Here is a 111,779-nt window from a genome sequence, read left to right on the forward strand (position 1 = left end):
GATGTTGGTACGAGCGGCCTCGCATACGGCTCGGGCTTCAACGCACCGGCTGGTGAAACCGATGCTGCCGGCAGCGTCAACTCGCTCAGCTTCATGCTGAACGGCCTGTTCGACTTCGGCCCCGATGATGGCCTCCAGCTTTATGCCGGTGGTGGTATCGGTGTTGCTCGTACGAGCGTTGAAACCCGCATCTTCGACCAGGGCAGCCCCTCGATCGACGATTCGAGCAGCGACATTGCATGGCAGCTTCTTGCTGGCGTCAACGCTCCGCTGAGCGACAACGTCGACGTTGGCCTGCGCTATCGCATGTTCACCGCTGAAGACGTACAGGTCGTCGATCTCGGCGGTCGTGCTCTCGACGGCAAGCTGCGCACGCACTCGCTGATGGGTACGCTCACCTACAACTTCGGTGCGCCTACTCCTCCGCCGCCGCCTCCGCCGCCTCCGCCCCCGCCGCCTCCGCCCCCGCCGCCGCCGCCGCCGCCGCCGCCGCCGGCTCCGGTTTGCCAGCAGGGTCCGTACATCGTCTTCTTCAACTGGGACGAGTCGGACATCACTCCGGAAGCAGCGACGATCCTCGACAACGCGGTTTCGGCATACGCCAACTGCGGCATGGCTTCGGTCATGCTCGCTGGCCACACCGACACCTCGGGTTCGGCCCAGTACAACATGGGTCTGGCAGAGCGTCGTAACTCGTCGGTCCGTGATTACCTGACCGCACGCGGCATTCCCGATGGTCGCATCAGCAGCGAAGCCTTTGGTGAATCGCAGCTGCGCGTTCCGACCGCCGACGGCGTTCGCGAACTCCAGAACCGTCGTGTGGAAGTCACCTACGGTCCGGGTTCGGGCATGTAATTTCACTCACCGAGTGAAAACAGGATTAGGGGCCGGAGCAATCCGGCCCCTTTTTCGTTGGTCCCTTGTGATTTCAACCAACAAGGGATCCCTAAATGAATTACGCAAAAGCCCTCTTGGCAATTTCTGCAGCGGTGCAGCTCGGCGCATGCTCCACTTATGGAAGCATACCAACCGAGCGCGTCGGTAGCGCCACTCTCGCTTTCGGTAACGGCCTGCCCGCCGGCACGGTCCAACTACTCTCGGACGGTGAGACCGTCACGATGGGCGTCGCGGCCACGGGCCTCGAGCCTGGCGCGCACGGCTTTCATCTCCACACCACCGGCAAGTGCGAGAGCCCCGGCTTCCAAAGCGCAGGTGGGCATCTCAATCCCGCGGGACGAGAACACGGCAGCGAGAACCCTGCCGGCAAACATCTTGGCGATCTGCCGAACCTAGTTGCGAACGACGCAGGCCGCGCGACTGCTCAGTATGACCTACCCGGCTCCGCCAGCAGCGTCCTGGAAGATATCTTCGACGCGGACGGAACCGCCGTCGTGATCCACGCAGGACCGGACGACTACCGCAGCGATCCCGCAGGCGATGCCGGTTCACGCGTTGCCTGCGGCGTCATCAAAGCCGCTGGCTAAACCGAGGCCGCTAGACTGACTCCCCGGCCGCGCGAGCGCGCTCCAGAACGGAAGCGCCCGCGGCCGGTACCAGCTTGAGCGCCGCAAGCAGCAGCACAAACCCAAACGGCGCGGCCACCAAGGTCGTCAGCATGCCGGTGCTCAACCCTCCGGGACTGACAGCAGATACGTAACCCGCAAGGAATGGCCCGATCCCGAGACCGATCAAAGTGGTCGAGAGGAAGAAGATAGCCGTCGCCATTCCGCGCATGCGGGGCAAGACCAGGGCCTGGCTGCTCGCCGCTGCAGCACCCAGCGCCGAAGCGCTGGTCATTTGCGCAAGGAAGCTCGCGACATAGAACACGGTGAGGCTCTCGGTCGTGTAAGCGACGACGATCGGCGGAAGCGAAGCGAGCAGGCCGAACAGGATGACCATTACACGCCCGTTCTGAAATTTTTCCAGGAGGTAATCTGCCATGCGTCCGCCCAAGATTACCCCGAGAAAGCCCGCCAGTGCAGACGGCGCGCCGAGGAACCAGCCGAGGTCGGTCTTATCCGCGCCGAGAACGCGCTCCGCATAGGGTGCACCCCAATAGGACGCCGCATAAGCCATGAACGCGACTGTGCCATAGCCCAGCACGACGCTGAGGAATGCTGGCGAGCCCCACGTAAGGCGGAAAGTCGGGAGATCGCGAGTATATAGCGCCGTCGCCCAGCTGAAGACTGCGTAATATCCAACGCCAAGGAATAGCCACTGGTCGCTGACCGGCACACCCGCTGCGGTCAGTCCAACCGCATCGGACAAATAGGCCGAGGCCCCGGGTGTAATCGACGTCAGGAACACAGCAATGACAGCGAAGGCGACAAGGCCCGCGACATTGATGGCGAACGCGCCGAGCCCGCGCTGAAACGCGCCAAGGAGCGTGAAGGGCGGAATGACCTGGAAAAGCTCCTGGAAGAACCCGCGGAACGGATGCGGATTTTCCGGAGTGGGCAGGCCGTCAATTTCTCCCCGTACGGGCTCCCGTAGGGTCAGGACCCAAAGCGCAAGCAGGAGCCCCGGGATACCGACCGACAGGAATGCCGCCTGCCAGCCAACAAGACCGAGTGGGCCGCCGTCAGGGTAGGCTTCGTTCCAATTCTCGACGACCAGACCGCCAATCAGCAACGAGATGCCGCCGCCGATGTAGAGGCCGCTAGAATAGATGGCTAGCGCGGTGGCACGCAGGCGCGCTGGAAACCAATCCGAGATCAAGGAATAGGCCGAAGGGCTGGCTGTCGCTTCGCCAACGCCGACGCCGACGCGCGCAGCAGTAAGTGCCCCGGCATTCTTCGCGAAGCCCGACAGTGCAGTCATCGTGGACCACAACGCCAGGCCGATTGTCATCAACCGGATGCGTTTCCAGCTGTCCGCCAGTTTGCCGAGAGGTATGCCGAAGAGCGCATAGAAGACGGCAAAAGCGGTACCGTAAAGAAATCCGAGATAGTCGTCCTCGACACCAAGGTCGGCCTTGATGTCATTGGCCAGGATCGAAAGGATTTGCCGGTCGATGAAGTTGAGAACGTATACGAGGACGAGAACGCCCAGCGCATACCAGCTGTAGGCAGGGACTTTGGAATCCGGTTGAGGCGACGCTTCGATTGTCTTCTCGCTAGTCACGTCGCTCTGGCTCAAAATCCTACTCCCTCAAATCAGGCGCTTCCGGCGCATAGGCAGTCGTATCGACTAGCCCCGCATCGTCAAAGCCCTTTCGACGAAGTCGGCAAGAATCGCACGCCCCGCAAGCCGTTCCATTTTCCGTTGGATCGTAGCAGGACCAGCTCCAGGAAGGGTCGAGATCGAGGCGATAGCATTCGCGCGCGATGTCGGCTTTGCTCATATGCTGGAGCGGCGCGTGGATCGAAAACGGCTTCCCTTCGACGCCTTGCTTGGTGCCCAGCCGGGCGGTCTCGGCGAAGCTTGCGATGAATTCGGGTCGGCAGTCGGGGTAGCCTGAATAATCCAGAGCATTCACGCCGATAAAAATGTCCCGGGAATGCACGCTTTCTGCAAAGGCGGTCGTAAGCGCTAGAAAGACGAGATTGCGGGCCGGGACATATGTAACGGGAATATCGTCGCCGACGCCCTCTTTCGGAACGTCGATGTCGTCCGTCAGCGCCGAACCCCCGAAGCGGCGCAAATCGAGAGGCAGCTCGACATGGCGCGATACGCCGAGAAGGCGCGCAATCTTGCGCGCCGACTCCAGTTCGCGAATATGGCGCTGACCGTAGTCGATTGTCAGTGCATGGACGGCAAATCCCGCTTCGCGCGCGAGAGCGGCACTGACCATCGAGTCCAAACCGCCCGACAGCAACACGACTGCCGGCGGCGAATCCGCTTTGGTAGTTTCATTCATGAGAGGGCAGCTAGTGCCTTCGCCCTTCGCGGGCAATGCTCACCGGCAAGAACCGGTGCGGCGTGCCTCAGCCGAAAACTGGAACGGTCGCCCGCCGACGATGCCTTGGCTATCAATCTGCACCAGCGAAGGCCCCTCCTTGCGCACGTTTGTACGGCCGTAGCCGTCTCCGGGACAGGTATACTGGACCGTCACTTCATTGCGGCCGTCTTCGACCACGAAGCGATTGCATCCGCCTGCCGAATGGCGCAACTGGATCAATTCACGACCGGTGCGAACGCAGACTTTGCGAGCGGGAGATCCGTCCCGAAAACGAAGCTGCCACTCCCCTTTTTCGAGCGAATCGAGCATGGCGAGCGAAGACTGGGCAAGTGTCGGCGACGCGACGGTACCGACGCATAGCAGTGCCAACGCGCCTCCAATCACGCCAAGTTTCTGTTTTCCGGTCACTTTCACCAATTACCTCGATTATCTCGCCTGATACGTCGTATCTAGGCCAGGATTATGAATATTCTGCGCTGAACCGCTGCAGAACGCCCTGGTTCCCAGTCTAGCCGCGTGTCTACTGTATCAGGCTAGGCTTCGATCGGGAACTGACGCGAACAGAACGCGCAATCGACTTTGATTATTCCGTCTTCATCACGCATTTCGGCCCGCTCGGTTTCTGCAAACTTCGCAAGCACACTTTCGTAGTGTTCTATCGAACACCTGCAGCCCTTCTCGATTGTATGGCCGCTGCTGATCCTGATCTCGTCTTCCTCGTGAAAGAGGCGCCAGACGATCGCTTCGAGCGACAGTTCCGGGTCGAGCAGTTCTTCATGCCGCAGCGATCCTGCCAAAACCGAAACATGCTCCCACTCAGGATGGTCGAGCCTCGCGTGCAGACGCTCACGACCTTCCTCTCCGTCCGGCAAGTGCTGAACCAGCATGCCCGCAGCCAGGCAACTGCCCCCGGTTGCGCGAACTGCGGTACGGATCAGGGTAGGGACCTGTTCGGACTGGAAGAAATAGGCTTCGCACGCTTCAGCAAGAGAGTCGCCCTCCAGAGGTACGATACCCTGATAACGACCGCGTCCGCCGGTCATATCGAAGGTAATGGCGAGGTATCCCTTGCCGAAGAGCGCAAAAAGCGACGGGTTCGCCCCTAGTTCGACGAGCTTTTCGTCGTCGAAATCGACATATCCGCGCAGCGCCCCGTCCTTGTAATCGCATACGAGCAGATTGATGGCACCGGCTTCGGTCTGCGCCTGCATGGTGACCTGGGATCCCTCGCCTTTGAGCAGGCCGCCCATGAGGGACGTCAGCACCAAAGCTTCCGCCAAGAGGTGCGTAATCGGCGCGGGATAGTCGTGCGCGGAGAGGATTTCGTCGAGAGCTGTGTCGAGCCGCACGACGCGGCCGCGGGCATCCCGTGACGGGATAGCGAAAGACAGAGTCTTTCCGGCGAAAGTTTCGTCCTGGGCGGGCTGATTATCGGTCATGGCGCGCAATATGGTGCGGCGCGCCCAGATTTACAGACCCCGCCGTCAGCCGATCAATCCGTGGCACCAGAGCAGGATGGCTTTTTGCGCGTGAATGCGGTTCTCCGCTTCGTCGAAAACGACCGACTGGGGGCCCTCGAACACAGCTTCGCTCACTTCTTCCCCGACGTGGGCGGGCAGACAGTGGAGGAATTTTGCATTTTGATTGGCCAGCGCCATCAGGTCGGTATCGACTTGAAACGGCGCCATCGCTGCAAGCTTGGCGTCGGCATGATCCTGCCCCATCGACACCCAGGTGTCCGTCACGACCACATCGGCACCGCGCGCCGCTTCACCGGCGTCGTTTGTCAGTGTCACCTTCGAGCCGGCAGACCGAGCCATTTCGACGAACTCGGATTCCGGTTCGTATCCGGCCGGCGTTCCCACGCGCACGTTGAATTTGAATAGAGCGGCTGCTTCCAGAATGGAGTGCAGCACGTTGTTGCCATCGCCCAGCCAGGCGATCTCCAGCCCGGGCAGCGCCTTGCCGTGTTCCACCATGGTCAGCAGGTCGGCCACGATCTGGCAGGGATGCGAACGGTCGGTCAGCCCGTTGATCACCGGTACGTGGGCATAGTGCGCCAGTTCCTCGGCCTTGGCGTGATCGTCGGTGCGGATCATGATCGCATCGACCATCCGGCTGAGCACGCGCGCGGTGTCTGCGATGCTCTCGCCGCGTCCGAGCTGGCTAGTACCGGAATCAAGGATCAGGGCCGATCCGCCGAGCTGTCGCATCGCGATATCGAAGCTGACGCGAGTACGGGTCGAATTCTTCTCGAAGATCATGCCGAGTACATGGCCCGCGAGCGGTGCATCGGCGTCGGGCTTGCCCTTGGGCCAGCCCGCCCGCGCCGCCTTGCGATCCTGCGCGTCGGCAAGCATGGCGGCAATCGCATTTCCGCCCGCGTCCGACAGGTCGAGGAAATTCCTCACTGCCGGCCCCAGGTCGAGTGCGTTGCCGCCTGCCATCAGGCGTCTTCCGGCGCGAAGCTCGCCGCGCCTGCGGAAAGCTTGTCGAGGAATTCGTCGAACTCCGCATCGCCTGCCACCAGCGGCGGAAGGACGCGCAGGGTCTGATCCCCTGCAGCCACGCACAACAGCTGGTGATTATCCCGCAGGTGGACGAAGAACGGCCGGCTCTCCACCTTCATGCGGATCCCCAGCATCAGGCCCTTGCCGCGAACGAGATCGAAGAGGTCGGGATAGTTGCCGATGAACTGCTCGAGTCGGCTGCGCAGGCGCTCGCCCTTTTCGGTGACTTCGGCGAGGAATTCGTCATTCGCAACAGCGTCCATCACCGCCATGCCTGCTGCCATCGCCAAGGGATTGCCGCCATAGGTGGATCCGTGCGTGCCGAAGCCCATTCCGCGCGCTGCTTTTTCCGTCGCAAGGCAGGCGCCCAGCGGGAAGCCGCCACCGATGCCCTTGGCACTCGCCATCACGTCGGGCTCGACCCCGTAGTGCTCGTAGGCGTAGAGCTTGCCGGTGCGAGCGACGCCGCACTGCACTTCGTCGAATACGAGCATGAGATCATGCTCGTCGCACATGGCCTTGAGACCGTGGATGAATTCGTCCGATGCCGGACGGATGCCGCCTTCGCCCTGAATGGGTTCGACGAGGAAGCCTGCGGTCTTGTCGCTGACCAGCGCCTTCGCGCTCTCGAGGTTGTCGAATTCGGCATACTGGAAGCCGGCGAGCAAGGGGTGGAAGCCCTTGTGCATCTTTTCCTGGTTGGACGCGCTGATGGTGGCCATCGTACGGCCATGGAAAGCGTTGGTGAAGGTGATGAGCTCGGTGCGGTTCGAGTCGCCATCTTCGTGCTGGTGATAGGCGCGCGCAGTCTTGATCGCGGTTTCGACAGCTTCGGCGCCGGAGTTGGTGAAGAACACCGTGTCGGCGAAAGTCTTGTCGACGAGCCGCTGCGCCAGTGCCTCGCCCTGCGGACTTCCGTAGAGATTCGAGACATGCATCAGCTTCTCGGCCTGCCGCTGGATCGCCCCGATCAGCCCCTTGTGGCTATGGCCGAGCAGGTTGACCGCGATGCCGCTGGCGAAATCGAGATAGCGCGTGCCATCTTCGTCGATCAGGTGACAGTGGTCGCCTTCTACGGGGCGCACGCCGCAGCGCGGGTAAACGGGCATCAGCGGGGTAATCGACATCGGACCTCCGGTATTCTCGAAAAGCGAAACGACAAATGGCGGCCCCGAACGGGAACCGCCATCTGCGTAATGTTCGACGATCTATTGCTTCTGCAACGCCGGGTCAAACAGGCGCTACGGAAACCGGCGGAAATTATTCCGCAGGAACGAGATTGACCGCCGAATACTTGCCTCGTCGATCGACCTCGAGATCGAACTCGTAGCGTTCGCCTTCGTTGATGGCCGACAGACCCGAACGCTCGACCGCGCTTATGTGCACGAAAGCATCGGGCTGCCCGTCATCGCGGGTCAGGAAGCCGAAGCCCTTCATGGAGTTGAAGAACTTTACCGTACCGGTCGCCTTCTCACCGGTCAGTTCGCGGCGCGGAGCTTCGCTGCGCGATTCGACTGCGATGACATCGCCGACAACCTGCAGGTCCTGCGCCGACACCTTGCCGCCGCGATCCACGAGGTTGAATTCCAGTTCCTGTCCTTCGGCCAGACCTTCGAGGCCGGCGCGCTCGACAGCGCTGATGTGAACGAAGATATCTTCACCGCCGGTATCCTGCTGGATGAAGCCGAAGCCCTTCTGCGAATTGAAGAACTTCACCTTGCCCTTGCCAGTGCCGACAACCTGGGCGGGCATGCGATTGCCACCGCCGCCACCGCCGCGCGGACCGCCGCCGAAGCCGCCGCCGCCGCCACGATTGCCGCCGCCGAAGCGGTCACCACCGCCGCCACCGCCACCGAAACGATCGTTACCGCCACCGAAGCGGTCACCGCCGCCACCGAAGCCGCCGCCCTGCTGGTCGAAACCGCCGCCCGGACCACCGAACGGATCGTAGCTGTCTTCCCCGAAACCGTCCCGCTTGTCCCGTCCGCGGCGGCGCCCTCTGTCGTAACCCATAACCCTGCAAATACCTTGTCGTTCAGCTCGAAACTCACTGCGAACGGCGCGGGAGCTGAAACGCGCCGGACGCGGGCAGACACGAGCGAAATGCGCGAGACCTACCCCTCAAACCATTACGCATAGCGCGAAACCGCGCGTCAAGCGAATGATTTAGCATTTACCCCATGTCTCGCGAGCGATTGTGACATTTTCGCATGAATTCGCGCAGGTTTCTTCGCTTGCATCGACGATCTCGCTTCGGCATCGGTTCGAAATGGAAATCATGCAGCTTCTCAGCGATCCGGCCGCCTGGCTCGCCCTGCTCACGCTGATCGCGCTCGAAGTCGTCCTCGGGGTCGACAATCTCATCTTCATTGCGATCCTGTCCAACAAGCTGCCCGAACATCAGCAGCAGCGCGCGCGACGTATCGGGCTTGCGCTGGCGCTGATCATGCGGATCGGCATGCTGCTCCTGATCGGCTGGCTCGTCACCTTGCAGACCCCGCTGTTCGATCTCGGAATCGTGGGCCCTCCGGTCGAGGGGACCAATAAGGCGAGCTTCGAGACGGCGTTTTCCGGTCGCGATCTCATCCTTCTGGCCGGCGGCCTGTTCCTCCTGTGGAAGGCCACCAAGGAGATCCACCATTCGATGGAGCCGGAAGACGATTCGGGTGATCTCCTCGACAAGACCCCTGGCGTCGGCGCAGCGGCCACCGCAACCTTCGGCGCGGTCATCGCACAGATCGTCGCCATCGACCTCGTGTTCTCCGTCGATTCGATCCTGACTGCGGTCGGCATGACCGACGAGATCCCGATCATGGTCACGGCGGTCGTGATCACTGTCGGCATCATGATGGTGGCAGCCGATCCACTCGCCAAATTTATCGAGAAAAACCCGACGCTGGTCATGCTGGCGCTCGCCTTCCTCGTCATGATCGGCCTCGTGCTGATCGCGGACGGGTTCGGCTTCCACGTGCCGAAGGGCTATATCTACGCCGCCATGGGCTTCTCCGTCGGCGTGGAAATTCTCAACATCGTCCAGCGGCAGCGCCGGGCGAAAGCCGCTGCGCTCGCCAAGGGAGACGCCGCATGAACGAATTCCGCAGGATCACCGATACGTTCTATGCCAGCCCGCAAATCGATCCCGAGCAAGTGGCGGAGGCAAAGGCGCAGGGTTTCACGCTGATCGTCAACAATCGCCCCGACGGCGAGGAACCCGGTCAGCCGGAAGGCTCGGCAATCGAATCCGCCGCACGCGAGGCGGGTCTCGACTATATCGCAATCCCGGTGAGTTCGGCAGGCTTCAGCCAGCCGCAAGTCGAAGCCTTGCGCGACGCGCTTGGCAAAGCTGAAGGCAAGGTCCTGGGCTTCTGCCGGTCCGGCACCCGCTCGACCTTCCTGTGGTCGCTTTCCCAGGCTGCCGATGGTGCAGAACCCGACACGGTGGCCGCAGCGGCGCGCAGCGGTGGATACGATGTCTCGCCCATTCGCCCGGCCATGGATGCGCTGTCCGCCAACGCCCGCGGCTGATTACTCGCGATAGTCGAGCGGGGGATCGCGGTCCCCCAGCAGCGAGACGTATTCATAATCCTCGCCCCGCGCAGCATCGAATTCCGCGCGGGCGGCCTTGCGCATTTCCTCGTTCGTATAGAGCTCAGCCGCCATCAGGGTCAGCGCCTTGGCGGCCAATTGGGCGCCTTTGTGCCCGATCGAATGACCGCTTGCTGCCACTGCCTGCCAGCTATGTGCGCTCGTGCCGGGCACCCAGGTCGCGGTGCGCACGCCGACGGTCGGAGTCGCCCAGGACACGTCGCCGACGTCGGTAGAACCATAGCCAAGCGTCTTGGCATAAGGCTGCACCTTGCCCGCCTCCTCCAGCGGTTCGGCATTCTCTCCGAAGCTCTTCGCGATTTCCTCGGCCCAGGCACGTTCTTCCGCAGTGTACTCGATCCCGCCGAGGCTGCGCAGCTTGCGGTCCATCGCGCGGGCCAGCGTCTCGTTGACGAGCAGGGGATTATTGCCGTGGATCACCTCCCACTCGACCTCTGTGCCCGTGCCCATTGCAGCGCCCTTGGCCGCCGCTTCAAGGCGGGTCCACAGCGCCTGCACTTCGGCAGCATCCGAATGCCGCACGTAATAGAAGACCTCGGCAAAATCGGGGATGACGTTGGGAGCCGATCCACCCTCGGTGATGACGTAGTGGATGCGCGTGTCCATGCTGGTGTGCTCGCGCATCATGTTGACCATCATGTTCATGGCCTCGACCCCGTCCAGCGCGCTGCGCCCGCGCTCGGGAGCGCCTGCCGCATGGGCGGAAATGCCGCGGAACCTGAACTTGGCGGAGCGGTTGGCGAGGCTGGTCCGGGCCGCTGCGCTGTTTTCATCGGCCGCGTGCCAGTGAAGCGCCACGTCGACATCGTCGAACAGCCCTGCGCGGGTCATATAGACCTTCCCGGATCCGCCTTCCTCGGCCGGTGTTCCGTACAGGCGGATCCGCCCCGGCGTTCCCGTCTTTTCCAGCCAGCGTTTGACCGCAATCGCCGCGGTCAGCGATCCGCCTGCAAACAGGTTGTGACCGCAGGCATGTCCCGCGCCATGTTCCGACTGCTCCCGCGTGGGCGCGGCGGTCTGGCTGATGCCCGGCAGGGCATCGTATTCAGCAAGGATCGCGATTATCGGTCCGCCCTCGCCCCACTCCGCCAAGAAGGCCGTGGGTATATCCGCAATGCCGGCCTCAACTTGGAAACCCTCGCTCTGCAACTCATCCTGCAGCAGCCCGCTAGACCGGTTCTCAAGATAGCCGAGTTCGGCCCAGCCCCAGATCTGCTGAGAAACGCGCGCCGTCCGGTCTTCCTGCGCTTCGACTTCCGCCACCGGATCGGCGGATTGCGCGGCAAGCGGCATGGACAGGCAGGCGGCGACCACCGGTAGCAGGGCGACTTTCTTCATTGCGTATCTCTCCGTTTGGCCAAACTTGCCGCAAAGCGCAGCGCGTGCCAATCGGTATCGCCATGGACATCCCTCCCGCTATTCTCCAGTTTCTCGGATCGCTGGTCGCCATCCTTGCGCTGGCAGGCCTGGCCTTCGCCTTGCGACTAGGGCCTGCTCCGCGCCTCAAGGACGAGCAAGCGGCTCGCACGGCCGCAGACGAAGCGGTCAGCGGGTTCGATCCGGTGGAAATCGCGCTCGATCGGGACGGCACCGGCGCGCTCATGCGCGATAAGGCAGGACGTATCCTGTTGCTCCGGCAGCACGGGAGCCATTTTGCGGGACGCATGCTGACAGGCGCTGCGGTAGTCACCCGCGACGGCGATGCCCTGCTGATCGACACGGCGGAGAAACGGTATGGTGCGGCGCGCCTTGAGATCCCTGATCCTTCAGCTTGGATGCAGGCGATCGAGGCGATACAGTAGCGCAGAGCCATGCCCGATTTTTCGCCCACCGAACTAGCCGTTCCAGGCTTTGTCGCCCTCGTCCTGATCGAGATGGTCTGGGCCTGGCGCAAGCGACCGGAAAGCTACGAACCGAAGGATACGCTCACCAGCCTTGCCTTCGGCCTTGGCAGCACGGTCGCCGGACTGCTTTTCGGCGGCCTGTTTTTCGCGCTGTTCCTGTGGGTCTGGCAGTTCCGCCTGTTCGATATCGAGTGGAGCTGGTGGGCCTTTGCGCTTTGCTTCGTGCTCGACGACCTCAAATATTACTGGGTCCATCGCTTCGGCCACCGGGTGCGGTGGTTCTGGGCGAGCCATGTGAACCATCATTCGAGCCAGCATTACAACCTGTCCACTGCGCTCCGCCAGACATGGACCGGATTCCTGACGCTTGGCTTCGCCTTCGCGCTGCCGCTGGTCCTGATCGGTTTCCATTCCGGGATGATCGCGCTCGCGGGCGGGTTCAACCTGATCTACCAGTTCTGGATCCATACCGAAGCGATCGACAAGATGCCCCGCTGGTTCGAAGCGGTGATGAATACGCCCAGCCATCACCGCGTGCACCATGCCACCAACCCGCGCTACCTCGACCGCAACTATGCCGGTGTGTTCATCGTCTGGGACAAGATGTTCGGGACCTTCGAGCCGGAAGTGAAGGACGAGAAAATCCGCTACGGGATCGTCAAGCAGCTCGGCAGCTTCAACCTGCTGTGGGCGGTCTTCCACGAATGGATCGGCATAGCGCAGGACATGTGGCGCGCGCCTTGGGGCAGCAAGCTCGGCTACCTGCTGCGCGAGCCCGGCTGGACCCATGACGGCAGCCGCGAGACCAGCGACCAGATCCGCGCCGCCTGGCTAGCGCGGCAGGGGACGGTCCCCAAACAGGTTTCAAGTGAAAACCCGATTGCAGGCGACGCCGAGGCTGCCTAACCTCTCGAATCGAGAGGAGTAATCATGGATGAATTCGACGTAGTCGTTGTCGGTGGCGGCAGCGGGGGCAGTGCAGTTGCAGGGCGGCTGGCGGAAGCAGGCAAGCGCGTCTGCCTGCTGGAGGCAGGTCCGCGCAATAACGGCATGCTGGTGCGCACACCGGGCTTCATGCCCTTCCTGCGCAATGCGTCGAACTATCGCTATGACACGGTTCCGCAAAAGGGCCTAAACGGACGTATCGGATACCAACCGCGCGGGCGTGGCCTTGGCGGATCGTCAGCCATCAACGCCATGGTCTACATCCGCGGCAATTCCTTCGATTACGACCAGTGGGAAAGCCTCGGCTGCACCGGCTGGTCCTATGACGACGTGCTGCCCTATTTCAAACGGGCCGAACACAATGTGCGCGGCGAGGACGAATTCCACGGCGATGATGGGCCTCTGTGGGTGAGCGACCAGAAATGGCCGAACCCGGGCAGCCTCGCCTTCGTCGAAGCTGCTGCGCAATTGCAGCTGCCTCGTAACGGCGATTTCAACGGCGCAAAACAGGAAGGCTTCGGCCTGTACCAAGTTACCCAGAAGGATGGCGAACGCTGGTCCGCCGCACGCGCCTATGTCGAACCCAAGCGGGGATCGAAGAACCTCGACGTCAGGATCGGGGTAACGGTGCAAAAGCTGGAGATCGCGGACGGCCGCGTGACCGGCGTGACCTATTCGGCCGGCACGCGCCGCCGCACCGTCACCGCAAAGGGAGGCGTGGTCCTTTGCGCCGGTGCTTTCAATTCCCCGCAGGTACTCATGCTTTCCGGCATCGGCCCGGCCGAGCATCTGAAGGAACACGGCATCGATGTCATGATCGACAAGCCGGCCGTCGGGTCGGACCTCCAGGATCACATCGACTACGTTTCCAGCTGGGAAACCGAGAGCAAGGAGTTCATCGGCAGCAGCCTTGCCGGCACCGCCCGGATGGCGAAAGCCATCATCGAGCACCGCCGCAAGCGCACCGGGATCATGACCACGCCCTATGCCGAGGCAGGTGGCTTCTGGAAGGTCATGGACGATGCCCCCGCCCCCGATATCCAGTGGCACTTCGTGCCCGCAATGTTGGAAGATCATGGCCGGGAGAACGTGAAGGGCCACGGCTTCTCCCTGCACGCCTGTGTGCTGCGCCCGGAAAGCCGGGGGACGGTTCGGCTCGCCAGCCGCGAGGCGAGCGATGCGCCGGTGATCGACCCGAACTTCCTCGACGACGACCGCGACATCGCTGTCCTGCGCAAAGGCGTTCGCCTCTCGCATCGCATCGCCGCCTCGCCGAGCCTTGCAAAGTTCGATCCGCAGGACCGCTATCCCATCGATCTCGACGACGACAACCAGCTTGACGAGCTGATCCGCAACCGCGCCGATACCGTTTATCACCCCGTCGGAACCTGCCGGATGGGACCGGACGATAGCGATGTCGTCGATCCCACGCTCAAGGCGCGCGGTGTCGACGGTCTGTGGATCGCGGATGCATCGATCATGCCGCGCCTCGTCAGCGGCAATACCAACGCGCCGAGCATCATGATCGGCGAACGGTGTGCCGACTTCGTGAAGGCGGAACTGGGCGCCTAGCGCGCGAGCCGCTTGGCCATGGTCGCAAGGGGGACGGGTACCGTACCGTTGGTGTCCTCCCACTCGCTTTCCACCACATAGCCACAGCGCTCGTAGAACGGCTTGCCGGCCATGGTGGCCGCCATCTCGATTTCGGCGAAGCCTTCTTTCGCAGCAGCGGCTTCGGCTGTCTCCAGGATGAGACGACCGATTCCTTTCTTCGTGTGATCGGGGTGGGTGTACATCGCCCTGATCCGTGCCCGTTCGCTCGCAGTGTCAAGCAGGCGCGGGTCGCGGCCAGCCGAATGGTTGCCGCCATACAACGTCGCCCGGCGCGACCATCCTCCACACCCCACCACTACGCCGGCCTCGACGACGCAGAAATAGGTCCCGTCTTCGATCAGCAGCCGGTCCAGACCCATCCCCGCTTTGGACGCTTCGATCTGCTCGGCCGTCAGGTAGCCGACCTGCAACCGCTCGATCGCGAGATCCATGAGGACGCGGATATCGTCTTCATCTTGTTCGGTAGCGAGCCTGATTTCGACCATCATCATCTCCGCAACGAGAAAGGGGCGACCCGCAAGGCCGCCCCTCTTCGTTCATTATGCCTGCCCGTGGATTACCACTGGAAGCGGGCGCGCAGATAGTAGCTGCCGCCGTTGAAGCCGAAGGGCGAACGTTCGCCGTACTTCGCACCGACGATGCCCGAATAGGGGTTTAGCGTCGGATAGTTGTCGAACATGTTCTGCGCACCGACTGCCAGTTCGAGGCCGTCGATCACTTCGTAACCAAGCTCCGCATCAAAGGTCAGCTCTGCCGATGCGTCGATCGGAAGGGTCGAATCCTCGAGGTGGGCTTCATAGTAGCTGCCGAAGTAGTTGGCGCGCAGGAGACCGCGGAAACGGCCCTGTTCGTGCGTGATGTTGAGGAAGCCCTTCCATTTCGGCAGGCCCTCTTCAAGCTGGCGAACGCGGGTGGCCGAAATGGTCTGGCCTACGTCGGTCACCTCGGTTTCGGTGTAGTTGATCGCCAGCGTCGCGCGAGTGGTGCCGCCTTCGATCGGGTAGAGCCTTGCGTTCGCCACGAAGTCGAGACCCTGCGTGCGCGTATCGAAATCGTTGTTAAAGAAGGTGAAGGCCACCAGATCTTCGAACCCGGTGAAGTCGTTGCGATCGATCACCCCTGCCGCGTCGAGCTGCGTGAGCAATTCGGCCGGGGACGGCGTGAAGGTTGCCGTGCAATTGTTGGCCACGTTCTCGCGATCGGCCAAATAGCAGAGCGCTGCCGGGAAATCGATCGTCGAGGAGCGCGAGATGCGGTCCTTCAGCTTGATGTTGAAATAGTCGAGCGTGACCGAGAAATCGCCCATGTCACCCGCAATACCGAGCGTGAAGCTGTCGGCCTTTTCGGGCCCGAGGGTCGGACGATCGAGACCGAGGCCGCCATTGGCAACCGTGTCCGCGATATAATCCGAAGCGATCAGGCCGGCGGGGCTGAACAGCGGGAACGTGCCTTCGTCCTGCAGCTCGCCATTGGAGAACTGCGTGGTGACGTTGATCACGTTCGCCTGGCCCGCGGTCGGCACGTGGAAGCCGGTCGAATAGGTGCCGCGAAGGCGCCATGCATCCGACAGCTTGAACAGGCCGCCCAGCTTCCAGGTGACGGTGTCGCCGAAGCTCTTGGTGTCTTCGTAACGGACCGCGCCCTGCAGCGTCAGGGCGTCGATCAGGTCGGCTTCGATATCGATGTAAGCCGCCTTATTGTCTTCCTTGCTGGTGCCGGCCGAATTGGTGGCAAAGCCCGGGAAGCCGTTCGAGCTGGTCGAGAAGCCTTGTCCGGTCGGATAGGCTGCGCTCGGCTGGGCGAGCGGGCCGAGTTCGAAGGAGGCCGGATCGCCTGCGGTGATGCCGAATTCCTCGTCGCGATATTCGGCACCGGCAGCGATATAGACGCTGCCTTCACCCACTGCGAGATTGTATCCGAGGTCGAGGTTGACGACGTTCTCGGTCTGCGAATAGCCGCCTGGATTGAATTCGGTCGGCGTGTTCGGGCCAAGCGAAGCGTTGACCGTGTTGCGGATCGAGAAGCTAGATTTGTTGCGACCATGGCGGTAGCTGAGGTCGAAATCGAGCGCGTTGAACAGCTGGCCGCGGATACCGACGGCAGCCGAATAATCCTCGATGTCGCCGCCGAACCGCGGAGTGAAGCCGCCCGGGAACAGTTCGACGAAGGAGAAGCAGTTCGCGTCGGCACTGACCTGCGCCAGGATGGTCGGGTCGGGGATCAACCCGCCCTGGGTGAGCGGGATACCGGCCGGGCAATCGCCCGCCGTGTCTAGCGAAAGGTCGCCCACCAGCACGGAGGCGACGCCGCCGTCTTCTTCGGCAAGCGGTGCGCCGGTCGCCGGATCGACGAACGGACCGGCGTAAACGCCGCCACGATTGGTCGGGTTACGGAAGAAGAAGCCGCCGTCGACGTTGCGCTCGGCATAGTTGCCGAATGCGTAGAGTTCGATTGCAGGCGAAAGTTCGAGGCCGAAGTTGGCGAAGAACTTCATGTCGTCGTTGACGTTCGGCTGGCCCCAGATCTGGGCCGGGTCGGCAACTGCGGTATTGCCGGCGGCGATCAGCGCGGCAGCGTCGTCGCGCTGTACGGAGCGGACAGTCGCATCGGATTCGCCATATTCGGCCGACAGGTTGAGGAAACCTGCTGCCGTGACCGGAATGCCGACATTGGCAGCGATGGTGTATTTGTCGCCATCGCCTTCGTAGGTCTCGCCCCACTGCGCAGAAACAGTGCCGCCGTCGGGGCTGTCCTTGAGGATGAAGTTGAGAACGCCGGCAATGGCGTCCGAACCGTATTGCGAGGATGCGCCGTCGCGCAGCACTTCGAGCTGCTTGATCGCGATCGACGGGATGACGGAGATATCAGGGCCCTGCGAACCGTCGGAAATACCGCCGCCGAGAAAGGCGATGACTGCGGCGCGGTGCTGGCGCTTACCGTTGACCAGGACCAGCGTGTTGTCGGGCGAAAGGCCGCGCAAGTTGGCCGGGCGGACGAGGGTTGCCGCGTCGGAGATCGGCTGGGTGCCGACATTGAAGGAGGGCACGGAAACGCGAAGCACGTTGCCGATATCGCTATCGGCCTGGTTGTTGAGCTCGGCCGATGAAACGATGTCGACCGGCGCGACGGTGTCCGCCGCCGAACGGTCGGCCTGGCGGGTGCCGGTCACGATGATGGCACGGTCGGCCTGTTCGGCAGCGACCGCATCGGTTTCTATCCGGGTCTGGGAATCCTGTGCCATCGCAGGCGCGGAAGTGACAAGCGCTGCCGCTCCGCAAAGAAGCGCCGCACGCGTGGCAAGAATGCTATTCCGATTACTTGTCATTACTTTTTCCTCCCGGGAACAAAGTTGAATGATCGAATCTGACGCCGGGATTGCACTTGGCGCAATAGTATTTCGTGTGGGCAAGCATGAAGCGAACAGTAGTGTGACAGCTTTGCAACATAAAAAGAGGCCGGCCCCGTGAGGGAACCGGCCTGTTGAAGTCTTCTGTTCGCAGGAGGAACATGGGTGGGCGGGGCCGCCCGTGAGGAGAGAGGAGAGAGGAGGCGGCCCCGCCGAGTTGGTGATCAGTTGTAGGCGCGTTCTCCATGTTCGGAGATATCGAGACCTTCGACTTCGGCGTCTTCGGTGACCCGCAGTCCGATCAGAGCCTTGACGACAAGGCCGGCGATCAGGGTGCCGATACCGGCCCAGGCAATGGTGACGAGAACGCTGTAGGTCTGGATCCAGAGCTGCGCGCCGAGAGCGGTCGAACCGTCGCCGGGACCGCCGAGGAACGGCTGGTAGACGACTGCCGTACCGATAGCACCGACGATGCCGCCCACGCCGTGGATGCCGAATGCATCGAGGCTGTCGTCATAGCCGAACTTCATCTTCACCTTGGCGACGAAGATGTAACAGACGGCCGAGCTCAGGATGCCGAGCAGGATCGCGCCGAACGGCCCGCTGTTGCCTGCTGCCGGGGTGACGGCGACGAGGCCTGCAATAACGCCCGAGCAGAAGCCCAGCGCGCTGCCCTTGTGGCCCGCTGCCCGTTCGATGACCATCCAAGTCAACGCACCGGCTGCAGTGGCGACGAAGGTGTTGATCATCGCAAGACCGGCCGAACCGTCGGCTTCCAGAGCCGAACCTGCGTTGAAGCCGAACCAGCCCACCCACAGCAGGCCGGTGCCGACCATGGTCAGGGTAAGGCTGTGCGGCATCATCGGTTCCTGCGGCCAGCCACGGCGCTTGCCGAGGAGGTACGCAAGGACGAGGCCCGAGATACCGGCGTTGATGTGCACGACGGTGCCGCCAGCGAAGTCGAGCGCGCCATCGTCAAGTAGCAGGCCACCCGTGCCCCACACCATGTGAGCGATGGGAAAATAGACGATCGTAAGCCACAGGGGCACGAAGAGCATCACCGCATTGAACTTCATGCGCTCTGCCGTTGCGCCCAGGATCAGGGCAGCGGTGATGGCTGCGAATGTCATCTGGAAGCTGATGAAGACGTACTTGCTGATGACCTCGTCGGTGAACGTCGCGGCCGTGCTGCTCGCGTCGGTACCGGAAAGGAAATAGCTGCCACCGCTGATGAACTTTCCGAGAAGCCCTTCATAAGTGGTGTCGCCGAATGCGAGGCTGTAACCCCACATCACCCAGATCAGCATTGCGAGCGCGGCAGTGGCGCCGATCTGTGTCATGGTGGCGAGCATGTTCTTCGAGCGGGTCAGACCGCCATAGAACAGGGCGAGGCCCGGGAGGATCATCAGCATCACCAGGACGGTGGCGGTCATCATCCAGGCATTGTTGCCGGGGTTGGGCACGGCGGCTGCCGCTTCGGCGGCGTCCTGTGCGAAAGCTGCCGTGGCAGTGGTGAACGAGGCGGCGAGAACGGCGGCCCCGGTAAGAATCTTGCGCATGGTCATGGTGCTCTCCTTGCGGCTCACAGCGCGGTTTCGCCGGTTTCGCCGGTACGGATGCGGGTGGCGTCCGCGAGATCGAAGACGAAGATCTTGCCGTCGCCGATCGCTTCGGTGCTGGCGGTTTGCTGGATCGTCTCGATGACTTGCGGGGCAAGGCCGCTGGCCACTGCGATTTCCAGCTTCACCTTGGGAAGCATGTTGGTCGAATATTCGGCACCGCGATAAATCTCGGTCTGCCCCTTCTGGCGTCCGAAGCCCTTGACTTCGGACACGGTCATTCCGGCCACACCGATGCTCCCGAGCGCTTCGCGCACTTCGTCGAGCTTGAATGGCTTGATGACAGCGATGATGTATTTCACGCCTTCACCCCTCTGGCTGCGCACCGGCCAAGCACCGGCTTTCGCACCTGCAGCACGAAGCGTGCCAAACGCGCATCGGGAGTGTTTTCAGGTTAATTCGGGGGCGCACACGCCGAGCAATGCCCAATTATTAGGCTGCTGCCTATTTTTCCATCAGTTCTAGCTTCGCAACCACGGGCAGATGGTCAGAAGCTACCGCGGATAGCGCGGTGTGGTGCACATGGGCCGAATGGCAGGCCCAGTGGTGGCTGGCCACGATCCGGTCGAGCGAAGCTACCGGCTGGCGGCTCGGATAGCTTTTGCCCGGGGTGACGACGGTCCAGTCGCTGGCAAATTCGCGCATGGCCCCTGTCGCGCGGCCCCACTGGTTGAAATCGCCCATGATGACCGTCGGCAGTTGCCGCGTGGCGGAACTTACGTAATCCAGCAGCGAACGGATCTGGTCGCGGCGGCGCAGGCCGGACAGGTCGAGATGGGTGCCGATAACCCGCATCATCCGCCCTTCGATCATGAGATCGCCGCAGGCCGCCCCGCGAGGCTCCAGTGTGGGAAGGTCCAGCGCCTCGCCGCCATATACGTCCATTTCGCGCCTGACGAGGATCGCATTGCCGTGCCAGCCGATGCTGCGCGGTCGCTTCGCGACTTCGACCAGTCGCCAATGCGTGTCGTCGAGTTCGGCGCGCGGGATGGTCGTCGCCCGGTCGCCGATCCTGCGATCCACCTCTTGCAGCGCGATCACGTCGGCGTCGATTTCGTGAATGACCGAAAGGATGCGCTCGGGATCGCGCTTGCGGTCGAGCCCGACCGCCTTGTGGATGTTGTAGCTGGCGAAAGTAAGCTTCACGCGCGCGCTATTCGCCCCCGATATAGCGGTCGGTCGTGCGCACCGGAATGCCGTCGATACTTGTGTCGCGACCTTGCTTCTTCGTCAGCCATTCTTCCGGATCGGATTGCCTATGCGCCTTCTGCAGGGTCGCACGCTCGCCGCGGTATTCCATGAAAGGCACGCCCCAGCCGCAGCTCGTCTGGACACTTTCGACGGCAATATCGAAAATCTGCCGCGTCCCGGGCAGCAGGTCGAAATGTGCGGCCAGGTCTGCCCAACCCTCGTCCTGAGGCAGAACCGCGCGCCCGCTCCCGTAGATGCGCAGGATCAACGCCGGTCGGTCGAAATTGCAGAACATCAGCGTGATGCGCCCGTCACGCGAAAGGTGCGCATGGGTTTCGTTGCCCGATCCCGCAAGGTCGAGATAGGCGACTCGCGTCGGCCCGAGCACGCGAAAAGCGTCATAGCCCTTGGGGCTGAGATTGATGCGGGCATCTTCGGCGGCTGTGGCGACAAAGAAAACCGGCTGCTTGCCGATCATCTCGATATGCTTGTCATCCAGCGCGTCGAAGAATTCTGCCATTAGAGGAAGTCCCTGATCGTCTTCATGAACCGGTCGAACTGGTCGTGATGGAGCCAGTGTCCGGCATTTTCGAACTCGATCACCTTCGCATTGTCGAAATGATCGAGCCTGCCGTCGCCTTCGGGATTGGATGCCCAGCTGTCCGCGCCATAGAGCAGGAGGGTGGGCGCCGTGATCGCAGACCATGTCTGGTGCAGGAACTCATCGGCGATGTCCTCGACCGCCCAGACATTGAGATGCGGATCGAATTTCCAGCTGTAGGTCCCATCCTCGTTTCGGTTCACACCGTGGATGGTGAGGTGCCGCGCCTGTTCTTCCGTCAGGTAGCTGTTTTCCTCGATCATGCGCGCGAAAGCGGATTCGATGCTGTCGTACTTGCGCGGCATCCGACCCGATGCACCACGCTTCTTCTCGATCCATTCCTTCATGCGCACGGGATACGGGTCCTCGCGCATTTCGGCCTGACGCTTGGGGCTGGGACCGAGGCCCTCGATCGCGACGATCTTGGTTACCATCTCGGGGAATGTGCCCGCGTAGCGCAGCGAGACATTGCCGCCCATGGAATGGCTGACGATCGTGACCGGGCCGACGCCCAGCTGATGGACAAGCTGCGCAAGGTCATAGACCATGTCGTTGACGTGGTAATTGCCATCCGAGACCCAGTCGCTGTCGCCGTGGCCGCGGTGATCCATCGCCACGACATGCCAGTCGTCGCGCAATTCTTCGGCTACCCAGTCCCAGCTGCGCGCATGGTCGCGCCCGCCGTGAACCAGCACGAGCGGCGGCTTTCCGCGGTTGCCCCAATCGAGGTAATTGAGGCGCAGGCGCTGGGAAATGAAGATCTGGGAAGTCGGGCCGGTAAGCGTCATGGCGTTCCCATGCCGCGAAGCAGCGCCGCTCGCAAGCCTACCGCTCCTTCGTGGCCGAAAAGGTCAGGTCGGGATTCTTTTCCTGCTGGTAGGAAACGTCCCAAGGGCTCTTCGCCATGAAGACCAGGTCGCCGTCGCGGTCCCGGGCGAGGTTGGCGCGATTGTATTTCTCGAATTCGTCGAGCGCCTTCTCCTCGCCCTTGAGCCAGCGCGCCGTCGCGAAGGGTGATGCTTCGAGGCCCGCCTCCACCTTGTATTCGGCCGAGAGGCGGCTGATCAAGACTTCGAGCTGGAGCTGGCCGACCACGCCCACGATGTGCTGGGCGCCAAGTTCGGGATAGAAGACCTGGATCACGCCCTCTTCCGACAGATCGTCGAGCGCCTTGCGCAATTGCTTGGTCTTGGTCGGGTCCTTCAGCTGGACGCGGCGCAGGATTTCCGGCGCGAAATTCGGCAGGCCGGTGAAGCGGACGTCGTTCTTTTCCGACAGCGTATCGCCCACACGCAGCGTGCCGTGGTTTGGAATGCCGATTATGTCGCCCGGCTCGGCGATGTCGGCCACTTCGCGGTCTTGCGCGAAGAACAGAATGGGCGAGTGGATCGCGATCGGCTTGCCGAGGCCCGACGGGGTCAGCTTCATGCCGCGTTTGAAGGTGCCCGAAACCTGCCGCATGAAAGCAATGCGGTCGCGGTGATTGGGGTCCATGTTCGCCTGCACCTTGAAGATGAAGCCGGTGACCTCGTCGCGGGTCGGCTCGATCTGTTCGTCACCAGCCGGCTGGGGGCGCGGCGGGGGCGCGTACTTCGCGATCGCCTCGATCAGCTCGGTCACGCCGAAATTCTTGAGCGCCGACCCGAAATAGACCGGCGTGAGGTCGCCGTTGCGATAGGCCTCGAGATCGAATTCGGGATATCCGACCTGCGCCAGTTCGATGTCCTCGGCGAACAGTTCGGGCAGCTCGGGATTTGCGTCGCGCTTGCCCTTGAATTCCTTCGACGGACCTTCCGGGCGCGCAACCGCACCCGTTTCGAAATCGAGAATGCCCTCGAACTGGCCGCCCATGCCCACCGGATAGGCCTGCGGACTGACGTCGAGGGCCAGCATGTCGGCAATCTCGTCGAGCAGTTCGAACACCGGCCGGCCCTCGCGGTCGACCTTGTTGACGAAAGTTATGATCGGCACGCTGCGCAGGCGGCAGACCTCGAAGAGCTTGCGCGTCTGCGGCTCGATACCCTTGGCGGCGTCGATCACCATGATGGCGGAATCGACCGCAGTCAGCGTGCGATAGGTGTCTTCGGAGAAGTCTTCGTGCCCCGGCGTGTCGAGCAGGTTGAAGGTGATGCCGTCACGCTCGAACGTCATGACAGAGCTGGTCACCGAGATACCGCGCTGCTGTTCGATCTTCATCCAGTCAGAACGGGCGCGACGGGCAGCGCCGCGCGCCTTGACCTCACCGGCGAGGTGGATCGCGCCGCCGGTCAGCAGCAGCTTCTCGGTCAGCGTGGTCTTACCCGCGTCGGGATGCGAGATGATCGCGAAAGTGCGGCGGGACTGGGTCGTATCGGAATTCGCTTGCGCCATGCGCCGCGCGCTAGACCGACAGCGCCCCCGCGTCCACCGCTAAGGGTGTTGGACGGACCTTGTCGCCTTAAGCGAATGGAAACACTCGCTATTTAGGTTGAGGCCACGAATTGGGGGGGCACGATGTCTATAATACGCAGCATATTGTCTATATTTGGCGCGATCTTCTTGGCGTCTTGTGGCGATTCCGGCGAATATTACGAGAAAACGCCGCAGCAGGTCACGCAGGCTATCAAGAGTGCGCACCTTCCAACACACGTGCTCGGCAAGCAGATCAAGCGCAGCCGCGTCACCCAGCCCGCTCCCGATACCGTGGTCACGACCCTGCTGGGCGAAGGCGGGCGCGAAATGATGCACTTCGTCACCACCGTCACGCCCGATGGCACCGGCTCGCGCGTCGCCACCGAGATCGCGGTGCCGGAAGGCGTCAAAGAGCGGCTCGACGAAGCCGTGGCGAAGGACCCGATGGCGAATTACGCAATGAACCTGATGCAAGTCGTCGCACGCGAGCACGTGGTGGCGGCGATCGAGGGCCGCCCGTTCGACATGACGCTGGGCAACCCGAATGCGCAGGCCGCAATGGAAATGAACCCGGAAATGCGAGCCCAGTTCGAACAGGCGAACAAGGCCGCGTCGGATATGGCAAAATACGAGCAGCAGCTCGATTTCGAACAGAATTACGGCAGCGATTGGGGTGACAGCGGGGCTGGCACCGGCGACGGCTGGGGCAATTGAGTGTGGTCGTCAGCCCTCGCCCCGGGCCACCCGGAAGCCGCCGAAACTCTGGCTGACCGGCATCAATTCCAGCGTATTGATATTGAGGTGTGGCGGTAGCTCCGCGACCCATCGAACGGTCTCGGCAATATCGTCTGCAGTCATCGGATCCGCGCCGCCATAGAGCGTCTCGTGCGCTTCCTCGTTGCCGTCCGTGCGAACGAGCGTGAATTCGGTTTCCACCATGCCTGGCTCGATCGAGCAGACGCGCACGCCCGTGCCGTGCAGGTCGGCCCGCAGGCCGAGGCTGAACTGGCGCACGAAGGCCTTGGTCCCGCCATAGGCATTGCCGCCCGGATACGGGTAATTGGCCGCTACGCTTGAGATATTGATGATCGCGCCCTTGCGCTCGATCAGCGCAGGCAAGAGCTTGTGCGTGATCGAAGCCAGAGCCGTGACATTCGTCTCGATCATCGTCTTCCACTGGTCGAGATCGGCCTCTTGCGCAGGCGCCGTGCCGAGCGCGAGGCCCGCATTGTTCACCAGCAGGTCGAAGCTCGAAAACGCTTCCGGCAAGCCGTCCAGGGCCGCATCGCGCGCCGCCTCGTCGCGGACGTCGAAGCTGGCAGCATGGACCTTATCCGCACCGAGATCCGCGACCAGCGCATCCAGACGTTCCTTGCGCCGTCCCGTCGCTACACAGCGCCAGCCGCTCGCAACCAGTGCGCGAACCGTCGCCTCGCCGATGCCCGAAGTTGCGCCAGTGACGAGGGCAGTCTTCATCCGCGCAGCTCCGCACCCTGCTTGGCCGCATTTGCAACGATCTTGTCCGAGATCGCCTTGATCTCTTCGTCGGTGAAAGTCTTCTCGCCGGGGCGCAGCACGACTTCAACCGCAACCGACTTGTGGCCCTCGGGCACTCCCTGGCCGGCGAAGACATCGAAGACGCGAGCATCGACGATCCCTTTCTTGTCCGCCCCGCGCACTGCCTTGACGAGCTCGCCAGCAGGCAGCTCCGCCGGGACGAGGAATGCGAAGTCGCGGGTCACGTCCTGCAAGGCCGGTGGCGCATAGGTCGCGCGCGCAAATCCGCCGCCGCCCTTCTTCGCCGGGATCGCGTCGAGGAAGATTTCGACTGCCACGACCGGACCATCGATGTCGAAGGCCTTGAGCGTGTTGGGATGAAGCGCACCGAAACGGGCGAGCACATTCTTCGGGCCGAGACGCAAGGTGGCGGACTGGCCTGGGTGGAACTGCTCGCCAGCCTCGCCCATCACCATGAGGATGCCGACCGGGGCACCGGCCGCTTCGAGCAGCGCCATGGCTTCTGCCTTGGCGTCATAGGCATCGAACTTGGCGCCCTTACCATTGGACCAGCCGCGAGCGGTCTTCTCTCCGGAAAGCACGACGCCGAGCGTAGGCTTTTCATCACTCGCGCCGTTCTGGCCGCGGAAATAGCGTCGCCCGATTTCGAACAGGCGCGCGCCGTCGGACCCGCGATCGGCATTGCGCTTGGCTGCCGAAAGCAGCCCCGGAATAAGCGAGGGGCGCATGGCCTTCATGTCTTCGCTGATCGGGTTTTCCAGAACCCACAGCTGGGCACCGTCCGCGAAATGCTCCGCTTCGGCAGTCGGCAGGAAGGACCAGGTAATCGCTTCGTTGAGGCCACGCGCAGCCGCGGCACGGCGCAGCTTGCGCTCCGCTTGCTGGAGCGGGGTTGCCGTCGGCAATGCGACACCGGGACGGCGCGGAAGCGGGGTGCTTTCAACCTCGTCGATGCCGTGGATGCGGACCACTTCCTCGACGAGGTCAGCCGGGCCTTCGATATCGTGGCGGCGCGGCGGGCATGTGACCGTCCAGTCATCACCAACTTCGAAATCCAGCGAAGTCAGGATGGCGCGCTGCTCGTCCCGGGGGACTGCAAGGCCGCCGAGACGCTCTGTCAGGTCAGGGTCGAACTCGATCTTCAGAGCATCGGTCGGCGGAGTACCTGCGCGCACCACCTCGGTCGGCTCGCCACCGCAGGTCTTGGTGATCAGGCTGGTGAGGATGGCGAGGCCATCGTCGAGATATTCCGGATCGACACCGCGCTCGAAACGCGTGCGCGCGTCGGAGGCAAGGCCGAGCTTGCGCCCCGTCACGCCGATGCGCTCCGGATTGAAATAGGCGATTTCGAGCAGGACGTCGGTAGTGCCCTCCGTCGCGCCCGAATGCTCGCCGCCCATGATGCCGGCAATATCGTGCACGCCGTTGTCGTCGGCGATCACGGTCATCGTGTCGTCGAGCGTATAGGTCTTCTCGTTCAGCGCCTCGACCGTTTCGCCGTTCCTGGCGCGGCGGGCCACGACCGCGCCCGACAGCTTGGCGAGGTCATAGACGTGAGCCGGACGACCGAAGGCGAGCATCAAATAATTGGTCGCATCGACCAGTGCCGAGATCGGACGCTGGCCTGCCGCAATCAGGCGGCGCTGCATCCACTCGGGCGAAGGCTTGGTGTTGTCGACCCCGCGAATGACGCGGCCATAGAACGCCGGGCAACCTTCCGGATCGTCGGTGCGGATTTCGATCGGGCACGGGCCCGACGCCTCGATGGCGGAAGCCTCGACCGGCTTGAAGGTGCCGAGGCCAGCCGCCGCAAGATCACGCGCGATGCCTTCGACGCCCATGCAGTCGGGGCGGTTGGGCGTAATGGCCACATCGAAAATGGGCGATGCATCGTGATACTCGGCGAAGGTCTGGCCGACCGGCGCATCTTCGGGAAGCTCGATGATCCCGTCGTGCTCTTCGCCCAATTCGAGTTCGCGAACCGAACACATCATACCGTTCGAGTCGACGCCGCGGATCGCGCTCTTGCGCAGCTCCATGCCGTTTGCCGGGACCACCGCACCGGGCAGGCCGAGCACGCCCTTCATTCCGGCGCGCGCATTCGGCGCACCGCACACGACCTGCAGCGGATCGCCCTCACCCGTGTCGACGGTCAGCACCTGCAACTTGTCGGCATCGGGATGCTTGGCCGCGGTCAGCACCTTGGCGACACGAAACCCTTCCAGCTTTTCTGCCGGATCCTCGATCCCCTCGACCTCATGGCCGATACGATTGAGTGCAGCCGCAATGTCTGCGACGCTCGCGTCGGTTTCGAGGAAGTACTTCAGCCATTCGAGCGAGAACTTCATGCGCTTGCTCCCACGCCTGCGGAGAGGGTCGGCTGGTCGAAGGGCGAGAAACCATAATGGTCGAGCCAGCGCTGATCGCCGTCGAAGAAGGCGCGCAAATCATCCATCCCGTACTTGAGCATGGCGAGGCGGTCGACGCCGACGCCAAACGCGAAACCCTGCCATTCGTCCGGATCCAGCCCGGCAAATTCGATTACGCGGCGGTTGACCATGCCGCTGCCGAGAAGCTCCATCCAGCCGTGGCCCGGCGCATCGCCGTCCCCGCCGAGCACGCGGCGGCCATTCACGTCCTGCCAGCCAACATCGACCTCGACCGAAGGTTCGGTGAACGGGAAGTAGGATGGGCGCAGGCGCAGCACGATATCGTCGCGCTCGAAGAAAGCCTTGAGGAAGGTTTCCAGCGTCCACTTGAGGTGGCCGAGATTGATATCCTTGTCGATCACGAGGCCCTCGACCTGGTGGAACATCGGCGTGTGCGTCGCGTCGCTGTCGGAGCGATATACGCGGCCCGGCGCAATGATGCGGATCGGCGCGCCCTGCTTCACCATCGAGCGGATCTGCACCGGCGAGGTGTGCGTACGCAGCAGCATGCGGCGCCCCTCACTGTCCACGTCGGGGAAATAGAAGGTGTCGTGCATGGCGCGCGCAGGGTGCGTTTCAGCCATGTTGAGCGCGGTGAAGTTGTGCCAGTCGTCTTCGATTTCGGGACCGGTGGCGACCGAGAAACCGAGGTCGGCGAAGATCTCCGCCAACTCGTCCATCACCTGGCTGACGGGGTGGACACTTCCCTTCGGCGATTGCGGCTCGGGCAGGGTAAGGTCGAGCGTTTCGGACGCGAGCCGCCGTTCGAGTTCGGCGGAATCCAGCGCATCCTTCTTGGCGGCGATCGCATCGGCGACATCGCTGCGCAGGCCCTGGATCTTGGGCGCTTCGCTCTGGCGCTCTTCCGGGCTCATCTTGCCCAGCGTCTTCATCAGTCCGGAAATCGAACCCTGCTTGCCAAGCAGTTCGACCCGCAAGCTTTCCAGGGCGGCGGCATCCTGTGCTTCGTCGATACGCGTCAGCGCGCTCTCACGCATTGTAGCCAGATCGGTCATCTATTCCTCGGGAATCCTGTAGGGGGCTGCCTCTAGCGGCATAGTCCGAAATGCTAAAGCCCAGTTTCGAAGTCGATGCGAGCCATGCGCTCGAGAACTCCGACTTTGCCTTCAGCCAGCGGGTCGCGCAGGTCTATGCAGCACCTGCACGGCCTCTCCCGCGACCGCCTGGCGCGCCTTGGCAGCGGCTCCGAGGACGGGGTGAGGCAGTCTCGCATAGTCGCGGGGTCCCATGCCCATGAAACGCTTGAAATCGCGCGTGAACTGCGCCTGGTCGTAATATTGTGGATCGAGCGCCGCAATCCAGCTCATCGACGGGTCCAGCATGAACTGCGCAAGGCTACGCAGGAAGCGTTGCCGCCGGATCAGCAGCTGCGGCGTGAAGCCGAACGCATCGAGGGCAAATCGCTCGAGTGTGCGGGTGGTCATTGCGAGTTGCTCGGCAAGATGCGCGACAGTCGCGCAGGCCGGGTCGAGCAGCGCGCGCTGCGCCTCGACGATATGCGCTTCCCGCTTCCCGGGCTTGTCCAGCACCTTCGCTAGGAGCGCAAAAATCGCGTCCTTCTGTGCGAGAGTGCTGTTGCTGCGCGAAATCTCGATAAGCGGGGTCAGTTGCTGCATGTCCGGATCGGCTTCGACATCGCACATCCGGTCCGCGTAATCGGCTGCGCTTCTCCCGACGAGGCGCGGCACGGTCTCCGGAGCTCCGGGTCCAATACTCGCGGAAAGCTCTCCTTCCAGCACTATGCGCAGGTTGAACCATTCAGGATGCAGCCAGTCGCGTATCGGCTTGGCTGCGCTGCCGGGCTCTTGCTCGACCACATCGAAGCGATAGACGGTCGTAACGAACGGCCTTAGCTCTTCCGGCGGAAGGAAAAACTCGAGTTCGACGTCGAGCGCGCCGCTCGCGGTATCGGTCAAGGCGCGCTTCCCCCGTCCAGGTCCTGCCGCGGCTTGTCGAGTGTCTGCACGGGGGAACCCCAGATCCGCTGACGTTCGGTCATGAAGGCATCGAGAATGGGATGGTCCATCGTGGCATATTCGGTCGGACTCATACCCATGAATTCATGGAACTCGCGCACGAAATGGGGTTGGTCGTGATAGTGCCGGTCGATCGTTCGGGACCAGCTTTCGCCTTCCGAGAGCATGAATGCGGCAAGGCTGCGCATCATTCGCTGGCGGCGAAGCAGGAAGCGCGGCGAAAAGCCGAAGTGCCGGTTGCACAGCCGCTCTAGCGTGCGCTTGTGCATCGCTGCAGCGTCCGCGAAATCGTCGATCGAGGTCAGGTATGGATCGACCATCGCTTCATGGATCGCGATGATACGCGCCTCGTCACGCGTCGGCTGCAAATTGTCGCGTAACACCCCCACCAGCTTCGCAAATTGCGCGTCATCATCATGCGACGGGTCGCACAACAAGTCGCAAAGACCTGCCAGGTGCCGGAAGGTCGGATCCCGCTCGCCGTCGCAAATAGTGTTGGCCGATTCGTGGGCGGGCTGGGCTATCAGCTGCGCCCATCCCAGCGGTTTGAGGCCGATACCCCACATCCTTGTCTCGCCCATCTCGAAGTAGACGGGTTTCGAGCTTGGACCGGTGGCCTGAAACCGCGCACCGTCGACAGAAGTCACCTCGGATGTGTCGGGATTCACCACCCGGGCATAGGGCGCATTATGACAGAAGAACCGCAGATTTCCCCATTCGGGCTGCAGGTAATCGGTCACCTTGGCGTCGCCGCCAATCTTGGTTTCGAGAAGGTAGACCGTCGTCAAACAGGCAGCGAGATCCTCGGGCGGCGGAAAGAAGCGCACCGCAAGATCGAAGTTTGTCTCTGGCTGCTGGTCGTGGACCATACAGGGCAGAATATCCGACAGGCGCGATTTCGCAAATTATTGACCGCAAAAAGAAAGGGCGCCTCCCAAAAGGAGACGCCCTTGCTTGCATTCGAACCCGAAGGTTCGAGCCGGTTAGGCCGGAAGGGCCTTCTTGGCCTGCTCGATGATCACCTTGAAGGCCGCGCCTTCGTTCATGGCGAGATCGGCCATGACCTTACGGTCGAGTTCGATGCCGGCAAGCTTGGTGCCGTGCATGAACTGCGAATAGGTCAGGCCTTCGGCGCGAACCGCAGCGTTGATACGCTGGATCCACAGAGCGCGGAAGTTGCGCTTCTTGATCTTGCGGTCGCGGTAAGCGTACTGGCCGGCCTTTTCGACGGCCTGGCGAGCGACGCGGATGGTGTTCTTGCGGCGACCGCGATAGCCCTTGGCCTGGTCTAGGAGCCGCTTGTGCTTCTGGCGCGTGGTAACGCCGCGTTTAATGCGAGGCATATCTTATTCTCCTTGAATGTCGCGATCAGTCGAGGCCGTAAGGCGCCCACTTCTTCACCGTCTTGGTGTCGGCTTCCGACAGGACAGTGGTGCCGCGGTTCTGGCGGATATACTTCGCATTGTGGCTGATCAGGCGGTGACGCTTGCCAGCGACGCCGTGCTTGACCTTGCCGGTGGCGGTGATCTTGAAGCGTTTCTTCACACCGCTCTTGGTCTTCAGCTTGGGCATTTTCATCTCCTTTGCAGAGACACGTCGAACCAGCCCTGGCAGCCCTTGTCGCCAGGCCGGCACATGAATCACGTGTCGGTGAAGGCGCGCGAGATAGCGATTCTGCCTGCGAATGCAAGTCAGAAGTGGCTGAGGTAGCCGCCGTCGACCGCCAGGGTCTGGCCGGTGATGTAGCTTGCCTCGTCCGAGGCGAGGAAGGCGACCGCGCCCGCAATTTCTTCCGGCTGCCCCCAGCGCCCCAGCGACGTCCGGCGCGAAAGGTGAGCGGCCGTCTCGTGATCGGCGACCATCTCGCTATTCGCCTCGGTGGCGAAATAGCCGGGCGCGACCGAGTTGACCGTGATGCCTGCAGGCCCGAGCTCTGCAGCGAGGGCACGCGTGAGAGCATCCAGCCCGCCCTTGCTGGCCGTATACAGGACATCGCCGCGAGCAATCCGGGCGGCGATGGACGTGATGTTCACGATCCTGCCGCGACCCTTGCGCGTCATATGTGCAGCGGCCCTGCGAGCCAGATCGAACGGCGCCACGAGGTTGACCTCGAGCATTCGGGTCATGTCCGCACGCACGACGTCATCGAGATCGCGCCGGTCCCGTTGTCCGACATTGTTGACCAGGATGTCGATCCCGCCCGCTCCTGCCATCTCCTCGATGGCCACCCGGGTGGCATCGTCGTCGCAAATGTCGAATGGCAGGATCCGGCAATCGCCTGCGATCGCCGCGCGGGCCTCCTCGAGCGCCGAGGCGTCCCTGCCATTGAGCCAGACCTGCGCTCCGCGCTGCGCGAGACGCTCGGCAATTGCAAAGCCGAGCCCCCTCGATGCACCGGTTACGAGGGCAGTCCGGCCCTTCAACGAAACGCCGGCATCCATCTCAGGCTCTTCTCGCCGAGCGAAAGGTCAAAGCGCAAGATCCATCGCTTCCAGAACATCCTCCAGCCGCGCGGCATCGCCGATAGCCAGCACATTTCCGTCGCTGGCGGAATGCAGCGGCCCACCGCTCCAGTCGCACATCAATCCGCCCGCGCCTTCCACCACCGGAGCCAGCGCAGCGAAATCATGGAGCTTGAGACCCGCCTCGCAGACGATGTCGACATGGCCGCTCGCCACCAGGCCGTAGTTGTAGCAATCGCCGCCGTAGATGATCTTGCGTTCGGCCACCGCCTTGGCGAGGCCCATGAAGTGATCGGCCTCCTGCTCGCTGAACTGGTGCGGCGTGGTTGTCGCGAGGACCGCGTCGGACAGGGACCGGCACGGCGCGGACCGTACGGGCTTGCCGTTGAAAGTCGTTTCCTTGCCCGAGAACCCTGCCCAGCGTTCGCGACCGATCGGCTGGTCAATAATACCGAGAACCGGAAAGCCGTCCTGCAGAAGCGCGATAAGGGTCCCGAAGATCGGCCTGCCGGCAATGAAGCTGGTGGTGCCGTCGATCGGATCGAGCACCCATTGCCGCCCTGCGCCTTCGTTGCGGGTGCCATATTCTTCGCCCACGATGCCGTCGTCCGGGTACTCCGCCTCGATCAGCGCGCGCATCGCTGCCTCGGCAGCGCGGTCGGCTTCGGTGACGAAGCTGGAGTCGGATTTCTTCTCCTGTTCCCAATTGCCGCGGAACAGGGGACGAATGGCATCGCCCGCGGCATCGGCAAGGCGGTTGGCGAAGGTAAGATCGGAACTTGTTGGCATGGGCCTGCATTTGCTGTCTTAAGGTCCGCGGTCAAGCTTGCTTGATCGCGCCTCCGCCTTCGGGTCGTACTGAAGGGGAATTTCGTGACCACGTCGAAAGACGACCAGGAGATGCCGGCCAGCGACAAGGCCGATGCAGACCTGCCACCGATTCAGTCACATACTGGGTCTACCCGGCAGGGCATGCCGCTCGCCCTGAACCGGGCCCCTGGCGAGGACCTGCAAGACTGGATCATGCGCATCGGCGTTACGTCGGTCGACATGCCCGAGGGCGCGTCGATCGAATGCATGTCACTGTGCGAGCATCCGGTCATCCGCATGATCTATGGCGCGAAATGGACCGCGTGGACGGCCGAAGGGAAAATCGAATACGAGCCCGGAGACGACGGTCTCGTGCTCTATTTCGGGCCCGAGACGAAAGCGATGAACCTCAGGGTCGACGGATCCTTTCGCGTGGTCTCTATTAATTGCACCTCCGCATTCGCGACCAATTTCGGGCTGCCCGATCCTCGCGAGACGCTCGATCGCATCCTTCCCTTCGATCCGGTCTGCGGCCTCCAGCACATTGCGGAGGGTCATCACCCGCAGGACGATCCCCACGCGTGGCTCGACGCCAGCGAACAAGCCTTGCGCGAAAGTCTTCGTGTCGGCTGCCCCGAGCGGGCGCACGACTTGCTCGATGCTTTCGAACATCTGACCCTGACAGATCCGGCAGCGAGCCTGTCGGATTTTGCAGAGCGCCTCGAAGTCACGCCGCGCACGCTGGAAAGGACGATTTCCCGCAACTGGGGAGTGACGCCGAAATTCGCGCTCCGGCGTGCCCGCGCGCTCGACATGGCTGCGGCACTGCTGGGAGTCGCCGATGCCACGGAAGAGTCCGAATTACGCCTGCGCTATTTCGACCAGTCGCACTTGACGCGGGAGATGCGTCACTTCTTCGACCACACGCCCGGCGCGATGCAGACGGGTGACTGCCCACTATTGCGCATTACCATGGAGATCCGCCAGTCGCGCAGGCTCGAAGCCATCGCGAGGCTTGCCGGATCGGAAAGCCCCTCGTGGCGGGACCCGGCGGCAGAGCCGGGCGTCGACTAAACCTCAGTCGAACAGCGAGCTGACCGAACTTTCGTCCGCGATGCGCCGGACTGCCTCACCGATCAGCGGGGCGATAGTCAGGATGCGGATGCGTTCGGAATCCGATGCCGCATCCGTCGGCTTGATGGAATCGGTGATGACCAGTTCCTTTAGCGCAGAGCCGTCGACACGGGCGACCGCACCGCCGGAAAGGACGCCGTGCGTAATGTAGGCCGCTACCGAAGCGGCGCCCTGGTCGAGCAGCGCCTGGGCCGCGTTGCACAGCGTGCCGCCCGAATCGATGATATCGTCGATCAGGATACAGTGACGACCCGATACGTCGCCGATGATGTTCATCACTTCGCTTTCGCCGGGGCGATCGCGGCGCTTGTCCACGATGGCCAGCGGTGCATTGTCGAGGCGTTTCGCCAGCGCGCGTGCGCGCACAACGCCGCCGACGTCGGGCGAAACGACCATGAGGTCCTGATCGCCGTACCGCGCCTGGATGTCGGCAGCCATGACCGGCGCCGCATAGAGGTTGTCGGTCGGGATATCGAAGAAGCCCTGGATTTGGCCTGCGTGCAAATCGACCGAGAGAACGCGGTCGGCACCCGCTTCGGTGATGAGGTTCGCCACCAGCTTTGCCGAGATCGGCGTACGCGGACCGGGTTTCCGGTCCTGCCGGGCATAGCCGAAATAAGGGACCACGGCCGTAATCCGTCGCGCAGATGCACGCTTGAGCGCATCGATGCAGATCAGCAATTCCATGAGATTGTCGTTCGCCGGATAGCTGGTCGACTGGACGACGAAGACATCCTCGCCGCGCACGTTCTCGTGGATTTCCACGAAGATTTCTTCATCGGCGAAGCGGCGCACCTGCGCATCGACGAGAGGCATTTCGAGATAGCCTGCGATCGCACGAGCGAGCGGCAGGTTCGAGTTGGCGGCCATGATCTTCATGTGAGCGAATCCCGTGTCGGCTGGCAGTGACTCCCGCCTAGCGACACGTCATGGGATTGCAACATGACAAGCGGGGCATTCCCCGCTTCGCTCATTATTTCGTGCGATGTTCGCCCTTGATCCAGCGAACGGTGCCGCTGGAGGCGCGCATGACTACGCTTTCGGTCGTCATCTTGCCCCCGCGCAGGTACTTCACGCCTTCGAGCAGGCTGCCCGAGGTGACGCCGGTCGCGGCAAAGATGCAATCGCCCTTCACCAGGTCGTCGCGCGTATAGATGCGGTCGAGATCGGTGATGCCCCATTTCGCAGCGCGGGCCTTTTCGTCGTCGTTGCGGAACACCAGCCGTCCGTTGAACTGGCCACCGACACAGCGCAGCGCAGCTGCGGCCAGCACGCCTTCGGGCGCGCCGCCCTGGCCCATGTACATGTCGATCGTGGTTTCCTCGTCCGTCACCGCGATCACGCCTGCCACATCGCCATCGCCGATCAGGACCACGCCGCATCCCAGGCTGCGCAGTTCGGCGATCAGGTCCGCATGGCGAGGACGGTCGAGCACGCAGACGATGATGTCGCCCGGCTCCACGCCCTTTGCTTCGGCGACGGCCTTCACGTTCTCGGTCGGAGATTTGGCAAGGTCGATGATGCCTTCGGGATAGCCCGGTCCGACCGCGAGCTTGTCCATGTAGACATCGGGCGCGTTAAGCAGGCAACCTTCCTCGGCTGCCGCCAGCACGGCCAGCGAATTGGGCCCGGCCTTCGCGGTGATGGTGGTGCCTTCCAGCGGATCCAGCGCGATGTCGATCTTGGGGCCCTTGCCCGGTGCCCCGCCGACCTTTTCGCCGATGAACAGCATCGGCGCCTCGTCGCGCTCGCCTTCGCCGATGACCACGGTGCCGTCCATATAAAGGGTGTCGAATGCCTTGCGCATCGCTTCGACCGCAGCAGCGTCGGCGGCCTTCTCGTCGCCGCGGCCGATCAGTTTCGAAGCAGCGATCGCGGCCGCTTCGGTCACGCGGACCATTTCAAGGACGAGGACGCGGTCGAGGGAGTTTTCGGCAGGCGAGTTCATGGGGTGTTCAGTCCTTGGAGCGAGTTTGGGGCCCAGGTGGATGGCCCGCGAATTCGTATGCGCGGGCCGATATACGCAGGAGCATCATCTTGTCGAGACTTGGCTGGGCGGGCCTCTGCATTCTTATGGCTTCGGTCTCGCAACCAGCCATGGCGCAGGAGGCGCTGGAAGCCCAGTCGGCCACGCCGCCTGAGCGGATCGACCTGCTTGTACCCGAAGAGGCGGACGAAGAAGACGAGCGACGTCTCGAAGATTGCAGCGAGGAGCAGGATGCGGCGGAAATCTCCCGCGAGATTATCGTCTGCCGCCGCCGCAACACCGAGAATTCGAAATATTACGACAAGGACGAGACCGAGCGTCGCATCGCCGCGCGTAGCCAGGGTCAGAAACCGGTTAACACCTTTGGCATTCCCGATCACGGCGTCGTCGTGGCGCGGGGCTGTTTCATCGGCCCTTGCCCTCCCCCGATGCCAATTCTCATAGATGTGGCTGCGCTGCCGGAGGCGCCGCCCGGTTCGGATGCCGACAGGATGGCCCGCGGACTTGCGCCGCGCGGAAACGATGGGCCGGTCGCCGCTGGCCCGCAGGAGCCGGAAATCGTTCGCGATGCAAGAATGCAGGGCAATGCCGAGCAGCTCGGATTGCCCGAGCCGGACCTGCGCAACGATGAGGAGGTCAGTCCTTCAGGATCGGCATCACCAGGGGAGCAGCCGTCAGGCTAGGCGAGCCTTCCAGCAGCGATAGCGCTTGAGTCACGCAGCGCTCCGGTCCCTCGTGGGTTACCATAGCGACCTGCACTTCGCCGCCATCGTGGTCGCGGCTGCGCTGGATCATGCTTTCGATCGACACGCCCGCATCGCGCATGGCGGCGGTTATCTCGGCCAGCACACCGGGCCGGTCCGCAACCGTAAAGCGCAGATAGTCGCGCCCGATCCTGTCGCCGGGATCGGCCGCGGCACAGCTCTGCAGCGCCGTGACGGGGACCGAGAACGGCGCGCCGCTCTGGCCGCGCGCAATTTCGATGAGGTCGGCCACCACCGCGCTGGCGGTCGGCTTGTCGCCTGCTCCTGCACCCTGGAAAAGCAGGCGGCCCGAGAAATCGCCTTCTGCGACCACGGCATTGGTCGGGCCGGTCACCGCTGCAAGCGGGTGGCGGAATGGTACGAGGCACGGGCGTACACGCTGGAGCAGGCGCGGCCCTTCGCCGCTGTCGTCCAGTGTGGCGATTCCCACCAGCCGCACAACGTAACCGAGTGCATCCGCCTGGGCGATGTCGCTCGCCCCGACCTGCGTGATGCCTTCGGTCTGGACGGCATCGAAATCGATCCGCGTTCCGAAACCGATGGCCGCAAGGATCGCTAGCTTGTGGGCGGCATCCACGCCTTCGATGTCGAAGGCCGGATCGGCCTCGGCGTAGCCTTTTTCCTGGGCCGCCTGAAGCATCTCGTCGAAGTCGGCGCCCGTGCGTTCCATCTCCGACAACACGTAGTTGCAGGTGCCGTTGAGAATGCCGTAGATACGGTTGAGCGCGTTGGCGGCAGTACCTTCGCGCAAGCCCTTAACGACCGGGATGCCGCCAGCGACCGCGGCTTCGAAAGCGAAGGGGGAGCTCTTGATCGCGGCAAGTTCCGCCAGCTCGAGCCCGTGATGGGCCACCATCGCCTTGTTCGCCGTGACCAGCCCCTTGCCCGCATCGAGGGCGGAGCGGGCGAGCGTGAGCGCGGGCCCGTCGGAGCCGCCGACGAGTTCGACAACGACATCGACATCTACGCGGGCCGCCATGGCCTGCATGTCGTCCACCCAGGCATAGGGAGAGAGATCGACGCCCCTGTCCTTGCCCTTTTCGCGGGCCGAAACGGCCACGATCTCGATCGGCCTGCCGGCACGGGCGGCGATCATGTCGCGATTGGTCTCGATCAGGCGGATTACCCCGGTGCCGACAGTGCCGAGACCGGCCAGCGCTATGCGCAAGGGATCAGACATCGGCGCCCTCCCGTGCCGGGAAACCGAAGGCCTCGCGCACCGAATCCGGAACCGGCGTCGGCCGCCCCTCGGGCAAGTCGACGTGGACATTAAGCAGGCGGATTTCGGCACGAAGGTCGCCGTCATCGGCGCCGTGGAGGGTGATTAGGGTCTCCATGCTCGAATTGCCGATCCGGACCACGGTGAGGCGGCCTTCGATCAACTCTTCGAGGCGGATCGGCGCAAGGTAATCCACTTCCGCGCGGCGCACGTGGAATTCGACGTCGGCTGGCATTCCGCGCTCCCGCGCTTCGCGGAAAAATTCGCTGACGAGGACGTCGGCGTATTCGAGATAGCGCGAATTGAAGACGACGCTTTGGGGGTCGACCTCTGCGTAGCGCACGCGGAATGTATGACGATAGGGATCCATGCGGGACCGCCTAGCGCAGCATATGCACCCGCGTGAACCAGTTTGTCTTTGCTGGCCCTTAGCGGGCGTTCAGTCGGTCGTACGCTCGCACGGACCCAGCTGGTCGATCACAAAGGCATAATCGCGTGCAGCCAGATCGCGGGCCCGCCGGTCCTGGGCGAGGTTCGCCGTGCCGGGCAGTTCCTGTGGCAGGGCACACGCAAGGCGATACCACTCCAGCGTCCCGGCCTGTGGCGGGCGCGCAGCCTGGTCGACGATTTCCGTCCACGAGACGCCCCAGCGCGGGGCCTGCCCTGGACGGCGCACGACAGTCACCGACACGGGCCCGTCTTTCTCCGTATCGAGGAAAAGCTGAGTCTCCGACTCGCCCACCAGCGTGCCTTCGACGGCGAGCGCATCGGATACGCCGGTGACCCTGGGCGGGGCCTGCGGAGAAACGAGATCGGCAAGGATCGGACGCAGCCGGGCTTCCAGTTCGGGCGAATAACGCAGCTGTGCGTCGGTACCGACGAGCTGGATTTCTCCGGGACGACCTGCAACCGGGCGTGCGAACAGGATGACCTCCTGCTTCTTGAGCTTGGGAACCTTGCCCTTCGCATCGAGCGGGACATCGACAAGGTACTTCAGTTCCTCGCCTACCGGAACGGTGCCGGCAATCAGCGAGCCGGTGCGGGCTTCCACGTAGAGGCGCGCAAACCCGGGCGCGAGTCCCGGCGCGCGTTCGGGCGAAACCTGCGCCTGCTTGCGAATTTCGGCCCTGATGACGAGCGGCGTGCCGTCGGAAAGCTGGACCAGATAGGCATAGGTAAGAGGCGGCGCCGTGTCCTGGCCCACGGCCGGTACAGCAAGTGCCAAAGCCGCCGATATCGCGAAGAAAGTCTTTGAAAACATGGGGGCAAGTTGCCTTTTCGAGTGCTCGGACCAAGAAGGTTTCGTCGTATCGTAGGTCAACCGATCCAACGCATCCATGGTTCCTCCCACCAAAGCCGTGAATTGCCCCTTAACCGGAAAAGGGTTTGCCCCTGTAAAGCATCGAAGCTAAGGGATGGGCCTGAGCCGGGCTAATGATACAATATTGCCTGAAACGACCGTTTTCGGGAGTTTTCGGGAACAGCCCCTGGTTCGCAGCGCTCTATCCCCTAGGGGATATTGCTTGCATAGTATGGAATTCGGCGTCGGGATTGCGGTCAGAAATACCTCCCCCCACGGCGCCAAAACGGCCCGGTGCGAATCGGGCAGACACGATGGAGTGATGCAACCGAATGGCTTATGCTGACCAAGAGATGAGTGGCAATCGCATCGTTGCGATCATCATCGTTGCCCTCATCCACATAGGACTCGGTTACGCCCTGATTACCGGACTTGCCCTCGATGTGGCTAAGTCGGTCGTCGAACGCGTGACTACAATCGACGTGGAAGAGCCGCCGCCGCCGGAACCGGAGGACGAGCCTCCGCCGCCGCCGGAAGATATTCCCGAGACGGCCCCCCCGCCGCCCGTGGCACCGCCGCCGCCGATCAACATCGCACCGGCACCGCCGCCCATCCGCACCCAGACGACGATTCCGCCGCCGGCACCGCCCGCCGTCCGGATTCCGCCGCCCGCTCCGCCCGCTCCTCCGGCACCGCCCCCCGCGCCTTCCCAGGCACGTGGTGCAAGCCCCAAGGGTCAGAGCAGCTGGGCCAGCCGCATCCAGCGTAACTATCCGCGCCGTGCAGAACGTGACGGTGTCGAAGGTAACGTCGGTGTGAGCGTCACCGTTGGTACAGACGGCCGCGTGGCCGGATGTTCCGTCACCAGCTCCAGTGGCTCGAGCGACCTGGATGCCGCCGCATGCGATGGCATGACCCGCTATGCGCGGTTCGATCCGGCGCTCGACAGGGCAGGCAATCCGGTCACGGATACCTACCGGACCACGATTGTTTACCGTCTCAACTAAGCTTTTCCCGCCATTGAGGCGGACCTAATTCTCGAGAGGACTACTCGCTATGACCTTTGAACTTCTTGCTGCTGCCGCCGATGCAGCTCCGCAGACTTCCTTCGGTTTCTGGGAAGCAATGGAACAGGGCGGCTTCGTCGCCTGGTTCATTCTCTCCGTCATGATCATCATGTCGGTCGGTTCCTTCTACATTCTCTTCACCAAGCTGTTCGAACAGCAGAAGGTGATGAACCAGTACAAGGGCGTGAAGACCACCTTCTGGCGTTCGAACTCGCTCGATGAAGGCGCCAAGAAGCTGGACAAGAACAGCGCATGGCGCCAGCTGGTTGACGATGCCGTCAAGGCGCGCGACAGCCATCACCAGATGGGTGACAGCCTCGAAGCGCACGACTGGCTGCACGGCTCGCTCGATCGTTCGGAAGCAACGATCAATGCCAAGCTCGCAGGCGGCCTGCCGTTCCTCGCAACCGTGGGTGCAACCGCACCGTTCGTCGGTCTGCTCGGTACGGTTATCGGTATCTATCGCGCGCTGATCAACATCGGTGCCGCCGGTTCGGCTTCGATCGACAAGGTCGCAGGCCCGGTCGGTGAAGCACTGATCATGACCGCCATCGGCCTTCTGGTCGCTGTTCCGGCCGTGTTCGCCTACAACTGGCTGCAGAGCCGCAACCGTCGCATCGCCGAACTGATGACCGGTTTCACCACCGACCTGCTCGCCAACATCAGCTCGGACGGCAAGATCCGTCCGGCTGCTATGACGGCGACCTCGACCCAGCAGGCCGGCAAGGTAGCTGCCAAGCCCGCAACCGGCACTGCGACCGGCGCGGTCAAGAAGTAAGACGGATAGGCGGGGGCCACTGGCCTCCGCCTCCTCCGACACATTGATTTCTTTTAGCTACGGACAGGACACAAGATGGCGGTTCAGGTAGGCGGCGGCGCAGAAACGCCCATGTCGGACATCAACACCACCCCCCTCGTGGACGTGATGCTGGTGCTTCTGATCATCTTCCTCATCGCGGTCCCGGTCGCGATCCAGACGATCGAGAAGCTCGAGATCCCGATCTTCGAATCGATCGAATCGAAGGACAAGGTCGAAAACCTGCTCCTCACGGTCAGCACCACCGACGCGTCGGGCCGCAGTGCCGGCGAACCGGGTTTCGAGGGCGCATCGCGCAACGGCGAATGCCGGGTGTATTTCAACAATACGACCCCGGTGACTTCCGAAGAGCTTTACGACCAGGCGTTCGAACGTCTCGACCAGATCGTTCAGCGTTACGGCGGTCCCGAAGCGATCATGGAAGACCCCGAAGCAATTCCGCAGGTCCACATTCGCGGCGACGTGAATGCACCGTGGTCGTGCGTCGCGGGGGCGATCTACAACGTGCAGGCGGCGGGCTACCCCACTGTCGGCTTCATCTCGAACCCGGTCGACCCGAACGGCTGATCGGCTTCGAGCCAGAATTTCTAGGGAGATACCCTCATGGCAATGTCAGGCGGCAAGGATGATGGCGCCCCGATGATGGAAATGAACATGACGCCGTTGATCGACGTCCTGCTCGTTCTCCTCATCATGTTCATCATCACCATCCCGGTGGCGACCCACTCGGTCGATATCGACCTTCCGCAACCGAACCCGAACCCGCCCCCCGTCACGGTGGAGCCGGACAAGAACAAGCTGGTCATCACACCGACTGACGAGCTGCTCTGGAACGGCGAAACCATCCAGGAAGGCGATCTCGTCAACCTGCTGGCCCAATCGCTGACGATCAATCCGGAACCCGAACTGCAGTTCGAACCGGAAGCGCAGGCAAGCTACGAAGCTTCGGCCCGCGTGCTCCAGATCATCAAGTCGAGCGGCGTGACCAAGTTCGGCTTCGTGGGTAACGAACGGTACCGCAGTTTCGGCAAGTAAACGTCGAAACCAAAAACCAAAAAGGGGCGGAGCGATCCGCCCCTTTTTTGTGCCCGACGTTCATTTAGGACTCGACCGGCCTGGGATTGCATCTCCAAATTGTTATGTTATCCTGTTACATCTTTGATGGGGAGAGTGACATGCCGTATCGAGCAACAGCGCGCCAGTATGTGGGCCGCCCGATGAGCGATCTGAACATCACGCCGTTGATCGACGTGATGCTGGTCCTCCTGATCATGTTTATCCTCGCAATTCCGATTGCCACCCACGCCCTGCAGGTGCCGCTGCCCAACGGTGCGCCGACCAACCCGATCGAGGAAACCAACGTCGTCCATATCGACGCGTCCGACCGCCTCTTCTGGAATGGCGCGGAAATGGATAGGCAGGGCCTACTTAACCAGCTCGCAAGCGCGGCCGAAATGGACCACCAGCCTGTCATCCGGTTCGACCCGGACGCGCGTGCCAGCTATGCAACCTCGGCCAGGACGATTGCCCTGATCAAGGACTCCGGCGTCGATAATTTCGCGTTCGTCGGCAACGACAGGTATCGGAACTTCGATCGCGTGCGGTAAGTATCAATCGGCTTCGGGAAGTTCATCGACGCGCATGGCGGCACCGGCGAGGCTTTCCGCTTCCAGCAGAAGTTCGTCGTCAACCGAACCTTGCGGCGTAGCTTCGCGCCCGATCATCACCATGACCGGGACGGCAAGGGGACTTACGCGGTCGAGTTCGACATGAACCAGCTCCTCGGCCGCCCGGTCGAGCAGGCTGCCTAGCCGGCCGACATCGGTCATCCGCGTTCGTGCATCCGCCCAGGCCGCTTCGAGCAGAACGTGATCGGGCTCGTACTTGCGCAGTACGTCGTAAATCAGATCGGTCGAGAAAGTGACCTGCTTGCCGGTCTTGCGCTTGCCCGGATGCTGGCGCTCCACCAGACCGCCGATGACCGCCACTTCACGGAAGGCCCGCCGAAGGAGGTGCGAATTCTGCACCCATTCGATAAATTCGTCCTGCAGTATGTCCGGCGACAACAGCGGGGCGGGATCCTCGACCGGCTTCAGTCCCCAGACTGCCAGCGAATAGTCGTTGGCCACAAACCCGCCCGGCATCAGGCCGCGGTCCTCCATTCGCCGCGTGATCAGCATCCCCAGGCTCTGGTTCGCGTTCCACCCCTCGAAGGTATAGTAGACGCTGTAATGGCGTTTCGCGTGCGGGAAGCTTTCCACCAATAGCTGGCCAGGCCCCGGCATCTGCGAGCGCCAGTGCTGCACCTCCAGCCATTCGCGCACATCGTCGGGGAAACGCGCCCACCCCGCGCGGTCGACCAGCATGTTTCGCACGCGATCGGCCAGATGTGTGGTGAGCGGCATGCGCGCCCCGCCATAACTCGGGATCATGGCGCTTGCCTTGGCGGCCTTCACCAGCACTTCCATGTCCTGGAGCTTGACCACCTCCAGGCTCATACCGGCAAAGGCAAACGTGTCGCCGGGACTAAGAGAGGCTGCGAATCTTTCCTCGATCTTGCCGAGGCTGCGTCCACCGCGTCCGCGGCCAGAATTGATCCTAACCTCCAGCATCTCGCTATCGATGATGATCCCTGCATTCATCCGGTGCCGCTGGGCCTGTTCGGGATGGCTGAGGCGCCAGACACCCTCACTGTCACGAACGATGCGCTTGAACTTGTCATAGGCTTCGAGCGCATAACCGCCGGTGGCTACGAAAGTCAGCACGCGCTGCCAGATTTCAGCGTCGACCCAGGCATAGGAGAGGCTGGACCGCACCTGCGCCAACAGCTCGCCTTCCTCGAAGGGCGCGGCGCAGGCGCAGGCCATTACATGCTGCGCGAGCACATCGAGACCGCCAGGCCGGAAATCCTCTCCATCGCGGCGACCCTCATCGACCGCCTCCTTGGCCGCGGTGGCCTCCAGGAATTCGAACCGGTTGCCAGGGACCAGCAATGCCCTGCTCGGCTGGTCCAGCCGGTGGTTCGCCCGGCCGATGCGCTGCAGCAGGCGGCTCGAACCCTTCGGTGCGCCCATCTGGACGACGAGGTCGATATCGCCCCAGTCGACGCCCAGATCGAGGCTCGCCGTTGCGACAAGCGCACGCAGTTCGCCGCGCGCCATGGCGCCTTCGACCTTGCGCCGAGCTTCCTTGCTCAGCGAACCGTGATGGATGCCGATCGGCAGGTTTTCCTCGTTCACATCCCAAAGGTGCTGGAAGATGTATTCGGCAAGGAAGCGCGTATTCGTGAAGACCAGCGTCGTGCGGTTCTTGCTGATCCTCTCGTAAAGCTGGGGAATGGCCCACGTCGCCGCATGCCCGCCCCACGGCACCCGCTCCTCGTCCGGCAGTAGTATCTCGACCTCGGACGGCGCGCCCTGCTCGCCCTCGACCAGTTCGACCGTGTCGAGATCGCCCCACGGGGCGAGCCATTCGCGGAATGCCTCCGGGCTGGCGACCGTCGCCGACAAGGCCGCTCGCTGCATGTCCGGCGCAATCGCCTGGAGTCGCGAGAGGGCCAGGGCGAGGAGGTCGCCCCGCTTGCCCGTGGCGAAGGCGTGCACTTCGTCAATGACGATCCGTTTCAGGCCGGAGAAGAGTTCGAAACTGTCCGGGAAAGACAGCAGCAGCGACAGGCTTTCCGGCGTCGTCAGCAGCACATGCGGCGGCTTTTGCCGCTGGCGGCGCTTGCGATCCGACGGCGTATCACCGCTCCGCGTCTCGACTGTGATCGGCAGGCCCATCTCCTCGATGGGGGTGAGGAGATTGCGCTGCACGTCGTGCGCCAGCGCCTTGAGCGGCGACACATAGAGCGTGTGCAGCCCTTCGGGCGGTGCCTTGCCGCCGAGCCGCTCTTCGGTGAAATCGACGAGCGTGGGGAGAAAGCCTGCCAGCGTTTTGCCCGCCCCGGTATCGGCAACGAGCAGGGCGTGGTGAGAAGCATCGCTCGCTTCCAGCATTTCGAGCTGGTGTCGGCGGATGCGCCAGCCGCGACCGGCAAACCAGTCATCGATCCGGGAAGGTACGGCCTGCTCGCTCACCTCATCACAGCGCGCCGAAACGCGCGACGTTCCCGGCCACAAGGGTTCAGAACGGCGTGTCCTGGGCAGCGGTTTCGACAGCGACCTCCATGCCGAAGACGAGATCATCCTCGCTCAGCCCGGTCAGCTCCTGCAGTCGCGCTTTCTCTTGCGCGGAGAGCGCCGCATAGGTCCGGCGTTCGGGCAGGTCCGCCATCGCCGCCTTCATCTTCTCTTCCATCGTGGCAAACTGTTCCATCATCACGGGCATGCTGCTCATGGCCGCGCTCATGATCCGGGGATCGTTCGCCAATTCGAAGGATTTCGCCGCGAAGGTCGAGCCCGATGGCGTTGCGAAGAAGGCGTTGAGATCGTTGAGTTCGGTGGCAGTGAAGGCGACGGCATAGGCCTCGCTCATACCCTTGCGCATGGCGGGTTCCATCGCTGCCATGACCTCACCCATCGCATCCTTGACGAATGCCATTTCGCGGCGCTGGCGTTCCTGCCAGTTGGGATCGATGATGGAGGCGATTTCCTTGACCTGTTCCTCGGTCACTTCGAGCTCGGATTCGTCGTAACCGATCGAATCCGCAAGGCTCGGCCCGGCTTCTGCCGCAAGCTCCATGAACGGTCCGAGCATACCGCCGAAGGTCGAATCGATGACCTTCTGCATCGCACCTTCGGGCATCATCTTGTCGATGACCTGCTGGGCCAGGGGCAGGCGCGCCTCTTCTTCGGCGGAGAGGGGTTCGACGGCGAATGCCTGCATCATCGCAGCCATGACCTCGGCATCTTCGGCAGAAGAATCTTCATCCTCCGCCGCCAAAGGCTGCGCCGACAGGGCGAGCGTCGCGCCGAGCGCCAGGATCCACTTCTTCATGATATTACCCTCCCTCCGGGAAATCAGTGTCCGACGCTTTCACCGCGCTCGAGGCCGGACAGGCGCAGCTGCTCGTCGATCTGGTCCATCAGCCGCGCTAGACCTTCCTGCGTATCGCTCTCGGCGCGCGCAACGAGCACGTCCTGCGTATTCGATGCGCGCAGCAGCCACCAGCCGTCGTCCGTATTGACGCGCACGCCATCGGTTCCGTTCACCTGCGCATCGCTGTTGGCAAGGCGGTCCTTCACTTCCTCGATCGCCGCGAACTTGCGGCTTTCGTCCACCTGGAAGCGCATTTCCGGCGTGTTGATCATGTCGGGCATCGCACTGCGCAGATCGGTCACCGACTTGCCCAGGCGCGCCGATGCCGCCAGCAGGCGCACGCCCGCATAAAGTGCATCGTCGAAACCGTAATATTCGTCGGCAAAGAAGACATGCCCGCTCATTTCGCCGGCCAGCGGAGAGCCCGTCTCCTTCATTTTGGACTTAATCAGCGAGTGCCCGGTCTTCCACATCAGCGGTTCGCCGCCGCACTTCTCGACATGATCGAATAGCGCGCGGCTGGCCTTCACATCGGCGATAATCGTTGCGCCGGACATGGTTGCCAGAAGATCCTCGGCATAAATCATCAGCAGCTGGTCGCCCCAGATCACGCGCCCTTCGCCGTCGATCGCCCCGATCCGGTCCCCGTCGCCATCGAAAGCCACTCCGAAATCGAGGGACTTTGCGGAGACGAGCTTTTTCAAATCGGCAAGGTTTTCCTCGACAGTAGGGTCGGGATGATGATTGGGAAATTCGCCGTCGACTTCGGTAAAGAGAAGATGATGCTCTCCGGGCAGCCGGGCGACCAGCTTTTCGAGAGCAGGTCCGGCAGACCCGTTGCCGGCATCCCAACCGACGCGAATGCCTTCGAGCGCCTCGGCATCGATCCCGTCCAGTGCGGTAATCATGCGCGAGACGTATTCATCGACGATATCGCGATCTTCGACCGTACCCGCACCATCGCTCCATTCCCCGGCGGCCGACCGCCTGCCAAGCTCCTGGATGTCCTCCCCGAAAAATGGGCGGCCCTGAAAGACCATTTTGAAGCCGTTGTAATTGGGGGGATTGTGGCTGCCGGTTATCTGAATGCCGCCGTCGATATCGCGGTCGCTTGCCTCCGCATAATATAGCATCGGCGTCGGCCCCAGGCCCACCCGAACCGCATCGCAGCCCGCGGCGTTGATACCTTCGACGAGGGCGTGCTCGAGCATCGGCGAGCTGACCCTTCCGTCATAACCCACCGCGACACGCTTGCCGCCCGCTTCGCGCAGCATCGAACCGAATGTGCGGCCGATCGCGCGCGCATCGTCGGCACCCAGCGTTTCGCCGATGATGCCGCGAATGTCGTATTCGCGCAGGATAGTGGAATCGAAAGCATGGCTCATCGGGGAGGCTCCGGAGATTCGTAAGGTAATTCGTTGATGAGCAGGTCGCGCGCGGCATTCAGTTCCTGCATCTGCGCTTTGTCACCGCCCTTGTCGGGGTGAAGCATGCTGGCCATCCGGCGATGCGCCTCGCGGATTTCGCGGTGGTCCGCCCGCGCGGACACATTCAGCAGCTTGCGCGCCTTGAACAGCGCCTGCTCGCGGGTCGGGGTACCGCGAAGATAATCCCACGGCCATTTACCCAGCGCCCAGCGGCACAGGATCGACAGCAGCGCGGCAATGATCAGGAAACGCGTCATTCGGCTGCCTCTTCGACTGGCGGAAACGCGCTTCCCGGCAGGCGCAGCGCGGCGACAAGGCCGCGTAGTTCCTGCCTGGCGACGAGGTGGCTAGTGCCGAGATCGCCCAGATGTCCCTTGTCGAGCAGAGTGAGGCCCGACGGGAACAGCTCGCGGTAGATCACGCGTTCCGAAAGGCCTTTCGCAGTACGGAAGCCGACGCGCTTGGACATTTCCGCCAATGCCTGTTCGATGCGCGCCATGTTGCGCGCCTCTGTATGGCCCGTGCGGTTGCGCACCACGACCCAGTCCATCTGCGCCCGCTGCTGGTCGATCTGCTGGCGGCCACGCTTGATCCGCGCCTCCCAGATGAGTTCGGCGTAGAACGAGAGCTTCTTGACCTTGAAGGTCTCCCCTTCGACCTGGCCGATAAGGTCGAAATCGACGAAGCTGTCGTTCATCGGGGTGACGAGGGTGTCCGCCTGCGTGGCGGCAAATCGGGCCAGCGGATCGTCTCGGCCGGGCGTGTCCACGATGATGAAATCGGCGCCAGCGCTGTGCTCTTCGACGAAAGCGGCGAATTCCTCGGGTTCGAGACCTTCGATCGTGTGGCAGCGCACTGTTGGCAGATCGATGTTGCGGCGCTGCGCCGTGTCGGCCCGGTTCTCGAAATAGCGGCACATGGTACGCTGGCGATGGTCGAGATCGAAGGCGACGACATCGGCGCCGCGGTAGGCCAGCGCGACGGCGACGTGAACGGCCGTGGTCGACTTGCCGGTGCCGCCTTTTTCATTGGCGAAGGTAATCCAGTGGGGTGCGGTCTGGGACACGGTAAGTAAAGATACTCGCAAATTGTTGCTGCAGGCCCGCGCTCGGCGCTAGGGCGTCCGAAACGATCCTTATCCAAGGGGATAGACTGGTGCAAACGGCCCGTGAACTGGAAGTGTTGAGGAAGGCGGTCGATACGCTTCGCGGTGGGGGAAAGACCATCGCGCTGGTGCCGACGATGGGCGCCCTGCACGAGGGCCATCTTACCCTGATGCGCGAGGCTAGGCGCGCCGCAGATCACGTGGTCGCTTCGATCTTCGTCAATCCGCGGCAATTCGGAGAGGGCGAGGACCTGGACGCCTATCCGCGCCAGCTGGCGCAGGATTCGCAGCTTCTGGAAAAAGAAGGCGTGGCGCTTTTGTGGGCCCCTCAACCGCAGGAAGTCTATCCTCCCGGCTACGCCACCAATATCTCTGTGGCTGGCGTCAGCGAAGGGTTGTGCGGCGGCGACCGGCCCGGCCATTTCGACGGCGTCGCCACGGTGGTCTGCAAGTTGTTCAACCAGGTCAGGCCGGACATTGCCTTTTTCGGCGAGAAGGACTGGCAGCAACTTGCAGTTATCCGCCGGATGGCGCGTGACCTCGACCTGACCCAGCCCCATGTCAACGCGATCAGGGGCGTGCCGATCGTGCGTGAAGAGGACGGGCTCGCGATGAGCAGCCGTAACGCCTATCTCTCGCCCGATCAGCGCCAGCAGGCCGCTGCCCTCCCCCGCGCAATGCGCGATGCGATAGCGGTCTTGTCCGAAGGCGGCGAAGCCGAACGCCCGCTCGGCAATCTTCGCGAGGTGCTGCAAGTCAGCGGGTTCGACAGCGTCGATTATGCCGAATTGCGCGATGCAGACAGCCTCGAGCCCCTGCCGAAGGATAATGGTAATGCACGCCTGTTCGTCGCGGCACGCATCGGTGGCACACGGCTGATCGACAATATGGCGGTGGGATAGATCCGCGAACGCTCACGCGTACGGAGGTTGGAGCGGGTAAGGGGAATCGAACCCCTCTAGCCAGCTTGGAAGGCTGGAGCATTACCACTATGCTATACCCGCCCACACCTGCTTGGGCGGGAGCGCAGATGCCACCGGGAGTGGCCCCGCGTCAACAGGTCATTCGCCGGTCGCGCCGGTTTCTTCGCCGCCCGCCTCATCGGTCTGGGTGATGGTCTCGATAAGCGTAGGCGCGCGTGCTTCATCCGCATCGAATGCCTCGGTTTCGATCGTCACTTCGACCCGGCGATTCGCTGCGCGCCCTTCTTCGTTGGGCGAGCCATCCGGCAGGGCATTGGGTTCGATCGGGTTCTGTTCGCCGAATGCGATGATCTCGATACGCTCCTCGTCGACCCCGTTCTCGACAAGGAAATCGCGCACCGCTTCGGCGCGTTCGCGCGAGGCAGTCTCGTTCGCTTCATCGCTGCCGTCGCTGTCGGAATGTCCGCCCAGGACGATGCGGCCACCCTCGCCCATCTGGGGCGATTTGAGGATTGTCGCCAGCTCGGCGCGGGCCGCTTCGGTCAGTTCGCTCGTTCCGTCGGGAAAGCCGAGGGTCGTTTCCAGCGGAGGCAGCGGAGCATCCGCCGGCCGGCCATCGGCGCCCTCACCTTCCTGCTCGAAGATGGAGCGCGGGGCGTCGCTTTCGTTCGGGGCCGGTTCGGGCGATTCCTCGCGTCCGCAGGCCTGCAGCCCCATTGCTGCGATTGTCAGGCAGGCCATTCCCGCCCAGCTCGTCCTCGTCCGGTTCATGCCGGTTCTATCCCCTGCTTACGTCCAGATTTCTTGCGGGCCGCATTCTCCTCGGCCGTGCGGCGTTGGGGCGGCAGGTAACTCAAGATCGTGTCGCCGGCGCGCGGTTCCGGCCGCGCTGCATGCGTGAAGAAGCGGATGACCCCGCCCCTGCGGATCAGCAGCAACATGTTCGCCGCATCGGGCAGCCGCTCCTGTGCATCCTCGAAGTCGAATTCGTCCGAGAGTTTCGTCTTGCGGAATACCCAGCCCTGCCGCTGGCGCTCGGACACGTCTTCCACTCCGAAGCCGGATTCGAAGAGCGCACGTCCCCGCAGGCTCTCGGGAAGCGAGTGCTTGTCGTCCGATTGGGCCGCTTCGCCCAGCTGGAACACTGCATCGCGGCCAATCTCATGGGCGAATTCGTTGCAGACGAGAGCATTGTAAGCCTCGTTCTCGGTCGCAGCGACGAGGTTCTGGTAGGGTGCGAGTTCCAGATTATGCTCGGTCGCCTCGTTCAGGATTTCGCCGTGATAGAAGGGGATACCTTTCTGACGGGCCAGCGCGAGGCGTTGCCAGCTGGAATCGACGATCAGCACCGGGGCCTTCATCTCCTGGACCTGTTCCGCCAGGGCGATAGTCCAGGGCGTGCTGCCGACGATCAGGATGCCCGGCCGGGTCGCCCCCTTCACCTTGAGCAGCTTGGCGACGAAATCGACGGTGAAGCCGTGTGCCACGATGGTCACCACGACCACGGCGAAGCTCAGGCCGATCAGCAAATTTCCGTCGGTGAAGCCGAGATCGGACAGGCGCAGGGCGAACAGGCCCGAGATAGCGACAAGCACGATACCGCGCGGGGCGATCCAGGCGAGGAACAGGCGCTCGTTCCACGGGATGTTGGTGCCCAGCAGGCTGATCAGGATCGTCGCCGGACGGACGAGGAAGAGCAGTGCCAGCAGGAACAGGCCGATGGGCCAGTTGATGTAGCGTATGTCCTCGATACTGAGCGATGCCGACAGCAGAATGAATATGCCCGACACCAGCAAGACCGCGATGTTCTCCTTGAACGGATGGATCGACCGCAAGCTGGACACATTCATGTTCGCCAAGGCTACGCCCATGACCGTAACCGCTACAAGACCGGCTTCATGTTCTATCAAATTCGATACGACGAAGACGCCCACCACGGCTGTCAGCAGGACAGGCACCTTCAGATATTCGGGCACGGCACCGCGCGGGAAAGCCCAGGCGATTGCAAGTGCGGCGATATAACCGATCAGGCCGGCGATAATCGCAGCGATGATCAGCGGAGGTACGACTTCGAATAGCGTGGCGTTGGGTTGCTCGGCGACTTTCCGGAAATACTCGTAGGCGATCACCGCGCACAGCGCGCCTGTCGGATCGTTGACGATAGCTTCCCACTTCAGGATCGAGGCGGGTCGCGACTTGATCGAGCTTTGCCTGAGCAAGGGTATAACGACTGTCGGGCCCGTCACCACTAGGATCCCGCCGAACAGGATCGCCACTTCGGGGGCCAGTCCCGCGATGTAGATGCCAGCCAGAGCGCCGAAAAGCCATCCGATGGCTACCCCAACCGTAGCGAGCCGCATGACCGCGCTGCCGGTGTGGCGAAGTTCGCGGAAGTCGAGGCTCAGGCCGCCTTCGAAAAGGATCAAGGCAACGCCCACCGCCACCATCGGCTCGAGCAGTTCGCCGAACGCATGCTCGGGATCGAAAATGCCGAGCACCGGGCCGGCCAGGAAACCGGCCGCAAGCATGAGAACGATTGCAGGCCACCCGGTTCGCCACGCGATCCATTGCGCACCGATACCCAGAATGCCCACCAAGGCTATGACAAGTGTCTGTTCCATGCCCCTCGCAAAGTCAGTCGGCCTTCATTGAAAGGCCTTCCCGCCCTCAATGCCCGAAAGCCCGACTATTTCCAAATTTCATTGAATTTCGACGCTAATCTCCATCGAACTGCATGAGCGAAGAGACCTCGACTTTGCAATCGCGAAGCTTTTCCGCCCCGCCCAGGTCCGGCAGATCGATGATGAAGCTGGCCGCCGAAACCTGTGCGCCAGCCTTGCGCAGCAGATCTGTCGCCGCGCACGCCGTCCCGCCGGTGGCAAGCAGGTCATCGACGATGGCGACACGCGCTCCTTCGCCGATCGCCTCGGGGTCCATTTCGAGCCGGTCGCTGCCATACTCCAGCGCATAATCGACGCCGATGGTGGCGATGGGCAATTTGCCGGGCTTGCGGATCGGAATGAAGGGCTTGCCGAGGGCGGCAGCCACGGCGGCACCAAAGATGAAGCCGCGCGCCTCCATTCCCGCGATCGCATCGACCGGCCCTTTCGATACTTGGGCCGAAAGCCATTCCACACTTGCTCGGAACCCCTCGCCGTGACCGATCAAGGTCGTGATATCGCGAAACTGTATGCCCGATTTCGGAAAGTCCGGGATTGTCCTGACGAGCGACTTCAGTTCTTCAGGTGACATGGCGCGCCTTTTGACTGACGGTGACACAAAGGAAAACGCCCCCACCATCGCTTCGATGGCAGGGGCGTTCAAGCAAGAGCGAGAAATCCTCGATCAGTTTTTCTTGGGCTTCACTGCCGCCCAGATCTGCTGCTTCGACATGTAGGCGAGGATCGTCGCGAAAAGGAGGAAGATAAGTACCGGCCAACCGGTCTGCTTGCGCTTCACCAGGGTCGGTTCCGCAGTCCAAGTCAGGAAGGCGGCAACGTCCTTCGACATCTGTTCGATCGTGGCTTCCGTACCGTCGTCGTAGGTCACTTGGCCGTCGGTCGTCAGCGGCGCGGCCATGGCCAGGTTAAGGTTCGGGAAGTACGGGTTGTGGTGCAGGCCCGGACCTGGAGCGGCTTCGGGATGTTCTGCCAGGAGCTCTTCCGAAGGCGCCTGGTAGCCCATCAGCAGCGACGCAACGTAGTTCGTACCGTCACCGCGTGCTTTCGTGATCAGCGAAAGGTCCGGCGGGATCGCATTGTTGTTGGCAGCGGCAGCAGCCACGGCGTTCGGATAGGGCGACGGGAAGTAGTCGGTAGGCAAGCCTGGGCGAGTGGTCGCCTCGCCGGTGTTCGGGTCGATCCCCGGCACCTGCTTGGAGGCCGCGTATGCCTTCACCTGGCCTTCGTCGTAGCCGAGGTCTTCCAGGTTACGGAAGGCTACGAACTTGAGGCTGTGACATGCCGAGCAGACTTCGTCGTAAACCTTGAGGCCGCGCTGGAGCTGGGCCTTGTCCCATTTACCGAAAGGCCCGTCGAACGAGAAGGCGATGTCCATCGGCTTTTCGTAGGGCACGTGGCCGGCAGCCTCTTCCGTGGCGGCGTTATATGCGCCGATGACGAATGCGAAGAGTGCAACAAATGCGAAGCCGAGGCCAACCAGGATGGCTACGAGGCGGACGCTGAGAAGTTTGGTCATGACCTGAAGATCTTTCTCGTATCGCTTAGACGGCCGGCGTCGTGTTTTCGCCGAGCACGGCCTTCTTGTCCGAACCGAGCACCGCCTCGGTGATCGAATAAGGCAAGGGTTCGGGCTTTTCGACACTGCTGATGATCGGGAGGATCACCAGGAAGTGCAGGAAGTAGTACGCCGTGGCGATCTGACTGAGCATCACATAGGGCTCTTCAGCCGGTGCGCCGCCGCAGATGAACAGGACGATCATCGTCGGGATCAGGCCGAACCAGAAGAACTTGCGGAACAGCGGACGGTAATGGCCGCTACGAACCGGCGACTTGTCCAGCCAGGGCAGGAAGAACCACAGCAGGATCGAGGCGAACATCGCGATAACACCCCACAGCTTGGCCGGAAGGATGAAGTCGACGGTGAAGGCGCGCAGGATCGCGTAGAACGGCCAGAAATACCATTCCGGAACGATGTGCGCCGGCGTCGAAAGCGGGTTCGCTTCGATATAGTTGTCCGGGTGGCCGAGTGCGTTGGGCAGGAAGAAGACCATCGCGAAATAGGCGAGGAGGACCACGCCGAGGCCGAAACCGTCCTTGGCCGTGTAGTACGGGTGGAACGGAACCGTGTCGCTTTCGCTCTTCACCTCGACGCCCGTCGGGTTCGAGGAACCCGGGATATGCAGCGCCCAGATGTGGAGGATGACCACACCGGCGATCACGAAGGGCAGCAGGAAGTGCAGCGAGAAGAAGCGGTTCAGGGCGGCGTTGTCGGGGGCGAAGCCGCCGAGCAGCCATATCTGGATCGGTTCGCCGACCAGCGGGATTGCGCCGAACAGGCCGGTAATGACCTTGGCACCCCAGAAGCTCATCTGGCCCCAGGGAAGGACGTAGCCCATGAAGGCGGTAGCCATCATGAGCAGGAAGATGACGACGCCCAGCAGCCAGATCATCTCGCGCGGGGCCTTGTAGCTCGAATAGAACAGGCCGCGGAAGATGTGCATGTAGACGACGATGAAGAAGAAGCTCGCCCCATTCGCGTGGGCATAGCGCATCATCCAGCCCCAGTTGACGTTGCGCATGATGTGCTCGGTCGTCGCAAAGGCGACCTGGGCGTTCGCTGCGTAGTGCATCGCCAGCACGACGCCGGTGACGATCTGCAGCACGAGGAAGAAGCCGGCGAGAACGCCGAAATTCCAGAAATAGGAAAGGTTGCGCGGGACCGGGTAACCGGCGCCGACCGCATTGTAGACGAGGCGCGGAAGCGGCAGCTTCTCGTCGAGGAAGCGGGTGAAGCCGTTGCTCGGCTGATATTCGCGTGCCCAGGGAAAGCTCATGTCTGTGTCTCTCGTCTTCTAGCTCAACCGACCTGGATAACCGTGTCCGAGGTGAACTCGTACTCCGGCACTTCGAGGTTCGTCGGGGCCGGACCCTTCCTGATACGACCGGCAGTATCGTAATGCGAACCGTGGCAGGGGCAGAAATAGCCGCCAAACTCGCCCTTCACTTCGCCTTCAGCGGCGCCAAGCGGCACACAGCCGAGGTGGGTGCAGACGCCCATTGTGACGAGGATGTCGCGGTGACCTTCTTTGGTGCGGTCTTCTAGGCTCTGCGGATCACGGAGCGAACCTGTCGCTGTGGCATTGGCCGCGGCAATTTCCGCATCGGTCAGACGCTTCACAAACAGCGGCTGCTTGCGGAAGACCGCCTTGATAGCCTGCCCCGGCTCGATGCTCGACACGTCCACTTCGGTCGAGCTGGCTGCGAGAACATCCTTCGACGGAGCCATCTGGCTGACCAGCGGGTAGACGATGAAAACACCGCCCACGCCTGCAGCGCCGATTGCGGCGATGTCGAGGAAGTCGCGACGACGGATTCCGTCATCGGTCTTTACTACGGTTTCAGTGGAAGCGGTTGCAGTTGTGTCTGCCATCAGCGCGTTGCCTTGCCTGCCTTGCGGGTCGAATGCCTGGGTTGGCAGACGACGTGAAAGAATTGCGATCCGTTGCCCGGAAACCCGGTGCGGGCAATGCCCGAGGCGAAAAAGCCTGTGCGAAAGCCCCCGGTGTCCCGGTTTGGTCCGGGCCTCTAGCCTTATTGCGCCCCCTTGCCAACCGCCATTTTGGCCAGACGAGTTCGGCTTTGTGCAACTATCCCGTCAGGCAGATTGCGCTGAACTGGCGTCCTTCGGTCGGCTCTCCGCGATGTGTCGACCGGCGATAGGAGTAAAACCGCGATTCGAGCGCATAGGTGTCGAGCGATAATCGATCGATAACCTCTACCCCTGCGAGTGACAGTCGCCACGCCGTGTAGCCCTCCAGATCGAACTGCCAGTGCCCTTCGCGACCGACCTCGAAAAATCGATGCGCGGCGCTTTCGAACTTCACCCGAAAAGCATCGTCGACCTCGTAACTGGCCTGGGCGATGCACGGGCCGATCGCAGCGGAGATGCGAGCCGGTCTGGCACCGAGTGCCTCCATCGCCGCGACTGTATTCTCAAGCACCCCGCCATGCGCACCGCGCCAGCCGGCGTGGGCCGCACCGATGACCCCCGCGTCGGCATCATGGAGCAATACCGGCGCACAGTCGGCGGTCACGATCGCCAGGCGAATATCCGTCTCCCCGGTCACCATCGCATCCGCCTTGGGCCGGCTCTCGAAATCGAAATCGCTATCGACAATTATGCAGTCTGCGGAATGCACCTGCTTGAGCAAAGCGGTCGGTGCATCACCCCCGATCCGACCCAGCTCTCGCCTGTCCGATTGGGGTCCGGTGAGGAAACCATGGGCGATTTCGAGATCGTCGGATCGCACCAAGTCATGAGGATCCGCCACGCGCTTCGCCTTAATCAGCCAGGCTTCTGGACACCTGCTCGTAGGTATCGCGCGACAGCTTCTCGGCCTTGGCGATCCGCTCGAGCTGCTCGCGCATGAGGGCCGCCCGCTGCGGTTCGACCTTCCGCCAGCGTCCAAGCGGCGGAACGAAGCGCGCAGCCGTTTGCGCGTTGATCGGATCGAGCTCGAGGATGAGGTCGCCGATCATCCGGTAGCCCTCGCCGCTGGCCGCGTGGAACCCCTGTGGGTTTCCGGCAAACGCCATATAGAGCGACCGCACCCGGTTCGGATTTCGCAGGGTGAAATCGGGATGGTCGGCCAAGGCCTTTACATGCTCGACCACCTTCGGGTGAAGCGAAGATGCCTGCAATGCGAACCACTTATCGATCACGAGGGCATTGCCTTCATAGCGGTTGTAGAAATCGAGCAGCTTGTTGGTCCGCTCCACGCCCTCGAGACCGGTGAGCACCATGAGCGCGCCCTGCCTGTCGGTCATGTTGTCTGCCCGGTCATATTGGTGAGCCGCCAGTTCGGCCGCCTTTTCGGGATCGCTGGCTGCCGCATAGGCAAGCACCATGGTTTTCAGCTTGCGCGCGCCCTTGGCCTCTGCATCGAGCGAGAACGGGACCTGTTCGGCCCGTTCGTAGAGCCGATGCAGTGGCTCCGAAAGCTGGCTACCGACAAGGGCCTTGAGCCGCTCGCGCTCGGCATGGATGAGACCCGGGTCGGCGAGCTCCATCTGTTCTGTGATGTAGGTCTGGCTTGGCATGCTCATCAGCTCGCCTCGCATCAGGTCGTCGATGTCCGGATCGGCAAGGATGGCACCCATGGCTTCGGCGATACTCGCGCCGCCGCGGTTTCGCTCCTCTTCGGAAAGCTTGCCAGCGACTGCGGCGACCAGGTGCCGGACCATCAGATCCTGCATGGCCTCGTAGCGCGCAAAGGGATCGTCATCGGAGGCTGCAAGGAACACGAGATCCTCGCGATCGATCGCACGGTCGATCGTGACCGGCGCCGAAAAGCCCCGATTGATGGAGAGGACTGGTTTGTTGGCGAAGCCATCGAACCGGTGTTCTGCCGATTCGGTGTCGAGCACGATCAGCTGCTCGCCGCTGTGCGACGCGGTCTGCTGGTCGAAAAGAGCCAGCTTCAGCGGGATCGGCATCGGCTTCTTGTCCGGCTGGCCGGGCGTCGGCGGGACGGTCTGGCGAAGCTTCAGCACCGCTTCCTCGCCTTCGTGCGTCAGCTCGACCGAGACTTTCGGGGTCCCGGCCTGCGAATACCACAGGCGGAACTGTTTCAGGTCGAGCCCCGCGCCATCCTCGATCGAGCGGACGAAATCCTCGCAGGTCGCCGCCTCGCCGTCGTGACGGTCGAAATACAGGTCCGTGCCTTTGCGGAAGGCCTCTTCTCCGGCCATCGTGCGCATCATGCGAATGACCTCGGCGCCCTTGTTGTAGACTGTCGCCGTGTAGAAATTGCTTATTTCGCGATAGCTGTCCGGGCGGATCGGATGCGCCAGAGGCCCCGAATCCTCCGGGAACTGGGCTAGGCGGAGGATGCGGACATCCTCGATCCGCTTTACCGGCTCGCTGCCCATGTCCTGGCTGAAGAGCTGGTCGCGCAGAACGGTGAAGCCTTCCTTGAGCGAGAGCTGGAACCAGTCGCGGCAGGTGATGCGGTTGCCCGACCAGTTGTGGAAGTATTCGTGACCGATAACGCCCTCGACCGCATCGAAGTCGCCGTCGGTCGCGGTTTCGGGATCGGCCAGCACGTATTTCGTATTGAAGACGTTGAGGCCCTTGTTCTCCATGGCGCCCATGTTGAAGTCCGAAACCGCAACGATGTTGAACAGGTCAAGATCGTATTCGCGCCCGAAGGCCTCCTCGTCCCATTTCATCGAGCGCTTGAGGCTCTCCATCGCGTGCTCTGTCCGAGGCAGGTCGCCGTCGCGAACCCACACGTTCAGTTCGACTTCGCGGCCGTTCATGGTGGTGAAGCTATCGCTGCGGGCGACAAGGTCGCCAGCCACCAAGGCAAAGAGGTAGGACGGTTTGGGCCAGGGGTCGTGCCATTCTGCCCAGTGAGTGTCGCCGTCCTCTCCTTCGTCGGTCCGGTTGCCGTTGCACAGCAGGATAGGGAACTGGTCCTTCGCACCGCTCATCCGGACGGTGAAGGTGCTGAGCACATCGGGCCGGTCGGGGAAAAAGGTTATCCGCCGGAAGCCTTCAGATTCGCACTGCGTGCAGAGCATTCCGTTCGAGGCGTAAAGGCCCATCAGCTGCGTGTTGGAGGACGGATCGATCTCGGTCTCGATTGCGATCTCATGCGCTTCGCCGGGAAGCGTCAATACGAGATCGTCGCCATCCATGGTGTAGGCTCGCGTCGGTTCCCCGTCGATCTTCACACTTGTCGGGATCAAGCCATCGCCATTCAGCCTGATTGTCGGCGAGGCATCGGCCTTGGCATTGCGCGCGACCGTAAGGCGCGATCTGACGCGGGTGCTCTCGAGGCCGAGGTCGAACTCGAGACGGGTCTCAGGCACCATCCAGGGGAAAGGACGATAATCCTCGCGCCTGATCTCGGGCGGATCGTGCGGCTCCACGGCTGCATCCGCCATTTCGATGTTGCCGTCAGGGCTCGAGGGAGTGCGTGCTATATCCATGTTCATCCTGTGAATCTGAAACCTTTACGCTAGAACGCGCCGATGGCTCGATTGTTCATCTTCGGTCTCGGCTACACGGCGGGACGAATTGCGCAAGCGATGCGCGGTTCCGGCTGGCAGATCGATGCCACCGGAAGCGCGGGCGATGTCGCGTTCGACGATACAGATGCAGTGATCAGCTCCTTGGGTTCGGCCAGCCATGTCCTGAGTTCGGTGCCGCCCGCCGACGGCATGGATCCTGTGCTGGATCGATACGGACACGCGCTGGGAGGCAAGTGGCTGGGCTATCTGTCGTCCACCGGGGTGTACGGAGATACAAGGGGTGCCTGGGTCGATGAAAGCACCCCGACCGGCGGTGGGCGCCGCACGGCGCGTGCCCAGTGCGATGCACGGTGGTTGGAGCACAACGCACGGATCTTCCGCCTTCCCGGCATATACGGCCCCGGACGCAGCGCTTTCGAGAGGGTGCGCGAAGGCAAAGCCCACCGCATCGATCTGCCCGGACAGGTTTTCAGCCGTGTGCATGTGGAAGACATCGCCTCGGGTGTCGTCGCCGCCATCGAGAAAGGCGCGCCGGCGGGCGCCTACAATCTCGCAGACGACCTGCCCACGAGCCAGAATGCGGTGATCGAGGAGGCGTGCCGCATACTAGGGACCGAACCGCCACCCTTGGTGTCGATGGAGGAAGCAGACCTCTCGCCCATGGCTCGCGGATTTTATGCCGAGAACCGCCGGGTCGCGAATGGTAAGGCCAAGCGGGTGCTGGACTGGAAGCCTCGCTATCCGACTTATCGCGAAGGGCTAGGCAGCCTGCTTTAACGCCGGTGGCGGTGTTTGCCGGGCGCGCAGGGCAATGACGAGGCCGATCAGCGCCAGCACCGCGCCGATCACGGTCTGCGTGGTCCACCGGTAATCTTCGAACAGCGTCGAAAGGAGCATCGCCACGATGACGGTCACGATACCGTTATAGGCTGCCCTGCCTGCCCCGATCTCGCGCACAAGGGTATAGTGGAGCGGAAAGGTTACGACGCTACCGGCCAGTGCCAGCCAGCCGATACCAACCCAGAAGCTCTGCCGGTCGGGAAGCTGCGGCGGTCCGGCGGTGAACCAGGCAAGGGCAAAATCGGCCAAGGTCCCGTAGAGCATCGCCCATGCCAGCAAGGAGACCATCGGCAGCGCGCGGCCGGTCTCGTTGGCCTGCACGACATTCGCGATACTTGCGGCAAAAATACCGAATACGGCCCACAGAATTCCGAGCGGGATGCTGCCGCCCAGCGGGTTCAATCCTGCTTCGTGGATGAGCAGCAGGGCGATGCCCGACAGTGCGACGACAGTTCCCACGACGAAGCCGCGGGTGATCTTTTGCCCAAGGAGCCACCATCCGAATGCGGCATTGCTCACGATCAGCATCGTGAACATGACCGCGACGATGCCGGAAGTCAGGTGGAGCTCGGCCCGGTAGACGAAGTTGAAGTTCGCACAGAACTGGGCGATCCCGATCGCAATTGCGAGGATGTGGCCGTTCCTGCCTATCGCCAGCGACCGACCCATGACGCGGGCCAGCAGGAACATGGCAGGGGTCGCAATTGCGAAACGTACCGCCACCGACCAGCTGGGCGCGGCCCCGTCGATCTGGTCGGTGATCACCCACCAGGTCGAACCCCAGATCATGCCGGTGAGGAGGAAGGGGATGACGATGCGCCAGCGCAGCAGGGTCGTCTCACCCGCCGAAGCGCTCATAGGCCGGAAATCGCCGATGCGAGCGCCCGCGCGTCTTCTTCGCGGGTATTCCACGCAGTGACGAACCGCGCCGCATCATCGCCCCAGTCGTAAAAGCCGAACCCACGTGCCCTGAGCGCCTGGCGCTCTGCAGCACTGCAGCGCACGAAGACCTCGTTCGCCTCGACAGCGTGCATCAGTCGCTCCCTGCAAGCTCCGGCAATTTCCTGTGCGGCGGCATTTGCCGAGCGGGCATTGTGGAGCCAGACATCACCGTCGAGCATGGCGTGAAGCTGGGCCGCGAGATAGCGTCCCTTGCTCTGCAGGTGGCCCGCGCTCTTGCGGCGATACCGCGCGACATCGGCCAGTCCCTGATCGAAGAATACGATAGCCTCTGCGGTCATTCCGCCGTTCTTGACGAAGCCGAAGCTGAGCGCATCCACATCACCAGCGGCTTCCGCGGCCGAAACATCGAGAAACGCAACCGCATTGGCGAACCGCGCACCATCCATGTGAAGCCCAAGCCCGCGTTCCTTCGCGAGAGCGGAAATGGCGGCCAGTTCCTCGGGCCGGTAGACGCGTCCGTATTCGCTCGCCTGGGTAATGGAAATCGCGTGCGGCTGGACCTGGTGCACATCGTCGCGGATCGGATCGATTACCGCGCGAATGCTGTCGGGCGACAACTTTGCGCCATCACCTTGGCCCAGAAGCAATTTCGCGCCGTGCAGGTAGAAACCCGGCGCACCGCCCTCGTCCATTTCGATATGTGCCTCTTCGTGGCACACGACCCCGCCGTGCGGCTGGACAATGGTCGCCAGCGCGAGGCAATTGGCGGCCGTACCCGTTGCCACCCAAAGGACTTCGCAATCGCGACCGAACAGCGCGGAAAACTTTTCGTCGAGCGAAGCGCTGTGTGCATCGCCGTCATACGGGGCATCGCTCGCATCGGCGGCACGTAGGGCATCCCAGATCGCCGGGTGGACGCTGGCTGCATTGTCGGAGAGAAACTGGGCCTGGCTCGTCATAGGGGAACGCCTCTAGCGCGCACGGCGTTGCTTGCACAGAAAGGAAATCTGCGTGAGCGATACGATCCAAATCCAGCACGAGGGCGACGAGACTCAAGGCCGCTACTTCACACCCGTAAAGGGTGCCGGGAGGGAAGCGGAGCTGACCTGGCGCGCGGACGGTGACGTGCGCCACGCCACCCACACCTTCGTCCCGCCGGAAGCGCGCGGCAAAGGCTTTGCCGCCCAGCTGGTCAAGGCGATGATCGAGGACGCAAAACAGCAAAATTTCCGGATCGCGCCGGATTGTTCATACGTCGAAGGGTATTTCAAAAAACATCCGGAGCTATCGGATTTGCGCGCCTAGAGCGGTTCAACACGCGCCTCCAGCAGATCGGAAAAGTCCGTCTTGCCGATGCTGTCCAGGATAGCGTTGCGCCAGGCTCTTGCTTCACCCACCGGCATGCCGTGGACGCGCAGATTGCCTCCCGCGAGACCCAGAAGGAGGCTCGCATAGCCCCGACGACGGGCTATCGGCCCTTGGACGATCTCGACCGACTGCAGTTTGGTGCGCGATCCGATCGCAAGGCTTGGCGTGAACCAGCCGTGCCTCGAATAAAGTTGGGTCGCATCGAGCGCATGACGATCATGGCGCCAACGCCACCAGTGATGCGCGATGATCCATGCGAGCGCGATCGCGGGGATGAGCCATTGCCACGACGGGGTAATGAAGATCGCTGCAATAGTGACCGGCAAGAGTGCCACGCTGGCGAGGATCATCTTGTCGAGGCGATACCGGTCCATGGCGCGGTGCCAGGTGATGTCGCTCCCCGGTAGCGCGAAGCCGGTCTCCGCAACGATAGGTGCGATTTCGTCCATCTGCGCGAACGGCGCGGCTGCGTGATTGGCCGCGCCGCTGTCACTCGCAAGGCTAATAACCTTGAGCCCGTGCCAGCCGAACAATCTGCGCAGGAATCCCGTTTCCAGCCTCAGCGCCTGAACCCTGTGCACGGGCATGACGAGATCGGTGCGGGTCAACAATCCGCGGCGGCGGCGAAAGCCCTTCGGCGTGCGATCGAGGCGAAAATCCCACTCGCGCAGCGCCGTGCGCACAATCCCGGTTGCGAAACCGAGAACTGCGAGAGTCGCTACCCCGATCATGACGCCGATCGCTTGTGCCAGGGGGCCAAGCCCGGCCAATTGCTGGCCCGGCCCTGCCAACCTTTCCTGCCAGAGGTCGAGATCCCAGAGATCGAAGGGAAGCAGGAACTCGAACTGCTGTGCCAGACCGCCGATCACTGCGACCACAGCCAGCGAAAATTCGAACAGTCCGAATGTAAGGACCCGCTTCGGTCCCATCTGGAAGAGCGGTGCACTGCTCTGTTCGGAATCGGCTTGCGGAACTTCGGACAAGGCCTGAGGCACACCCTCGTCGCGCCGCTCTCTCACGACTTCCCGCAGCCGCTCCCCTTCCGCTTCGGAAAGATAGGCAAGCGAGAGGTCCTCCTTGCCGCCCGCCCCGGTCTCGAACTTCACTGCGACGAGCCCGAAAAGCCGGGGAAGCAGCTTCTGTTCGATGCTCACATCCTGGATGCGCTCGTAAGGAACCGACCTGGCGGCGCGGGACAACAGGCCCTTCTCGACCCGGATGTCGGCATCGCCGGTAGCGTAGGTCAGCCTTGTCCATTGTAGGTACTGTGCCACCAGATTGCCGACGAACAGCAGGCCGAGCACCGGCAAGGCAAACGACAGCCTGTCCAGTTCGTCGCGCATGACGACGAAGAGCGCGGCCGCGGCCGGAATGAAACGAATTATGTAGCTGACCGCCTCCACCAGAAAGGTGCGCGGATCGGTTCGCTTCGGTTCGCGAAAGTCGCCCGTCATTGCGTGTCACGGCGGATGGCGGCGCGGATTTGCTCCCGCATCATCATGGCGTCTTCATGGGCGAGTCCGGGAAGCGATACGGAGGAATTGTGACTGCCCGCCGTGTGAACCGTAAGGGTCGCAAGATGAAACGCGCGCTCAAGCGGACCTTGGTCGACATCGATGTGCTGCACCCGGCCGAAAGGCACAACTGTATCCGAGCGAAACAGCACGCCGCGCACCACACGCAGCCTTTCTTCTGCAAGGGAATAGCCGCGCGTCGCATATCGGCGCATCGGCAGCCAGACGACGAGGTACAATACGACCAGCAGGACCGGACCCCAGACCACACCGGTCCAGCCCGGTATCACGAATTCCGCAATGCTGGCCCCTGCGAGCAAGACGACCGCAAAAATCGCCGCAACGAGGCGCATCATCGTCTTGTAGCGCGGATCGAGCTCGGTCAGCTCCGTCGTGTCTTCCATGCCGTTATGCCTAAGCAATACAGCGCCGGCTATCAACGCCTTTGATCGAAGCGTCGCCCGACGATGGCTGCCGCAATATTCGTTTTCTGCACATCGGTGGTTCCACCCGCTATTCCCCAGGCGAACCCGTCCCTAACGCGCTGCTCCATGCCGTATTCCTTGTGGTAGCCATAGCCGCCCATGACCTGCATTCCATTGGCGGTCACGCTACGCACGATGTCGTTGGCAAAACATTTCGCGGTCGAGCTTTCGTATACGCTCGGCAGCCCATCGGGATTATGCTCCGCATTGGCCGCAGCGCGATAGATCAGCAGGCGCGACGCTTCGACCTGCATCGCCATTTCCGCCAACCGCATCTGTACCGCCTGGAAATCGACGATCGGTTTCCCGAACGCCTCTCGCTCCTGCACATATTCGGTCGCCTGCTCCAGCGCGGCCGCAGCAAGCCCGAGCGACTGCGTGGCATTGCCGCACCGCTCCAGCCCGAACGCGCTCATCAATTTCCCGAAACCGCCGGCGGGGACGATCTCGTTTTCCTTGGGCACCTTGACGCTGTCGAAGGTGATGTCCCGCGTTTCGATACCTCGAAAGCCCATCAACTGCTCGCGCTTGCCGAAGCTCACGCCTTCCATTTCCTTGTCGACCAGCAATGCGCCGATACCCTTCGCCCCCGGGGCTTTGGAAAGCCTCGTGTAAACGACGTAATAGCGCGCATGCCCCGCGCCGCTGGTCCATCGCTTGTTGCCGTCGAGATGGTAGTGGCTGCCCTCGTCCCTTGCGCGGGTGGTGAGGTCTGTGAGCGCCGTTCCGGCATCGGGTTCCGACATGGAAACGGCCACCGTCGCCTCGCCTGAAACGACCTGCGGGATCACCTTAACCTTGATCGCATCGCTTCCGAATCGCTCCAAGGTCCGAACGGGTCCGACCAGTGCTTCGAATACCGGGAAGGCGACGGCGTTGGAGATCATAGCGAATTGTTCGAGCACCAGCAGTGCCTCGAGATGGCCCAGCCCCAGACCGCCATATTCTTCCGGCAGGTTGACGCCCAGAAAGCCCATCTCGCCATAGCGACGCATCATTTCGGGCGGGACGGAGAAATCCTTCTCCTCCATTTCGCGCGCGAGCTCCGGCAATTCCTTGCGAGCGAAGGTGCGTGCCGCGTCCTGAAGTTCGCGCTGCTGGTCGGTCAGGCGGAAATCCATTAATCTCTCCCTCGAAAGGGGGAGTGCCGCGATGGGTGGCAATGTGCAACCCGCTTGTTGGCGTTGATAGGCTGAGCCGGGCGCGTGGCGACCGGCGTTCACGGATCAGAAGAAGAAAATGGTGCTGCTGGGGAGGATTGAACTCCCGGCCTCACCCTTACCAAGGGTGCGCTCTACCACTGAGCTACAGCAGCACGGATCCTCCGCAAGAATGCTTGCGGGGTGGAGGCGCGCGCTATTGGCAGACACGGCGGATAAGTCAACCTTAGCTTGCGAGCCGAACCGAATTTCGCAAAAGGATTGCGCGATGAGCCAGCCAAACGACAAGATGACCCGCGAAGAGCGGCTTGCCGCGAAACTTCGCGAGAATCTGCGCCGCCGCAAGGGACAGGCGCGGGAAATCCGCGAATCGGATGCAGACGGGGTTTCCAAGCCCGACACAGACCGCTAACGCGCAGTGCTCCTAGGGAAACAGGGAGCGCCCATGTCCAAGCTGATCCTCGTCCGTCACGGCCAGAGCGAGTGGAACCTCGCCAACCGGTTCACCGGCTGGTGGGATGTCGACCTAACCGAGAAGGGCGAAACGGAAGCGCGCGAAGCCGGTGAGTTGATGAAAGCCAAGGGCGTATTGCCCACGACCGCTTTCACTTCGGTCCAGAAACGCGCGATCAAGACGCTGAATATCGCGCTCGAGGCCTGCGACCGCCTCTGGATCCCGGTGACGCGCGACTGGCACCTCAACGAACGGCATTATGGTGGGCTGACCGGCCTCGACAAGCAGGAAACCCGCGAGAAGCACGGTGACGAGCAGGTGCATATCTGGCGCCGCAGCTTCGATGTCCCGCCGCCCGAACTCGAGGCGGGCAGCAAATTCGACCTCTCCGGTGACCCGCGCTACGCCGGTATCGACGTGCCGCGCACCGAAAGCCTCAAGCTGACGATCGAGCGCGTGCTCCCATATTGGGAAGAAGCCATCCTCCCGCAGCTGGGCAAGGGCGAGACGGTCATCATCTCGGCCCATGGCAACAGCCTGCGCGCCTTGGTCAAGCACCTGTCCGGCATTTCCGACGACGAGATTACCGGACTGGAAATACCGACCGGCCAGCCGATCATCTACGAATTCGACGGCACGCAGGTTTCGGGCGAACGCTATTATCTGAAGGACAGCTGATCATGGGGGCAAAGGTCGCAATTGTCATGGGGAGCCAGTCGGACTGGAAGACTATGACCTGCGCAGCCGAAGTGCTGGAGGAACTGGGTGTGGAGACCGATGTGCGGATCGTCTCCGCCCACCGGACACCGGACCGGATGTACGATTTCGCCAAGGCCGCAGAGGCCGATGGTTTTCATGTCATCATCGCAGGGGCAGGCGGCGCGGCTCACCTTCCCGGCATGATCGCGGCCCTGACCCACATTCCCGTCCTCGGCGTCCCGGTCCAGTCCAGGGCCTTGTCCGGAGAGGACAGCCTTCTCTCAATCGTGCAGATGCCTGCAGGCGTCCCGGTCGGCACTCTCGCAATTGGCGAAGCGGGAGCCACAAATGCCGGCCTTTTGGCTGCGGCAATTCTGGCCAACGGGGACACCGCGCTAGCAGCACGGCTCAAGGCCTGGCGCCAGGCGCGCAGCGATGCCGTCACAGAGCGGCCGGAAGACTGATGCTGAAGCGGGGCTCGACGATCGGTATCCTGGGAGGGGGCCAACTCGGCCGGATGATGGCCGTCGCCGCGACCCAGCTCGGATATCGCTGCATCGGCTATTCGCCGGAAGGCGATAACGTCGCTGCCGAGGTCTGCGAGGACTTCTTCACCAATCGCTGGGACGACCAGGCTGCTCTGGCGGCATTCGCCGCGCGTTGCGACGTCGTCACCTGGGAATTCGAGAACGTGCCGGTCGCGACCGCCCGGGCATTTCCTTCCGACAAGATATTCCCCGACCCCAAGGCTCTCGAAACGGCGCAGGACCGCCTCAACGAGAAAAGGTTTATCGAGGGGCTGGGTGGCAAGCCGGCGGCCTATGCGAAGATCGATTCCCAGAGCGATCTCGAAGCGGCGACCGACCGGCTTGGCGCGCCCGGCATCGTGAAGACCCGCCGCGACGGTTATGACGGCAAGGGCCAGTGGCGCATCATGTCGGGCCGCGATGCCGCCGCCCTCAAACTCCCCGATGTCCCCGCGATCTATGAAGGTTTCGTGGAATTCGATGCCGAGTTTTCGGTCATCCTCGTGCGGGCTCAGGATGGCGAAATCCGTTTCTGGGACAGTTCGCGCAACGTGCATGAAAGCGGTGTTCTCGCAGCGTCCTACCTTCCGGCCGGAGAAGCGGTCGAACCTCAGGTAGAGCGGGCACGCAAGCTGGCTGGACAGGTGGCCGATGCCCTTGGCTACGTCGGCGTGCTGACGCTCGAATTCTTTGCAACTCACGAAGGGCCCATCTTCAACGAGATGGCACCCCGGGTGCACAATTCCGGCCACTGGACCATCGAGGGCGCGGCAACCAGCCAGTTCGAGAACCACATCAGAGCCGTTGCGGGACTGCCCCTCGGCGACACGCGCACCACAGCCAGCGCTGTCGACATGCGCAACATCATCGGCCGCGATATCGAGGGTGCACATGCATTTCTCGCGGATGCCGACACCCACCTGCACGACTACGGCAAATCGGAAGTCCGTGAAGGGCGCAAGATGGGCCATCTCACCCGCCTGACCCGCGCATGAGCCTGTTCTGTATCTATGCACGCTCCGCCAATGGCGCGATCGGCAAGAATGGCCAATTGCCCTGGCACCTGCCCGCAGACCTGAAGCGCTTCAAGGCGCTCACCATGGGCCAGCCGATGATCATGGGTCGCAAGACCTTTGAGAGCCTTCCCGGGCTTCTGCCCGGACGGCGCCACATCGTCCTCACCCGGAAAGAACGCTGGGATTCAACGGGCGCCGAAGTGGTGCGCTCTTCCGAAGAGGCGATTGCCATCGCAGGCGAGAGCGCTGCCGTCATTGGCGGTGCCGCGATATTCGACGTTTTCCTGCCTCTGTCGGATCGGGTAGAATTGACGGAGATTCACCAGGATTTCGATGGCGATGTCTTCATGCCTCCGCTCGGTCCTGAATGGGAAATCGCCGGACGCGAGGACTTCGATGCCCAGGCAGACACTCCCGCCTATTCCTTCCTGACCTACGAGCGGTCGGAATGAAGCTGCGCATTATCATCGGCCTTGGGATCGCCGTCCTTCTGGCGATAGCCGCGTTCTTCGCCTTCGGTCCCGCAATGGTGGAGCGAGGCATGAACAAGATTGACGGGAAGCCGTTGATCGCTGTCTCCGACGAAGCAAGAGCGCTTCATGAAAGCCTCACTATCGTCGATCTGCATTCGGACACGCTATTGTGGGATCGGGACCTTCTCGAGCGTAGCGACCGGGGGCATGTCGATCTCGCTCGCCTTGAGCAGGGCAACGTCGCGCTGCAGATTTTTTCCAGCGTCACAAAGACGCCGCGCGGCCAGAATTACGAGGCCAATGGAGCGGATACCGACAACATCACACCGCTTGTAATCGCCCAGCTCCAGCCGGTGAGGACATGGGGGAGCCTGCTGGAACGCTCGCTCTATCACGCTCAAAAACTGGATCGGGCGGTTGCCAACTCGCCGAACCGCCTCGTCTCGATCGATAGCAGTAATGACCTTGACAGGCTCGTTGGCCTTCGCGCCGCAAGGGACAATCGTATCGGCGTCCTGTTCAGCGCCGAAGGCTTGCAAAGCCTCGAAGGCGACATCGACAATCTCGAGACGCTATACGCTGCCGGAATGCGCATGGCGGGGCTCACGCACTTCTTCGACAACGAGCTGGCCGGTTCGATGCATGGCCTCGAAAAGGGCGGCCTCACCGACATGGGCCGGGAAGCCGTGCGCCGAATGGAGGCCATGGGAATGATCGTGGATATCGCCCATTGCAGCCATCAGTGCGTTTCGGAGATCCTCGCCATGGCGACCCGCCCCGTGGTCTCGAGCCATGGCGGCGTGCAGGCGACCTGCGAGGTCAATCGCAACCTGACAGACGATGAAATTCGCGGTGTCGCGGCGACCGGCGGCATCATCGGCGTCGGCTATTGGGAAGGCGCCGTCTGCGACACTTCCCCTCGCGCCGCTGCGAAAGCGATGAAACATATTCGAGATCTGGTCGGGATCGAACATGTCGCGCTGGGCAGCGACTATGACGGCGCGGTCACCGTGCGGTTCGACACCTCCGAACTGACGCAGGTCACACAGGCCCTGCTCGATGAAGGTTTCTCCGAAGAGGAAATCCGCGCGGTGATGGGCGGCAATGCGCTGCGCGTGATCGGCGAAGGGCTGGTGCCGCAATGAGGTTCCTCGACCACAGGGACCCGCTGCCCGAGAGCCTGCGCGGCGCGATCATCGCACTCGGCAATTTCGACGGGTTCCACCTCGGCCACCAGGCCGTCGCGAAGCAAGCGATCGACTGGGCGCGTGCAGAGGGCCGCCCCTCGATCATCGCGACCTTCGATCCGCATCCGGTCCGCCATTTCAAGCCGGACGCCCCGCCTTTCCGCCTGACCACACTGGAACAGCGGCAGGAACTTTACCTTGCCGCCGGTGCGACCGCGATGCTGGTCTTCCACTTCGACGGCGAGTTGGCGGGGACAACCGCAGAAGACTTCGTGAAGGTCCTGCTGGCCGAGCATCTCGGCGCGGCGGGTGTCGTCACCGGCGAAGACTTCACTTTCGGCAAGGCGCGCGGCGGCAATTTCGACAAACTCGTCTCGCTCGGCAGGGAAGTCGGGATCGAGGCACGCGCTGCTCAGCCGGTTCTCGATGGCGGCAAGCCAGTCTCTTCCAGCCGCGTGCGCGAGGCGCTGCGCGAGGGCGATCCACAGGAAGCCGCACGCCTGCTTACCCGGCCCTTCGCGATCCGCGGGATTGTCGAGCATGGTGACAAGCGCGGGCGGACGATCGGCTATCCCACTGCGAACCTGTCGATCGAACACTATTTGCGTCCCAAATACGGCATCTACGCCGTGACGGGCCGAATCCTTTCGACCGGCCAGGAACTCCTCGGCGCGGCGAATATCGGGGTCCGCCCCCAGTTCGAGCCGCCCAAGGAATTGCTCGAGCCATATTTCTTCGATTTTTCCGGCGATCTTTATGGCCAGGAAATCGAAGTGGCCTTCCATCACTTCCTGCGCGGCGAGGCGAAGTTCGATTCGCTGGACGAGCTCACCGCGCAGATGGAGAAAGATTGCTTGGAAGCGCGCCATCTACTAAGCGCGCGCGGCAATGACTGAACAGCGCGATTACAAAGACACGGTCTTCCTTCCCAAGACCGATTTTCCCATGAAGGCCGGCCTCCCCCAGAAGGAGCCGAAGATCCTTGCGCGCTGGCAGGAACAAAATCTCTACGAAGAGCTGCGCGAGGCCCGCAAGGACCGCGAGAAGTTCATCCTTCACGACGGCCCGCCCTACGCCAATGGCGACATGCATATCGGCCATGCGCTGAACCGCATCCTCAAGGATATGGTGGTGCGCAGCCAGACGCTGCTCGGCAAGGACGCGCCCTTCGTGCCCGGCTGGGACTGCCACGGCCTGCCGATCGAGTGGAAGGTGGAGGAACAGTTCCGCAAGAAGAAGCGCGACAAGAATGCGATCCCAGCGAGCGAATTCCGCGCCGAATGCCGCGCCTATGCGCAGAAATGGGTCGACGTTCAGCGCGAACAGCTGAAGCGCCTCGGCCTGATGGCGGATTTCGACAATCCCTATCTCACCATGCAGTTCGAAAGCGAGGCGACCATCGTTGCCGAGCTGATGAAGTTTGCCGAAGCCGGAAACCTCTATCGCGGATCGAAGCCGGTGATGTGGTCGCCGGTCGAAGAAACCGCGCTGGCCGAAGCCGAGGTCGAATATGAGGACATCACCTCGACCCAGATCGACGTCGCTTTCGAGATCGTGGAATCGCCGATTGAGGAACTGGTCGGCGCGCATGCGGTGATCTGGACCACCACGCCGTGGACGATCCCGGTGAACCAGGCTTTGGCCTATGGGCCGGACGTTGAGTATCAGCGTATTTCAGTAAGCCTCGATATTGATGTCGACTTGCCGGACGGTTCGGACGAACTTGCCCGGTGGATGCGCAACTGCGACTTTTTGCTGAATAATTCATTCCTCGTTGCTACTGAACTGGTCGAAGTCTTTGCAGAACGTGTGAGGCGTGCGGTGCAAGACAGCGTGGATCCGACAGCAGGGATCACATTAGATGATCTCTACATCAGCTGGGCGGGCAAAGGCTGCGAACTCGCCGGAACCGTCGCCCGCCACCCGATGCACCATCTCGGCGGGTTCTACGCCAAGCCGCGTCCGCTGCTAGCAGGTGATTTCGTCACCACCGACAGCGGTACGGGCCTCGTCCATATGTCGCCCGACCATGGCGAGGACGACTTCCTGCTCTGCCGCGAGCACGGCATCGAGCCGGTCTTCGCAGTCATGGGCGACGGGCGCTATCGCGACGACTGGGAATGGCTGGGCGCATCCGATGACCGCCGCCGTGCGGTCATCAACAAGGCTTTCAATGCGCCCGACGGACCGATCTGCTCGGACCTTCGCGAAGCGGGTGCGCTGCTGTCGGCCAGCGACGACTACCAGCACTCCTACCCTCACAGCTGGCGCTCGAAGGCGAAGGTCATCTATCGCTGCACGCCGCAGTGGTTCGTGCCGATGGACAAGCCGCTCGACACCGGCGACTTCGACGTGGCTGTGCCCGAAGGCTTCGGCGCTGCCATCGCGCTCGCCACCAGCAAGGACCATTCGACCTTGCGCGAAATCGCCATGCGCGAGATCGAGCGGGTGAAGTTCTATCCCGAGAAAGGCCGCCGCCGCATCGGCTCCATGGTCGAAGGCCGCCCCGACTGGGTGCTGTCGCGCCAGCGCGCATGGGGTGTGCCGATCACGCTCTTCGTGCGTAGCGACGGTTCCTATCTGCAAGACCCGCAGGTGAATGCCCGCGTTGTCGCAGCCGTGCGCGAACAGGGCGTCGATGCCTGGGACGAAAGCCGCAAGGCCGAATATCTCGGCGCCGACCACGACCCGGCAGAGTTCGAGATGGTCACCGACATTCTCGACGTCTGGTTCGATTCGGGTTGTACCCACGCGTTTACGCTCGAAGGCGACCGCTGGCCCGACCAGCGCTGGCCCGCCGACCTCTATCTCGAAGGCAGCGACCAGCATCGCGGCTGGTTCCAGTCGAGCCTGCTCGAAAGCTCCGCCACCCGCGGACGCGCCCCTTATGACGCGGTGCTGACCCATGGGTTCACCATGGACAAGCAGGGCAAGAAGATGTCGAAGAGCCTCGGCAACACCATCGACCCGCTGAAGGTGATGGAACAGTACGGCGCGGACATCATCCGCCTCTGGGCGCTCTCCGTCGACTTCACCGAAGACCATCGCATCGGCGATGAAATCCTCAAAGGCGTGGGCGACCAGTACCGCCGCCTGCGCAACACGTTCCGTTACCTTCTCGGCGCGCTCGACGGGTTCGTCGGCGACATGGGCGATGTGGGCGAGATTCCCGAGCTGGAGCGTTATGTGCTCGCGTTGCTCGCCGATCTCGACGGCAAGCTGAAGGCCGCGCTCGAGAGTTACGACTACAACACCTACACGCGCCTGCTGGTCGAATTCTGCAACGAGGACCTGTCCGCGTTCTATTTCGATATCCGCAAGGACTGCCTCTATTGCGACGGCCCGGATAGCGTGAAGCGCAATGCTTATCGCACGGTGCTCGACCTGCTGTTCCATGCGCTGGTCCGCTATGCCGCGCCGGTGCTCGTGTTCACCGCCGAAGAGGCATGGACCACGCGTTACCCCGACGGCGGCAGCGTGCACCTGCTCGACTGGCCCGCAGTGCCAGGCGTGACTGCCGACGGGGCCCGCTGGGATGCCTTGCGCGAATTGCGCGAGCGGGTGACCGAAGCGATCGAGCCGCTGCGCCGTGACAAGACCATCCGCTCCAGCCTCGAAGCAGACGTCATCGTTCCCGCCAGCGCCGTGCCCGAAGGCTTCAGCGACGAAGACCTCGCCGAACTGTTCATCACCGCGTCAGTGACGCGCGGCGATAGCGACATGGTGACTGTCACTCGAACCGGCGAATCCAAATGCGGCCGTTGCTGGCGCCTGCTGCCCTCGGTTTCCGAGGACGGCGCGCTGTGCGATCGCTGTGACGACGTAATCGAGCAGATGGACGCTGCCGGGAGTGCGGGCGAATGACCCCGGTCCTACGCAATCGCCTCATCGGCGTGGCAATCGCGTTTGCGATCTATGCGGCCGACCAGGTCGTCAAATGGTGGGTCGACGGCCCGCTCGGCCTGAAAAGGCAGCACGACAAGATGGACCTGCTGCCGTTCTTCGACCTGTACCGCATCCACAATTACGGCGTGTCTCTTGGCATGTTCGAGGCGACAAGTCCGGAAACGCGGTGGCTCCTCGTCGGCGTCACGGCGCTGATCGCTCTGCTGGTCACGGTATGGATGTTCCGTGAGAAGCTGCTTGGCGACATTCTCGGCCTCTCCCTGATCCTCGGCGGTGCGCTCGGGAATATCAAGGATCGCTACGAACTGGGCTATGTCCTCGACTATGCCGACTTTCACATCGGGGATTTCCGCCCCTTCCTCATTTTCAACATCGCAGATGCCGCTATCACCATCGGCGTCGTAATCATCCTTGCCCGCGCGTTCTTCATGAGCGACAAGGAAGTCGACGACATGATGGACGGCAAGACGGCAGACGCCGCGGAGAGCAATACATGAATACCTTCACTCGCATCGCCCTGGTGAGCGCCGCCGCAAGCACGCTCGCAGCCTGTGGCAGCGGCGGTTTCCTCAATCGCGAACGTCCCGACGAATTTGCCGTGCAGCGCCAGGCTCCGCTGGTCGTTCCGCCGGACTTCAATCTTGTCCCGCCGGCACCGGGTGCTCCGCGTCCGGCAGAAGGCACGGCTGCGGAACAGGCTCTCGAAGCCCTGTTCGGTGGACCTGCTGCGCGTAGCTCGGTCGAAACTTCGGTCCTCGACCGTGCTGGTTCTTCCGAGCCGGGCATTCGCAGCATGATCGGCAGCGAAGGCACCAATACGGTCGCCAAGGGCAGCGTGACGCGCGATATCGTGGCCGCGCCCGAAGGCGACGGTGCTACGGCGCAGGCCGTCATTCCGGGCTGATCACGCTTCCCGGTCCGGGAAGCTTCAGCCCCCGTCGTCTTCGGAAGCCTTTGCTCCGTCCAGTGCGCTGACCAGGAGCTTGTCGATCCGGCGTTCGTCGAGATCGATAACCTCGAAGCGCCAGCCTTGCTCTTCAAACCACTCGCCCTCGGCGGGTAGCTTCTTCAGCACTGCGAGCACGAAACCGGCGACGGTCGCGAATTCGCGGTCTTCGCCATATTCTACGCCCAACCTGTCGGCGAGCGCATCGGCGCTCAGAGAACCCGACACCAGCAGCGAACCATCCGCACGCTCCACGATACCGGGCGAATCGCCCGGATCCTGGTCGCTTACAAAGTCGCCCACGATTGCCGTGAGGAGATCGACCGGCGTCACGATCCCGTCGAGATGGCCGTATTCGTCATGGACCATGGCCATGGCGATATCGGCCTGCTGCAGGACGCGCAGGGCATCCACGGCATCGAGCTGGTCCGGAACGACCTCAGCCTTGCGCAAGAGATCCTGCAGGACCACCGGACCTCCGGCTACTTGTGCCGCCAGGATTTCGCGTACCCTCACGAGGCCGAGGACCTTGTCGGGGGATCCGTCCGCGACGGGCCATACCGAATGGGGACTTTCCGCTAGGAGATTCGAAATAGCTTCCTCGTCAGCGGCAATATCGATCCAGTCGATTTCGGTCCGCGGCGTCATCACTTCGCGTACGGGACGTTCGGCAAGGCGGACCACGCCGGACAGCATCTGGTGCTGTTCGTGCTCGATCACCCCGCTTCGCGTCGCTTCGGCGAAAAGCATGTGCAGTTCTTCCGCAGTTACGGCGCTCTGGCCGGCCGGGCGTACGCCGAGCAGGCGGATGATCAGGCTGGAGGACGTATCGAGAAGCCACACAAGCGGAGCGGCGACCTTCGCGATGAAGGCCATCGGCAGCGCCATAGCCGTGGCGATCGGCACGGCAGCGCGCAGCGCGATCTGCTTCGGCACCAGCTCCCCGATGACGAGGCTGAAATAGGTGGTCAGTGCGATCACCAGGGCAAATCCGACCTGAGGCGCCCATTCCGCGGGTAGCCCGATGGCGGCGAGACGCTCCCCGACCGGACCGCCGAGGCTGGCGCCGGAGTATGCACCTGCCACGATGCCGACCAGGGTGATCCCGATCTGCACGGTCGAAAGGAACTTGCCCGGATCCGCCGCCAAAGCGATGGCCGCTTTGGCGCCCGCGCTGCCTTGCTGGGCTGCGCCTTGCAGCCGCCCGGTGCGCGCCGAAACGATAGCGAGTTCGCTCATGGCAAAAACGCCGTTGAGCATGATGAGCCCGGCGATGATGAGCAAGTCTGTCCAGGGAAAGGGTGTCACAGTCCTGCGCTAGCACAAATTATCGCGCATGCCAGTGCTTCGCGGAACACTGGGCCGTTTCGCTTGTTGGGAACTTTCAGAGGCGCTGGTGGGCGCGTCCCACATGGCGTGTCGGCACCGGCTCGTAAGGAGCCGCTGGCCGTCATAACTCTAGAAGGGGATATATTTATGCAAAAATCACGGATTTTCCTCGCAGGTTTCTCGGCAGTCGCCCTCATGGGCACCTCGGCCTGCGTCACCGACCCGAACACGGGTGAAAAGAAGATTTCGCGCACCGTCCTCGGCGGCGTCGGCGGTGCAGTCGCCGGCGGCCTGCTTGGTGGCGTCATCGGTGGCAAGACCGGCCGTATTATCGGTGCTGCAGGCGGTGCAGCTGCCGGCGGCTATGTCGGCTACAAGATGGACCAGCAAATCAAGGAGCTCGAAGAGCAGACTGCCGGTTCGGGCGTAGACGTCAGCGAAGTCGATGGCGGCGAGGCTATCCTCGTGAACCTGCCGGACGGCGTGACGTTTGCTACTGGCAGCGCCACGATCAACAGCGCTTTCCGCCAGACCCTCGACCGGGTCGCGCAGAACCTAGTCCAGTATCCGAACAGCCTGATCGACGTGTACGGCTACACCGACACCGTTGGTGCCTCGGACTTCAACCAGCGCCTCTCGGAGCAGCGTGCGCAGGCAGTCGCAAACTATCTGACCAGCCGCGGCGTGAGCTCTTCGCGCATCCGCTGGATGGGCTTTGGTGAAACCAATCTCGCGGTCCAGACTGCGGACGGCGTTGCCGAACCGCTCAACCGCCGCGTCGAAATCAAGATTATCCCCTTCGACCAAGACGATGTCGAAGCAGCCCAGCAGGGCAACTGATCCGAGCCTTTCGGAAAAGTCGCAGGAAAGGGGCCGGGCCAAAACCCGGTCCCTTTTTTGTTGGGGGTGCTATTTGGAACCCAGGGTCGCAGCCCGTTCGGCGAGATGCGCAACCGTTGCGGAATGGATGCCGGGGGCGCTCACGACCATGCCGAACTCGCGCGGGTCGCGCTTGTTGTAATTCAGCTTGCGCCCGAAGGCGTCCGAGACAGCCGCGCCCGCTTCGCGCGCGATGAGAGCCGCTGCCGCAATGTCCCACTCAAAGCCCCAGCGCAGGGTCGCGACCAAGTCGGCTTCGTCCGCCGCCACCATCGCCATGCGTAGCGCAATCGAGTTGGGCTGGTAAACTTTCTCAAGCATCCGGTCCTGTTTCATCAGGTCTGCTGCAGGGACACGGGCACCGGTGAATTCCTCGCGCTTGGAGGAAACAAGCTTCTCGCCGTTTCTCCAGGAACCCTGTCCTGCAGTTGCTTGCCAGACTTCCTTACGGGCGGGCGCACAGAGCGAGCCGATCAGCGGCCGACCTGCACTTATCAGGGCAACGGACACCGCCCAGCCCGGACGGCCACGAATGAAATCGCGGGTTCCGTCGATAGGATCGACGAGCCAGATAAGATCGCGGTCGAGACGCGCCGGATCGTCGACCGTCTCTTCCGAAAGCCAGCCGGCCGCAGGCAACAGCGCGCCCAATTCTCGCTTGAGGAAGGCGTCGACGGCCAGATCGGCTTCGCATACCGGGCTGCCTGGAGTCTTTTCCCAGGTACGCACGTCGTTGCCCGCGCCTGGCCAGAGGTCCAGCGCGATCCGTCCCGCTTCGGAGACGATCGATTCGAGTCGCTTTGCGTCGATCATGGATGGGAAGCGCCCCTGCACCCGAAAGTCGCACTTTTCAAGCGGGGCCAGACATGCTTATGCGGCCCCGCAACTCGATTCCCTCCAGCCGCGCTGAACGCGAAGGACGAAAGCCCGAAATGAACATCCACGAATACCAGGCCAAGGAACTGCTCGCGAAATACGGCATCGCCGTCCCTGCGGGTCATGCAGCACTCACCGTCGAAGAGGCGGTTGAAGGCGCCAAACAGCTTCCGGGCCCGCTCTACGTGGTAAAAGCACAGATCCACGCCGGCGGCCGCGGCAAGGGCAAGTTCAAGGAACTCGGCCCCGATGCGAAGGGCGGCGTCCGCCTGTCGAAGAGCATCGAGGACGTCGAAGCGAACGCCAAGGAAATGCTCGGCAATACGCTGGTCACGATCCAGACCGGTGATGAAGGCAAGCAGGTCAATCGCCTCTACGTGACCGATGGTGTCGACATCGCGCATGAATACTATCTCTCGATGCTGGTCGACCGCGCCAGCGGCCAAGTCGCCATGATCGCTTCGACCGAAGGCGGGATGGACATCGAAGACGTCGCGCACGAGACGCCCGAAAAGATCACCACGATCACCATCGACCCGGCACAGGGCTTCATGCCCCACCATGGCCGCGCGGTAGCCTTCGCCCTCAAGCTGACGGGCGACACAAACAAGCAGTGCCAGAAGCTCGCCAAGCAGCTCTACACCGCCTTCATGGACCTCGACATGGAAATGCTCGAGATCAACCCGCTGGTGGAAGACAAGGACGGCAACCTGCTCGTCCTCGACACCAAGATGAGCTTCGACGGCAACGCGCTCTACCGCCACAAGGACGTGGAAGCGATGCGCGACGAGACCGAGGAAGACCCGGCCGAAGTCGAAGCGAGCGAATACGACCTCGCCTACATCAAGCTCGACGGCAACATCGGCTGCATGGTCAACGGCGCAGGCCTCGCCATGGCGACGATGGACATCATCAAGCTCAACGGCGCTTTCCCCGCGAACTTCCTCGATGTGGGCGGCGGCGCAACGACCGAGAAGGTCACTGCGGCGTTTAAGATCATCCTCAAGGACCCTGCGGTCGAGGGTATTCTCGTGAACATCTTCGGCGGCATCATGCGCTGCGACACCATCGCCGAAGGTATTGTTGTCGCGGCCAAGGAAGTCGAGCTCGACGTGCCGCTGGTCGTCCGTCTCGAAGGTACCAATGTCGAGAAGGGCAAGGAAATCCTCGCCAACTCGGGCCTGCCGATCGTGCCGGCAGACGATCTGGGCGACGCAGCCAAGAAGATCGTGGCCGAAGTGAAGAAGGCCGCCTGATTGCGGGCTGGCGGGCGGACAAAACAGATTGTCCGCCCCTCCACCCAAGCGCTTGCTCGACCAATTTCGCGAGCTCGTACCGCGGCAGATCAAAGCGAGTATTTTCGATAGATTGATCACCAGTCCCGCGCTGTCGCGCTGGGCGGCCGGGACCGATGGGATCGTGAAAAGCCGGGGCCTCCGGTTCGATATCAGCGGCGAACACAGTCATCACGCCGGAGCCCTTCGGCTCGGGCTGTACGAGCGTGCAGAGCGCTACATGGCGGCTTCGTTTTACGACGGCACCCGCGACGTGGTGGAATTGGGCGCGTCGCTAGGGGTCATCTCTTGCGAACTGGCACGACAGCGTAAACCCGGTATCCGGCTGATCGCCGTCGAGGCCGAACCCACACTGGCCGAGCGCGCACTCCGCAATCTCAAGCTCAATGGTTTCGTCGATGCGCATGTAGAGAACCTTGCGATCGATTACAGCGGCGCACAATCGGTCGGTTTCGCTAGCGGGCTCGGACTCGCCGGACGCGTTACCGACAGTGGCGATCTGCAGGTGCCCGCCAGCACTCTCTCCGGACTTCTTGAGACATATGCTGTCGGCGAATTCGACCTGGTCATGGATATCGAAGGGGCAGAGGATGCGGTTCTACGAAACGAGTTCGACGCCCTGCAACGGTGTGGGCGCATCCTGTGCGAATTCGACAGCGATCACCTCGATGCCGAAGGCACCCCTCCGCTTCTCGCGCAGCTTGGCTTCCGGATGATCTATCGCCACGAATCCTGCGCAGCGTTCGAGCGTATCGACTAGTTCCGGTCTCGAAATTGGCGTCGCAATTACGGCGCCAAAGGCAGCAGCGATCAACCAGACGCGCATCGCTTTCACCTTGCCGATCAAGCGGAAACAATTCTGCGCACCAAGGATAGTTAAAGAGACTGCTCTGCCGCGCTTGACCTGCAGTTTTCTGCGGGCGAGGGAATCGGAAGAGCAAAAGGATTTCGGGGCCCACCAACTTGACGTTTACGTAAACGCAAGCTAGGCGGGCGCCACAGTTTCAAATCGAGAGGAAGGTAACTCCCATGAAAATCCTCGTCCCCGTCAAGCGGGTGATCGATTACAACGTCAAACCGCGCGTGAAAGCCGACGGTTCGGGCGTGGATCTCGCCAATGTGAAAATGAGCATGAACCCCTTCGACGAAATTGCCGTCGAAGAAGCCATTCGCATCAAGGAAGCGGGTAAGGCGGAAGAAATCATTGCCGTATCCGTCGGCCCGGCCAAGGCTCAGGAAACGCTGCGCACTGCACTCGCCATGGGTGCGGACCGTGCGATTCTCGTCGAAACCGACGATGACGTCGAACCGCTCGCGGTCGCCAAAATCCTCAAGGCTATCGCCGGGGAAGAGCAGCCCGGCATCGTCATGCTCGGCAAGCAGGCGATCGACGACGATTCGAACCAGACCGGCCAGATGCTCGCAGCCCTTATGGGCCGTCCGCAGGGCACCTTCGCCAACACGGTCGAAGTCGATGGCGACAGCGTCACCGTGAAGCGCGAAGTCGATGGCGGCCTCGAGACCGTAAAGCTCACGCTTCCTGCGATCGTCACCACCGACCTTCGCCTGAACGAGCCGCGCTATGCATCGCTGCCCAACATCATGAAGGCGAAGAAGAAGCCGCTCGATACCAAGAGCCCGTCCGACTACGGCGTCGACACAGCGCCGCGCCTCAAGACAACCAATGTCTCCGAACCGCCGGTTCGCCAGGCTGGCGAGAAGGTCGAAGACGTTGACGCGCTGGTCGCCAAGATCAAAGCGCTCGGCATCGCGTAAGAACCCGGACAGGAAAGGAATAGACTTATGAAAACTCTCGTCTGGGTCGAACACGACAATGCCGAGATGAAGGACGCCACTCTCGCTGCGGTTACCGCCGCCAGCAAGCTGGGCGAGGTTCACCTTATCGTAGCAGGCTCGGGTTGCCGCGCCGTTGCGGAACAGGCCGCCAAGGTCGCCGGAGTGGGCAAGGTCCACCTCGCCGACGATGCGGCTTACGAGCATGCGCTAGCTGAGAACGTCGCCCCCCTGATCGCCGATCAGATGGGCCACCACGACGCTTTCGTCGCACCCGCCACCACCACCGGCAAGAACATCGCGCCGCGCGTCGCTGCTCTTCTCGATGTCATGCAGATTTCGGACATCCTTTCGGTCGAAGGCGACAAGACCTTCACTCGGCCGATCTACGCCGGTAACGCGATTGCGACCGTCGAAAGTTCCGATGAAAAGCTCGTCATCACTGTTCGCGGAACTGCTTTCGACAAGGCGGCAACCGAAGGCGGCAGCGGCACGATCGAGGAAATCTCCGGCCCTGCCGATGCTGGCCTGTCCAGTTTCGTAAGCGCGGAGATCGCCGAGAGCGACCGCCCGGAACTCACCAGTGCCAAGGTCATCGTATCGGGTGGCCGTGCGCTCAAGGACGGCGAGACCTTCGAACAGATCATCACGCCGCTGGCGGACAAGCTCGGTGCGGGCATCGGCGCATCGCGCGCCGCAGTGGATGCCGGTTACGTTCCGAACGACTACCAGGTGGGCCAGACCGGCAAGATCGTGGCCCCGGAAGTCTATATCGCCATCGGCATCTCAGGCGCGATCCAGCACCTTGCGGGCATGAAGGATTCCAAGACCATCATCGCCATCAATAAAGACGAGGACGCGCCGATCTTCCAGGTCGCGGACATCGGCCTCGTGGCGGATCTGTTCAAGGCAGTGCCCGAACTGACCGAAAAGCTTTAAATAAAGCATTCGCTTGAATTAAAAGTCCCTTCGTCACATAGTTGTGGCGGAGGGGTTTTTCATGACTGGTCGCAAATTCACGTTTTTGTTCGCTGCATTGCCGATTTTGATCTCGGGCGTGGGGCCTGTCTCGGCTGCGGAGCGTGAACCGGTCGCCCTCTCGCCCATCGGTCCGTGGCAACTGGATATGGGCGAAGACAGGTGCCGTCTCGCTCGCCTGTTCGGGTCCGACGAAGAAAAAACCGTTTTCATTCTCGACCAGTGGGGTCCGTCGGTCTCGGCACAATGGGCAGTCGCGGGACCGATGGTTCGTGATGTGAAAATCACCGGGCGAGCCGGCTTTCAGTTCGGACCCGGCGGAGACAGTGAGGACTTCCGTTATACCGGCGCAACGCTCGGCGATTACGGGGCAGTGGTCGCGGGCGAAACCACTGTCGCGGCAAGACCCGACGCCGAGCGAGGGGATAATGAGCGCGACTGGCTTACCGAGCCACGAGGGCTCCCGGCGCTCGATGCCGCGAGTGCGGCTTCAGTCGACAGCCTTTTCATAGACCAGAGAGGATCGGCATCCTTCACGCTCGGACTGGGCGAGATGGAGAAGCCCCTTCGCGCCTTCAACCTTTGCATGGAGAAGCTCGTCGAAAGCTGGGGCTTCGATGTCGAGGAGCAGCGGGAGGTGGCGACACCGCCGCGGATCACCAACATGGATCTTGTTGCGGGTCGTATCACGCGTGAATATCCGGCCGAAGCTTTAAGGAAGGGCGCGCAAGCAGACTTCCATTTGCGCCTCAATGTGGGCGATGACGGCAGCGTTGAGAAATGCACCCTTCTCAACCAGACGCTCGCTGAAGGTTTCGACATGAAGCGTCACCCGTGCACGATTTTCCAGTCCGATGCCGCAATCGAGCCGGCCCGCAAACTCGATGGTGCGGCGGTCCGGAGTTTCTACACCACCAGGATCGTTTACCGGATGCGCGGTAACGTGCCCTGACGATTAGCCGTCCCGGCTTTGCAGCACAGTAACAGGAAGAGTGATGCGATCACCGATCTTCGCAATCTTGACGGTCGCTTTGGCAGCATCGGCTACCAACACCTCGGCGCAAGAGAATGCGGCAATCTATCAGCCGTCGACCGAGTGGTCGGTCGAGAGACTGACCGACCGATGCGTAGCGAGGAGAGCTTTCACGCATGAACAAGACACTGCCAAGCTCGTTTTCGAGCACGGCGGTAGCGGCGACGCATTCAACGTGACGATCATCGGCGACGCGGTGCGGAACACTCGTGGCCCCCTGATAAGCATTCAGTTCGGGCCGGAAGAAAAACCAAGCGGGCGAAATTATATCTCTGCCAAGACACGCGGCGGAGAAGCTGCGTTGGTTCTTTACGGCGTCCGGTTCGCCCCGGCGGAAAGAATTGCCGATGGGAGCCTCGCGGTCGAAACTATCGACGCCGAGCGCATGGCCGCCATCGAATTCCTGCAGATCGAGCGTGCCGGTCTGAAGCGTTTCCGACTGGAAACGGGCGATCTTTCAGAGCTTGGCGAAGCTATCGACCAGTGTACCGCTGCGCTGGAAAAGACCTTCCTGTCCACGGAGAAAGGCGGGAGGGTCGCTCAAGGAGCGGTGCCCCTGGATCAGGGCACCTGGGTACAGTCCAGCGATTATCCCGGTCTGATGCAGAAATACGGCATGGGTGCAAGGATCGCCGTAAGACTGACGGTCGGCACGGCGGGGCGCGCCACGTTCTGCCAGATCCAGGACTCGACAGTACCCCAGATGTTCGAAGATGCCCTCTGCCTTGCTCTGATGAAACGGGCAAAGTTCGAGCCCGCTCTCAATGACCAAGGCGAAGAAGTGCCTTCATACTGGAACCTGACGGTAGACTTCAAAGCAGGTTGAGGTGCTCACATCGACGCGAGCAGTTGGCTCCCGGCATGAAGGGTAACCCCCACCAGCCCGCCCACGAGCGTCCCGTTGATGCGGATGAACTGGAGGTCGCGGCCAACGGCCCCCTCTACCCGGTCGGTTAGTGTCGTGGCGTCCCAGCGCCGCACGGTTTCCGACACCAGTTGCACGATCTGGTCTCCGTAGCGCGTCGCGATGCCGACAGCCGTCCGGCGGGCGAAACGATTGACCTGCATCTGCAGCCGATCGTCATCACGCAAGGCCGCGCCAAGCTCGCCGAGGGTCTCTCCAAGATAGGACGGTCCGACACCGCCCGAATCCTTGATCGTGCGGATCAGCCGGGCGCGGATTCTCTCCCAGACCCCCTGCCACCAGTCGGCAATCGCAGGATTGGTCAGCAGTTCCCGCTTCAGTCGCTCGACCCGCTCCTGCATCTCGGGATCATCCCGCAGACCCTTGGCGAGTTCCTCGAGCCCCTCTTCGATCTTGTCGCGCAAGGGATGTTCGGGATCGACGAGAACTTCCGCCAGAAGCTTGTAGAGGCCATCGATCACCGAATTGGCCAGTCGTTCGTCGAGGCCCGTAAAGCGCAGGACGGCATTGGCGCGCTTGTGCACCATGTCGCGCACGAGCGCTTCGTTGTCCTCCAGGACAAGTCCTGCCCAGCGGATGATCTTGTCGATCAGCGGCTTATGGCGGCCATCCGCGATCATCGCCTCCAGCATGCCGCCTAACAGGGGAGCGATTTCCAGCTTTTCGATTTGTGCTGCAATTCCGCTGCGCACCTGCGTGCCCAGTCGGTCGGGATCGAGCGATTCCAGTACTTCGACCGCAAGGTCGCCCGCCCCGGCGCGGATGCGTGTGTCCTGGGCGGCTTTAGGGTCTGCCAGATAAGATCCGACAGCGCCTGCAAGGTTCATGGTGCCCATTCGCCGCGCCACGACCTGGGGGGTGAGGAAGTTGCTGCGCAGGAAGTCCGCCATCGTATCGGCGATGCGGTCCTTGTTCTCCGGGATGATCGCCGTGTGGGGGATCGGCAGGCCGAGCGGCCGACGGAATAGCGCGGTAACGGCAAACCAGTCGGCAAGGCCGCCGACCATCGCCGCCTCGGCAAAGGCATGAAGGTAACCCCACGCCGGATGGAGAGCGAGATAACGGCCGGACAGGACGAACACCGCGGCCATGAGAACCAGCATGCCGGTGGCCGCGCGCCGCATGGTACGCGCGCGGTCCGGTGGAAGCTGTCCCGCGTTAGCTCGGGAAGGGTAGGTCAACTCATCCGCCATAATCAGGCGACGATCACTCCGCCGGATCGATCCCGGCTTCTGGATGCGCGCCACCGGACGCCGGCTTGCCATCGTCGCCCGGACGATATGTCAGGAAGCGCCTGCGCATCCAGGGTCCTGCACGCTTTTCGAAGCCATCCGCCAGGCTGAAACCGGCCGGAACGATCAGCAGCGTCAGCAGGGTGGAGAGGATCAGGCCGCCGATCACCATCGTGCCCATCGGGGCGCGCCAGGCACCGTCACCAGACCCAAGTACGCCCGACAGCGCCGTCGGCACCATGCCCGCCGTCATTGCAACGGTCGTCATGACGATCGGCTGTGCGCGCTTGTGCCCCGCATCGATGATTGCATGAAGCTTGCGCGTCCCGCGATCCATTTCCTCGATGGCGAAGTCGATCAGCAGGATGGAGTTCTTCGAGACGATGCCGAGCAGCAGCAGGATGCCAATATACACCGGCATGGATTGCGGCTGGCCGAACATCCAGACCAGCAGGATACCACCAAGAGGAGCCAGCGCCAGCGAGGTCATGTTGACCAGCGGGCTCATCAGGCGCTTGTAGAGCAGGACGAGCACGGCAAACACCAGCAGCACGCCCGACATGATGGCGATCAACAGGCTGGAAATCAGCTCCTGTTGCCACTCGTCCTCGCCCACCACGTCGCGGATGACGCCTTGCGGCAGGTCCTGGAGGATGGGGAGCTGGTCGATTTCCTGCTGGGCCTCGCCCTTCACAACGCCTTGGGCAAGATCGGCGCCGACCAGAACGCGGCGGTTCTGGTTGTAGCGCTGGATCGCCGTGGGTCCGGAACCGAAGGAGACTTCCGCAACGCGCGACAGCGGAACAGATCCACCCGAGGCCGTCGGGACGGGCAGGTTCCTGATAGTGTCGAGGTTCTCGCGCGATTGCTCGGGCAATTTCACCCGGATCGGGATCTGACGATCGGACAAAGAGAACTTGGCTGCGTTCTGTTCGATCTCGCCCATGGTGGCGATACGGATCGTCTGGCTGAGCGCGACGGTGGAAACGCCGAGCTCGGCAGCAATGTTATCGCGCGGGGTGATCAGGATTTCCGGCCGGTTGATGTCGGCACTGATGCGCGGCGCAACGAGAGCATCGATACCCTTCATCTGTTCGACGAGCGTAGCCGCTGTCTCGTTCAGCAGATCGGGATCGGAACCGGCGAGCATGACCGTCATGTCACGGCCGGAACCGAAGCCGCCCGATTGCGACGCGAAACGGACGCGGGCATCGGGGATCTGCGCGAAGACCGGTGCGATCGCGCGCTCGAACTCGATCGAGGTCCGTTCGCGGTCGGGGCGAAGCGTCACGTAGATCGTAGCCTGCCCTTCGCGTACACGCTCCAGAGCGAGTTCGACTTCCTGCTGGTTGTAGAGGATGTCCGCGACCTGGTCGACGACGCGCTCGGTCGTTTCCAGCGTGGTACCCGGGACCATTTCGATCTCGACGCGGCTGTTCTCGTCATCGATGACCGGCTGGAACTGCGCCGGGGTGATCGAGAACAGAAGGATGGTCAGCAGGAGCGAGAAATACCCGACGCCAAGCATCCACACACGGTGGTCGAGGAAGCGCGCGCGCATGTACTGCCAGCCTTCGCGTATATTCTGGCCGCAGAAGCGCACGACCAGCCCTATGGCCGCAAAGAGAGCTATGATGGCCAGGAAGCCCGCGCCAAGCGACGCCAGAAGCTGGAGGAGCTCGATGAGACGCGAGACAAGGCCGGCAAAGAAGCCGTCATCCGATCCGACGACGGTCTCTACGAGTTCCAGCCCCGTCAACATGCCCGATACACCAAAGGTCGCAACGGCAGATACTACCAGCGTCACAAGCACGACGCTCAGCAGGCCGATAACATAGAGCCACCTGCGGCGCGGGCTTTCGACGCCGTCGCGTGCCGCATACATCTTGCCGCGGTCGAGCGACCAGCGCAGCACGTCCATGTAGCGGTCCATCATCGGACCTTCGCCGTGCGATTGCTGGCCCTGCGCCTTCAGGAAGTAAGCGGCAAGCATCGGCGTGATCATTCGCGCCACGGCAAGGGACATGAGCACGGCAACCACTACGGTGAAGCCGAAGTTCTTGAAGAACTGGCCCGAGATCCCTGGCATTGCACCGACCGGGAAGAAGACCGCGACGATGCAGAAGCTAGTCGCCACGACCGGCAGGCCGATTTCATCGGCGGCGTCGATCGATGCCTGATAGGCGCTTTTGCCCATGCGCATATGTCGCACGATGTTCTCGATCTCGACGATAGCGTCGTCGACCAGGACCCCGGCCACAAGCGCCAAGGCAAGCAATGACAATTGGTTCAGGTTGAACCCGAGCAGGTCCATGAACCAGAACGTGGGAATGGCCGAGAGCGGGATGGCGACCGCCGAAATCGCCGTGGCGCGCCAGTCGCGCAGGAAGAAGAACACGACCACAACCGCCAGGATCGCGCCTTCGATCATGGCCGCCATGGCGCTGTCGTACTGGTTTTCCGTGTACTTGACCGTGTTGAAGAGGGGGATGAACTTCACACCGGGATTGGCCGCTTCGATCTCTTCGATCTGGACAAGAGCTTCCTCGAATACGGTTACGTCCGACGCACCCTTGGCGCGAGACATTGCGAAGTTTACGACCTCTTTGTCGCGCACCTTGCTGATCGAAGTACGTTCAGAAAAACCGTCACGTACCGTCGCGACATCGGACAACTTGACCGTGCGGCCACCACCGAGCTGGATCTGCCGTTCGCCGAGTTCGAAAGCGCTGGCATTATTGCCGAGAACACGAACCGACTGACGCGTGCCGCCGACTTCGGCCATACCGCCGGCTGCATCGAGATTGTTCTGGCGCAGTACGCTGTTGATCTGGCTGGCCGTTACCCCGAGCGCCTGCATGCGCGGTAGATCAAGGATGACCTCGATCTCGCGGTCGACGCCGCCGAAACGGTTGACCTCTGCCATGCCTTCGATGCCGAGCAGCTGCTTCGCGACAGTGTCGTCGATAAACCAGCTGAGGCCTTCGATCGTCATGTCGTCGGCTTCGACGGCGTAAATGGCAAGAAAACCGCCGGAAATCTCTTCCTTGGTGATCCGGGGCTCGAGGATACCGTCGGGCAAGCTGCCGCGAATCTGGTCTACCGCGTTCTTTACCTCTGCCACCGCATCGTTTGGATCGGTGCCGATTTCGAACTCGATGAATGTGTTCGAGCTACCCTCGCGCGCAGTGGAGTTCAGAGACGCCACGCCATTGATCGAACGCACTGCCGATTCCACGCGCTGGGTGATCTGGTTTTCGATTTCGGTCGGCGCTGCACCGGGCTGTGAGATCGTGACGTTGACCGCCGGAAATTCGATGTCGGGATTGTTCACGACATCCATGCGCATGAAGCTGATCAGGCCCGCCAGCAGCAGGGCAGTAAATGCAACCAGGGGAATGACCGGGTTTCGGATCGACCATGCGGAGATATTGCGGAAATTCACGCGTTTATTCCCCGTCCAGCTTGACCAGGTCCGGCACCACCGTTTCGCCTTCGGTCAGGAAGCCGCCGGCCCGCAGAACGACCTTTTCGGAACCGGTGAGACCTTCTGCGATAACGATACCGCGCGAAGTCACTTCACCCGTGGTTACGCTACGCCGCACGGCCTTGTTATCGTTGTCGATGACGTAGACGTAATCGCCCTCACGATCGGACAGGACGGCGCTTTCCGGAAGGATGGGCGCCACGAGTGTTCCGCTCGAAATCGTTGCGGTAGCAAAGCCGCCAGGCCGAAGTTCGGGAGCGTAAGGAAGCGCGATACGCACCGTGCCTTGGCGGTCCTGCGCGTTGATGGTCGGGGCGATCTGCCAAATCTGGCCGGAGAAAGTCTTTTCGGATCCCGACGGGGTCACTTCTGCGGACTCGCCCGGCGACAGGCGCGCAAGATCGTTTTCGCTGAGGCGCGCCAGCATTTCCATTTCGCCGCCCTTGGCGATCACGAACAGCGGCGGAGAGCCACCGCTGACCGTCTGGCCCGGCTCGACATTGCGTTCGAGCACCAGCCCCGCGCTCGGCGCCACGATGTTGAGACGCGCATTGCGTGCTTGCAATTCGCGCAGCGATGCCTGCGCCACGCGGACCCGCGCCACTGCCGCATCGCGGGTGGCGGTCAGGCGGTCGACATCGGCCTTGGAGACGAAGCCACGCTCCACCAGCTGCAGGGCGCGGTCGAGATTGGCCTGCGCCAGATTGGCGTCGGCCTGGGCGACCTGGATCTGGGCGGCAGCGCTTTGCGCCTGCTGCGTCTGGACCGAGCGATCGATTACCGCCAGCACTTGGCCCTGGCGCACCCAGCTACCCTGTTCCACCGGGACCGAGACGACCCGTCCGCCTTCACCGACCACGCCGACCGGCATGGAACGACGCGCGGCAATCGTGCCGGTGGCGGTAATTTCGCCGGTGACGGTCGTCCGGCCGGGTGCGATGACGCTGATCGAGGGCGCCTGCGCATCGCGATCGTCGTCGGCAGCCGTTTCGCCGCCCGACATCAACATGTAGCCGCCGATGATTGCCGCCAGCGCGAGAACAACGGCAATGACCCAGCGGCCCTTGCCGGTCTTGAAGCGTGCGAAACCGCCCCGCTCTGCGAACTTTACGTCCGAGGCATCACCAAGGTCGGATTTGATTTCGGTCTCGTAATTCATTCGTTCGCCCCGGTCGGTCACAACCTTTTCACTCGGCCACTGTATTAGTCGAGTAAATCACAATGCGCAAGACTGCGCGTTTCCGCCCTACGAGCGTGCTACGACGAGGGCAATGGCGCTCTCTATGAAGGGGCGACTTCGCCTGACGAACGGGCACGAAAAAGGGGCGGCGAGTTTCCCCGCCGCCCCGATCTGATCTCTGTAGGTTTCGGTGTTACCGGACCCGGCCACGCTGGACGAGGTTGGCGATGCCGAGCAATACGACTGCGCCGACAATTGCAATGATGAGGCCGGTCAGCGAGAATTCCTGGACGCTTCCCTGGACGCCGAGCAGCGGGCCGGCGATCAGGTTACCAAGGACCGAGCCTACGCAGCCGACGACGATGTTCCAGAAAATGCCCATCGAGGCATCACGGTTCATGACGAGGCTTGCGAGCCAGCCGGCAATACCACCGACGATAAGTGCGATAATCCAACCCATTGAACTTCCTCCTGTTATTTGCCGTCGCCCTCCCCTCGAAAGAGGCAAAATGACGGAAGAACCCCACACCGCATGGCGGAGCGGGGATAGTCGGAAAGCGAATGGATTCAGGTTTGGTTCCCGCTGCCGGAACCGCTCAGTACTTGAACTGGCGCTCGTAGAGATCGCGATAGTGCTGGATGCGGGTGACGCGCAGGCCCTGCATGCCGGAGCGATCGACCGCCCGCTGCCAGGATGCGAATTCTTCCAGCGTAAGCCCGTAACGCTCCAACACCTCGTCGATGGTCAGCAGACCGCCGTTGACGGCAGCTACGACCTCGGCCTTGCGACGCACGACCCAGCGCTTCGTCTTGGGCGACGGAAGGTCCTTCAAGGTCAGCGGCTCGCCAAGCGGGCCGATTACCTGTGCAGGGCGGATGTCCTGGTTCTCGATCATCTATTTCTCTTTGTCGCCATGCACCGCACCATTTGCGGCTCGAGAAGGGTTTAGCCCGGCTACTTTGCCATGCACTAAATCAGTGTGGTTAATGGCGCTTTTACCATTCTCGCAGTTTTCGCGCCGGACTTCGCCGAAGGCCTCGAAGCCGCCGACCGAACCCTTGGCGAGTTCGGCCCGCAATTCGCGAGTCGCCTCGAGGCGCGCGACCAGCTCGGTCCAGCGAAACCGCTGCAAAACCTCGCTTTCACGTCCCTCGACGAAAGCCTTTCTATTGATGTGCCCCTCAAACATGCCATCCTGAATAGCGCGCTATGGTAAAGAGACTGTGAAGCATCGCCCCCGGCGCAAAACCGTAAATGGTGGAGATGCGGCGCAAGGCCGTGTATGGGGCGCGCCATGCCCGAATCCCGTCTTCTCGAACCGGCCGCTGCGGCCGATCTTTTCGACCTGCCTCGCCCCGCCAGCGACTGCCGCATCGTCGTGGCGATGTCGGGCGGCGTGGATTCGTCCGTCGTGGCCGCCCTTGCTGCAAAAAGCGGGGCAGAGGTTATCGGCATAACCCTCCAGCTCTACGATTATGGCGCCGCCACGGGACGCAAGGGAGCATGCTGCGCGGGCGACGACATTGCGGATGCGCGCGCCGTCGCCGATCGCCTGGGTATTGCGCATTACGTCTACGATCACGAAAGCGCCTTTCGCGAGGACGTGGTCGAGGCATTTGCGGACGAGTATCTGGCCGGGCGCACGCCGGTGCCGTGCATCCGTTGCAACATGGGCCCCAAGTTCACCGACCTGTTTGCCATGGCTCGCGAGCTCGGCGCGGACTGCCTCGCCACCGGACATTACGTCCGCCGCGTCATGGGGCCCGCCGGAAGCGAGCTACACCGCGCAGTGGATCCCGCTCGCGACCAGTCCTATTTCCTATATGCAACGACGCAGGACCAGCTGGACTACCTCCGCTTCCCGCTTGGCGGATTGCCGAAAGCGGAAGTGCGCGAGCTGGCCGAAGCGGCCGGCCTGCGCAATGCGGCCAAGCCCGACAGCCAGGACATCTGCTTCGTGCCCGACGGCGACTACGCCAAGATCGTCAAGAAGATGCGTCCCGAGGGTGCGGCTGCGGGAGATATCGTCCACGCGGCGACAGGCGACGTTCTTGGCAAGCATCAGGGCGTCATCCATTATACCGTCGGCCAGCGCCGCGGCCTCGATATCGGCGGCCAGCCGGAACCGCTTTATGTCGTGGGCATCGATGCGGAAGCCGCCCGCGTCCTAGTCGGTCCAAAGCGGATGCTCGCCGTGTCGAGCGCGACCGTCATCGAGACGAACCGCATCGGCCCGGTTCCGGATGCAGGTTTGACGGCCAAGGTGCGCAGCATGGCTAAGCCGGTTCCGGTGACGATCGAAGGACCTTTCGGCGAAGGGACGAGAACGAGGATTCGCTTTGCTGAGCCAGAGTTCGGCGTGGCGCCGGGGCAGGCGGCCGTGATCTATGCGGGCGAACGCGTTGTCGGCGGCGGCTGGATCGACGAGACCGAACGCCTCACGGCGTAATCAGCTTTCCCATTCCTTGAGGATACAGCCATAGCCTTCGCGGTAGGTGGCCGTGTCCGAAGCGACCAGAGGCACGCTGGCGGTCACTGTCATCGAATCCGTGTTCTCGCTCAGCATCACGAATTCCATGCCCTCGAGCTTGTCCTTTGCGCAGTCCGAAAGGCTACGTCCGGCAACGAAGCGGCACGAACAGGCCACGCGTGCGCCATAGGCCGTGCCGGCCTCGGCCGTGCGCCTTACACTGTCGCCCCAGGCCAGCCACAGCGCGCTCGCCAGAACCGCGACGAGGATCAGGAGCCACAGCCAGCGGCTGGAAAGAATTGAGCGATTTTTCGCCATTGCGAGAGCGGTTTCCCCGTGCGAGTGCGTACGAATGATTCTGCGGTCGCGCCCCCTTATCGCTCTTGTCCTTGCCACTACAAGCCTCGCGTCTTGCGGCGGTCCCGGACCTGCCGAAGAGCCGCCGCTGAGCGAGGAAGCGCTTGCTGCCGTGACGGACGATGCGGGTGCCCCGCGCAAGGCTCTGGCACGCGAGATCGACGACCTCTTCGAGATGGAAGGACTTGGCGATACCCGCGCGCTCGTCGTCATGCACGACGGACAGATCGCGGCGGAGCGCTATGGCGAGGACTACGATGCCGACACGCGTTTCGTCAGCTGGTCCATGGCGAAGACCGTGACCGCGATGCTGATCGGCCAACTCGTCGGCGACGGCCTGTTGCGCCTTGATGCGCCCGCCCCCGTGCCGCGCTGGCAACGGAGCGGCGATCCGCGCGCCGATATCACGCTGCGTCACCTGCTCCAGATGCGGTCCGGCCTCGAGCATACGGAGGCCGGCGACCCGCCCTACGAGAGCAGCGAAGTGCGCATGCTCTTCCTCGAGGAGCGCGACGACATGGCCGGTTTCGCGACGGCCCAGCCGCCGGAAGCCGAGCCGGGAGAGAGGTTCGAGTATTCCTCGAACACCACTGTCATCCTTGCCGATATTGCCGCTCGCGCACTCACGGAGAGTAGCGATCCCGGCGAGCGACGCCGCGCGGTGAGCGACTATCTCCATGCCCGCCTGTTCGATCCGCTCGGGATGGATTCCATGGTCCTCGAATTCGACCGTGCCGGCACGCTGATCGGCGGCAGCCTGATGCATGCCGACGCCCGCGACTGGGCGAAGCTGGGCGAGCTGCTACGCCGCAAGGGCTCGCATCGCGGCGAACAGCTCGTACCGCGCAGCTGGGTGGAGGAGATGGTCAAACCTAGCCCGGTGTCGCCGCATTACGGACTGCAGACCTGGCTCAACCGCCCCACTGGCGAGGATGAGCACCCGCTGTTCCCCAATCGCGCACCGCAAAGCGCCTTCGCAATGATCGGGCACATGGGGCAATATGTTTTCGTCTCGCCTGAGCAGGGACTGACTGTGGTGCGCCTCGGCCATTCCGACGCAGCCGAACGCAAGGCGATGCTGCAGCAGCTGGCCGATATTATCGAGCTCTATCCCGCCGAGGGCAGGTAGAACTCGCCCTTCACCACGGTAACGCAGTCGCCCGACAGCCAGGCCTGATCGCCCTCGCGGCGACAGGTCGCATGGCCGCCGCGCCGCGAAGCCTGGAAGGCGGTGAAGCTGTCGCGGCCGAGCGTCTCGGTCCAGAACCACGTCAGCGCGGCATGGGCCGAGCCGGTGAAACTGTCCTCGTCGACGCCGCCGCCCGGAACGAAGACCCGGCTGACCACATCGGTTTCGCTCCCGCGTGCCGTGCAGATGAACTGGTCGTTCCCGAGCGCCTTCAGTCCGCGCATATCCGGTTCGATCGCGCGCACTTCGTCTTCACTCTCGTAAAGGTAGACGCCGTAGCCTTCGGGATTGAGCCAGACTTCCTGCGGCTCTGCGCCCAGGAGCGACACGGCCTCGTCCCATGATCCGCGCTCTGTCGGGATGAGCGGAAGGCCGAGTTCGTAGCCCGCGCTGCTTTTGCGCACCTCCAGCAACCCGGCCTTGCGCGTGCGGAAGGTAACGCGGTCCTTACCGCTCTTCGACAGCAGCACATGTCCGCTCGCCAGCGTCGCATGACCGCACAGGCGCACTTCTTCCGTCGGTGTGAACCAGCGCAACTCGTAATCCGCCTGCCCGCTCGCATCGGGGATGACGAAGGCGGTCTCGGCGAAGTTGTTCTCTTCCCCGATGGCTTGGAGGACATCATCGTCCAGCCACGCCTCCAGCGGCATTACGGCCGCCTGGTTCCCCTTGAACGCCCCATCCGCGAAAGCGTCGACATGCCAATATTCGAGTGGTGTCACTTCTCGCCTCCCAGACGATCGAATTCATTTTCCTCAACCAGCGGGTTGTCGGGTTCATCGACATGGCCTTCGGGATCGATGTGGATCAGCAGTTCCATGTCGGGAAACTGGCGACAAAGGTCCTCCTCGACCCGCTCGATAATGTCGTGCGCTTCCTCGACCGTCATGGTCCCGGGCAGGTCGACGTGGAACTGCACGAAATCGCGGTGCCCGCTGGTGCGAGTGCGCAGGTCATGCAGGTTGGACAATTCGGGATGCTTTGCAGCGGCTTCGACGAAGGCAAGGCGCTTTTCCTCGGGCCATTCGCGGTCCATCAGATCGTCCACCGCGTCGCGCGCGGCGTTGAAGGCGCCCCAAGCCAGCCATGCTGCGATGGCGAGGCCGAACGCCGGGTCTGCGCCCCGCACCCCCACGAATTGGTCGAGCACCAGGGCCGCAATCACGGCGAGATTCAGAAAGAGATCGGATTTGTAATGCAGGTGGTCGGTCTTGATCGCCAGGCTGCGCGTCCGGCTCATGACGTGGCGTTGCCAGCCGAGCAGCGCGAAGGTCAGCACGATCGCCACCAGCGAGACGCCGATCCCCTCGGCCGCGGCCTCGGTCTGCTGGCCCTCCGCAAATTGCAGGATGGCGCGGGTCGCGATGCCGAAGGCCGACAGGGAGATAAGCATGACCTGGAAGATCGCGGCCAGCGCCTCTGCCTTGCCGTGGCCGAAGCGATGGTCTTCGTCCGCCGGCTGCGAGGCGATCCACACGCCGGTCAGCGTGGCGAGGCTGGCGATGAGGTCGAGCGCGGAATCGGCAAGACTGCCGAGCATGGCAGTCGAACCGGTTTTCCAGGTCGCCCAGGTCTTGAGCGCGACGAGGATGACGGCAACGCTGATCGAAGCGAGCGCGGCGGAGCGTGCGAGGCGGGCGCGATCGGTACTCATGGATAGAGCAACGTGTTGGACCAGCCATCGGTCGGCGCTGTTCGCGTAAAGCGGCGGCGGTCATGCAGGCGGTACTGGCGGTCCTGCCAGAATTCGATCGCAGTCGGCGTCAGCAGGAAGCCGGTCCAATGTGGCGGACGCGGTATGTCGCCCTCCGGATAGCGTTCCTCGAGGGCGGCCACACGGTCGAGGTAGACCTGCCGGTCGGGCAACGGGCGAGACTGGTCGGAGGCCGCCGAGCCGATCTGCGAGACGCGCGGACGCGAATGGAAGTAGGCATCGGCCTGTTCGCTGCTCACTTCCTGTAGCGGTCCCTCGATACGGATCTGGCGGCGCAGGCTTTTCCAGTGGAACAGGAGCGACGCCTGCATGTTGGCGCGGATTTCCTCGCCCTTGCGGCTTTGGGCATTGGTGTAGAACACGAAGCCGCCGCCCTCGCCCCAGTGCGTGCCATGCCCTTTCAGCAGCACCATGCGCACGGAGGGCATACCGCTTTCGCTGGCCGTGGCGAGCGCCATGGCATTGGGATCGTTCGGCTCGCTCGCCTTCGCCTCTCCGAACCATTCTTCGAACAGGGTGAACGGATCGGTGACGGGAATTGCGCTGTCGCTATCGCTCATCGGGCAGTCCTACAGAGTGGAACGGGTGGAACACAGTCCTGGGGCAAAAAACCTCGCCCGCGCGTTTGGCCGCAAAATGGCGGAACTTCACGGGGATGAGGATGGTTGAAGCCGTGCATGACGCGTTCCCTATATCCCGCTTCGTCCGTAGGAAAGCCTCTCCGCTTGCGCGGACAACGTGTTGCACCTAGCTAACACGCTATGGCCGATCCCTATTCCACCCTTGGCGTCCCGCGCTCTGCATCCGAAAAGGATATCAAGAGCGCATACCGCAAGCTCGCCAAGGAGCTTCATCCCGATCGCAACAAGGACAACCCCAAGGCGGCCGAGCGCTTCAGCGAAGTGACCAACGCCTACGACCTGCTGTCGGACAAGGACAAGCGCGCCCGGTTCGACCGGGGCGAGATCGATGCCGAGGGCAATCCGACCAATCCCTTCGGCGGCATGGGCGGCGGGTTCGGCGGCGGCGGCCACCCGGGCGGCCAGCGTGGCTTCAGGGCCGAGGATTTCCAGGGATTCAGCCAGGAAAACGTCGACCTGGGCGACATTTTCGAAGGCTTGTTCGGCGGCGGGCGGACAAGCTCGCGTGGCCGCGGCGATCCGTTCGGCGGGCGCCGTGCGCCGCCGCCCAAGGGCGCCGACATAGGCTATACCCTGCGCGTCCCCTTCACCGATGCGGCCTCGCTCAAGGACCAGCGCATCACGCTTGCCGACGGAAAGACTATCGACCTGAAACTGCCTAAGGGCGTCGAGGACGGCACCCAAATGCGCCTCAAGGGCAAGGGCCAGCAGGGTCCGGGCGGCGCGGGCGACGGGCTCGTCACGATCCGCATCGACCGGCACAAACTCTACAAGCGCGACGGCGACGATGTGCGTTTCGATTTGCCGATCACGCTCGACGAAGCGGTGAACGGTGCCAAGGTCCGCGTGCCCACGGTCGATGGTCCGGTGATGATGACAATCAAGGCCGGCACCAGCGGCGGATCGGTTCTGCGCCTCAAGGGCAAGGGTTTCTCCAAGAAGGACGGCAGCCGCGGCGACCAGCTCGTGACGCTCGAAATCCAGCTTCCCGCCGACCTTGGCGAACTTGCCAAGCGTCTCGATGGGTGGAAGGACGACAGCGACCCACGGAGCAAACTCGGGGTATAGGGCCTTTGGTACATCATCCGCTTCCGCAGCCTGAAGAGCGCGAGATCCGGTCGCTCTCTCCGGAAGCGCGGCGGCAGGAGGCGGTCACACTGCGCGGCCGTGTGGCCAAGCGGGTCGGTCCCGGCACCTATTTCTTCCAGGTCCTGAAGCGCACCGCCGTCGGCACGTTCAACGACGGCTTCATCCACGCGGGCAACCTCGCCTACCTTGCGATGCTGTCGATTTTTCCGTTCTTCATCCTGGGTGCCGCGATCTTCTCGCTATTCGGCGAAGAGGCGGAGCGCGCGGCAACGATCAACGCCGTCCTTGTCGCCCTTCCGCCCATGGTCGGCAATGTGATCGAACCGGTCGCGCGCGACGTGATCGAGGCGCGTAGCGGCTGGCTGTTGTGGGCAGGTGCCCTCGTGGCCCTGTGGACCGTCGGCAGTCTTGTCGAAACCATCCGCGATATCCTGCGGCGGGCCTACGGGACGAAGATGACGAAGGCGTTCTGGAAATACCGGCTGTTCTCATCCGGCGTCATTATCGGCGCGGTGTTGCTGTTGATGCTTTCGCTGCTGGCGCAGGTTGTGATCGGCGCGGCCCAGCAAGTGATCGAGGCCTATTTCCCGCAGCTGGTCGAACACATCACCGACCTCAGGATTTCGCGCATCCTGCCGGCGATCGGCCTCTTCGGATCGCTCTACCTGATATTCTATTCTCTCACCCCGTCGCATTACCGTCACCGGCGCTATCCAAAGTGGCCCGGTGTCCTGTTCACGACGCTCTGGTGGATCCTCGTCACGTCGCTCATGCCCGTCGTCCTGCGCAGCTTTTTCTCATACAATCTCACCTACGGCAGCCTTGCCGGGATCATGATCGCGCTGTTCTTTTTCTGGCTTGTCGGGCTTGGTGTGGTTATCGGCGCGGAATTGAACGCGGCGCTGGCTGAAACGCCCGAGGAAGAAGAACTGGGCGGAGAAGGCGAGGCAGACACGGCCGCGCAGACGGATTGAAGATCGAAGGAAGGAAGGCAGCTATGGGCTCACTGATGCAGGGCAAGCGCGGACTGATCATGGGTCTCGCCAACGACAAGTCGCTGGCATGGGGCATCGCCAAGAAGCTGCGCGAAGAAGGCGCGGAACTGGCGTTTTCCTACCAGGGCGAGGCTCTGAAGAAGCGCGTCGGTCCCCTCGCAGAACAGCTGGGGAGCGACTTCACTTTCGAATGCGACGTGTCCGACATGGATGCGCTCGACAGCGCGTTCGACACGCTGAGAGAACGGTGGGACACGATCGATTTCGTCGTCCATGCGATCGGCTTTTCGGACAAAAGCGAGCTTCGCGGAAAGTATGTCGACACCAGCCTCGACAATTTCCTGATGACGATGAACATCTCCGCCTATTCGTTGGTCGCCGTGGCAAAACGGGCGCGCGAGATGATGCCCAACGGCGGCAGCATCCTAACGCTGACCTATTACGGCGCGGAAAAGGTCATCCCGCATTACAACGTGATGGGCGTGGCTAAGGCGGCGCTGGAAACCAGCGTCCAGTATCTCGCCAACGACCTCGGCCCGGAAAACATCCGCGTGAACGCGATCAGCGCGGGACCGATCAAGACGCTGGCAGCCAGCGGAATCGGCGATTTCCGCTACATCCTGAAATGGAACGAGTACAATTCGCCCCTGCGCCGCAATGTCACGATCGAAGATGTGGGCGGCTCGGGCCTCTACTTCCTGTCCGACCTGTCATCGGGCGTGACCGGCGAAACGCATCACGTCGATGCAGGCTATCACATCGTCGGCATGAAGCAGGAAGACGCGCCGGATATCGCGCTCGACAAGTAGGTCAGGCGACGTCGGGCCAGATGCCGCGCGTGTCGTATACGGCCTTGCCCTGCCGCTCTTCGGGCGGGATCACCTTGAAGACATCGTGGTCGACCAGCGTGATGAGGACATCGCTTTCCTCCAGCGCCGTGTCGATATCGACCAGTTCGGCACCCGTCCCGTCGAATTCGCGCGGTAGCTCGCCCGCATACGGTTCGACCACCTGCACGCGCTCACCATATTCGCGGGCAATGCTGGCGGCGACATAGCGCGCCGGGCTTTCGCGGAAATCGTCGATATTCGCCTTGAAGGCGAGGCCGAGGCAGGCGATTTTCGCGCCCGGATTGGCCTCTACCAGAGCTTTTGCGCGGGCGAGGACGTGATGCATCTTGGCATCGTTGGTCTCGCGTGCCTGGCGAATGATCTTCGCGTCCTCGGGCGCGCCGTGGACGATGAACCACGGGTCGACTGCGATGCAATGCCCGCCGACGCCCGGGCCGGGCTGGAGGATGTTCACGCGCGGGTGACGATTGGCGAGGCGGATCACCTCCCACACGTCGAGGCCCTGCTTGTCGGCGATCATCGACAATTCGTTGGCAAAAGCGATGTTCACGTCGCGGAAGCTGTTTTCGACCAGTTTGGTCATTTCCGCGCTGCGGGCATCGGTGGTGACACATTCGCCCTTCACGAAGCGTTTGTAGAATGCCAGCGCCTTTCTCGCACAGCGCGGGGTGATGCCGCCGATCGAGCGGTCGTTATGCGTCAGTTCCTCGAGGATCTTGCCTGGCAGCACGCGCTCGGGACAATAGGCGAGGCTGATGTCGGGCTGGCCGTCGGTGAGGCCGGGCATGGCAAGGTCGGGCCGCTTGGCCGCCATCGCGTCGCGCATGGCCTCCGTCGTGCCGACAGGCGAGGTCGACTCGAGGATCACCACGTCGCCCTTCTTGAGCACGGAGGCGACGTTCTCCGCCGCCGCCATGACATAGGAAGTGTCCGGCGTGTGGTTGCCGTCCTTGGCAAAGGGCGTGGGCACGGCGATCACGAAAACGTCGGCGGGCGCGATCTTGGTCGAGGCCTTGAGCAGGCCCCGCTGAACGACAGCCTGGACGAGACCATCGAGATCGACTTCCTCGATATGGATTTCGCCGCGATTGATCGTGTCGACGACATTCTGCGTCACGTCCACGCCGTGAACGGGGCACCCTGCCCAAGCGATGATCGCCGCCGTAGGCAGGCCGATATAGCCAAGTCCGATGACACAGACTTCCGGTTTGATGTCGCCGCGCATTGTAACTGTGATTCCCGTCCCAAATTCCCCGCCTGCCTAGCCGACGAGGGTAAATTTACCAGTAACGCAAAGTCAGGCTTCGGCCAGCAGGTCGCAGATGCGCTGTGAAGAGCGGCCATCCCCGAACGGATTATGTGCCCGTGCCATGGCGGCGTAGGCATCGTCGTCGTCGAGCAGGCGCGTCGTTTCCGCCACGATCGTGTCGGCATCGGTACCAACCAGCTTCGCGGTGCCTGCCTCGACGCCTTCGGGCCGTTCGGTCGTCTCGCGCATGACGAGCACGGGCTTGCCCAGCGCGGGCGCTTCTTCCTGCACGCCGCCGCTGTCGGTGAGCATAAGCGTGCTGAGGTCGAGCAGGCGCGCGAAGTGCGGATAGTCGAGCGGCTCGATCAGCGCGACATTGTCCAGCCCCGCCAACTGCTCGTTCATCACGGCGCGCACATTCGGGTTCAGATGGACAGGAAAAATAACCGCAACGTCACCACGAGAGGCAATACGCTTAACCGCATCGGCGATATTCTTCATGCCGTCGCCAAAGTTTTCGCGCCGGTGGGTGGTCATCCCGATGATGCGCTTGCCGGCGAAGCGCGCCTCCAGCTCGGCAAGGCCGGAGGCGAGTTCAGGCTGCTTCTCGATCCGCTGCGTCACCCATTTGAGCGCATCGATTACCGTATTGCCGGTGACATGGACGGTTGCAGCGTCGACATTCTCTTTCAGCAGGGCCGCAGCGCTGGTTTCGGTCGGCGCGCAGTGGAGTGCGGCAAAGGTGCCAACAACCCGGCGGTTCACCTCCTCGGGCCAGGGATGGTAGATATTGCCGCTGCGCAGGCCCGCCTCGACATGGCAGACGCGGATCTGGCGGTAATAGGCGGCGAGCGCCCCTGCCATCACCGTGGTCGTATCGCCCTGCACCACCACCCAGTCGGGCCGTTCTTCGTCAAGTACCTTGCCGATGCCGGTAAGTGCACGAGCGGTCAGTTCGTCGAGCGACTGGCCCGGCGTCATCAGGTCGAGATCGTGGTCCGGCGTCACCCCTGCAATCGACAGCACCTGGTCGAGCATCCCGCGATGCTGCGCGGACACGCAGACCCGGCTTTCGAAACGGTCGTCTGCCTCCAGCGCATGGACCAACGGGAACAGCTTGATCGCTTCGGGGCGTGTACCGAAAACGGTGAGGATCTTGGGGCGCGCAGTCATGGGCGTGCGCTGTACCCGCAATTGGTTAACGGGCCATAGAGCTTATTCGGGTTGCTCGCCCGTCTCCGCATCCCCGGCAATCACAGTCGCTTCCGGTGGGGGCAGCGCTTCTTCATCGCCCGGCAGCGGCTCGCCTCGCTCGCGGGCCAGGCGCTCCATATATTCGCGTTCGATCATCTCGACGTCGCGCTGCTGCAATTCGGCATCCTCATCGATGGTCGAAAGGCGCTCTGCCCGTTGCGCTGCGATGATTTCGGAAAAGCGCACGGCAGAGCCTTCGCGTTTTTCCTCATAAGCCTTGTCGATGAATTGCTCGGTACAGCCGGTGAAGTTTGCCGGTCCGGTCGGGGTGCAGGACATGATGCCAGAGGCACCGACCATTTCGAAACTTTCGACACGGTCGGCCCAGCTCTGGTTGGCCGGGCTCTTCGAATAACGCAGTGCTTCTGGAATGCGGTACCGTTCCGCTTCTGCCTTGCGCGCACAGACGACGATGACGTCGCCCTCGCTCGGCGGGCATTCGTCTTCGCCGTAGACAATCACCATGTTGTAGCGATCATCACCCGTGTCCACCGGCACTTGGGCGCTAGCCGGAGCGCCAAGCGATGCGCCAGCGATTGCGGCAAGGGCGATTAGCGGCTTGGACATGGTCAACCTCGTGAATTGTGTACGCCCGCGACTAAGCGCGCGCATGCGTGAACTGTCAATGAAGCGAACGGACGCGCGGCCCGGTTCCCGCTAGATGCGTTCGGAAATACGGATCGCAGCGCGGCAGCCGAGCCGGATCAGGCCCGATAGCACAGGATAGGCTGGCGCACGCTCGGCCCCCGCGGCAAGCGCGGCATCGCGGTGTTCGCGTTCATCCTCGCGGAACTGCTCGATCATCGCGGCAAGCTCGGGATCCTCGCCGCTCTCTTCCAGCTGGTCGAGCTGGTCGGAATAATGTTTGTCGATCTCGGTCTCCACCGCGGCTGTGCACGCCATGGCGGCTTCCGGACCGATCATCGCGGTAACAGCGCCCAGTGCGAAACCGGCGCGGTCCCAGAAAGGCTGCAGGGCCGTCGGACGGACGCCGCGGCGCGCCATGAGCGCGTCGAACTGGGCCCGGTGGCCGGCTTCCTGCTCGGCCATGCCCGCTATTTCCGCCGAATGCGGGCCGCGATCGCCCATTACGGCAAGCTGTCCGGCGTAAATCCGGGTAGCGCCGAATTCACCGGCCTGGTCCACGCGGATCATGCGGGCGATGTGGTCGGGGGTCTTGGTCATGCTGCCTTGTCCTTTGCCAACAGGCGCAAGATGGTAAGTCCGCCGAGTGTGGACAAGAGAAAGTTGAAGCCGGCAAGGCTGATGCCGAACAACGTCCAAGGCGCTTCGTCGCAGCGGACCAGAGGAGCGTTCATTATAGCATCCAGCGCACTCTGCCCGTCACCGGGTATCGGCGCGGCGGCGCAGGAGGTGATCCCTTCCCACAGATCGTATTCGACGCCTGCGTGGAAGAAGCCGATTGCGCCCGATGTGAGGATGCCGCCCGCCGCCAGCGCGACGAGCAGTTTCTTGTTCGGCGCGAAGAACGACAGAAGCGCGAACGCCAGAGCGGCGAAATGGGGCCAGCGTTGCCACCAGCACATCTCGCACGGGTAGAGGCCGAAACCGTATTGCGAGATGTACGCGCCCGCCAAAAGGGCGGCAGGAAGCGCAAGGGCCAGCCGCTGGGCCAGCTGCATCGAGGGCGTCTCGGTCATATGGGGCGAGTGCTAGTCCTACTTGCGGCGCGCGGCAACCGAGCTCGGGGCGGTTCGGCTGAGAGTTTGCAGCGCATAGTGGAGCTGGAAATCCTCGATGCCCTGCTCCTCCAGCTCTGCCGCCGTCATCTGGAAGCGCGGATCCTGGCGCTTGTCGGCCTCCATATCCTCATCCTTGAGACCAAGCTCGTTGACGAGATGGCCGCGCAGATCGCTTTCGCGCATCAGGAAGCGGTTGCGCTTGGCAAGATCGGGATCGGACAACTGCGGCACGGTGATGTCAGGCTTGATGCCGCCTTCCTGCACCGAGTGGCCCGAAGGCGTGTAATAGCGCGCAGTCGTCAGCTTGAGAGCGGCATCGCGGCCCAGCGGGAGCAGCGACTGCACGCTGCCCTTGCCGAAGCTGCGTTCGCCCATGACCACTGCGCGGCGATGGTCTTGCAAGGCGCCCGCCACGATCTCGCTGGCCGAGGCTGAACCGGCGTCAATCAGGACCACGATCGGCAGCCCTTCGGCGATGTCGCCGCGGAAAACGGTCTCGGCTTCGTAGCTGATCGATTCCCCGCGAGCCCTGCCACGCTGCGACACGATCTGGCCGTCGATGAGGAACAGGTCGGACAGGGCGACGGCTTCGTCGAGCGATCCGCCCGGATTGGAGCGCAGGTCGAGCACGAGGCCGGTCAGGCGGCCGGTGGCCTGCTTCTGCAAATCCTTCCACGCGGCGAAGACATCGCTGCCGACGTCGCGGGAAAACTCGTTGATCATGATATGCCCGATGGAACCCTTCTCGAGTTTCCATGTCACCGGCTCCAGCTCGATCAGCCCGCGTGTCACATCGAGATCGAAGGGCTCGTCACGGCCGGGGCGGAATACGGTCAGGCGGATCGAGGTGCCGGCTTTGCCGCGCATGCGCGCGACGGCTTCGTCCAGTTCGAGACCGTAGATCAGCTCGCCATCGAGGTGCGTGATGTAATCGCCTGCCTTGACGCCCGCTTCATCGGCAGGGCTGCCGCGGAAGGGCGAGATGACTTTCACCGCGCCATCTTCGCCGACGACCGAAAGGCCGAGGCCGGAGTAGTTGCCGTCGATCATGGTTTCGAGGCGCTGCAGGTCCGAACCGTCGAGATAGCCCGAATGCGGGTCGAGGGCGGCCAGCATGCCATCGATCGCGCCGTTGATGAGGACATCGTCCTCGACCGGCTCGACATAGCTCGCCTTGATGCGCTGGTAGACCGAGAAGAGCTTGCCGAATTCGGGCCCTGCGCTGCCTTCGACACGGGCCATGCCCGCAGTGGTCGCGGGGACCAGCGCGACGGCGGTCACGAGTGCAGCAGAACGGGCCAGTACGGCGAATTTCATCGGCATTATCCTTCAAGCGATTGCGCATTGTATAGCGCACGCGGCGTGAATGAAAGATGAGCCGCAAGCCATCCCGAGGGAAGCGGTTTTTCGACCGACCGCCTAGCGCAAGTGGTCGAGCGGATTGACCGGTTCGCCATCCCGGCGAAGTTCCAGCGAAACGAGCGATTCGCTCGTCCCGCCCTGCCCGAGCGGCGAGCCTGCGGCGACTTCCTGCCCGACTGTGACAGAGAGGCGCGAAAGGCCGGTAACAAGGCTCGTCCAGCCGTTCTCGTGCTCGATGATCGTGATCGACCCGAAGCCACGATAAGGCCCTGCGAAGACCACGCGCCCCGCGCCCGGAGCGACCGCCTGCGCGCGCGAGCGCGTAGCCAGGACGAGGCCGGAACTGCGCTCGCCCGCCGCATCGGGATCGCCGAAACCCGTCACTACGCGGCCGGCAACAGGCAGGATGTAATGCTCGGGCGCAGCGGTCGCGCTTGGCACAGGTCTGGGCAAGGCGGTCGGGCCTTGAGCGGCAGCCGGAGCGCTGCCGGGACGCAGCACGGGTCCGGGAAGCGCGGCCAGGCGGCTGCGAACTGCGGCATTGGCCTCGAGCCCCCCGACCAGCGCATCGAGATCACGGGCTTCTTCGGCGAGGAACAATGCGCGCTCGGCCTCTCGCGATGCACCGCCTGCAGCGCGCTGCGCCAGCAGCCGTTCCTTCTCAGCCAGGGCAAGCATATTGCGCTTGCGATTTTCGAGACTCGCTTCGGCGGAGCGCAGGTTGGCGAGCGTCTCGAGTTGCCGTTTCTCCAGGTTGCGTGCGAGATCGAGCTCGCTGCGCAGGCTTGCCGTCCGCTCGCGCACCACGGGCATGGCCGCAGACAGGGCCGCCCTCGTGTGCACGACATCTTTGAGCGAGCCGGGCTGTAGCGCGGCCAGCGCCAGCGGACGCCGCGCCATGGTCTGGAGGGCGGCCGTAAGGCGCATCAGGGGCTGGCGTTTGCGGGCAAGCTGGCGATCTAGGCTGTCGCTCTGGACCTGCAGCAGGGTGAGTTCAGCTTGCGCGGCGGTGATGGCCGCTTCCGATTGCTGGACTCGTGCAGCGAGGGCTGCAGCATTGCTCTGCGCTTTTCCGGCGCTTGCCTGCGACTGTTCGGCCTGCTGTTCCAGCCGCTCTGCGCGCGCCCTGGCGTTACGCTGTTGCTGGCGCGCCGCTTCGAGAGCTTCTCGCGCACCTGCTGCGTCGAGGCTCGCTGGAGCGACAACTGCGCCGGGTGCCGCGACACCCGGCAGGGCCATAGCAAGCGGGACCAGCAGGGCAATCGAGATGGCTGCGACGCGGATCATGACGCCATTACTGCCCCATCACCCGCTGCGATGATAGGGGTGACCGGCGATGATCGTCGTTGCACGGTACAATTGCTCGGCGAGCATTGCTCGCGCCAGGAGGTGCGGCCAGGTCGCTTTGCCGAAAGCGAGCAGCAGGTCGGCATCGCGCCGCTCTTCTTCGGCATGACCATCGGCTGCGCCCAGGACGAAGCGACATTCGCGCATGCCGTCATCGCGCCAGCGCTCGAGGATGGCCGCGAGCTTTTCCGAGGACAAATCCTTACCGCGCTCGTCGAGCAGGACGGTCTTGTAGGGAGTTTGCGGATCGGGGATGCGACCGCCCGTTTCCGGCAGTTCGGTAAACTTCACCGGCCATGTCAGCCTTTTTTCGTAGCGCGCGACCAGCTCCGCCTCGGGCGAACGGGCAATCTTTCCGCGAGCGATGACATGGAGAAGCAAAGCGCGAACCCGTGGTCTCACCTGGCTTGGGGCACGGCAGTCAGAGGGCGACTGCCCGCCCGCAGGTGCCCGCAGCGAAGCGGAGGAATGGCACCGAGGACGCTCGCGCGGATGCGCGAGCGCAAGACGGTTACGCCGTGCCGGCTACCGGCGGTGCATCACCGAATGCCCACATGCGCTCCAGGTTATAGAAGCTGCGGACTTCGGGTCGGAAAAGGTGCACCACGACGTCACCGGCATCGATCAGGACCCAGTCCGCTGCCGGAAGGCCTTCGAGTTTCACCGGGCCGAAGCCCTCTTTCTTGACCGTTTCGGCAAGCTTTTGCGCCATCGAAGCCACCTGGCGGGTCGAACGGCCCGATGCGATTACCATGTAATCGGCAATCGAGGTCTTCCCCTCGAGATCGATGGTCACGATCTCCTGCGCCTGGTCGTCGTCGAGTTGCTTGAGCACGAGCGAAAGCAGCGGATCGTCGTTGGCATCAGCCATGCGAACCGCTTTCGCCGTGTCGGTCCCGGAACTGGCCGGGCTGGTATGCGCCTGTGTCATAGGCGTGCATCGTACTCCTGAATGCGGGGGTCGAAGAGACCGTGGGTATCATGGGAAAGGCAACGCGCATCATGGCGCAGTTGTTTCCTCCCGTGACGGGATCGGACGATGAGTCACCTGGTCTCGAAGGATTTTGCCGGCGTGGCGCGATGCCCAGTCGGGATCGGCGCGGCGAATTGCCGTGGCCGAACGCGGGTCGGGATCGAAACGCAATGTCACCAGTGCCGGTGCGCTCCATTCGCCCCCATTAGCAAAGCTGGCGAGAGGAACGCGAAAGTGCCTCAGCCAGGCCATCGCGGGGCTTGCGACAGCAGCACCATCATAGCCGGGCCGCGCGATCACCGCAATCGGCATCGTTCGTGCGATCCCCCGCCAGTCGCGCCAGCGGTGGAACTGGGCAAGATTGTCGGAGCCCATCAGCCATACGAAATCGTGCTTGGGATACCGCCGCTGGATCGCGCCCAGCGTATCGACGGTATACCGCGTGTCCAGCTCGCGCTCGATCGCGGTCGCGCGGATCGGCGCGCGGCGGGCCTGCTCAATCGCCGAGGAAAGGCGCGCGGAAAGCGGTGCCATGCCCTCTTTCGGTTTGAGCGGATTGCCGGGAGATACCAGCCACCAGACCTCGTCCAGTCCCAGCGCTTCGCGCGCGAAAAGGGATATGCGTCTGTGACCCCCGTGCGCGGGATTGAAGCTCCCACCCAACAAGCCGATTCGCCGTCCATTCCCGCGATATGTCATTCGCTCGGCCTAGCACCGCGGCAAATTCTTGTCAGCGCGCCAGTATCGGCCCGAATCGGGGGCGGCGTGGTAAACACCGACTTAATCTTTGGTTCCCGGTTTTGATCGGAAATTTCCCGCAAATGAAACGACTCGTCCCGTCAAATCATCGACTCGTGGATTCGGGTAAGGGTTTATTCGATTTTCCCGGGAACCTTTGTTAGCGATCTCAAACAAGGGTCAAAGACCAAGGGACGGGTCGTTTTGGATAAAGACATCGCAAGCAGCGGGCGCATTGCCCGTATCAAGAGCTGGTTTCCGGATCGCGAATTTTTCATGCGCTCCGAAGGCCAGGTTCGCTTCATCACCATTTCATCGCGCGTACAGATGACCGCAGCGGCAGTGGCCGTCACGGTTCTGCTGGTGTGGGCGTTGTCGATGGCAATCGCCGGTTGGGCGCAATATCGCGCCTCTGCCGATCGGGACCTCCTGCTCGATCGCGAAGCCAAGGTCGCCACGCAGGAAGAACGTTTCGCCGCTTACAGCGAAGACCTCGACGCGGTGAGCGACGATCTGGACCGCCGGATGGAATTCATCGAGGGCGTTGCAGAACTGCTTCCCGAAGACCTCAAGGTCGATACGGCCGTATCCGACTCGACCGGTGAAGCCGCTGCCACGGTTGAAAAAGTTTCCGCCGCGTTCCCCGAAGCCGCCAAACTCGCCCGCATCGAAGCGCGCCAGCTTGCGGTGGTCGAAGGGCTAACCCGCTACGCCGACTGGCGTGCGCAGCGCGCCGCAGAAGCGCTCAAGAAGCTCGACCTCAATCCCGCACAGGTAATCCGCACCAGCCGCAATCAGGCGATGGGTGGTCCGCTCGACGGGCTGGCCACTGCTGCCGACGGCTCGATCGATCCGCGCTTCGAACGCCTCGGCCTTTCGATGGAGCGCATGGCCGCTCTCGAACAGGCGCTGGAAGGCGTCCCCCAGTTCGCCCCGGCTCGCAAGGACCTGATCTCGTCGGGCTTCGGCTATCGCCGCGATCCTTTCAATGGTCGCGCCGCCATGCATAACGGCCTCGACTTCCGCGGCGCGACCGGCACCCCGATCTATGCTGCCGCCAAGGGCCGTATCACCTTCGTCGGTCGCAGGGGCGGCTATGGCAACACGGTCGAAATCACTCACGGTAACGGCCTGATGACGCGCTATGCGCATATGTCGCGCTTCAACGCCAAGGTCGGCCAGCAGGTCGGCGCAGGCGACACTATCGGCGCGATCGGCAGCACGGGTCGCTCCACCGGTCCCCACCTCCATTTCGAGGTCCGGATCAACAACAAAGCGGTCAACCCGCGCACCTTCCTGGAGACAGCCCCCCATGTTCTCGAAGAAATCCGCCGAGCACCCGAGCTCGCCCACGCCCACTAATTCCGGACGCAGCGCACCCATGGCCAGCAAGAGCAATTCCACGTTTTCGGTCCTCGGTTCGGACCTTGCCATCAAGGGCGACATCAAGGCGTCGGCCGACCTGCATATCGACGGCAGCGTCGAAGGCGACATTTCCTGCTCCAGCCTGGTGCAGGGCGAAACCAGCACCGTCACCGGCGCGATCAAGGCGGAAAGCGCCCGGCTGGCGGGCACCGTCAATGGATCGATCACTGCCCGCGAACTGGTCATCCTGAAAACCGCCAAGATCAACGGCGATGTATTCTACGATGCGCTGACCATCGAACAAGGTGCACAGGTAGAGGGCCGCTTCGCACACCGCGATGCGAAGCCCGCCGCAGCAGCGCCGCAGCAGCAGGCGAGCAAGCCGGACCTCCAGGTCGCCAGCTGACACCGCTTACAGTTTGGAGGGGATGAAGGTCGCCCTGCGCACGACGCAGGGCGGCCTTCTTCTTTCATGGAATAGGCCGACAAGCCCTCAGTCGAGCACTTCGGCGCGCAGAGCCTTGCGGTCGAGCTTGCCGATCATGGTCTTGGGCAGTTCTTCGCGCACTTCGACACCGCACACGCGTTCGTGCTTGCCGATCCGGGCGTTGAGCCATTCGCGCAGGGCTTCGCCATCGGTTTGCGCGTCGGCGTTCAGTGTCACATAGGCTTTCGGGCATTCGCCAAGGTAATCGTCCGGAATACCGATCACGAGCGCTTCCTTGACCGCATCGTTTTCGAGCAGGACGTCTTCCACCTGGCTGGGGAAGACCTTGAATCCGCCCACGGCGATCATGTCCTTGATACGGTCGACGATTTCGAGGAACCCGTCCTCATCCATCGTCGCGACATCGCCTGTGCGGAGATAGCGCTTGCCGTCGCGCTCGACGAACGTGTCGGCATCGGTATCCGGACGGTTCCAGTATCCGCGCATGATCTGCGGTCCGTGAACCGCAAGTTCGCCAGGTTCACCCTCGGGGGCGAGTTTCGTGGGATCTTCCTTGTCGAGGAAAATCACCTCGGTGCCCATCACCACCTGGCCGATCGTGCCTTTCTTGCGCACTCCTTCATAGGGGTTGGCCGACACCACGCCCGAGCTTTCCGTAAGACCGTATCCTTCGACGATGCGAACCCCGGTCGTATCCTCGAACTTGGTGTGGACCGGCGCAGGCATGGGCGCGCCCCCCGAAATGCACACCTTGATCGACGAGACATCGGTCGAAGAGAGCTTGGGATGGTCGAGCAGTGCCTGGAACATCGTGGGGACGCCCGGAAACCCGGTCGTCTTGTACTTCGCGATGGTTTCCAACACCTGCCCTGCCTCGAAGCGCGGGACCATGGCAATCGAAGCGCCTGTCACCATGGCGTGGTTCAGGAGCGCGGTATTTGCGAAGACGTGGAAGAAGGGCAATGCGCCCATGAAAACTTCGCTCGATGGATCGCCGTAAGGGTTGAGGCCAGCGACCTGCTGCGCGTTCACCGCAAGCTGAGAATGCCCGAGCATGGCGCCCTTGGGCCGCCCGGTGGTGCCGCCGGTATACTGGAGCAGGGCGATATCGTTCTCGATATCGATTTTGGGCAGTTGGGGCGGTCGTCCATCCAGCCAATTGGCCCAGGCGAGATCACCCTGGACATCCGACCAGCGCCGAACCGAAGCAGTAAGGTCGCCCTTGGGCAATTTGGCGATCTGGCTGCGCTTCAAGAGCTTGTATGCGAGGCCTTTTAGCGACGGTAGCATATCCGCCAGCGATCCGACCACCAGCCTTTCGAGGCTGGATTCCCCAAGAACCTGTTCTGCAGTCCCGTACAGTTCGGGCACATCGACGGTCACGAGGACGCGGGTGCCGGAATCTTCGACTTGCGAGCTCAGTTCCTCGACTGTGTAGAGCGGCGAGAAGTTGACGACGATCGCACCCGCCATCATCGCACCATAATATGCCGAGGCGTAGATCGGGACATTGGGCAGGAACAGGCCGACCCTGTCGCCCTTGGCGATCCCCATCTCGATCAGTCCCGCCGCGAAGCGCTGCGCATCGGCGAATATCTCGCCGTAAGTATAGGTCCGCCCCAGAAAATGGAGGAACGGCGCCTGTGGATTCTTCGCGGTCGTCTTGGCCAGCAGATCGGGCAGGCTGGCCACTTCGAACTTCGCGTCCCACGGCGTCGGATGGTGATAGGTATACTTGCTTACATCCATGTCAGTAACATGACCTATCCCGCACTAAACGCAAGCAAAAAGGGCGGACGAAGCTCTGTGCCTCGCCCGCCCTCTGCGTATCGTGTGTCGGAGGAATTTCAGCCCTCGTCGGAAGGGGCGGCAGGTGCCTCACCCGCCTCTTCGGCCGCACGCTTGGCACGCAGCCATTCCTCGGCTTCGGCTTCCTGTGCGGCTTCGGCGGCAGCCTTTTCATTGGCATCGCGTTCGGCGCGCAGTTCCTCGATCAGCTTTTCGCGATCGCTGACACCACTGGATACGGGTGCCGCCTCTTCGCCCTCTTCGGGAGCAGGCTTGTTCTTGGCAGCCTTGGCGACGACCGCGTCCAGTTCGCGCTGCGAACACAGGCCCAGGGTGACCGGGTCCTTCGGCTGGATATTCTGGATATTCCAGTGGCTACGCTCGCGGATCGCAGTGATCGTGTTGCGCGTCGTGCCGATAAGCTTGGAAATCTGCGCATCCGACACTTCCGGATGGCTACGCAGCAACCATGCAATGCCGTCGGGCTTGTCCTGGCGCTTCGAAACCGGCGTGTAGCGCGGGCCCTTCGTGCG

General features: G+C 62.7%; 115 protein-coding genes and 2 tRNA genes (2 of these 117 cut by a window edge). 43 read left to right on the top strand and 74 right to left on the bottom strand.

Annotated elements, in window-relative coordinates:
* Both K3179_RS04440 and K3179_RS04445 read left to right on the top strand, forming a co-directional pair.
* Nucleotides 1-855, top strand: the 3' portion of a protein-coding gene (locus K3179_RS04440; RefSeq protein ID WP_221562646.1) for an OmpA family protein. It extends 276 nt beyond the left edge of the window; the window shows 855 of its 1,131 coding nt (coding positions 277-1,131); its start codon lies beyond the left edge, outside the window; its stop codon occupies nt 853-855.
* Nucleotides 856-950: 95 nt separating this feature from the next.
* Nucleotides 951-1,484: a superoxide dismutase family protein gene (locus tag K3179_RS04445; protein WP_221562647.1), complete on the top strand. Its 534-nt coding sequence runs from the start codon at nt 951-953 to the stop codon at nt 1,482-1,484.
* Between the two features lie 10 nt (nt 1,485-1,494).
* Here K3179_RS04445 and K3179_RS04450 read toward each other — a convergent pair whose 3' ends face one another.
* The 3 genes from K3179_RS04450 to K3179_RS04460 are packed head-to-tail and all read right to left on the bottom strand — an operon-like array spanning nt 1,495 to nt 4,210.
* Complete coding sequence (locus K3179_RS04450) at nt 1,495-3,138, bottom strand: MFS transporter (RefSeq protein ID WP_247712795.1); 1,644 nt, start codon at nt 3,136-3,138, stop codon at nt 1,495-1,497.
* Nucleotides 3,139-3,142: 4 nt separating this feature from the next.
* A complete protein-coding gene (gene queC / locus K3179_RS04455; protein ID WP_221562648.1) occupies nt 3,143-3,859 on the bottom strand; it encodes a 7-cyano-7-deazaguanine synthase QueC in 717 nt (238 codons plus the stop codon).
* 39 nt (nt 3,860-3,898) lie between these two features.
* Nucleotides 3,899-4,210, bottom strand: a complete 312-nt coding sequence (locus K3179_RS04460; protein WP_247712796.1) for a hypothetical protein — start codon at nt 4,208-4,210, stop codon at nt 3,899-3,901.
* Between K3179_RS04460 and K3179_RS13505 the strand changes: the two genes are divergently transcribed.
* Nucleotides 4,209-4,340 carry a hypothetical protein gene (locus K3179_RS13505; protein ID WP_282098701.1) on the top strand — a complete coding sequence of 44 codons (132 nt, stop codon included), beginning with the start codon at nt 4,209-4,211 and terminating at the stop codon, nt 4,338-4,340. The genes K3179_RS04460 and K3179_RS13505 overlap by 2 nt on opposite strands.
* A 94-nt stretch (nt 4,341-4,434) precedes the next feature.
* Here the strand turns inward: K3179_RS13505 and hslO are convergent, their stop codons facing one another.
* From hslO to K3179_RS13510, 4 genes are all read right to left on the bottom strand, one after another.
* Nucleotides 4,435-5,340: an Hsp33 family molecular chaperone HslO gene (gene hslO, locus K3179_RS04465; protein ID WP_221562650.1), complete on the bottom strand. Its 906-nt coding sequence runs from the start codon at nt 5,338-5,340 to the stop codon at nt 4,435-4,437.
* Between the two features lie 45 nt (nt 5,341-5,385).
* Nucleotides 5,386-6,348 (bottom strand): ornithine carbamoyltransferase, encoded by a 963-nt coding sequence (gene argF / locus K3179_RS04470; RefSeq protein ID WP_221562651.1) that lies wholly within the window; start codon nt 6,346-6,348, stop codon nt 5,386-5,388.
* Nucleotides 6,348-7,538, bottom strand: coding sequence for an aspartate aminotransferase family protein (locus tag K3179_RS04475; protein ID WP_221562652.1), 1,191 nt, complete (start codon nt 7,536-7,538; stop codon nt 6,348-6,350). Before K3179_RS04475 ends, argF begins: the two co-directional genes overlap by 1 nt.
* Nucleotides 7,539-7,671: 133 nt before the next feature.
* Nucleotides 7,672-8,424, bottom strand: coding sequence for a cold-shock protein (locus K3179_RS13510; RefSeq protein ID WP_221562653.1), 753 nt, complete (start codon nt 8,422-8,424; stop codon nt 7,672-7,674).
* Between the two features lie 256 nt (nt 8,425-8,680).
* On the opposite strand from K3179_RS13510, the gene K3179_RS04485 reads away from it, so the two are divergent.
* Complete coding sequence (locus K3179_RS04485) at nt 8,681-9,499, top strand: TerC family protein (protein ID WP_221562654.1); 819 nt, start codon at nt 8,681-8,683, stop codon at nt 9,497-9,499.
* Nucleotides 9,496-9,936, top strand: a complete 441-nt coding sequence (locus K3179_RS04490) for a protein tyrosine phosphatase family protein (protein ID WP_221562655.1) — start codon at nt 9,496-9,498, stop codon at nt 9,934-9,936. The genes K3179_RS04485 and K3179_RS04490 overlap by 4 nt, the downstream gene beginning before the upstream one ends.
* Here K3179_RS04490 and K3179_RS04495 read toward each other — a convergent pair whose 3' ends face one another.
* Nucleotides 9,937-11,355: an amidohydrolase gene (locus tag K3179_RS04495; protein ID WP_221562656.1), complete on the bottom strand. Its 1,419-nt coding sequence runs from the start codon at nt 11,353-11,355 to the stop codon at nt 9,937-9,939. It lies immediately after the preceding gene.
* 62 nt (nt 11,356-11,417) lie between these two features.
* Between K3179_RS04495 and K3179_RS04500 the strand changes: the two genes are divergently transcribed.
* Genes K3179_RS04500 through K3179_RS04510 form a run of 3 tightly spaced genes read left to right on the top strand, consistent with a single transcriptional unit; the run spans nt 11,418 to nt 14,378 of the window.
* Entirely contained in the window at nt 11,418-11,819 is a 402-nt protein-coding gene (locus tag K3179_RS04500; protein ID WP_247712797.1) for a hypothetical protein, read from the top strand.
* A 9-nt stretch (nt 11,820-11,828) separates the two neighbouring features.
* A complete protein-coding gene (locus K3179_RS04505) occupies nt 11,829-12,767 on the top strand; it encodes a sterol desaturase family protein (protein ID WP_221562657.1) in 939 nt (312 codons plus the stop codon).
* Nucleotides 12,768-12,791: 24 nt separating this feature from the next.
* On the top strand, nt 12,792-14,378 hold the full coding sequence (locus K3179_RS04510; RefSeq protein ID WP_221562658.1) for a GMC family oxidoreductase: 1,587 nt from the start codon (nt 12,792-12,794) through the stop codon (nt 14,376-14,378).
* On the opposite strand, the gene K3179_RS04515 is transcribed toward K3179_RS04510, so the two are convergent.
* The 8 genes from K3179_RS04515 to K3179_RS04550 form a co-directional block, all read right to left on the bottom strand.
* A complete protein-coding gene (locus tag K3179_RS04515; RefSeq protein ID WP_425594730.1) occupies nt 14,375-14,911 on the bottom strand; it encodes a GNAT family N-acetyltransferase in 537 nt (178 codons plus the stop codon). The genes K3179_RS04510 and K3179_RS04515 overlap by 4 nt on opposite strands.
* A gap of 65 nt (nt 14,912-14,976) precedes the next feature.
* Nucleotides 14,977-17,661 (bottom strand): TonB-dependent receptor plug domain-containing protein, encoded by a 2,685-nt coding sequence (locus tag K3179_RS04520; protein WP_221562659.1) that lies wholly within the window; start codon nt 17,659-17,661, stop codon nt 14,977-14,979.
* A 329-nt stretch (nt 17,662-17,990) separates the two neighbouring features.
* Nucleotides 17,991-19,331 carry an ammonium transporter gene (locus tag K3179_RS04525; RefSeq protein WP_221562660.1) on the bottom strand — a complete coding sequence of 447 codons (1,341 nt, stop codon included), beginning with the start codon at nt 19,329-19,331 and terminating at the stop codon, nt 17,991-17,993.
* Between the two features lie 17 nt (nt 19,332-19,348).
* On the bottom strand, nt 19,349-19,687 hold the full coding sequence (locus K3179_RS04530; RefSeq protein ID WP_100261446.1) for a P-II family nitrogen regulator: 339 nt from the start codon (nt 19,685-19,687) through the stop codon (nt 19,349-19,351).
* A gap of 142 nt (nt 19,688-19,829) precedes the next feature.
* Nucleotides 19,830-20,531 carry an endonuclease/exonuclease/phosphatase family protein gene (locus K3179_RS04535; RefSeq protein ID WP_221562661.1) on the bottom strand — a complete coding sequence of 234 codons (702 nt, stop codon included), beginning with the start codon at nt 20,529-20,531 and terminating at the stop codon, nt 19,830-19,832.
* Between the two features lie 7 nt (nt 20,532-20,538).
* On the bottom strand, nt 20,539-21,096 hold the full coding sequence (locus K3179_RS04540; RefSeq protein WP_221562662.1) for a pyridoxamine 5'-phosphate oxidase family protein: 558 nt from the start codon (nt 21,094-21,096) through the stop codon (nt 20,539-20,541).
* Nucleotides 21,096-21,965 carry an alpha/beta fold hydrolase gene (locus K3179_RS04545; protein WP_221562663.1) on the bottom strand — a complete coding sequence of 290 codons (870 nt, stop codon included), beginning with the start codon at nt 21,963-21,965 and terminating at the stop codon, nt 21,096-21,098. The genes K3179_RS04540 and K3179_RS04545 overlap by 1 nt, the downstream gene beginning before the upstream one ends.
* A 37-nt stretch (nt 21,966-22,002) precedes the next feature.
* Nucleotides 22,003-23,547, bottom strand: coding sequence for a peptide chain release factor 3 (locus K3179_RS04550; RefSeq protein WP_221562664.1), 1,545 nt, complete (start codon nt 23,545-23,547; stop codon nt 22,003-22,005).
* 144 nt (nt 23,548-23,691) lie between these two features.
* Between K3179_RS04550 and K3179_RS04555 the strand changes: the two genes are divergently transcribed.
* Nucleotides 23,692-24,282: a hypothetical protein gene (locus K3179_RS04555; RefSeq protein ID WP_221562665.1), complete on the top strand. Its 591-nt coding sequence runs from the start codon at nt 23,692-23,694 to the stop codon at nt 24,280-24,282.
* A gap of 9 nt (nt 24,283-24,291) precedes the next feature.
* On the opposite strand, the gene K3179_RS04560 is transcribed toward K3179_RS04555, so the two are convergent.
* From K3179_RS04560 to hisN, 9 genes are all read right to left on the bottom strand, one after another.
* The gene (locus K3179_RS04560; RefSeq protein ID WP_221562666.1) at nt 24,292-25,044 is read right to left on the bottom strand and encodes an SDR family NAD(P)-dependent oxidoreductase; all 753 of its coding nucleotides are present in this window, start codon (nt 25,042-25,044) and stop codon (nt 24,292-24,294) included.
* The gene (pheT, locus tag K3179_RS04565; RefSeq protein ID WP_221562667.1) at nt 25,041-27,434 is read right to left on the bottom strand and encodes a phenylalanine--tRNA ligase subunit beta; all 2,394 of its coding nucleotides are present in this window, start codon (nt 27,432-27,434) and stop codon (nt 25,041-25,043) included. The genes K3179_RS04560 and pheT overlap by 4 nt, the downstream gene beginning before the upstream one ends.
* Nucleotides 27,431-28,531, bottom strand: coding sequence for a phenylalanine--tRNA ligase subunit alpha (gene pheS / locus K3179_RS04570; protein WP_221562668.1), 1,101 nt, complete (start codon nt 28,529-28,531; stop codon nt 27,431-27,433). The genes pheT and pheS overlap by 4 nt, the downstream gene beginning before the upstream one ends.
* A 111-nt stretch (nt 28,532-28,642) precedes the next feature.
* Nucleotides 28,643-29,452, bottom strand: a complete 810-nt coding sequence (locus K3179_RS04575) for a helix-turn-helix domain-containing protein (RefSeq protein ID WP_221562669.1) — start codon at nt 29,450-29,452, stop codon at nt 28,643-28,645.
* Entirely contained in the window at nt 29,449-30,381 is a 933-nt protein-coding gene (locus K3179_RS04580) for a helix-turn-helix domain-containing protein (protein WP_221562670.1), read from the bottom strand. The genes K3179_RS04575 and K3179_RS04580 overlap by 4 nt, the downstream gene beginning before the upstream one ends.
* A 114-nt stretch (nt 30,382-30,495) precedes the next feature.
* Nucleotides 30,496-30,855, bottom strand: coding sequence for a 50S ribosomal protein L20 (rplT, locus tag K3179_RS04585; protein ID WP_221562671.1), 360 nt, complete (start codon nt 30,853-30,855; stop codon nt 30,496-30,498).
* Nucleotides 30,856-30,880: 25 nt separating this feature from the next.
* Nucleotides 30,881-31,084: a 50S ribosomal protein L35 gene (gene rpmI / locus K3179_RS04590; protein ID WP_086438021.1), complete on the bottom strand. Its 204-nt coding sequence runs from the start codon at nt 31,082-31,084 to the stop codon at nt 30,881-30,883.
* 119 nt (nt 31,085-31,203) lie between these two features.
* Entirely contained in the window at nt 31,204-31,953 is a 750-nt protein-coding gene (locus tag K3179_RS04595; RefSeq protein ID WP_221562672.1) for an SDR family oxidoreductase, read from the bottom strand.
* 27 nt (nt 31,954-31,980) lie between these two features.
* Nucleotides 31,981-32,763: a histidinol-phosphatase gene (gene hisN / locus K3179_RS04600; protein ID WP_221562673.1), complete on the bottom strand. Its 783-nt coding sequence runs from the start codon at nt 32,761-32,763 to the stop codon at nt 31,981-31,983.
* A gap of 84 nt (nt 32,764-32,847) precedes the next feature.
* Between hisN and K3179_RS04605 the strand changes: the two genes are divergently transcribed.
* Nucleotides 32,848-33,858, top strand: coding sequence for a helix-turn-helix domain-containing protein (locus tag K3179_RS04605; RefSeq protein ID WP_221562674.1), 1,011 nt, complete (start codon nt 32,848-32,850; stop codon nt 33,856-33,858).
* 3 nt (nt 33,859-33,861) lie between these two features.
* Here the strand turns inward: K3179_RS04605 and K3179_RS04610 are convergent, their stop codons facing one another.
* Entirely contained in the window at nt 33,862-34,797 is a 936-nt protein-coding gene (locus K3179_RS04610) for a ribose-phosphate pyrophosphokinase (RefSeq protein WP_090477256.1), read from the bottom strand.
* Between the two features lie 94 nt (nt 34,798-34,891).
* Nucleotides 34,892-35,866 (bottom strand): class II fructose-bisphosphatase, encoded by a 975-nt coding sequence (gene glpX, locus K3179_RS04615; protein ID WP_221562675.1) that lies wholly within the window; start codon nt 35,864-35,866, stop codon nt 34,892-34,894.
* Nucleotides 35,867-35,991: 125 nt separating this feature from the next.
* On the opposite strand from glpX, the gene K3179_RS04620 reads away from it, so the two are divergent.
* Nucleotides 35,992-36,588: a hypothetical protein gene (locus tag K3179_RS04620; RefSeq protein ID WP_221563077.1), complete on the top strand. Its 597-nt coding sequence runs from the start codon at nt 35,992-35,994 to the stop codon at nt 36,586-36,588.
* On the opposite strand, the gene K3179_RS04625 is transcribed toward K3179_RS04620, so the two are convergent.
* The 3 genes from K3179_RS04625 to K3179_RS04635 all read right to left on the bottom strand — a co-directional run bounded on the left by K3179_RS04625 (nt 36,542) and on the right by K3179_RS04635 (nt 39,149).
* Nucleotides 36,542-37,849 carry a homoserine dehydrogenase gene (locus K3179_RS04625; RefSeq protein WP_221562676.1) on the bottom strand — a complete coding sequence of 436 codons (1,308 nt, stop codon included), beginning with the start codon at nt 37,847-37,849 and terminating at the stop codon, nt 36,542-36,544. The genes K3179_RS04620 and K3179_RS04625 overlap by 47 nt on opposite strands.
* Nucleotides 37,842-38,258, bottom strand: coding sequence for an acyl-CoA thioesterase (locus tag K3179_RS04630; protein ID WP_221562677.1), 417 nt, complete (start codon nt 38,256-38,258; stop codon nt 37,842-37,844). The genes K3179_RS04625 and K3179_RS04630 overlap by 8 nt, the downstream gene beginning before the upstream one ends.
* A gap of 69 nt (nt 38,259-38,327) precedes the next feature.
* Complete coding sequence (locus tag K3179_RS04635) at nt 38,328-39,149, bottom strand: hypothetical protein (protein ID WP_221562678.1); 822 nt, start codon at nt 39,147-39,149, stop codon at nt 38,328-38,330.
* A gap of 371 nt (nt 39,150-39,520) precedes the next feature.
* Here K3179_RS04635 and K3179_RS04640 point away from each other — a divergent pair, with 371 nt between their 5' ends.
* From K3179_RS04640 to K3179_RS04660, 5 genes are all read left to right on the top strand, one after another.
* On the top strand, nt 39,521-40,195 hold the full coding sequence (locus tag K3179_RS04640) for an energy transducer TonB (RefSeq protein ID WP_221562679.1): 675 nt from the start codon (nt 39,521-39,523) through the stop codon (nt 40,193-40,195).
* 49 nt (nt 40,196-40,244) lie between these two features.
* The gene (locus K3179_RS04645) at nt 40,245-41,033 is read left to right on the top strand and encodes a MotA/TolQ/ExbB proton channel family protein (RefSeq protein WP_221562680.1); all 789 of its coding nucleotides are present in this window, start codon (nt 40,245-40,247) and stop codon (nt 41,031-41,033) included.
* A gap of 75 nt (nt 41,034-41,108) precedes the next feature.
* Nucleotides 41,109-41,639 (top strand): ExbD/TolR family protein, encoded by a 531-nt coding sequence (locus K3179_RS04650; protein ID WP_221562681.1) that lies wholly within the window; start codon nt 41,109-41,111, stop codon nt 41,637-41,639.
* Between the two features lie 36 nt (nt 41,640-41,675).
* The gene (locus K3179_RS04655) at nt 41,676-42,107 is read left to right on the top strand and encodes an ExbD/TolR family protein (protein WP_221562682.1); all 432 of its coding nucleotides are present in this window, start codon (nt 41,676-41,678) and stop codon (nt 42,105-42,107) included.
* A 140-nt stretch (nt 42,108-42,247) separates the two neighbouring features.
* Entirely contained in the window at nt 42,248-42,679 is a 432-nt protein-coding gene (locus K3179_RS04660; protein ID WP_221562683.1) for an ExbD/TolR family protein, read from the top strand.
* Between the two features lie 3 nt (nt 42,680-42,682).
* On the opposite strand, the gene K3179_RS04665 is transcribed toward K3179_RS04660, so the two are convergent.
* Genes K3179_RS04665 through K3179_RS04685 form a run of 5 tightly spaced genes read right to left on the bottom strand, consistent with a single transcriptional unit; the run spans nt 42,683 to nt 48,545 of the window.
* Complete coding sequence (locus K3179_RS04665) at nt 42,683-45,151, bottom strand: ligase-associated DNA damage response DEXH box helicase (protein ID WP_221562684.1); 2,469 nt, start codon at nt 45,149-45,151, stop codon at nt 42,683-42,685.
* A gap of 46 nt (nt 45,152-45,197) precedes the next feature.
* Nucleotides 45,198-46,010 carry a DUF2059 domain-containing protein gene (locus tag K3179_RS04670; RefSeq protein ID WP_221562685.1) on the bottom strand — a complete coding sequence of 271 codons (813 nt, stop codon included), beginning with the start codon at nt 46,008-46,010 and terminating at the stop codon, nt 45,198-45,200.
* Nucleotides 46,011-46,033: 23 nt separating this feature from the next.
* Nucleotides 46,034-47,437: a phosphoglucomutase/phosphomannomutase PgmG gene (gene pgmG, locus K3179_RS04675; RefSeq protein ID WP_221562686.1), complete on the bottom strand. Its 1,404-nt coding sequence runs from the start codon at nt 47,435-47,437 to the stop codon at nt 46,034-46,036.
* A complete protein-coding gene (locus K3179_RS04680; protein ID WP_221562687.1) occupies nt 47,434-47,736 on the bottom strand; it encodes a J domain-containing protein in 303 nt (100 codons plus the stop codon). Before K3179_RS04680 ends, pgmG begins: the two co-directional genes overlap by 4 nt.
* Complete coding sequence (locus K3179_RS04685; protein WP_221562688.1) at nt 47,733-48,545, bottom strand: division plane positioning ATPase MipZ; 813 nt, start codon at nt 48,543-48,545, stop codon at nt 47,733-47,735. Before K3179_RS04685 ends, K3179_RS04680 begins: the two co-directional genes overlap by 4 nt.
* A gap of 89 nt (nt 48,546-48,634) precedes the next feature.
* Between K3179_RS04685 and panC the strand changes: the two genes are divergently transcribed.
* Nucleotides 48,635-49,486 carry a pantoate--beta-alanine ligase gene (gene panC, locus K3179_RS04690; RefSeq protein WP_221562689.1) on the top strand — a complete coding sequence of 284 codons (852 nt, stop codon included), beginning with the start codon at nt 48,635-48,637 and terminating at the stop codon, nt 49,484-49,486.
* Between the two features lie 28 nt (nt 49,487-49,514).
* On the opposite strand, the gene K3179_RS04695 is transcribed toward panC, so the two are convergent.
* From K3179_RS04695 to pepN, 9 genes are all read right to left on the bottom strand, one after another.
* Nucleotides 49,515-49,588 (bottom strand) — tRNA-Gly (locus K3179_RS04695).
* Between the two features lie 57 nt (nt 49,589-49,645).
* On the bottom strand, nt 49,646-50,278 hold the full coding sequence (locus K3179_RS04700) for an OmpA family protein (RefSeq protein WP_221562690.1): 633 nt from the start codon (nt 50,276-50,278) through the stop codon (nt 49,646-49,648).
* Nucleotides 50,275-52,128, bottom strand: coding sequence for a cation:proton antiporter (locus K3179_RS04705; protein ID WP_221562691.1), 1,854 nt, complete (start codon nt 52,126-52,128; stop codon nt 50,275-50,277). Before K3179_RS04705 ends, K3179_RS04700 begins: the two co-directional genes overlap by 4 nt.
* A 94-nt stretch (nt 52,129-52,222) precedes the next feature.
* Nucleotides 52,223-52,759, bottom strand: a complete 537-nt coding sequence (locus tag K3179_RS04710) for an adenine phosphoribosyltransferase (protein WP_221562692.1) — start codon at nt 52,757-52,759, stop codon at nt 52,223-52,225.
* 93 nt (nt 52,760-52,852) lie between these two features.
* Nucleotides 52,853-53,704 carry a cytochrome c1 gene (locus K3179_RS04715; RefSeq protein WP_221562693.1) on the bottom strand — a complete coding sequence of 284 codons (852 nt, stop codon included), beginning with the start codon at nt 53,702-53,704 and terminating at the stop codon, nt 52,853-52,855.
* A 25-nt stretch (nt 53,705-53,729) separates the two neighbouring features.
* Entirely contained in the window at nt 53,730-55,022 is a 1,293-nt protein-coding gene (locus K3179_RS04720; protein WP_100260173.1) for a cytochrome b, read from the bottom strand.
* 23 nt (nt 55,023-55,045) lie between these two features.
* Nucleotides 55,046-55,618 (bottom strand): ubiquinol-cytochrome c reductase iron-sulfur subunit, encoded by a 573-nt coding sequence (petA, locus tag K3179_RS04725; protein WP_221562694.1) that lies wholly within the window; start codon nt 55,616-55,618, stop codon nt 55,046-55,048.
* A gap of 217 nt (nt 55,619-55,835) precedes the next feature.
* Nucleotides 55,836-56,519 (bottom strand): peptidoglycan editing factor PgeF, encoded by a 684-nt coding sequence (gene pgeF / locus K3179_RS04730; protein WP_221562695.1) that lies wholly within the window; start codon nt 56,517-56,519, stop codon nt 55,836-55,838.
* A 10-nt stretch (nt 56,520-56,529) separates the two neighbouring features.
* Nucleotides 56,530-59,184, bottom strand: a complete 2,655-nt coding sequence (gene pepN / locus K3179_RS04735; protein ID WP_221562696.1) for an aminopeptidase N — start codon at nt 59,182-59,184, stop codon at nt 56,530-56,532.
* 42 nt (nt 59,185-59,226) lie between these two features.
* On the opposite strand from pepN, the gene K3179_RS04740 reads away from it, so the two are divergent.
* Nucleotides 59,227-60,003: a Rossmann-fold NAD(P)-binding domain-containing protein gene (locus tag K3179_RS04740; RefSeq protein ID WP_221562697.1), complete on the top strand. Its 777-nt coding sequence runs from the start codon at nt 59,227-59,229 to the stop codon at nt 60,001-60,003.
* On the opposite strand, the gene K3179_RS04745 is transcribed toward K3179_RS04740, so the two are convergent.
* Both K3179_RS04745 and K3179_RS04750 read right to left on the bottom strand, forming a co-directional pair.
* The gene (locus K3179_RS04745) at nt 59,986-60,924 is read right to left on the bottom strand and encodes a DMT family transporter (protein ID WP_221562698.1); all 939 of its coding nucleotides are present in this window, start codon (nt 60,922-60,924) and stop codon (nt 59,986-59,988) included. The two genes, K3179_RS04740 and K3179_RS04745, sit on opposite strands and share 18 nt — an antisense overlap.
* Nucleotides 60,921-61,928 carry a threonine aldolase family protein gene (locus K3179_RS04750; RefSeq protein WP_221562699.1) on the bottom strand — a complete coding sequence of 336 codons (1,008 nt, stop codon included), beginning with the start codon at nt 61,926-61,928 and terminating at the stop codon, nt 60,921-60,923. Before K3179_RS04750 ends, K3179_RS04745 begins: the two co-directional genes overlap by 4 nt.
* A gap of 52 nt (nt 61,929-61,980) precedes the next feature.
* Between K3179_RS04750 and K3179_RS04755 the strand changes: the two genes are divergently transcribed.
* The gene (locus K3179_RS04755; RefSeq protein ID WP_221562700.1) at nt 61,981-62,274 is read left to right on the top strand and encodes a GNAT family N-acetyltransferase; all 294 of its coding nucleotides are present in this window, start codon (nt 61,981-61,983) and stop codon (nt 62,272-62,274) included.
* Here the strand turns inward: K3179_RS04755 and K3179_RS04760 are convergent.
* The 4 genes from K3179_RS04760 to K3179_RS04775 all read right to left on the bottom strand — a co-directional run bounded on the left by K3179_RS04760 (nt 62,271) and on the right by K3179_RS04775 (nt 65,651).
* Nucleotides 62,271-63,791, bottom strand: coding sequence for a PH domain-containing protein (locus tag K3179_RS04760; protein WP_221562701.1), 1,521 nt, complete (start codon nt 63,789-63,791; stop codon nt 62,271-62,273). The two genes, K3179_RS04755 and K3179_RS04760, sit on opposite strands and share 4 nt — an antisense overlap.
* Entirely contained in the window at nt 63,788-64,255 is a 468-nt protein-coding gene (locus tag K3179_RS04765) for a PH domain-containing protein (RefSeq protein ID WP_221562702.1), read from the bottom strand. The genes K3179_RS04760 and K3179_RS04765 overlap by 4 nt, the downstream gene beginning before the upstream one ends.
* Nucleotides 64,256-64,287: 32 nt before the next feature.
* The gene (locus K3179_RS04770) at nt 64,288-65,457 is read right to left on the bottom strand and encodes an acyl-CoA dehydrogenase family protein (RefSeq protein ID WP_221562703.1); all 1,170 of its coding nucleotides are present in this window, start codon (nt 65,455-65,457) and stop codon (nt 64,288-64,290) included.
* A 119-nt stretch (nt 65,458-65,576) separates the two neighbouring features.
* Nucleotides 65,577-65,651: transfer RNA gene (locus K3179_RS04775), tRNA-Thr, on the bottom strand.
* Nucleotides 65,652-65,764: 113 nt separating this feature from the next.
* Between K3179_RS04775 and K3179_RS04780 the strand changes: the two genes are divergently transcribed.
* Genes K3179_RS04780 through K3179_RS04825 form a run of 10 tightly spaced genes read left to right on the top strand, consistent with a single transcriptional unit; the run spans nt 65,765 to nt 74,662 of the window.
* The gene (locus K3179_RS04780) at nt 65,765-65,908 is read left to right on the top strand and encodes a hypothetical protein (RefSeq protein ID WP_199800157.1); all 144 of its coding nucleotides are present in this window, start codon (nt 65,765-65,767) and stop codon (nt 65,906-65,908) included.
* Nucleotides 65,909-65,941: 33 nt separating this feature from the next.
* Nucleotides 65,942-66,628: a 2,3-diphosphoglycerate-dependent phosphoglycerate mutase gene (gene gpmA / locus K3179_RS04785; protein WP_221562704.1), complete on the top strand. Its 687-nt coding sequence runs from the start codon at nt 65,942-65,944 to the stop codon at nt 66,626-66,628.
* 2 nt (nt 66,629-66,630) lie between these two features.
* The gene (purE, locus tag K3179_RS04790) at nt 66,631-67,113 is read left to right on the top strand and encodes a 5-(carboxyamino)imidazole ribonucleotide mutase (RefSeq protein WP_160596010.1); all 483 of its coding nucleotides are present in this window, start codon (nt 66,631-66,633) and stop codon (nt 67,111-67,113) included.
* Entirely contained in the window at nt 67,113-68,171 is a 1,059-nt protein-coding gene (locus K3179_RS04795; protein ID WP_221562705.1) for a 5-(carboxyamino)imidazole ribonucleotide synthase, read from the top strand. Before purE ends, K3179_RS04795 begins: the two co-directional genes overlap by 1 nt.
* Nucleotides 68,168-68,644 (top strand): dihydrofolate reductase, encoded by a 477-nt coding sequence (locus K3179_RS04800; protein ID WP_221562706.1) that lies wholly within the window; start codon nt 68,168-68,170, stop codon nt 68,642-68,644. The genes K3179_RS04795 and K3179_RS04800 overlap by 4 nt, the downstream gene beginning before the upstream one ends.
* Nucleotides 68,641-69,810, top strand: coding sequence for a dipeptidase (locus K3179_RS04805; protein ID WP_221562707.1), 1,170 nt, complete (start codon nt 68,641-68,643; stop codon nt 69,808-69,810). The genes K3179_RS04800 and K3179_RS04805 overlap by 4 nt, the downstream gene beginning before the upstream one ends.
* A complete protein-coding gene (locus tag K3179_RS04810; RefSeq protein WP_221562708.1) occupies nt 69,807-70,748 on the top strand; it encodes a bifunctional riboflavin kinase/FAD synthetase in 942 nt (313 codons plus the stop codon). Before K3179_RS04805 ends, K3179_RS04810 begins: the two co-directional genes overlap by 4 nt.
* A complete protein-coding gene (gene ileS / locus K3179_RS04815) occupies nt 70,741-73,716 on the top strand; it encodes an isoleucine--tRNA ligase (protein WP_221562709.1) in 2,976 nt (991 codons plus the stop codon). The genes K3179_RS04810 and ileS overlap by 8 nt, the downstream gene beginning before the upstream one ends.
* Nucleotides 73,713-74,255, top strand: coding sequence for a signal peptidase II (gene lspA, locus K3179_RS04820; protein ID WP_221562710.1), 543 nt, complete (start codon nt 73,713-73,715; stop codon nt 74,253-74,255). Before ileS ends, lspA begins: the two co-directional genes overlap by 4 nt.
* Entirely contained in the window at nt 74,252-74,662 is a 411-nt protein-coding gene (locus K3179_RS04825; protein WP_221562711.1) for a DUF3035 domain-containing protein, read from the top strand. Before lspA ends, K3179_RS04825 begins: the two co-directional genes overlap by 4 nt.
* 24 nt (nt 74,663-74,686) lie before the next feature.
* Here the strand turns inward: K3179_RS04825 and K3179_RS04830 are convergent, their stop codons facing one another.
* A complete protein-coding gene (locus K3179_RS04830) occupies nt 74,687-76,012 on the bottom strand; it encodes a hemolysin family protein (protein ID WP_221562712.1) in 1,326 nt (441 codons plus the stop codon).
* Nucleotides 76,013-76,180: 168 nt separating this feature from the next.
* Here K3179_RS04830 and K3179_RS04835 point away from each other — a divergent pair, with 168 nt between their 5' ends.
* Nucleotides 76,181-76,873: a YiaD family glycine zipper/OmpA-like lipoprotein gene (locus tag K3179_RS04835; RefSeq protein WP_090477182.1), complete on the top strand. Its 693-nt coding sequence runs from the start codon at nt 76,181-76,183 to the stop codon at nt 76,871-76,873.
* A 69-nt stretch (nt 76,874-76,942) separates the two neighbouring features.
* Here K3179_RS04835 and K3179_RS04840 read toward each other — a convergent pair whose 3' ends face one another.
* Nucleotides 76,943-77,725 carry a 3'(2'),5'-bisphosphate nucleotidase CysQ gene (locus K3179_RS04840; protein ID WP_221562713.1) on the bottom strand — a complete coding sequence of 261 codons (783 nt, stop codon included), beginning with the start codon at nt 77,723-77,725 and terminating at the stop codon, nt 76,943-76,945.
* Between the two features lie 119 nt (nt 77,726-77,844).
* On the opposite strand from K3179_RS04840, the gene sucC reads away from it, so the two are divergent.
* From sucC to K3179_RS04870, 6 genes are all read left to right on the top strand, one after another.
* The gene (sucC, locus tag K3179_RS04845) at nt 77,845-79,044 is read left to right on the top strand and encodes an ADP-forming succinate--CoA ligase subunit beta (protein WP_221562714.1); all 1,200 of its coding nucleotides are present in this window, start codon (nt 77,845-77,847) and stop codon (nt 79,042-79,044) included.
* A 112-nt stretch (nt 79,045-79,156) separates the two neighbouring features.
* Entirely contained in the window at nt 79,157-79,843 is a 687-nt protein-coding gene (locus tag K3179_RS04850) for an FkbM family methyltransferase (protein WP_221562715.1), read from the top strand.
* Between the two features lie 269 nt (nt 79,844-80,112).
* On the top strand, nt 80,113-80,859 hold the full coding sequence (locus tag K3179_RS04855) for an electron transfer flavoprotein subunit beta/FixA family protein (protein WP_221562716.1): 747 nt from the start codon (nt 80,113-80,115) through the stop codon (nt 80,857-80,859).
* A gap of 27 nt (nt 80,860-80,886) precedes the next feature.
* Nucleotides 80,887-81,816 (top strand): electron transfer flavoprotein subunit alpha/FixB family protein, encoded by a 930-nt coding sequence (locus tag K3179_RS04860; protein ID WP_221562717.1) that lies wholly within the window; start codon nt 80,887-80,889, stop codon nt 81,814-81,816.
* Nucleotides 81,817-81,877: 61 nt separating this feature from the next.
* Nucleotides 81,878-82,807 carry an energy transducer TonB gene (locus K3179_RS04865; protein ID WP_221562718.1) on the top strand — a complete coding sequence of 310 codons (930 nt, stop codon included), beginning with the start codon at nt 81,878-81,880 and terminating at the stop codon, nt 82,805-82,807.
* Nucleotides 82,808-82,850: 43 nt separating this feature from the next.
* Nucleotides 82,851-83,714: a TonB family protein gene (locus K3179_RS04870; RefSeq protein ID WP_221562719.1), complete on the top strand. Its 864-nt coding sequence runs from the start codon at nt 82,851-82,853 to the stop codon at nt 83,712-83,714.
* A gap of 5 nt (nt 83,715-83,719) precedes the next feature.
* Here K3179_RS04870 and K3179_RS04875 read toward each other — a convergent pair whose 3' ends face one another.
* The 6 genes from K3179_RS04875 to K3179_RS04900 form a co-directional block, all read right to left on the bottom strand.
* A complete protein-coding gene (locus tag K3179_RS04875) occupies nt 83,720-84,937 on the bottom strand; it encodes a DUF445 domain-containing protein (protein WP_221563032.1) in 1,218 nt (405 codons plus the stop codon).
* An 82-nt stretch (nt 84,938-85,019) separates the two neighbouring features.
* Nucleotides 85,020-88,490, bottom strand: coding sequence for an efflux RND transporter permease subunit (locus K3179_RS04880; protein WP_221562720.1), 3,471 nt, complete (start codon nt 88,488-88,490; stop codon nt 85,020-85,022).
* A gap of 4 nt (nt 88,491-88,494) precedes the next feature.
* Nucleotides 88,495-89,691 (bottom strand): efflux RND transporter periplasmic adaptor subunit, encoded by a 1,197-nt coding sequence (locus K3179_RS04885; protein WP_221562721.1) that lies wholly within the window; start codon nt 89,689-89,691, stop codon nt 88,495-88,497.
* A gap of 214 nt (nt 89,692-89,905) precedes the next feature.
* A complete protein-coding gene (locus tag K3179_RS04890; RefSeq protein ID WP_221562722.1) occupies nt 89,906-90,172 on the bottom strand; it encodes a GlsB/YeaQ/YmgE family stress response membrane protein in 267 nt (88 codons plus the stop codon).
* Nucleotides 90,173-90,308: 136 nt separating this feature from the next.
* Nucleotides 90,309-90,608, bottom strand: a complete 300-nt coding sequence (gene sciP / locus K3179_RS04895) for a CtrA inhibitor SciP (RefSeq protein ID WP_090477161.1) — start codon at nt 90,606-90,608, stop codon at nt 90,309-90,311.
* A complete protein-coding gene (locus K3179_RS04900) occupies nt 90,609-90,902 on the bottom strand; it encodes a hypothetical protein (protein ID WP_221562723.1) in 294 nt (97 codons plus the stop codon). It lies immediately after the preceding gene.
* Nucleotides 90,903-91,007: 105 nt separating this feature from the next.
* Between K3179_RS04900 and mnmA the strand changes: the two genes are divergently transcribed.
* On the top strand, nt 91,008-92,162 hold the full coding sequence (gene mnmA / locus K3179_RS04905; protein ID WP_221562724.1) for a tRNA 2-thiouridine(34) synthase MnmA: 1,155 nt from the start codon (nt 91,008-91,010) through the stop codon (nt 92,160-92,162).
* Here mnmA and K3179_RS04910 read toward each other — a convergent pair whose 3' ends face one another.
* Nucleotides 92,163-92,501: a hypothetical protein gene (locus tag K3179_RS04910; protein ID WP_221562725.1), complete on the bottom strand. Its 339-nt coding sequence runs from the start codon at nt 92,499-92,501 to the stop codon at nt 92,163-92,165.
* Between the two features lie 34 nt (nt 92,502-92,535).
* On the opposite strand from K3179_RS04910, the gene K3179_RS04915 reads away from it, so the two are divergent.
* Complete coding sequence (locus K3179_RS04915) at nt 92,536-93,669, top strand: serine hydrolase domain-containing protein (protein ID WP_221562726.1); 1,134 nt, start codon at nt 92,536-92,538, stop codon at nt 93,667-93,669.
* Here K3179_RS04915 and K3179_RS04920 read toward each other — a convergent pair.
* The 3 genes from K3179_RS04920 to pdxH are packed head-to-tail and all read right to left on the bottom strand — an operon-like array spanning nt 93,648 to nt 96,003.
* Nucleotides 93,648-94,451: a PhzF family phenazine biosynthesis protein gene (locus K3179_RS04920; RefSeq protein WP_221562727.1), complete on the bottom strand. Its 804-nt coding sequence runs from the start codon at nt 94,449-94,451 to the stop codon at nt 93,648-93,650. The genes K3179_RS04915 and K3179_RS04920 overlap by 22 nt on opposite strands.
* On the bottom strand, nt 94,448-95,383 hold the full coding sequence (locus K3179_RS04925) for a cation diffusion facilitator family transporter (protein WP_221562728.1): 936 nt from the start codon (nt 95,381-95,383) through the stop codon (nt 94,448-94,450). The genes K3179_RS04920 and K3179_RS04925 overlap by 4 nt, the downstream gene beginning before the upstream one ends.
* Nucleotides 95,380-96,003 (bottom strand): pyridoxamine 5'-phosphate oxidase, encoded by a 624-nt coding sequence (gene pdxH, locus K3179_RS04930; RefSeq protein WP_221562729.1) that lies wholly within the window; start codon nt 96,001-96,003, stop codon nt 95,380-95,382. The genes K3179_RS04925 and pdxH overlap by 4 nt, the downstream gene beginning before the upstream one ends.
* A 201-nt stretch (nt 96,004-96,204) precedes the next feature.
* Here pdxH and K3179_RS04935 point away from each other — a divergent pair, with 201 nt between their 5' ends.
* From K3179_RS04935 to fabI, 3 genes are read left to right on the top strand one after another with little or no spacing between them, the layout of a single operon-like run.
* Complete coding sequence (locus K3179_RS04935; RefSeq protein ID WP_221562730.1) at nt 96,205-97,152, top strand: DnaJ C-terminal domain-containing protein; 948 nt, start codon at nt 96,205-96,207, stop codon at nt 97,150-97,152.
* Nucleotides 97,153-97,157: 5 nt separating this feature from the next.
* Nucleotides 97,158-98,147, top strand: coding sequence for a YihY/virulence factor BrkB family protein (locus tag K3179_RS04940; protein WP_247712799.1), 990 nt, complete (start codon nt 97,158-97,160; stop codon nt 98,145-98,147).
* A gap of 23 nt (nt 98,148-98,170) precedes the next feature.
* The gene (gene fabI / locus K3179_RS04945; RefSeq protein WP_221562731.1) at nt 98,171-98,977 is read left to right on the top strand and encodes an enoyl-ACP reductase FabI; all 807 of its coding nucleotides are present in this window, start codon (nt 98,171-98,173) and stop codon (nt 98,975-98,977) included.
* A gap of 1 nt (nt 98,978) precedes the next feature.
* Here fabI and wecC read toward each other — a convergent pair whose 3' ends face one another.
* From wecC to K3179_RS04995, 10 genes are all read right to left on the bottom strand, one after another.
* Nucleotides 98,979-100,244 (bottom strand): UDP-N-acetyl-D-mannosamine dehydrogenase, encoded by a 1,266-nt coding sequence (gene wecC / locus K3179_RS04950; RefSeq protein ID WP_221562732.1) that lies wholly within the window; start codon nt 100,242-100,244, stop codon nt 98,979-98,981.
* Between the two features lie 72 nt (nt 100,245-100,316).
* A complete protein-coding gene (gene wecB / locus K3179_RS04955; RefSeq protein WP_221562733.1) occupies nt 100,317-101,441 on the bottom strand; it encodes a non-hydrolyzing UDP-N-acetylglucosamine 2-epimerase in 1,125 nt (374 codons plus the stop codon).
* Between the two features lie 42 nt (nt 101,442-101,483).
* The gene (locus tag K3179_RS04960) at nt 101,484-102,089 is read right to left on the bottom strand and encodes a hypothetical protein (RefSeq protein WP_221562734.1); all 606 of its coding nucleotides are present in this window, start codon (nt 102,087-102,089) and stop codon (nt 101,484-101,486) included.
* A gap of 90 nt (nt 102,090-102,179) precedes the next feature.
* Entirely contained in the window at nt 102,180-102,707 is a 528-nt protein-coding gene (locus K3179_RS04965) for a demethoxyubiquinone hydroxylase family protein (RefSeq protein WP_221562735.1), read from the bottom strand.
* Nucleotides 102,704-103,183, bottom strand: a complete 480-nt coding sequence (locus K3179_RS04970) for a disulfide bond formation protein B (protein WP_221562736.1) — start codon at nt 103,181-103,183, stop codon at nt 102,704-102,706. The genes K3179_RS04965 and K3179_RS04970 overlap by 4 nt, the downstream gene beginning before the upstream one ends.
* Nucleotides 103,184-103,201: 18 nt before the next feature.
* Nucleotides 103,202-104,542: a S41 family peptidase gene (locus K3179_RS04975; RefSeq protein WP_221562737.1), complete on the bottom strand. Its 1,341-nt coding sequence runs from the start codon at nt 104,540-104,542 to the stop codon at nt 103,202-103,204.
* A 102-nt stretch (nt 104,543-104,644) separates the two neighbouring features.
* Complete coding sequence (locus K3179_RS04980) at nt 104,645-105,874, bottom strand: murein hydrolase activator EnvC family protein (RefSeq protein ID WP_221562738.1); 1,230 nt, start codon at nt 105,872-105,874, stop codon at nt 104,645-104,647.
* Between the two features lie 18 nt (nt 105,875-105,892).
* Complete coding sequence (locus K3179_RS04985; protein WP_221562739.1) at nt 105,893-106,315, bottom strand: 23S rRNA (pseudouridine(1915)-N(3))-methyltransferase RlmH; 423 nt, start codon at nt 106,313-106,315, stop codon at nt 105,893-105,895.
* A gap of 130 nt (nt 106,316-106,445) precedes the next feature.
* Nucleotides 106,446-106,865, bottom strand: a complete 420-nt coding sequence (gene rsfS, locus K3179_RS04990) for a ribosome silencing factor (RefSeq protein WP_221562740.1) — start codon at nt 106,863-106,865, stop codon at nt 106,446-106,448.
* 69 nt (nt 106,866-106,934) lie between these two features.
* On the bottom strand, nt 106,935-107,606 hold the full coding sequence (locus tag K3179_RS04995; RefSeq protein WP_221562741.1) for a nicotinate-nucleotide adenylyltransferase: 672 nt from the start codon (nt 107,604-107,606) through the stop codon (nt 106,935-106,937).
* 315 nt (nt 107,607-107,921) lie between these two features.
* Here K3179_RS04995 and K3179_RS05000 point away from each other — a divergent pair, with 315 nt between their 5' ends.
* Both K3179_RS05000 and K3179_RS05005 read left to right on the top strand, forming a co-directional pair.
* Nucleotides 107,922-109,007 carry a M23 family metallopeptidase gene (locus K3179_RS05000; protein ID WP_221563035.1) on the top strand — a complete coding sequence of 362 codons (1,086 nt, stop codon included), beginning with the start codon at nt 107,922-107,924 and terminating at the stop codon, nt 109,005-109,007.
* Between the two features lie 19 nt (nt 109,008-109,026).
* A complete protein-coding gene (locus K3179_RS05005; protein WP_221562742.1) occupies nt 109,027-109,416 on the top strand; it encodes a bactofilin family protein in 390 nt (129 codons plus the stop codon).
* Between the two features lie 87 nt (nt 109,417-109,503).
* On the opposite strand, the gene K3179_RS05010 is transcribed toward K3179_RS05005, so the two are convergent.
* Nucleotides 109,504-111,207 (bottom strand): long-chain-fatty-acid--CoA ligase, encoded by a 1,704-nt coding sequence (locus K3179_RS05010; protein ID WP_221562743.1) that lies wholly within the window; start codon nt 111,205-111,207, stop codon nt 109,504-109,506.
* Nucleotides 111,208-111,305: 98 nt separating this feature from the next.
* Nucleotides 111,306-111,779, bottom strand: partial view of a DUF1013 domain-containing protein gene (locus K3179_RS05015; protein WP_221562744.1) — the 3' portion only. It continues 264 nt past the right edge of the window; 474 of the gene's 738 nt are visible here — the last part of the coding sequence; the start codon falls outside the window, past its right edge — the gene reads right to left on this strand; it ends in the stop codon at nt 111,306-111,308.

It is taken from the genome of Qipengyuania intermedia, from assembly GCF_019711615.1.
In the GTDB taxonomy this organism is placed as follows: Bacteria; Pseudomonadota; Alphaproteobacteria; order Sphingomonadales; family Sphingomonadaceae; genus Qipengyuania; species Qipengyuania intermedia.

Bases quoted from the DNA above. Each gene is read 5' to 3' on its own strand.
- K3179_RS04910 (WP_221562725.1), bottom strand. From the start codon at position 92,501: ATGGCGAAAAATCGCTCAATTCTTTCCAGCCGCTGGCTGTGGCTCCTG.
- K3179_RS04630 (WP_221562677.1), bottom strand. From the start codon at position 38,258: ATGGATCCCTATCGTCATACATTCCGCGTGCGCTACGCAGAGGTCGAC.
- K3179_RS04745 (WP_221562698.1), bottom strand. From the start codon at position 60,924: ATGAGCGCTTCGGCGGGTGAGACGACCCTGCTGCGCTGGCGCATCGTC.
- K3179_RS04680 (WP_221562687.1), bottom strand. From the start codon at position 47,736: ATGACGCGTTTCCTGATCATTGCCGCGCTGCTGTCGATCCTGTGCCGC.
- K3179_RS04740 (WP_221562697.1), top strand. From the start codon at position 59,227: ATGGCTCGATTGTTCATCTTCGGTCTCGGCTACACGGCGGGACGAATT.
- K3179_RS13510 (WP_221562653.1), bottom strand. From the start codon at position 8,424: ATGGGTTACGACAGAGGGCGCCGCCGCGGACGGGACAAGCGGGACGGT.
- K3179_RS04545 (WP_221562663.1), bottom strand. From the start codon at position 21,965: ATGACGCTTACCGGCCCGACTTCCCAGATCTTCATTTCCCAGCGCCTG.
- hslO (WP_221562650.1), bottom strand. From the start codon at position 5,340: ATGACCGATAATCAGCCCGCCCAGGACGAAACTTTCGCCGGAAAGACT.
- pgmG (WP_221562686.1), bottom strand. From the start codon at position 47,437: ATGAGCCATGCTTTCGATTCCACTATCCTGCGCGAATACGACATTCGC.
- gpmA (WP_221562704.1), top strand. From the start codon at position 65,942: ATGTCCAAGCTGATCCTCGTCCGTCACGGCCAGAGCGAGTGGAACCTC.
- K3179_RS04505 (WP_221562657.1), top strand. From the start codon at position 11,829: ATGCCCGATTTTTCGCCCACCGAACTAGCCGTTCCAGGCTTTGTCGCC.
- K3179_RS04840 (WP_221562713.1), bottom strand. From the start codon at position 77,725: ATGATCGACGCAAAGCGACTCGAATCGATCGTCTCCGAAGCGGGACGG.
- rpmI (WP_086438021.1), bottom strand. From the start codon at position 31,084: ATGCCCAAGCTGAAGACCAAGAGCGGTGTGAAGAAACGCTTCAAGATC.
- K3179_RS04705 (WP_221562691.1), bottom strand. From the start codon at position 52,128: ATGGAACAGACACTTGTCATAGCCTTGGTGGGCATTCTGGGTATCGGT.
- K3179_RS04550 (WP_221562664.1), bottom strand. From the start codon at position 23,547: ATGGCGCAAGCGAATTCCGATACGACCCAGTCCCGCCGCACTTTCGCG.
- K3179_RS04670 (WP_221562685.1), bottom strand. From the start codon at position 46,010: ATGAAGAAGTGGATCCTGGCGCTCGGCGCGACGCTCGCCCTGTCGGCG.
- K3179_RS04900 (WP_221562723.1), bottom strand. From the start codon at position 90,902: ATGTTTGAGGGGCACATCAATAGAAAGGCTTTCGTCGAGGGACGTGAA.
- K3179_RS04610 (WP_090477256.1), bottom strand. From the start codon at position 34,797: ATGAAGATCATGGCCGCCAACTCGAACCTGCCGCTCGCTCGTGCGATC.
- pepN (WP_221562696.1), bottom strand. From the start codon at position 59,184: ATGGATATAGCACGCACTCCCTCGAGCCCTGACGGCAACATCGAAATG.
- K3179_RS04760 (WP_221562701.1), bottom strand. From the start codon at position 63,791: ATGACGGGCGACTTTCGCGAACCGAAGCGAACCGATCCGCGCACCTTT.
- K3179_RS04515 (WP_425594730.1), bottom strand. From the start codon at position 14,911: ATGATGATGGTCGAAATCAGGCTCGCTACCGAACAAGATGAAGACGAT.
- K3179_RS04810 (WP_221562708.1), top strand. From the start codon at position 69,807: ATGAGGTTCCTCGACCACAGGGACCCGCTGCCCGAGAGCCTGCGCGGC.
- K3179_RS04640 (WP_221562679.1), top strand. From the start codon at position 39,521: ATGGCTTATGCTGACCAAGAGATGAGTGGCAATCGCATCGTTGCGATC.
- K3179_RS04660 (WP_221562683.1), top strand. From the start codon at position 42,248: ATGCCGTATCGAGCAACAGCGCGCCAGTATGTGGGCCGCCCGATGAGC.
- rplT (WP_221562671.1), bottom strand. From the start codon at position 30,855: ATGCCTCGCATTAAACGCGGCGTTACCACGCGCCAGAAGCACAAGCGG.
- pheS (WP_221562668.1), bottom strand. From the start codon at position 28,531: ATGACCGATCTGGCTACAATGCGTGAGAGCGCGCTGACGCGTATCGAC.
- K3179_RS04650 (WP_221562681.1), top strand. From the start codon at position 41,109: ATGGCGGTTCAGGTAGGCGGCGGCGCAGAAACGCCCATGTCGGACATC.
- K3179_RS04625 (WP_221562676.1), bottom strand. From the start codon at position 37,849: ATGTCTGATCCCTTGCGCATAGCGCTGGCCGGTCTCGGCACTGTCGGC.
- K3179_RS04490 (WP_221562655.1), top strand. From the start codon at position 9,496: ATGAACGAATTCCGCAGGATCACCGATACGTTCTATGCCAGCCCGCAA.
- K3179_RS04715 (WP_221562693.1), bottom strand. From the start codon at position 53,704: ATGACCAAACTTCTCAGCGTCCGCCTCGTAGCCATCCTGGTTGGCCTC.
- petA (WP_221562694.1), bottom strand. From the start codon at position 55,618: ATGGCAGACACAACTGCAACCGCTTCCACTGAAACCGTAGTAAAGACC.
- K3179_RS04580 (WP_221562670.1), bottom strand. From the start codon at position 30,381: ATGGTCCACGACCAGCAGCCAGAGACAAACTTCGATCTTGCGGTGCGC.
- K3179_RS04520 (WP_221562659.1), bottom strand. From the start codon at position 17,661: ATGGCACAGGATTCCCAGACCCGGATAGAAACCGATGCGGTCGCTGCC.
- K3179_RS04750 (WP_221562699.1), bottom strand. From the start codon at position 61,928: ATGACGAGCCAGGCCCAGTTTCTCTCCGACAATGCAGCCAGCGTCCAC.
- purE (WP_160596010.1), top strand. From the start codon at position 66,631: ATGGGGGCAAAGGTCGCAATTGTCATGGGGAGCCAGTCGGACTGGAAG.
- sciP (WP_090477161.1), bottom strand. From the start codon at position 90,608: ATGATCGAGAACCAGGACATCCGCCCTGCACAGGTAATCGGCCCGCTT.
- wecC (WP_221562732.1), bottom strand. From the start codon at position 100,244: ATGCGCGGCGACATCAAACCGGAAGTCTGTGTCATCGGACTTGGCTAT.
- K3179_RS04865 (WP_221562718.1), top strand. From the start codon at position 81,878: ATGACTGGTCGCAAATTCACGTTTTTGTTCGCTGCATTGCCGATTTTG.
- K3179_RS04805 (WP_221562707.1), top strand. From the start codon at position 68,641: ATGAAGCTGCGCATTATCATCGGCCTTGGGATCGCCGTCCTTCTGGCG.
- K3179_RS04700 (WP_221562690.1), bottom strand. From the start codon at position 50,278: ATGAACCGGACGAGGACGAGCTGGGCGGGAATGGCCTGCCTGACAATC.
- K3179_RS04495 (WP_221562656.1), bottom strand. From the start codon at position 11,355: ATGAAGAAAGTCGCCCTGCTACCGGTGGTCGCCGCCTGCCTGTCCATG.
- K3179_RS04875 (WP_221563032.1), bottom strand. From the start codon at position 84,937: ATGCGGCGCGCGGCCACCGGCATGCTGGTTCTCATGGCCGCGGTGTTC.
- K3179_RS04720 (WP_100260173.1), bottom strand. From the start codon at position 55,022: ATGAGCTTTCCCTGGGCACGCGAATATCAGCCGAGCAACGGCTTCACC.
- K3179_RS05010 (WP_221562743.1), bottom strand. From the start codon at position 111,207: ATGGATGTAAGCAAGTATACCTATCACCATCCGACGCCGTGGGACGCG.
- K3179_RS04885 (WP_221562721.1), bottom strand. From the start codon at position 89,691: ATGAATTACGAGACCGAAATCAAATCCGACCTTGGTGATGCCTCGGAC.
- K3179_RS04870 (WP_221562719.1), top strand. From the start codon at position 82,851: ATGCGATCACCGATCTTCGCAATCTTGACGGTCGCTTTGGCAGCATCG.
- K3179_RS04780 (WP_199800157.1), top strand. From the start codon at position 65,765: ATGAGCCAGCCAAACGACAAGATGACCCGCGAAGAGCGGCTTGCCGCG.
- K3179_RS04995 (WP_221562741.1), bottom strand. From the start codon at position 107,606: ATGACATATCGCGGGAATGGACGGCGAATCGGCTTGTTGGGTGGGAGC.
- pdxH (WP_221562729.1), bottom strand. From the start codon at position 96,003: ATGAGCGATAGCGACAGCGCAATTCCCGTCACCGATCCGTTCACCCTG.
- K3179_RS04510 (WP_221562658.1), top strand. From the start codon at position 12,792: ATGGATGAATTCGACGTAGTCGTTGTCGGTGGCGGCAGCGGGGGCAGT.
- K3179_RS04595 (WP_221562672.1), bottom strand. From the start codon at position 31,953: ATGGATGCCGGCGTTTCGTTGAAGGGCCGGACTGCCCTCGTAACCGGT.
- K3179_RS04635 (WP_221562678.1), bottom strand. From the start codon at position 39,149: ATGTTTTCAAAGACTTTCTTCGCGATATCGGCGGCTTTGGCACTTGCT.
- K3179_RS04960 (WP_221562734.1), bottom strand. From the start codon at position 102,089: ATGTCCAAGCCGCTAATCGCCCTTGCCGCAATCGCTGGCGCATCGCTT.
- mnmA (WP_221562724.1), top strand. From the start codon at position 91,008: ATGCCCGAATCCCGTCTTCTCGAACCGGCCGCTGCGGCCGATCTTTTC.
- queC (WP_221562648.1), bottom strand. From the start codon at position 3,859: ATGAATGAAACTACCAAAGCGGATTCGCCGCCGGCAGTCGTGTTGCTG.
- K3179_RS04525 (WP_221562660.1), bottom strand. From the start codon at position 19,331: ATGACCATGCGCAAGATTCTTACCGGGGCCGCCGTTCTCGCCGCCTCG.
- K3179_RS04835 (WP_090477182.1), top strand. From the start codon at position 76,181: ATGCAAAAATCACGGATTTTCCTCGCAGGTTTCTCGGCAGTCGCCCTC.
- K3179_RS04485 (WP_221562654.1), top strand. From the start codon at position 8,681: ATGGAAATCATGCAGCTTCTCAGCGATCCGGCCGCCTGGCTCGCCCTG.
- K3179_RS13505 (WP_282098701.1), top strand. From the start codon at position 4,209: ATGGCGAGCGAAGACTGGGCAAGTGTCGGCGACGCGACGGTACCGACG.
- K3179_RS04560 (WP_221562666.1), bottom strand. From the start codon at position 25,044: ATGAAGACTGCCCTCGTCACTGGCGCAACTTCGGGCATCGGCGAGGCG.
- argF (WP_221562651.1), bottom strand. From the start codon at position 6,348: ATGGCAGGCGGCAACGCACTCGACCTGGGGCCGGCAGTGAGGAATTTC.
- glpX (WP_221562675.1), bottom strand. From the start codon at position 35,866: ATGAACTCGCCTGCCGAAAACTCCCTCGACCGCGTCCTCGTCCTTGAA.
- K3179_RS04445 (WP_221562647.1), top strand. From the start codon at position 951: ATGAATTACGCAAAAGCCCTCTTGGCAATTTCTGCAGCGGTGCAGCTC.
- wecB (WP_221562733.1), bottom strand. From the start codon at position 101,441: ATGACTGCGCGCCCCAAGATCCTCACCGTTTTCGGTACACGCCCCGAA.
- fabI (WP_221562731.1), top strand. From the start codon at position 98,171: ATGGGCTCACTGATGCAGGGCAAGCGCGGACTGATCATGGGTCTCGCC.
- K3179_RS05005 (WP_221562742.1), top strand. From the start codon at position 109,027: ATGGCCAGCAAGAGCAATTCCACGTTTTCGGTCCTCGGTTCGGACCTT.
- K3179_RS04965 (WP_221562735.1), bottom strand. From the start codon at position 102,707: ATGACCAAGACCCCCGACCACATCGCCCGCATGATCCGCGTGGACCAG.
- K3179_RS04935 (WP_221562730.1), top strand. From the start codon at position 96,205: ATGGCCGATCCCTATTCCACCCTTGGCGTCCCGCGCTCTGCATCCGAA.
- pheT (WP_221562667.1), bottom strand. From the start codon at position 27,434: ATGAAGTTCTCGCTCGAATGGCTGAAGTACTTCCTCGAAACCGACGCG.
- K3179_RS04475 (WP_221562652.1), bottom strand. From the start codon at position 7,538: ATGTCGATTACCCCGCTGATGCCCGTTTACCCGCGCTGCGGCGTGCGC.
- K3179_RS04925 (WP_221562728.1), bottom strand. From the start codon at position 95,383: ATGAGTACCGATCGCGCCCGCCTCGCACGCTCCGCCGCGCTCGCTTCG.
- K3179_RS04855 (WP_221562716.1), top strand. From the start codon at position 80,113: ATGAAAATCCTCGTCCCCGTCAAGCGGGTGATCGATTACAACGTCAAA.
- K3179_RS04765 (WP_221562702.1), bottom strand. From the start codon at position 64,255: ATGGAAGACACGACGGAGCTGACCGAGCTCGATCCGCGCTACAAGACG.
- K3179_RS04975 (WP_221562737.1), bottom strand. From the start codon at position 104,542: ATGAAATTCGCCGTACTGGCCCGTTCTGCTGCACTCGTGACCGCCGTC.
- K3179_RS04800 (WP_221562706.1), top strand. From the start codon at position 68,168: ATGAGCCTGTTCTGTATCTATGCACGCTCCGCCAATGGCGCGATCGGC.
- ileS (WP_221562709.1), top strand. From the start codon at position 70,741: ATGACTGAACAGCGCGATTACAAAGACACGGTCTTCCTTCCCAAGACC.
- sucC (WP_221562714.1), top strand. From the start codon at position 77,845: ATGAACATCCACGAATACCAGGCCAAGGAACTGCTCGCGAAATACGGC.
- rsfS (WP_221562740.1), bottom strand. From the start codon at position 106,865: ATGACACAGGCGCATACCAGCCCGGCCAGTTCCGGGACCGACACGGCG.
- lspA (WP_221562710.1), top strand. From the start codon at position 73,713: ATGACCCCGGTCCTACGCAATCGCCTCATCGGCGTGGCAATCGCGTTT.
- K3179_RS05000 (WP_221563035.1), top strand. From the start codon at position 107,922: ATGCGCTCCGAAGGCCAGGTTCGCTTCATCACCATTTCATCGCGCGTA.
- K3179_RS04460 (WP_247712796.1), bottom strand. From the start codon at position 4,210: ATGCTCGATTCGCTCGAAAAAGGGGAGTGGCAGCTTCGTTTTCGGGAC.
- K3179_RS04540 (WP_221562662.1), bottom strand. From the start codon at position 21,096: ATGGCAGAATTCTTCGACGCGCTGGATGACAAGCATATCGAGATGATC.
- K3179_RS04620 (WP_221563077.1), top strand. From the start codon at position 35,992: ATGGCTTCGGTCTCGCAACCAGCCATGGCGCAGGAGGCGCTGGAAGCC.
- K3179_RS04710 (WP_221562692.1), bottom strand. From the start codon at position 52,759: ATGTCACCTGAAGAACTGAAGTCGCTCGTCAGGACAATCCCGGACTTT.
- K3179_RS04890 (WP_221562722.1), bottom strand. From the start codon at position 90,172: ATGGGTTGGATTATCGCACTTATCGTCGGTGGTATTGCCGGCTGGCTC.
- K3179_RS04795 (WP_221562705.1), top strand. From the start codon at position 67,113: ATGCTGAAGCGGGGCTCGACGATCGGTATCCTGGGAGGGGGCCAACTC.
- K3179_RS04915 (WP_221562726.1), top strand. From the start codon at position 92,536: ATGATTCTGCGGTCGCGCCCCCTTATCGCTCTTGTCCTTGCCACTACA.
- K3179_RS04770 (WP_221562703.1), bottom strand. From the start codon at position 65,457: ATGGATTTCCGCCTGACCGACCAGCAGCGCGAACTTCAGGACGCGGCA.
- K3179_RS04980 (WP_221562738.1), bottom strand. From the start codon at position 105,874: ATGATCCGCGTCGCAGCCATCTCGATTGCCCTGCTGGTCCCGCTTGCT.
- K3179_RS04825 (WP_221562711.1), top strand. From the start codon at position 74,252: ATGAATACCTTCACTCGCATCGCCCTGGTGAGCGCCGCCGCAAGCACG.
- hisN (WP_221562673.1), bottom strand. From the start codon at position 32,763: ATGCCAACAAGTTCCGATCTTACCTTCGCCAACCGCCTTGCCGATGCC.
- K3179_RS04860 (WP_221562717.1), top strand. From the start codon at position 80,887: ATGAAAACTCTCGTCTGGGTCGAACACGACAATGCCGAGATGAAGGAC.
- K3179_RS04655 (WP_221562682.1), top strand. From the start codon at position 41,676: ATGGCAATGTCAGGCGGCAAGGATGATGGCGCCCCGATGATGGAAATG.
- K3179_RS04970 (WP_221562736.1), bottom strand. From the start codon at position 103,183: ATGACCGAGACGCCCTCGATGCAGCTGGCCCAGCGGCTGGCCCTTGCG.
- K3179_RS04500 (WP_247712797.1), top strand. From the start codon at position 11,418: ATGGACATCCCTCCCGCTATTCTCCAGTTTCTCGGATCGCTGGTCGCC.
- K3179_RS04645 (WP_221562680.1), top strand. From the start codon at position 40,245: ATGACCTTTGAACTTCTTGCTGCTGCCGCCGATGCAGCTCCGCAGACT.